The sequence below is a fragment of the Alsobacter sp. SYSU BS001988 genome, from assembly GCF_054796215.1.
Genome location: NZ_JBTAMK010000001.1, coordinates 281,039 through 394,033 on the forward strand (window position 1 = coordinate 281,039; position 112,995 = coordinate 394,033).

96 protein-coding genes, 1 tRNA gene and 1 other RNA gene (1 of these 98 running past the window's edge) are annotated in these 112,995 nt (G+C 69.9%); 58 read left to right on the top strand and 40 right to left on the bottom strand.

The annotated features are described in order from the left end of the window. The first annotated feature begins 16 nt into the window (after nt 1-16). From ACYVO7_RS01215 to ACYVO7_RS01235, 5 genes are all read left to right on the top strand, one after another. Nucleotides 17-1,312: an ABC transporter substrate-binding protein gene (locus ACYVO7_RS01215; protein ID WP_460448030.1), complete on the top strand. Its 1,296-nt coding sequence runs from the start codon at nt 17-19 to the stop codon at nt 1,310-1,312. A 175-nt stretch (nt 1,313-1,487) separates the two neighbouring features. Further along, nucleotides 1,488-2,510 carry a carbohydrate ABC transporter permease gene (locus tag ACYVO7_RS01220; protein ID WP_460448031.1) on the top strand — a complete coding sequence of 341 codons (1,023 nt, stop codon included), beginning with the start codon at nt 1,488-1,490 and terminating at the stop codon, nt 2,508-2,510. Further along, on the top strand, nt 2,507-3,559 hold the full coding sequence (locus ACYVO7_RS01225) for a carbohydrate ABC transporter permease (RefSeq protein ID WP_406856284.1): 1,053 nt from the start codon (nt 2,507-2,509) through the stop codon (nt 3,557-3,559). The genes ACYVO7_RS01220 and ACYVO7_RS01225 overlap by 4 nt, the downstream gene beginning before the upstream one ends. Further along, nucleotides 3,559-4,689 carry an ABC transporter ATP-binding protein gene (locus tag ACYVO7_RS01230; protein WP_460448032.1) on the top strand — a complete coding sequence of 377 codons (1,131 nt, stop codon included), beginning with the start codon at nt 3,559-3,561 and terminating at the stop codon, nt 4,687-4,689. The genes ACYVO7_RS01225 and ACYVO7_RS01230 overlap by 1 nt, the downstream gene beginning before the upstream one ends. Nucleotides 4,690-4,805: 116 nt before the next feature. After that, nucleotides 4,806-7,034, top strand: a complete 2,229-nt coding sequence (locus ACYVO7_RS01235) for a mechanosensitive ion channel family protein (protein ID WP_460448033.1) — start codon at nt 4,806-4,808, stop codon at nt 7,032-7,034. A gap of 6 nt (nt 7,035-7,040) precedes the next feature. Here ACYVO7_RS01235 and ACYVO7_RS01240 read toward each other — a convergent pair whose 3' ends face one another. Next, a complete protein-coding gene (locus tag ACYVO7_RS01240; RefSeq protein ID WP_460448034.1) occupies nt 7,041-8,639 on the bottom strand; it encodes a S10 family peptidase in 1,599 nt (532 codons plus the stop codon). A 202-nt stretch (nt 8,640-8,841) separates the two neighbouring features. Between ACYVO7_RS01240 and ACYVO7_RS01245 the strand changes: the two genes are divergently transcribed. The 3 genes from ACYVO7_RS01245 (at nt 8,842) to ACYVO7_RS01255 (ending at nt 12,029) form a co-directional block, all read left to right on the top strand. Continuing rightward, nucleotides 8,842-9,525 (top strand): L,D-transpeptidase, encoded by a 684-nt coding sequence (locus ACYVO7_RS01245; protein WP_460448035.1) that lies wholly within the window; start codon nt 8,842-8,844, stop codon nt 9,523-9,525. Nucleotides 9,526-9,641: 116 nt separating this feature from the next. Further along, nucleotides 9,642-11,183, top strand: coding sequence for a helicase HerA domain-containing protein (locus ACYVO7_RS01250; protein ID WP_460448036.1), 1,542 nt, complete (start codon nt 9,642-9,644; stop codon nt 11,181-11,183). Between the two features lie 354 nt (nt 11,184-11,537). Next, a complete protein-coding gene (locus ACYVO7_RS01255; RefSeq protein ID WP_406856278.1) occupies nt 11,538-12,029 on the top strand; it encodes a chemotaxis protein CheW in 492 nt (163 codons plus the stop codon). A 108-nt stretch (nt 12,030-12,137) separates the two neighbouring features. On the opposite strand, the gene ACYVO7_RS01260 is transcribed toward ACYVO7_RS01255, so the two are convergent. The 6 genes from ACYVO7_RS01260 to ACYVO7_RS01285 all read right to left on the bottom strand — a co-directional run bounded on the left by ACYVO7_RS01260 (nt 12,138) and on the right by ACYVO7_RS01285 (nt 18,051). Further along, entirely contained in the window at nt 12,138-13,256 is a 1,119-nt protein-coding gene (locus ACYVO7_RS01260) for a 5-methyltetrahydropteroyltriglutamate--homocysteine S-methyltransferase (RefSeq protein WP_460448037.1), read from the bottom strand. A gap of 61 nt (nt 13,257-13,317) precedes the next feature. Beyond that, nucleotides 13,318-14,046: an ABC transporter ATP-binding protein gene (locus ACYVO7_RS01265; RefSeq protein ID WP_460448038.1), complete on the bottom strand. Its 729-nt coding sequence runs from the start codon at nt 14,044-14,046 to the stop codon at nt 13,318-13,320. Further along, on the bottom strand, nt 14,039-14,797 hold the full coding sequence (locus ACYVO7_RS01270) for an ABC transporter ATP-binding protein (RefSeq protein WP_460448039.1): 759 nt from the start codon (nt 14,795-14,797) through the stop codon (nt 14,039-14,041). The genes ACYVO7_RS01265 and ACYVO7_RS01270 overlap by 8 nt, the downstream gene beginning before the upstream one ends. Further along, nucleotides 14,794-15,753 (bottom strand): branched-chain amino acid ABC transporter permease, encoded by a 960-nt coding sequence (locus ACYVO7_RS01275; protein ID WP_460448532.1) that lies wholly within the window; start codon nt 15,751-15,753, stop codon nt 14,794-14,796. Before ACYVO7_RS01275 ends, ACYVO7_RS01270 begins: the two co-directional genes overlap by 4 nt. Nucleotides 15,754-15,818: 65 nt before the next feature. Continuing rightward, complete coding sequence (locus ACYVO7_RS01280) at nt 15,819-16,679, bottom strand: branched-chain amino acid ABC transporter permease (protein ID WP_460448040.1); 861 nt, start codon at nt 16,677-16,679, stop codon at nt 15,819-15,821. Nucleotides 16,680-16,842: 163 nt separating this feature from the next. Further along, complete coding sequence (locus tag ACYVO7_RS01285; RefSeq protein ID WP_460448041.1) at nt 16,843-18,051, bottom strand: ABC transporter substrate-binding protein; 1,209 nt, start codon at nt 18,049-18,051, stop codon at nt 16,843-16,845. Nucleotides 18,052-18,371: 320 nt separating this feature from the next. Between ACYVO7_RS01285 and murA the strand changes: the two genes are divergently transcribed. The 5 genes from murA (at nt 18,372) to ACYVO7_RS01310 (ending at nt 23,317) form a co-directional block, all read left to right on the top strand. Next, nucleotides 18,372-19,628, top strand: a complete 1,257-nt coding sequence (murA, locus tag ACYVO7_RS01290) for a UDP-N-acetylglucosamine 1-carboxyvinyltransferase (RefSeq protein ID WP_460448042.1) — start codon at nt 18,372-18,374, stop codon at nt 19,626-19,628. 6 nt (nt 19,629-19,634) lie between these two features. Next, nucleotides 19,635-20,534, top strand: a complete 900-nt coding sequence (locus ACYVO7_RS01295) for a glucosamine kinase nucleotide-binding domain-containing protein (protein ID WP_460448043.1) — start codon at nt 19,635-19,637, stop codon at nt 20,532-20,534. Nucleotides 20,535-20,610: 76 nt separating this feature from the next. Further along, nucleotides 20,611-21,525: an N-acetylmuramic acid 6-phosphate etherase gene (locus ACYVO7_RS01300; protein WP_460448044.1), complete on the top strand. Its 915-nt coding sequence runs from the start codon at nt 20,611-20,613 to the stop codon at nt 21,523-21,525. After that, on the top strand, nt 21,522-22,310 hold the full coding sequence (locus ACYVO7_RS01305) for a GntR family transcriptional regulator (RefSeq protein ID WP_460448045.1): 789 nt from the start codon (nt 21,522-21,524) through the stop codon (nt 22,308-22,310). The genes ACYVO7_RS01300 and ACYVO7_RS01305 overlap by 4 nt, the downstream gene beginning before the upstream one ends. After that, nucleotides 22,307-23,317, top strand: coding sequence for an SIS domain-containing protein (locus ACYVO7_RS01310; RefSeq protein ID WP_460448046.1), 1,011 nt, complete (start codon nt 22,307-22,309; stop codon nt 23,315-23,317). The genes ACYVO7_RS01305 and ACYVO7_RS01310 overlap by 4 nt, the downstream gene beginning before the upstream one ends. A gap of 7 nt (nt 23,318-23,324) precedes the next feature. Here ACYVO7_RS01310 and ACYVO7_RS01315 read toward each other — a convergent pair whose 3' ends face one another. The 4 genes from ACYVO7_RS01315 to ACYVO7_RS01330 are packed head-to-tail and all read right to left on the bottom strand — an operon-like array spanning nt 23,325 to nt 27,067. After that, a complete protein-coding gene (locus ACYVO7_RS01315) occupies nt 23,325-23,714 on the bottom strand; it encodes a GNAT family N-acetyltransferase (protein ID WP_460448047.1) in 390 nt (129 codons plus the stop codon). Between the two features lie 56 nt (nt 23,715-23,770). Continuing rightward, nucleotides 23,771-24,595 carry an ABC transporter permease gene (locus ACYVO7_RS01320; RefSeq protein ID WP_460448048.1) on the bottom strand — a complete coding sequence of 275 codons (825 nt, stop codon included), beginning with the start codon at nt 24,593-24,595 and terminating at the stop codon, nt 23,771-23,773. 1 nt (nt 24,596) lies between these two features. After that, nucleotides 24,597-25,547: an ABC transporter permease gene (locus ACYVO7_RS01325; RefSeq protein WP_460448049.1), complete on the bottom strand. Its 951-nt coding sequence runs from the start codon at nt 25,545-25,547 to the stop codon at nt 24,597-24,599. Beyond that, entirely contained in the window at nt 25,547-27,067 is a 1,521-nt protein-coding gene (locus ACYVO7_RS01330) for an ABC transporter substrate-binding protein (RefSeq protein ID WP_460448050.1), read from the bottom strand. The genes ACYVO7_RS01325 and ACYVO7_RS01330 overlap by 1 nt, the downstream gene beginning before the upstream one ends. Nucleotides 27,068-27,194: 127 nt before the next feature. Here ACYVO7_RS01330 and ACYVO7_RS01335 point away from each other — a divergent pair, with 127 nt between their 5' ends. The 7 genes from ACYVO7_RS01335 (at nt 27,195) to ACYVO7_RS01365 (ending at nt 37,515) form a co-directional block, all read left to right on the top strand. Further along, complete coding sequence (locus ACYVO7_RS01335; RefSeq protein ID WP_460448051.1) at nt 27,195-28,292, top strand: anhydro-N-acetylmuramic acid kinase; 1,098 nt, start codon at nt 27,195-27,197, stop codon at nt 28,290-28,292. Then, nucleotides 28,289-29,266: an ABC transporter ATP-binding protein gene (locus ACYVO7_RS01340; RefSeq protein WP_460448052.1), complete on the top strand. Its 978-nt coding sequence runs from the start codon at nt 28,289-28,291 to the stop codon at nt 29,264-29,266. Before ACYVO7_RS01335 ends, ACYVO7_RS01340 begins: the two co-directional genes overlap by 4 nt. Then, entirely contained in the window at nt 29,263-30,249 is a 987-nt protein-coding gene (locus ACYVO7_RS01345; RefSeq protein WP_460448053.1) for an ABC transporter ATP-binding protein, read from the top strand. The genes ACYVO7_RS01340 and ACYVO7_RS01345 overlap by 4 nt, the downstream gene beginning before the upstream one ends. Next, nucleotides 30,246-31,274 (top strand): serine hydrolase domain-containing protein, encoded by a 1,029-nt coding sequence (locus ACYVO7_RS01350; protein WP_460448054.1) that lies wholly within the window; start codon nt 30,246-30,248, stop codon nt 31,272-31,274. The genes ACYVO7_RS01345 and ACYVO7_RS01350 overlap by 4 nt, the downstream gene beginning before the upstream one ends. Nucleotides 31,275-31,537: 263 nt before the next feature. Beyond that, nucleotides 31,538-34,414 carry a methyl-accepting chemotaxis protein gene (locus tag ACYVO7_RS01355; RefSeq protein WP_460448055.1) on the top strand — a complete coding sequence of 959 codons (2,877 nt, stop codon included), beginning with the start codon at nt 31,538-31,540 and terminating at the stop codon, nt 34,412-34,414. Nucleotides 34,415-34,584: 170 nt separating this feature from the next. Beyond that, the gene (locus tag ACYVO7_RS01360) at nt 34,585-37,005 is read left to right on the top strand and encodes a methyl-accepting chemotaxis protein (RefSeq protein WP_460448056.1); all 2,421 of its coding nucleotides are present in this window, start codon (nt 34,585-34,587) and stop codon (nt 37,003-37,005) included. Between the two features lie 120 nt (nt 37,006-37,125). Further along, complete coding sequence (locus ACYVO7_RS01365; protein WP_460448057.1) at nt 37,126-37,515, top strand: BA14K family protein; 390 nt, start codon at nt 37,126-37,128, stop codon at nt 37,513-37,515. 88 nt (nt 37,516-37,603) lie between these two features. On the opposite strand, the gene serA is transcribed toward ACYVO7_RS01365, so the two are convergent. Further along, the gene (gene serA, locus ACYVO7_RS01370; RefSeq protein WP_460448058.1) at nt 37,604-38,854 is read right to left on the bottom strand and encodes a phosphoglycerate dehydrogenase; all 1,251 of its coding nucleotides are present in this window, start codon (nt 38,852-38,854) and stop codon (nt 37,604-37,606) included. Between the two features lie 308 nt (nt 38,855-39,162). On the opposite strand from serA, the gene ACYVO7_RS01375 reads away from it, so the two are divergent. After that, nucleotides 39,163-41,724, top strand: a complete 2,562-nt coding sequence (locus ACYVO7_RS01375; RefSeq protein WP_460448059.1) for a methyl-accepting chemotaxis protein — start codon at nt 39,163-39,165, stop codon at nt 41,722-41,724. A gap of 192 nt (nt 41,725-41,916) precedes the next feature. Here ACYVO7_RS01375 and ACYVO7_RS01380 read toward each other — a convergent pair. Further along, a tRNA-Arg gene (locus ACYVO7_RS01380) sits at nt 41,917-41,993 on the bottom strand. Between the two features lie 115 nt (nt 41,994-42,108). Further along, nucleotides 42,109-43,035, bottom strand: coding sequence for a dihydrodipicolinate synthase family protein (locus ACYVO7_RS01385; protein WP_460448060.1), 927 nt, complete (start codon nt 43,033-43,035; stop codon nt 42,109-42,111). A gap of 268 nt (nt 43,036-43,303) precedes the next feature. Between ACYVO7_RS01385 and ACYVO7_RS01390 the strand changes: the two genes are divergently transcribed. After that, on the top strand, nt 43,304-43,702 hold the full coding sequence (locus tag ACYVO7_RS01390; protein ID WP_460448061.1) for a DoxX family protein: 399 nt from the start codon (nt 43,304-43,306) through the stop codon (nt 43,700-43,702). Nucleotides 43,703-43,714: 12 nt separating this feature from the next. Here ACYVO7_RS01390 and ACYVO7_RS01395 read toward each other — a convergent pair whose 3' ends face one another. The 6 genes from ACYVO7_RS01395 to ACYVO7_RS01420 all read right to left on the bottom strand — a co-directional run bounded on the left by ACYVO7_RS01395 (nt 43,715) and on the right by ACYVO7_RS01420 (nt 48,913). Beyond that, nucleotides 43,715-44,893: an ABC transporter permease gene (locus ACYVO7_RS01395; protein ID WP_460448062.1), complete on the bottom strand. Its 1,179-nt coding sequence runs from the start codon at nt 44,891-44,893 to the stop codon at nt 43,715-43,717. Then, nucleotides 44,890-45,843 carry an ABC transporter ATP-binding protein gene (locus ACYVO7_RS01400; RefSeq protein ID WP_460448063.1) on the bottom strand — a complete coding sequence of 318 codons (954 nt, stop codon included), beginning with the start codon at nt 45,841-45,843 and terminating at the stop codon, nt 44,890-44,892. Before ACYVO7_RS01400 ends, ACYVO7_RS01395 begins: the two co-directional genes overlap by 4 nt. Continuing rightward, nucleotides 45,840-46,826, bottom strand: a complete 987-nt coding sequence (locus ACYVO7_RS01405; protein WP_460448064.1) for an HlyD family secretion protein — start codon at nt 46,824-46,826, stop codon at nt 45,840-45,842. Before ACYVO7_RS01405 ends, ACYVO7_RS01400 begins: the two co-directional genes overlap by 4 nt. After that, nucleotides 46,823-47,485 (bottom strand): TetR/AcrR family transcriptional regulator, encoded by a 663-nt coding sequence (locus tag ACYVO7_RS01410; RefSeq protein ID WP_460448065.1) that lies wholly within the window; start codon nt 47,483-47,485, stop codon nt 46,823-46,825. The genes ACYVO7_RS01405 and ACYVO7_RS01410 overlap by 4 nt, the downstream gene beginning before the upstream one ends. Before the next feature lie 103 nt (nt 47,486-47,588). Beyond that, nucleotides 47,589-47,948: a response regulator gene (locus ACYVO7_RS01415; protein ID WP_460448066.1), complete on the bottom strand. Its 360-nt coding sequence runs from the start codon at nt 47,946-47,948 to the stop codon at nt 47,589-47,591. Nucleotides 47,949-48,034: 86 nt separating this feature from the next. Further along, the gene (locus tag ACYVO7_RS01420) at nt 48,035-48,913 is read right to left on the bottom strand and encodes an NAD(P)-dependent oxidoreductase (RefSeq protein ID WP_460448067.1); all 879 of its coding nucleotides are present in this window, start codon (nt 48,911-48,913) and stop codon (nt 48,035-48,037) included. Between the two features lie 238 nt (nt 48,914-49,151). Between ACYVO7_RS01420 and cpaB the strand changes: the two genes are divergently transcribed. The 4 genes from cpaB to ACYVO7_RS01440 are packed head-to-tail and all read left to right on the top strand — an operon-like array spanning nt 49,152 to nt 52,643. Beyond that, nucleotides 49,152-50,042 (top strand): Flp pilus assembly protein CpaB, encoded by an 891-nt coding sequence (gene cpaB / locus ACYVO7_RS01425; protein WP_460448068.1) that lies wholly within the window; start codon nt 49,152-49,154, stop codon nt 50,040-50,042. A 22-nt stretch (nt 50,043-50,064) separates the two neighbouring features. Then, nucleotides 50,065-51,549 carry a pilus assembly protein TadG-related protein gene (locus ACYVO7_RS01430; RefSeq protein ID WP_460448069.1) on the top strand — a complete coding sequence of 495 codons (1,485 nt, stop codon included), beginning with the start codon at nt 50,065-50,067 and terminating at the stop codon, nt 51,547-51,549. A gap of 4 nt (nt 51,550-51,553) precedes the next feature. Beyond that, nucleotides 51,554-52,036: a TadE/TadG family type IV pilus assembly protein gene (locus ACYVO7_RS01435; RefSeq protein WP_460448070.1), complete on the top strand. Its 483-nt coding sequence runs from the start codon at nt 51,554-51,556 to the stop codon at nt 52,034-52,036. Between the two features lie 40 nt (nt 52,037-52,076). Then, nucleotides 52,077-52,643: a TadE family protein gene (locus ACYVO7_RS01440; RefSeq protein WP_460448071.1), complete on the top strand. Its 567-nt coding sequence runs from the start codon at nt 52,077-52,079 to the stop codon at nt 52,641-52,643. Between the two features lie 9 nt (nt 52,644-52,652). Here ACYVO7_RS01440 and ACYVO7_RS01445 read toward each other — a convergent pair whose 3' ends face one another. After that, nucleotides 52,653-54,998, bottom strand: coding sequence for an amidase family protein (locus ACYVO7_RS01445; RefSeq protein ID WP_460448072.1), 2,346 nt, complete (start codon nt 54,996-54,998; stop codon nt 52,653-52,655). Between the two features lie 319 nt (nt 54,999-55,317). Between ACYVO7_RS01445 and ACYVO7_RS01450 the strand changes: the two genes are divergently transcribed. The 3 genes from ACYVO7_RS01450 (at nt 55,318) to ACYVO7_RS01460 (ending at nt 59,641) form a co-directional block, all read left to right on the top strand. Then, a complete protein-coding gene (locus ACYVO7_RS01450) occupies nt 55,318-55,563 on the top strand; it encodes a hypothetical protein (protein ID WP_460448073.1) in 246 nt (81 codons plus the stop codon). A gap of 81 nt (nt 55,564-55,644) precedes the next feature. Next, the gene (locus ACYVO7_RS01455; protein WP_460448074.1) at nt 55,645-59,058 is read left to right on the top strand and encodes an acyl-[ACP]--phospholipid O-acyltransferase; all 3,414 of its coding nucleotides are present in this window, start codon (nt 55,645-55,647) and stop codon (nt 59,056-59,058) included. 10 nt (nt 59,059-59,068) lie between these two features. Further along, on the top strand, nt 59,069-59,641 hold the full coding sequence (locus ACYVO7_RS01460) for a TetR/AcrR family transcriptional regulator (protein ID WP_460448075.1): 573 nt from the start codon (nt 59,069-59,071) through the stop codon (nt 59,639-59,641). Nucleotides 59,642-59,653: 12 nt separating this feature from the next. On the opposite strand, the gene ACYVO7_RS01465 is transcribed toward ACYVO7_RS01460, so the two are convergent. Beyond that, on the bottom strand, nt 59,654-60,151 hold the full coding sequence (locus ACYVO7_RS01465; RefSeq protein WP_460448076.1) for a hypothetical protein: 498 nt from the start codon (nt 60,149-60,151) through the stop codon (nt 59,654-59,656). 143 nt (nt 60,152-60,294) lie between these two features. Then, nucleotides 60,295-60,531, bottom strand: coding sequence for a hypothetical protein (locus ACYVO7_RS01470; RefSeq protein ID WP_460448077.1), 237 nt, complete (start codon nt 60,529-60,531; stop codon nt 60,295-60,297). 288 nt (nt 60,532-60,819) lie between these two features. Between ACYVO7_RS01470 and ACYVO7_RS01475 the strand changes: the two genes are divergently transcribed. Next, nucleotides 60,820-65,079, top strand: coding sequence for a cadherin domain-containing protein (locus ACYVO7_RS01475; RefSeq protein WP_460448078.1), 4,260 nt, complete (start codon nt 60,820-60,822; stop codon nt 65,077-65,079). Between the two features lies 1 nt (nt 65,080). Then, on the top strand, nt 65,081-65,449 hold the full coding sequence (locus tag ACYVO7_RS01480) for a hypothetical protein (RefSeq protein ID WP_460448079.1): 369 nt from the start codon (nt 65,081-65,083) through the stop codon (nt 65,447-65,449). 189 nt (nt 65,450-65,638) lie between these two features. Here ACYVO7_RS01480 and ACYVO7_RS01485 read toward each other — a convergent pair whose 3' ends face one another. Further along, a complete protein-coding gene (locus ACYVO7_RS01485; protein WP_460448080.1) occupies nt 65,639-66,382 on the bottom strand; it encodes a FadR/GntR family transcriptional regulator in 744 nt (247 codons plus the stop codon). A gap of 132 nt (nt 66,383-66,514) precedes the next feature. Between ACYVO7_RS01485 and ACYVO7_RS01490 the strand changes: the two genes are divergently transcribed. Genes ACYVO7_RS01490 through ACYVO7_RS01505 form a run of 4 tightly spaced genes read left to right on the top strand, consistent with a single transcriptional unit; the run spans nt 66,515 to nt 71,245 of the window. Next, nucleotides 66,515-67,543 (top strand): TRAP transporter substrate-binding protein, encoded by a 1,029-nt coding sequence (locus tag ACYVO7_RS01490; protein WP_460448081.1) that lies wholly within the window; start codon nt 66,515-66,517, stop codon nt 67,541-67,543. Nucleotides 67,544-67,552: 9 nt separating this feature from the next. Next, a complete protein-coding gene (locus tag ACYVO7_RS01495) occupies nt 67,553-69,409 on the top strand; it encodes a TRAP transporter large permease (protein WP_460448082.1) in 1,857 nt (618 codons plus the stop codon). 16 nt (nt 69,410-69,425) lie between these two features. Continuing rightward, the gene (locus ACYVO7_RS01500; protein ID WP_460448083.1) at nt 69,426-70,409 is read left to right on the top strand and encodes an NAD(P)-dependent oxidoreductase; all 984 of its coding nucleotides are present in this window, start codon (nt 69,426-69,428) and stop codon (nt 70,407-70,409) included. Beyond that, nucleotides 70,406-71,245, top strand: coding sequence for an amidohydrolase family protein (locus tag ACYVO7_RS01505; RefSeq protein ID WP_460448084.1), 840 nt, complete (start codon nt 70,406-70,408; stop codon nt 71,243-71,245). Before ACYVO7_RS01500 ends, ACYVO7_RS01505 begins: the two co-directional genes overlap by 4 nt. Nucleotides 71,246-71,266: 21 nt before the next feature. On the opposite strand, the gene ilvD is transcribed toward ACYVO7_RS01505, so the two are convergent. From ilvD to ACYVO7_RS01525, 4 genes are all read right to left on the bottom strand, one after another. Continuing rightward, a complete protein-coding gene (ilvD, locus tag ACYVO7_RS01510) occupies nt 71,267-73,123 on the bottom strand; it encodes a dihydroxy-acid dehydratase (RefSeq protein WP_460448085.1) in 1,857 nt (618 codons plus the stop codon). 354 nt (nt 73,124-73,477) lie between these two features. After that, nucleotides 73,478-74,509, bottom strand: a complete 1,032-nt coding sequence (locus tag ACYVO7_RS01515; protein WP_460448086.1) for an aldo/keto reductase — start codon at nt 74,507-74,509, stop codon at nt 73,478-73,480. 12 nt (nt 74,510-74,521) lie between these two features. After that, complete coding sequence (gene pgi / locus ACYVO7_RS01520; RefSeq protein ID WP_460448087.1) at nt 74,522-76,153, bottom strand: glucose-6-phosphate isomerase; 1,632 nt, start codon at nt 76,151-76,153, stop codon at nt 74,522-74,524. Between the two features lie 83 nt (nt 76,154-76,236). Continuing rightward, nucleotides 76,237-77,064, bottom strand: coding sequence for a helix-turn-helix domain-containing protein (locus tag ACYVO7_RS01525; protein WP_460448088.1), 828 nt, complete (start codon nt 77,062-77,064; stop codon nt 76,237-76,239). 344 nt (nt 77,065-77,408) lie between these two features. On the opposite strand from ACYVO7_RS01525, the gene ACYVO7_RS01530 reads away from it, so the two are divergent. From ACYVO7_RS01530 to ACYVO7_RS01555, 6 genes are all read left to right on the top strand, one after another. Beyond that, complete coding sequence (locus ACYVO7_RS01530) at nt 77,409-77,954, top strand: serine O-acetyltransferase (RefSeq protein ID WP_460448089.1); 546 nt, start codon at nt 77,409-77,411, stop codon at nt 77,952-77,954. After that, nucleotides 77,951-78,877, top strand: a complete 927-nt coding sequence (locus tag ACYVO7_RS01535; RefSeq protein WP_460448090.1) for a PLP-dependent cysteine synthase family protein — start codon at nt 77,951-77,953, stop codon at nt 78,875-78,877. Before ACYVO7_RS01530 ends, ACYVO7_RS01535 begins: the two co-directional genes overlap by 4 nt. Continuing rightward, the gene (locus ACYVO7_RS01540) at nt 78,858-79,733 is read left to right on the top strand and encodes a class I SAM-dependent methyltransferase (protein WP_460448091.1); all 876 of its coding nucleotides are present in this window, start codon (nt 78,858-78,860) and stop codon (nt 79,731-79,733) included. Before ACYVO7_RS01535 ends, ACYVO7_RS01540 begins: the two co-directional genes overlap by 20 nt. Nucleotides 79,734-79,968: 235 nt before the next feature. Further along, nucleotides 79,969-81,951: a DEAD/DEAH box helicase gene (locus ACYVO7_RS01545; RefSeq protein ID WP_460448092.1), complete on the top strand. Its 1,983-nt coding sequence runs from the start codon at nt 79,969-79,971 to the stop codon at nt 81,949-81,951. A 200-nt stretch (nt 81,952-82,151) separates the two neighbouring features. Continuing rightward, nucleotides 82,152-82,814: a nucleotide-binding protein gene (locus tag ACYVO7_RS01550; protein WP_460448093.1), complete on the top strand. Its 663-nt coding sequence runs from the start codon at nt 82,152-82,154 to the stop codon at nt 82,812-82,814. Further along, nucleotides 82,811-83,092, top strand: a complete 282-nt coding sequence (locus ACYVO7_RS01555; protein ID WP_460448094.1) for a hypothetical protein — start codon at nt 82,811-82,813, stop codon at nt 83,090-83,092. Before ACYVO7_RS01550 ends, ACYVO7_RS01555 begins: the two co-directional genes overlap by 4 nt. A gap of 46 nt (nt 83,093-83,138) precedes the next feature. On the opposite strand, the gene treZ is transcribed toward ACYVO7_RS01555, so the two are convergent. Continuing rightward, nucleotides 83,139-84,983, bottom strand: coding sequence for a malto-oligosyltrehalose trehalohydrolase (gene treZ / locus ACYVO7_RS01560; protein ID WP_460448095.1), 1,845 nt, complete (start codon nt 84,981-84,983; stop codon nt 83,139-83,141). Between the two features lie 200 nt (nt 84,984-85,183). Here treZ and ACYVO7_RS01565 point away from each other — a divergent pair, with 200 nt between their 5' ends. Continuing rightward, nucleotides 85,184-85,516, top strand: coding sequence for a hypothetical protein (locus tag ACYVO7_RS01565; protein WP_460448096.1), 333 nt, complete (start codon nt 85,184-85,186; stop codon nt 85,514-85,516). On the opposite strand, the gene ACYVO7_RS01570 is transcribed toward ACYVO7_RS01565, so the two are convergent. Beyond that, nucleotides 85,513-86,082, bottom strand: a complete 570-nt coding sequence (locus ACYVO7_RS01570) for a TetR/AcrR family transcriptional regulator (RefSeq protein WP_406856221.1) — start codon at nt 86,080-86,082, stop codon at nt 85,513-85,515. The genes ACYVO7_RS01565 and ACYVO7_RS01570 overlap by 4 nt on opposite strands. Before the next feature lie 170 nt (nt 86,083-86,252). Between ACYVO7_RS01570 and ACYVO7_RS01575 the strand changes: the two genes are divergently transcribed. Both ACYVO7_RS01575 and ACYVO7_RS01580 read left to right on the top strand, forming a co-directional pair. After that, nucleotides 86,253-87,413, top strand: a complete 1,161-nt coding sequence (locus ACYVO7_RS01575) for an efflux RND transporter periplasmic adaptor subunit (RefSeq protein ID WP_460448097.1) — start codon at nt 86,253-86,255, stop codon at nt 87,411-87,413. 11 nt (nt 87,414-87,424) lie between these two features. Then, nucleotides 87,425-90,514 carry an efflux RND transporter permease subunit gene (locus ACYVO7_RS01580; protein ID WP_460448098.1) on the top strand — a complete coding sequence of 1,030 codons (3,090 nt, stop codon included), beginning with the start codon at nt 87,425-87,427 and terminating at the stop codon, nt 90,512-90,514. A gap of 12 nt (nt 90,515-90,526) precedes the next feature. Here ACYVO7_RS01580 and ACYVO7_RS01585 read toward each other — a convergent pair whose 3' ends face one another. Together ACYVO7_RS01585 and ACYVO7_RS01590 are read right to left on the bottom strand one after the other, a co-directional pair. Then, entirely contained in the window at nt 90,527-92,002 is a 1,476-nt protein-coding gene (locus tag ACYVO7_RS01585) for a sensor histidine kinase (protein WP_460448099.1), read from the bottom strand. Between the two features lie 15 nt (nt 92,003-92,017). Beyond that, nucleotides 92,018-93,454 carry an FAD-dependent oxidoreductase gene (locus ACYVO7_RS01590; RefSeq protein ID WP_460448100.1) on the bottom strand — a complete coding sequence of 479 codons (1,437 nt, stop codon included), beginning with the start codon at nt 93,452-93,454 and terminating at the stop codon, nt 92,018-92,020. Between the two features lie 334 nt (nt 93,455-93,788). Between ACYVO7_RS01590 and rpmH the strand changes: the two genes are divergently transcribed. From rpmH to argB, 6 genes are all read left to right on the top strand, one after another. Then, nucleotides 93,789-93,923 (top strand): 50S ribosomal protein L34, encoded by a 135-nt coding sequence (gene rpmH, locus ACYVO7_RS01595; RefSeq protein ID WP_106335600.1) that lies wholly within the window; start codon nt 93,789-93,791, stop codon nt 93,921-93,923. Between the two features lie 25 nt (nt 93,924-93,948). Continuing rightward, nucleotides 93,949-94,401 carry a ribonuclease P protein component gene (gene rnpA / locus ACYVO7_RS01600; RefSeq protein ID WP_406856216.1) on the top strand — a complete coding sequence of 151 codons (453 nt, stop codon included), beginning with the start codon at nt 93,949-93,951 and terminating at the stop codon, nt 94,399-94,401. A 3-nt stretch (nt 94,402-94,404) separates the two neighbouring features. After that, nucleotides 94,405-96,282, top strand: a complete 1,878-nt coding sequence (gene yidC, locus ACYVO7_RS01605) for a membrane protein insertase YidC (RefSeq protein WP_460448101.1) — start codon at nt 94,405-94,407, stop codon at nt 96,280-96,282. A 58-nt stretch (nt 96,283-96,340) separates the two neighbouring features. Beyond that, nucleotides 96,341-97,057: a ribosome biogenesis GTP-binding protein YihA/YsxC gene (yihA, locus tag ACYVO7_RS01610; RefSeq protein ID WP_460448102.1), complete on the top strand. Its 717-nt coding sequence runs from the start codon at nt 96,341-96,343 to the stop codon at nt 97,055-97,057. Beyond that, nucleotides 97,054-97,419 carry a DUF423 domain-containing protein gene (locus ACYVO7_RS01615; protein ID WP_460448103.1) on the top strand — a complete coding sequence of 122 codons (366 nt, stop codon included), beginning with the start codon at nt 97,054-97,056 and terminating at the stop codon, nt 97,417-97,419. The genes yihA and ACYVO7_RS01615 overlap by 4 nt, the downstream gene beginning before the upstream one ends. A 193-nt stretch (nt 97,420-97,612) precedes the next feature. Next, the gene (argB, locus tag ACYVO7_RS01620; protein WP_460448104.1) at nt 97,613-98,503 is read left to right on the top strand and encodes an acetylglutamate kinase; all 891 of its coding nucleotides are present in this window, start codon (nt 97,613-97,615) and stop codon (nt 98,501-98,503) included. Nucleotides 98,504-98,622: 119 nt separating this feature from the next. On the opposite strand, the gene ACYVO7_RS01625 is transcribed toward argB, so the two are convergent. Next, nucleotides 98,623-99,006 (bottom strand): type II toxin-antitoxin system PemK/MazF family toxin, encoded by a 384-nt coding sequence (locus tag ACYVO7_RS01625; RefSeq protein ID WP_460448105.1) that lies wholly within the window; start codon nt 99,004-99,006, stop codon nt 98,623-98,625. 158 nt (nt 99,007-99,164) lie between these two features. Here ACYVO7_RS01625 and ACYVO7_RS01630 point away from each other — a divergent pair, with 158 nt between their 5' ends. The 4 genes from ACYVO7_RS01630 to ACYVO7_RS01645 all read left to right on the top strand — a co-directional run bounded on the left by ACYVO7_RS01630 (nt 99,165) and on the right by ACYVO7_RS01645 (nt 102,703). Then, a complete protein-coding gene (locus tag ACYVO7_RS01630; RefSeq protein WP_460448106.1) occupies nt 99,165-99,911 on the top strand; it encodes a pyrimidine 5'-nucleotidase in 747 nt (248 codons plus the stop codon). 66 nt (nt 99,912-99,977) lie between these two features. Next, the gene (gene dapD / locus ACYVO7_RS01635; RefSeq protein ID WP_460448107.1) at nt 99,978-100,820 is read left to right on the top strand and encodes a 2,3,4,5-tetrahydropyridine-2,6-dicarboxylate N-succinyltransferase; all 843 of its coding nucleotides are present in this window, start codon (nt 99,978-99,980) and stop codon (nt 100,818-100,820) included. Nucleotides 100,821-100,848: 28 nt separating this feature from the next. Continuing rightward, a complete protein-coding gene (dapE, locus tag ACYVO7_RS01640; RefSeq protein ID WP_460448108.1) occupies nt 100,849-102,012 on the top strand; it encodes a succinyl-diaminopimelate desuccinylase in 1,164 nt (387 codons plus the stop codon). Between the two features lie 106 nt (nt 102,013-102,118). After that, nucleotides 102,119-102,703 carry a hypothetical protein gene (locus ACYVO7_RS01645; RefSeq protein ID WP_460448109.1) on the top strand — a complete coding sequence of 195 codons (585 nt, stop codon included), beginning with the start codon at nt 102,119-102,121 and terminating at the stop codon, nt 102,701-102,703. Between the two features lie 10 nt (nt 102,704-102,713). Here the strand turns inward: ACYVO7_RS01645 and truA are convergent, their stop codons facing one another. From truA to def, 3 genes are read right to left on the bottom strand one after another with little or no spacing between them, the layout of a single operon-like run. Then, a complete protein-coding gene (gene truA / locus ACYVO7_RS01650) occupies nt 102,714-103,451 on the bottom strand; it encodes a tRNA pseudouridine(38-40) synthase TruA (protein WP_460448110.1) in 738 nt (245 codons plus the stop codon). Beyond that, nucleotides 103,451-104,380: a methionyl-tRNA formyltransferase gene (gene fmt / locus ACYVO7_RS01655; protein ID WP_460448111.1), complete on the bottom strand. Its 930-nt coding sequence runs from the start codon at nt 104,378-104,380 to the stop codon at nt 103,451-103,453. The genes truA and fmt overlap by 1 nt, the downstream gene beginning before the upstream one ends. A gap of 44 nt (nt 104,381-104,424) precedes the next feature. Continuing rightward, entirely contained in the window at nt 104,425-104,937 is a 513-nt protein-coding gene (def, locus tag ACYVO7_RS01660) for a peptide deformylase (protein WP_460448112.1), read from the bottom strand. Between the two features lie 111 nt (nt 104,938-105,048). Here def and ACYVO7_RS01665 point away from each other — a divergent pair, with 111 nt between their 5' ends. Further along, nucleotides 105,049-106,248, top strand: a complete 1,200-nt coding sequence (locus ACYVO7_RS01665; RefSeq protein ID WP_460448113.1) for a DNA recombination protein RmuC — start codon at nt 105,049-105,051, stop codon at nt 106,246-106,248. 7 nt (nt 106,249-106,255) lie between these two features. Here ACYVO7_RS01665 and recR read toward each other — a convergent pair whose 3' ends face one another. The 4 genes from recR to ffs form a co-directional block, all read right to left on the bottom strand. After that, nucleotides 106,256-106,858, bottom strand: a complete 603-nt coding sequence (gene recR / locus ACYVO7_RS01670; RefSeq protein WP_460448114.1) for a recombination mediator RecR — start codon at nt 106,856-106,858, stop codon at nt 106,256-106,258. A gap of 3 nt (nt 106,859-106,861) precedes the next feature. Then, entirely contained in the window at nt 106,862-107,182 is a 321-nt protein-coding gene (locus tag ACYVO7_RS01675; protein ID WP_460448115.1) for a YbaB/EbfC family nucleoid-associated protein, read from the bottom strand. A 25-nt stretch (nt 107,183-107,207) separates the two neighbouring features. Next, nucleotides 107,208-109,094 (bottom strand): DNA polymerase III subunit gamma/tau, encoded by a 1,887-nt coding sequence (locus tag ACYVO7_RS01680; protein WP_460448116.1) that lies wholly within the window; start codon nt 109,092-109,094, stop codon nt 107,208-107,210. A 92-nt stretch (nt 109,095-109,186) separates the two neighbouring features. After that, an RNA gene (gene ffs / locus ACYVO7_RS01685) (signal recognition particle sRNA small type) lies at nt 109,187-109,284 on the bottom strand. 97 nt (nt 109,285-109,381) lie between these two features. Between ffs and ACYVO7_RS01690 the strand changes: the two genes are divergently transcribed. The 3 genes from ACYVO7_RS01690 to ppc all read left to right on the top strand — a co-directional run. Continuing rightward, a complete protein-coding gene (locus tag ACYVO7_RS01690) occupies nt 109,382-109,807 on the top strand; it encodes an HIT domain-containing protein (protein WP_460448117.1) in 426 nt (141 codons plus the stop codon). Nucleotides 109,808-109,832: 25 nt separating this feature from the next. After that, entirely contained in the window at nt 109,833-110,819 is a 987-nt protein-coding gene (nudC, locus tag ACYVO7_RS01695; protein ID WP_460448118.1) for an NAD(+) diphosphatase, read from the top strand. 68 nt (nt 110,820-110,887) lie between these two features. After that, nucleotides 110,888-112,995, top strand: the 5' portion of a protein-coding gene (ppc, locus tag ACYVO7_RS01700; protein ID WP_460448119.1) for a phosphoenolpyruvate carboxylase. It continues 661 nt past the right edge of the window; 2,108 of the gene's 2,769 nt are visible here — the first part of the coding sequence; it begins with the start codon at nt 110,888-110,890; its stop codon lies off the right edge, out of view.

The following is a 112,995-nucleotide window of genomic DNA, read 5'->3' on the forward strand; positions in this document are numbered from 1 at the left end:
CGACCGGGAGGATGATATGGGCGTTCCGAAGATTTTTTCGGCGGCATTGCTGGCCGCCGGCGTGTTGACCGCAGGAGGGCTGGCGTCCGGCGCCGCGCTCGCGCAGACCTCGCTGCGGATGACGTGGTACTCGGACGGCAACGAGGGCGAGGTCATGAAGGACCTGCTCGCCCGGTTCGAGAAGGCCAATCCCGACATCAAGGTCGTGCTCGACCAGGTGCCCTTCAAGGCCATCAACGAGAACCTGCCGGTCCAGCTGGCCGCCGGCGAGGGTCCGGACATCGCCCGCGTGGTCGATCTCGGCGGGGTCGCCAAATACATGCTGGACCTGAGGCCCCACCTCAAGGACGCGGCCTATTTCGAGAAGAATTTCGGTCCCTTCCTGGAATGGATGCGGCTGCCCGGCGACACGGCCTCGATCCCCGGCTACATGACGCAGCTCACCGTCACGGGTCCATTCGTCAACAAGACCCTGTTCGAGCAGGCGGGCGTGAAGATGCCGGGCGACGGCGCGACGTGGGACGACTGGGCCAAGGCGACGAAGGAGGTCGCCGACAAGGTCAAGGCGCCCTTCCCGATCGCCATCGACCGCTCGGGCCACCGCTTCCTCGGCGCGGCGATCTCGTCCGGGGCGAAGATCTTCGACGCCAAGGGCGAGCCGGCCGTCATCGACGACGGCTTCAAGGCGATGTCGCAGAAGGTGTACGACTGGCACAAGTCCGGCGTGATGTCGAAGGAGCTCTGGGGTTCCGTGTCGGGAGCGACCTATCGGGGCGCGAACGACGAGTTCAAGAACGCCCAGGCGGTCCTCTACATGTCCGGCTCCTGGCAGGTGGCGCAGTTCGACAAGACCATCGGCAACGCCTTCGACTGGGTCGCGGTCCCCAATCCGTGCGGCGCGGGCGGCTGCACGGGCATGCCGGGCGGCGCGGCGCTGGTCGGCATCAAGACCACCAAGAACCCGCAGGCCGTCGCCAAAGTGCTCGAATATCTGGCGAGCGAGCCGGTCGCGTCGGAATTCTACTCGCGGACGCTGTTCGTGCCCGGCCATCTCGGCCTGTCGCAGAAGGGCATCGACTATCCGACCGCGAGCCCGCTCGCCAAGGCCGCCCTGCAGGTGTTCGGCCAGCAGGTCGGCAAGGTGTCGCCCATCGCCTACAAGCTGCAGGGCTATCAGTACAACCGCATCATCTTCAACGCGGTGATCAGCCGGCTCGGGCAGGCCATCTCGGGCGAGACCACCCTGGAGGACGCCTACAAGCGGATCGACCAGGACATCGCCCAGCAGATCGCGGAGAAGAAGAAGTCGTGAGACGTATCCCCTCATCCGGCGTTGCGCGCCACCTTCTCCCCGTTCCGGGGCGAAGGGAGGCCTGCGGCGCCGCCGGAGAGGGCTGGAACCTTGGGGCGGGCTCCATGCGCGCCCTCTCCCCGGCACGGGGAGAGGGCCGGGGTGAGGGCCGTCTCACACGCATAAGCCTCGCCGCATGAGCGCCCTCCCGCCCCCGTCCACGCTCGGAGAGCGCGTCTCGGCGCCCTTCGCGGCGCTGTGGGGGCTCATCATGCGGGGGTTGGACGCGCCCATGCGCTGGGCGCAGGAGCGGATCGGCGCGCGGCGGATGCCCTATCTGTTCCTGGCGCCGAACGCGCTCTTCTTCGGGCTGTTCGTGTTCCTGCCGCTGATCATCAACATCGCCTACTCGTTCACGGGCGGCTCGGCGCTCTATCTCTCCGACCGGCCCTATGTGGGCGCCTCGCAATATGGGCACCTGTTCGATTGCGGCAGCTATCTCGATCCGGGGTCCTGCCGGGAGGACCATTTCTGGCGCGGCGTGCAGAACACCGGGACATTCGTGGCCCTGCAGGTCGTGTTCATGGTGGGCTTCTCGCTGCTCACCGCCGTCGTGCTGAACATGGACATCCGCGGCCGGGGCTTCTTCCGCGCCGTCTACTTCTTCCCGGTGCTGCTCTCGCCCGTCGTGGTGGCGCTCATCTGGAAATGGATCCTGCAGCGCGAGGGCCTGCTCAACGCCGTCCTGACCGGTCTCGGAGGACAGAAGATCCTGTTCTTCGTGGAGCCCGGCTGGGCCATGTTCTGGGCCGTGTTCGTGTCGATCTGGGCCCATATGGGCTTCTACACGCTCATCCTGCTGGCCGGACTGCAGGCGATCCCGACCGACATTTACGAAGCCGCCGAGATGGACGGCGCCAAGCGCGCGCGGGTCTTCGCCCGCATCACGCTTCCCCTGCTCTGGCCCAACCTGATCGTCGTCATCGTGCTCGCCCTGATCAAGGGCGTGCAGACCTTCGATGAAGTCTTCGTGCTCACCGGCGGCGGCCCCGGCAGCGCCACCCTGCTGGTGGTGCAGTACATCTACGAGACGGCCTTCTCCAACCAGGTCCAGAATTTCGGGCTGGCCGGCGCCGCCTCGGTCATCCTGGGGCTGGTGCTGTTCACGCTCACGCTCGTGCAGCTGTGGGTGTCGCGCAAGAAGGACGCATCCGCATGAGCGCCCTCGCCGCCTTTCTGTCGCGCCGCCGCGGCGGCCGGCCCTGGCATTGGACCGACGTCGCCGCCTACGCCTATCTGGCGCTCGGCGTCGTGCTCATGTTCGGGCCGGTGCTCTGGCTCGTGCTGTCTTCCTTCAAGACGCAGGCTGCGCTCCTGGAGTTTCCGCCCTCGCTGCTGCCGATGTCGCAGAAGGAGGTGATGGTCCCAGGCCAGGACAAGCCGCTGCCGCTGTTTCGCGTCACCATGGAGGACGGCAGCGTGCGCGAACTGGCGCAGCTGCGCCGGATCGGCATCATCGCCCAGATGGTCGACCCCAAGGACCCGACGCAGACCATCCGCGCGCCCATCGACAAGCGCACCCCCGTGCGGGAGTTCGCGCTCGCCGCGCAGAACTACACCGAGCCGCTGCGCAACTTCGCCTTCCCGACCTTCCTGGCGAACTCGGTGTTCGTCACCGCGGTGGCGACGCTGATCACCCTGATCATCAACTCGATGGCCGCCTACGCGCTCTCGATCTACGACTTCAAGGGCAAGAACGCCGCCATGCTGGGCGTCGTCGGCACGCTGATGATCCCGATCACCATCATCCTCGTGCCGGTCTATGTGGTGGTGGCCAAGCTCGGGCTGGTGAACTCGCTCTGGGCCGTGATCCTTCCCGGCGCGGCGACGCCCACGGGCGTGTTCCTTCTGCGCCAATACATGCTGACGCTGCCGCGCGACCTGATCGAGGCGGCCCGCATGGACAAGGCGTCCGAATGGCAGATCTACTGGCGCATCGTGATGCCGCTGGCCCTGCCGGCCCTGGCCGTGCTGGCGATCTTCTCGATCATGTGGCGGTGGAACGAGTTCCTCTGGCCGCTCGCGGTGTTGACCAAGACCGAAAGCTACACGCTGCAGATCGGGCTCAACGCCTTCCAGGGCGAGCTGCAGGTGCAGTGGCACTATCTGCTCGCCATGACGGTGGTGACGCTGCTGCCGGTCGCGGTGGTGTTCGTGTTCCTGCAGCGCTTCATCACCACCGGCATCGCCAACACGGGCATGAAGTAATGGCGCATCTCGAGCTCCGCGGCGTCCACAAGAGCTACGGCCCCGTGCACATCATCCACGGCGTCGACCTCGACATCCGCGACGGCGAGTTCGTCGTGTTCGTCGGCCCGTCGGGCTGCGGGAAGTCCACGCTGCTGAGGATGATCGCCGGCCTGGAGGCGATCAGCGCCGGCGAGGTGCGCATCGACGGGCAGGTCGTCAACGACACGCCCGCCGCCGACCGCGGGCTCGCGATGGTGTTCCAGAGCTACGCGCTCTATCCGCATATGAGCGTGCGGCAGAACATGGCCTTCGCGCTGGAGAATATGGGCCTGCCCCAGGCCGAGATCGACAAGCGCGTCGCGCGCGCCGCCGCAATGCTGCGGCTTGGGGACTATCTGGAGCGCAAGCCCAAGGCGCTGTCGGGCGGACAGCGCCAGCGCGTCGCCATCGGCCGCGCCATCGTGCGCGACCCCAAGATCTTCCTGTTCGACGAGCCGCTCTCCAATCTCGACGCCGAGCTGCGCGTGGCCACCCGCAAGGAGCTGGCGGCGCTGCACGCCGAGATCGGCGGAACGATGGTGTACGTCACCCACGACCAGGTCGAGGCGATGACGCTGGCCGATCGCATCGTGGTGCTCCAGGCGGGCCGCATCGAGCAGGTCGGCGCGCCGCTGGAGCTCTACAACCGCCCGGCCAACCAGTTCGTGGCGGGCTTCATCGGCTCGCCCAAGATGAACTTCTTCAGCGGCGCGGTCACGCAGGCCAGCGGCGCGGGCGTGACGCTCCGGCTGGGCGACCGGCACGCCGTGTCGCTGCCCTACGGGGCCGCCGCCCTGCCGGCCAATCTGGGGGTGACCCTCGGCGTGCGACCGGAACACCTGGAGGTGGTGGAGACCGGCCCCGCCGACATCGAGGCGCCCATCACCCTCGCCGAGCACCTCGGCGGCGACACCTTCTTCACCTGCGAGGCGGAAGGACTGCCGCCGATCACGGTGCACCAGCCGGGCCAGCTGATGCGCGGCCGCGGCGAGTTGCTGCGCCTGCGGATCGACGCCGGGGCGGCGCATCTCTTCGATCGGGACGGCCGCATCCTGCTGCACGGGCGCGACGCCCTCGCCAGCCAGGCGCAGGCGCGGGCGGCCCATTAGGCCAGAGCCGGCGCGGCCGCGGCGGCGGCGCATGGCCTGAAGCCGTGATTTCGGGCCGGTCTGCCTATATAACCTGATGGACCGAGCCCCGTCGGCCCTGCATCCCGGTTCCCTGCATGCCTCCGTTCGCCGTCATCCTCGCCGCCGCGCTGTCGCTGTCGGCGCTGTTCGCAACGCCGCTGCGGGCGGCCGAACCCGCGCCGCCGATCCGCGTCATCATCGAGGTGCCGAACGACGACGCCGGCCGGGCGTTCCTGGCCGACAAGATCGCCCCGAATCTGCCTCAGAGCGGCGCGGGCGCCGCCCCGTCCGGGTCGGGCGGGGCGGCCCCCACCATCGCTCCCGGAGCCCCCGGCGCCGCGGGAGCGCCGGCCAGCGCCATGCCGCAGACCATGTTCAGCGGCAGCGCCTCGGGCGATTTCTCGTTCATGGCCGCCAACGAGTTGCAGAAGCTCCGGCAGCGGGCGCGCGCGCTCATCGCCGCCGCGCCGGGCGTGCCGGACGACATCGCGCTCTCGGCGAGCAGCTTCGTGCTGTCGCGCGGCTCGATCGACTGGCTGCAGCTCGCCCTCGCGTCGGGCCTGCTCCTGCTCGGCGGCGTCGCGGGCCAACGCCTGGCGTGGTGGGCCAGCCGCGGGCTGCTCAACCGGTTGCTGGAGTCCCCGGGCGACACCGTGCGGGAGCGGCTCCGGCTTCACGGCATGCGGGTCACGCTCGGGCTCTTCGTCCTCGCCGCCTTCCTGCTCGGCTCCATCGCGGCCTTCGTGCTCGTGCCGTGGCCGCCCGTCATCCGCGAGACCGTGCTCATCCTGCTCGCCTATGTGGCGGTGATCCGCCTGGCGCAGGCCTTCGGACGGGTGGTGATCGCGCCGGGGGCGCGGCACGACTATTTCCGCGTCGTGCCGCTCAGCCAGCCGGTGGCCTGGTTCTGGTACCGGACGCTGATGCTCTTCGTCGTCATCGTGGGCGCCGGGTTCGCCACCCTGAGCCTGCTCAACATCATGGGCGTGTCGCTGCTGTCCAAACAGGTCATCGTCAGCATCTGGTTCACGCTGCTGGCGCTCACGCTTCTGGCCAGGCTGGTGGCCCGCGTGCGCATGCAGGCCGACCCGCCGACGCGGCTGTCGGTGGTGCTCACCGCCACGCTCATCGTCTCCGCCTGGATCCTGGGATCGCTGCACCTGAAGCAGCTGTTCTGGACCCTCATCGTGGTCAGCCTGGTGCCGCTGACCATGCGGCTCGTCCGCGCCTCGATCCGCAACATCGTGAGGCCGGAGGAGACCGCCCGGGCGGGCGATTCCAGCGCGCTGGCCTGGGCGGTGGTGGTCGAGAAGGCGACGCGCGTCGTCGTCGTCGTCCTGTGCGCCACGGCTCTCGCCGACATCTGGTCCATCGACGTCAGCGACATCGCCATGGGCGAGTCGATCCTCACCCGGGCGGTGCGCGCCGTCATCCGGGTGATCATCATCATGCTGGTGGCCGACCTCGTCTGGAAGCTGGTGCGCGCGCTCATCGACGGGCGGCTCGACGATGGGGTGGCCTCCGCTCACGACGATTCCCCCGAGGGACGCAAGCGCTCGCGGCTGAACACCCTTCTGCCCATCCTGCGCAACTTCATCTTCGCCATCCTGGTCGGCGTCGCCTTCCTGATGGTGCTGGACTCGATGGGCATCCAGATCGGGCCCCTGCTGGCCGGCGCCGGCGTGCTCGGCATCGCGGTCGGCTTCGGCGCCCAGACGCTGGTGAAGGACATCATCTCGGGCATCTTCTACCTGCTCGACGACGCCTTCCGGGTCGGCGAGTACATCACGGCCGGGAGCTACAAGGGCACCGTCGAGTCCTTCTCGCTGCGCTCGGTGAAGCTGCGGCATCACCGCGGGCCGATCACGACGGTGCCGTTCGGCGTCCTGGGCGCGGTGCAGAACCTCAGCCGCGACTGGGTGATCGACAAGTTCTCGATCGGGCTGACCTACGACACGGACCTCGACAGGGTGAAGAAGATCGTCAAGGACATCGGCAAGCAGCTCGCGGCCGATCCCGAATTCGGGCCGCACATCATCGAGCCCTTGAAGATGCAGGGCGTCGAGCAGCTCGGCGACTTCTCGATCGAGGTGCGGCTGAAGATGATGACCAAGCCGGGCGAGCAATTCGTCATCCGGCGCGCCGCCTACGGGCTCCTGAAGAAAGCCTTCGAGCAGAACGGCATCCGGTTCGCCTTCCCGACCGTGCAGGTCGCAGGCGGGAACGGCGGCGGCGGCGAGCAGGCGATCGGCGCGGCCGCGCAGCGTCTGCTGGACGTGCGCCAGCAGCAGACGGCGGCCGCCGCGAGCCAGCCGGCGGCCTGAGCCGTCTCACCGCCCCGCTTCGGCCGGGCGGTAGAGCGCCTCCGCGTCGGCGCGGAACGCCGCGCGGGCGTCCTGGCGGGCGTAGAACATGTGCCCGCCGGGATAGACCTGGAGCCGCAGGCGATCCGGCCCGCCCAGGTCCGGAAGCTGGGCCAGCAGCAGCTTGTTCTCGTAATAGGGGGTCACCAGGTCGGTCGCCCCATGCGCCACGAGGGCGCGCATGTTGGGATCGAGCGCCAGCCCGTCGCGCAGGTCGCTGAGCGCCTCGGGCGCGCTGCGGCGGCCGCCCCATTGCCATTGGCCGCTCACCTCGCGGTTGAGCAGGCGGTAGGGCCTGTCGATGCGCCAGCCCAGGCGCCGGTAGAGGTCCGTCATGGCGGCGGAGAGCGGCGCCTCGATGGCGTCCAGCACGGGATCGTCGCCGTGCGGCCCCGGCGCGAAGGGCTGCGGATCGACGCCCGTGATCGTGGCGTCGTAGGCGCTGGCCACCCGGCCTTTCTGGCGCTCATGCGTGAAGGTGGAGACGTCCACCCGGCCCGCGAGCTTGCGCACCGTCTCCGGGTCGAGGCCCGTCAGGGCCGCGACGCGCGCCGACATGCGGTCCACCGCGGCCGTGTCGCCCGGACCCTTCAGCAGGTCGGCCATGAACTCCCCGGAGGCGTAGCGCTCCGCTTCCGCCATGGCCTGGCGGTTCAGCGACGCATCGCCGCGCGAGGCGTCGTCCCGGGCGGCGGCCATCGAGGGCAGTTCGGAGACCCACCGCATCGGCGAATGCCGGGGCTGGAAGCGCCAGGCGAAGTCGAGCACGGGCGACAGCATGATGACGCCCCGGACGCCGACGCCCTGGCTGGACTGCAGCTCGCGCGCCAGGCGCGGAGCCCGGTAGCCGCCATAGCTCTCGCCCAGGATGGTCTTGGGCGAGGCCTGGCGGTCGTTCTTCTCCACCCACTTGCGCACGAAGGTCGCGAGGCCCGAAATGTCGGCGTCCACGGACCAGAACCGGCGCCGAAGGTCGTCGCCCCGCGCGGTCGACCAGCTGTAGCCGGTTCCGACCGGATCGACGAAGACGAGGTCGGTGAAATCGAGCCAGGTCTCGGCGTTGGGGACCGTGACGGGGACGTCCGACGGGGCCGGTTTCTCCATCGGGAGCCGCCACGGGCCGATCGCGCCGATGTTCAGGTAGGCGGCCGCCGCGCCGGGTCCGCCGTTGAACGCGAAGGTCAGCGGGCGCTGCGCCACGTCGCCGCCTACGCGCCGGAACGCCACGAAACCGATCTCGGCCAGCAGCGGTCCGCCCTCGCCGTCGAAGAGCGGGATGGAGCCCAGCGTGGCGGTGAATTTGAGGGTCCGGCCCGGCAGGTCGAGCGTGTGCTCGGTGGTGACGTCGGCCGGAAACTTGCGGGCGTCGTCGCGCGCCTTCTCGGCGCGGTCCTGCGACTGGGCCTCCTGGTCGCGAGCCGGGCGGCCTTGCTGTTGCTGCTGCGCCCATGCGGGCTCGAAGGCCATGCAGAGCGCGAGGACGGCCGCCGGCAGCAGGGCGAGGCCGGCGTGCCTGCGGGACGATCGCGCGCGGGGCGCAGGGCCGGGAGACGGTGGGAGGGACATCGAGGCTCCTTCGAGGCGCTGGCCGCATCATAGCCGGTCGCGGGCGGTCCTGCGTCGGGCGGTCACGACATCGTCATGGAGGCCGCCGCGCCACAGCCCGATCACAAACGTGGCTCAAACGGAACCGTTGCGGTTCGTTTGTGTTCCTTGTGCGCCTTGGGCGTCGCAATCGGCGCCGCCATGATCCTGGAGTCGTCCCCTCATGCTTGTCAGCCGGCGTTTCGTCGCTCTTGGTCTGCCGATCGCCCTCGGCGGTTGCGTCTCCGCCGGTCCGCCTCCGGCGGCGTTGATCTCTTCCCGCTCCGCGCTGGATCCGGCCGCATACGCCATGTATGGCGACATCGACGACGAGCCCTTCCCCGTCCCGGCCGTCAACATCGACGAGATCGACCCCGTCTATCTGCGCCGCGTGGTGGCCTATTCGGGCCCGGAGCGCCCCGGGACGGTGGTGGTCGACCCTGACCAGCGCTTCCTCTACCTCGTGCAGGACGACGGCCGGGCGATGCGGTACGGCGTCGGCGTGGGCCGCGAAGGCTTCGGCTGGCACGGGAACGCCGTGATCAAGCGCAAGGCCGAATGGCCGACCTGGACGCCGCCCTCCACCATGATTCAGCGCCAGCCCGAGCTGGAGCAATATGCCAGCGGCATGCCGGGCGGCCCGGACAATCCGTTGGGCGCGCGCGCCATGTATCTCTACCAGGGCGATCGCGACACGCTCTACCGGATCCACGGCACGATCGAGCCCAACACGATCGGGACGCGGGTCTCCTCGGGCTGCATCCGCCTCATCAACCAGGACGTGATCGACCTTTATCGGCGCGTGCCGACGGGGTCCCGCGTGGTCGTGCGCGGCAGCCGCGGCGGCGGCGGCGACGAATTCAGCTGAGCCTGCGCCGCGCTGCGCTGTGGAGCGTTGCGTCCGCGCCGCTCCACAGCCGCGCGATGCGTGCTAGCACCGTGGGCCGTCCGGAATCGGGGACGGCCTGCGTGGCGAGGTTCTGTATGAAAGCCGGGATCGACATGGGCACGACGTCCGAGGGGACGACCGCCCTTCTCGACCTCGAGGAGCTGCTCGCGACCCGTCTGCTGGTGCAGGGCAATTCGGGATCGGGCAAGTCGCATCTGCTGCGCCGCCTGCTCGAGCAGAGCGCCAGCTGGGTGCAGCAGGCGATCATCGACCCCGAAGGCGACTTCGTCACGATGGCGGACCGATTCGGCCACTTGGTGGTCGACGCCGCCCAGAGCGAGAACGATCTGCAGCGCATCGCCGCGCGCGTGCGCCAGCACCGGGCCTCGGTGGTGCTCAACCTCGAGGGCCTCGACATCGAGGGCCAGATGCGCTGCGCCGCCGCCTTCCTGGGCGGGCTCTTCGACGCCGACCGGGACTACTGGTACCCCATGCTGGTCGTGGTCGACGAGGCGCAGTTGTTCGCGCCCGCCGCAGCCGGGGAGGTGTCCGACGAGGCCCGCAAGCTCTCGCTGGGGGCGATGACCAACCTGATGTGCCGCGGCCGCAAGCGCGGCCTCGCCGGCGTCATCGCCACGCAACGGCTCGCCAAGCTGGCCAAGAACGTCGCCGCGGAAGCGTCCAACTTCCTGATGGGACGCACCTTCCTGGACATCGACATGGCCCGGGCGGCCGACCTGCTCGGCATGGAGCGGCGCCAGGCGGAGGTGTTCCGCGACCTGGAGCGCGGCCGCTTCGTGGCGCTCGGCCCGGCCCTGTCGCGCCGGCCCCTGCCGCTGCGCATCGGCGAGGTCGAGACCTCCGCCCGCAGCTCCAGCCCCAAGCTGATGCCCCTGCCCGAGGCGGGCGGCGACGAGATCCGCGACCTGATCTTCGAGCCCGCCGAGCCCGACTATGTCCGCCCCCCGCGGCCCCGCGTGGCGCCAGCCCCCACCACAGCCGACATCATGGCGCAGCTCGCCCGCCCCCGGCCGGCCGAGCCGGCAGCCGAGCCCGCGCCGGAGATGAGCCCGGAGGAGCGCGGCGCGCTCATGGACGAGATCCTGCGCGACATCCTGCGGGACCCCGACGCGGCCTTCGCCTCCGTGGCGGTGCTGTATCAGGACTTTCTCGTGCGCTGCCGCATCCGCCGCGTGTCGGGCGAGCCGATGAGCCTGCCCACCTTCAGGCGGCGGCTCGCGGTGGCCCGCGCCGGCGCACAGCCCGGGCGATCCGACGAGGCCTGGACGAAGGCGGTGGCGTTCGCGGCCGAGCTGGAGGAGGACATCCAGGCCGTCTTCCTGCTCATCGCCCGCGCGGCGCTGTCCGGCGAGCCCTGCCCGGGCGACGATGTGATCGCGCGCGCCTTCGGCAGCCGGTCACCGGCCCGGGCGCGCCGCATTATCGCCTATATGGAAAGCCGCGGCATCGTGGTGTGCCGCACGGACCTGCGCGGCCAGCGGATCGTGGCCCTGCCCGATCTGGGCTGCGAGACCGCGCCGGGCGACGCCGCCGCCAAGGCGCCGGCTCCGACTGCCGCAGGCGGGTCGCCGGGCGCCGAAAACCCGGCTTCGCCGGACCTTTTCGCGCTGGGTTGATGGCGGGCGGCTCAGGTTCCCGCGAAGGCGATGGACCCCAGCCAGCCCAGTCCTCCGATGATGGCGGCGAGCAACAACCAACCCGACTTCATGGCGTGTTTCCGTTTCGTTAACCGTGGTGACGAACGCGTTTTCAGCACGCTTGTTCCGGTTTTGCCCGTGCGCCGGCGCACGCCATGACCTTCGAAGACGCAAACGGCGCTCCGCGGATGCTTCGGAACTCCAAAACTCGGGGTGAAGTTTAAGGAGCGTTCACGATTTCAGCCTAGAACTTGATCCGATCGCGGAAGCAGGTCCCGCCCCCCAGGGTCCGGAGCGCCGCCCATCTCTTGAGCACGCTTGAGGAGCCGCCCTGTGAGCCTCGCCTACGACACCCTGTCCCATCACGGCGCCTCCGCCTCGTCCGAAGCCATGCAGCGCATCGTCACCTTCAGGGTGGACGGCCGCAGCTTCGGCGTCGACGTCGCCGCCGTCCGGGAAATCAAGGGCTGGCAGCCCACCACGCCGCTGCCCAACGCGGCCTCGCACGTGCTCGGCGTCATCAACCTGCGCGGCGCGATCATCGCGGTCTACGACCTGCGCCAGCGCCTCGGCCTCGGCCCGAGCACGATCTCCCGCTCGAGCGTCGTCATCGTGGTGGACCTCGGCGAGCGCCTCGCCGGCCTGCTGGTCGACGCCGTGTCCGACATCGTCGACATCCAGATCTCCGCCCTCCGCCCCGCCCCGGACATCGCCGGCGAGGGCGACGACATCCTGCAGGCGCTGGTCGTCAAGGGCGACGAGGTCGTGGCGCTGCTCGACCTCCCCGCCGTCGTGCGCGAATCGCATGGCGCGACGCTGAACTGAGCGTCGCACCAAGCCGTTCCGAGAAAGGGGCCCCAGCGGCCCCTTTTTGCTGCCGGCGAACTCAGGACCTTGCGTCTTTCGGCGGGCGGGGAGATCTCTCCCACCCACTCAGCCCCACACCTCCCGGCTGATGTCCACGATCATCTGCAGCTTGGCCCACTGCTCGTCCTCGGCCAGGGTGTTGCCCTCCTCGGTGGAGGCGAAGCCGCATTGCGGGGAGAGGCAGAGCTGGTCGAGGGGGGCGTATCTGGAGGCTTCCTCGATCCGGCGCTTGATGTCGTCCTTCTTCTCCAGGACGCCCGTCTTGGAGGTGACGAGGCCCAGCACCACCGTCTTGCCCTTGGGGAGAAAGCGCAGGGGCTCGAAGCCGCCGGCGCGGTCGGTGTCCCACTCCATGAAGTAGGCGTCGACATTCACCTCGTTGAAGAGCAGCTCGGCGATGGGCTCGTAGCCGCCGCTGGCCACGAAAGTGGAGCGGAAATTGCCGCGGCACAGATGCATGGAGATCACCATGTCGCTCGGCCGGCCCGCGATCGCGGTGTTGATCATGCCCGCATAGATGTGCGGCTGCTGCACCGGGTCGTCGCCGCGGTCGGACAGCATCTTGCGCTGCTCGGGGTCGCACAGATAGGCGAAGCTGACGTCGTCGAGCTGCAGGTAGCGGCAGCCCTCCCCGGCGAAGGCCTGCACGGCGCCGTGATAGGCCTGGCCGAGATCGGCGTAGAAGTCGTTCATGTCCGGGTAGAGGCCCATGTTGATGAGCTTCCGGCCGGACCGGTAGTGCAGCATGCTGGGCGACGGAATGGTGAGCTTGGGGACCGAGCCCTTGCCGCTCTTCTCGGCCGTTTCCTTCAGGAAGCGGAAGTGCTCCAGGAAAGGATGGCCCGAGAAGCCGATCTTGCCGGTCACGCGCGGCGCTTCGTTCTTCGTCTGCACGCCCGAGAACTGGATGCCCTGCTCGACTTCCACCTTGGTGACGCCGTCGAGGTTCCAGAGGAAGTCATAGTGCCACCATGAGCGGCGGAACTCGCCGTCGGTGACGGCCTTCAGCCCCACCTGCTCCTGCTTGGCGACGACGGCGGCGATCTCGCGATCCTCGACGGATTTCAGCTCCTCGGCGGAGATCTCGCCGGCGGCGCGCCGGGCGCGGGCCTCCTTGAGGGCCGCCGGGCGCAGCAGGCTGCCGACCATGTCGGCGCGGAACGGGGGGGCGGTGCGGCTGGTCATCGGACGTCTCCCGAGGAAGTTGGGTTTTATGTTGGGCTTGTCGGGCGGGCCGGGCCCGCGGTCAAGCGGCCCCGCGATGGCCCACCCGGCCGGCGACGCCCAGATGCGTCTCCAGGGCCGCGCGGTCCGCCGCGAGGGCGGCGCTCGTGCTGGAGTGCACCACCATGCCGCGGTCCAGGATCACGGCGTCGTCGGTGACGCCGAGTATCTTCTGGGCGTTCTGCTCGACGATGATGGCGGTGAGCCCCTCGTCCCGGATGATCCGGCCCAGGGCCGCTAGGAGTTCGTCGACGATGATGGGCGCAAGGCCCTCCAGCGGCTCGTCGAGCAGGATCAGGCGGGGGTTCAGCGTCAGGGCGCGGCCGAGCGCCAGCATCTGCTGCTCGCCGCCGGAGAGCTGGTTGCCCAGGTTGCGGCGGCGCTCCTGGAGGCGGGGGAACAGCTCATAGACGCGCGCCACCGTCCACGGCCCGGGTCGGGCCACGGCGGTCATGTTCTCCTCGACGGTGAGCGACTTGAAGATGTTGCGCTCCTGCGGGACCCAGCCGACGCCCGCCATGGCGCGCTGCTCGGGCCGCAGGCGGGTGATGTCGCGCCCTCCGAGCCGGATCGTCCCGCCTTGATGCGTCGTCACGCCCACGATGGTGTTCATCAGCGTGGTCTTGCCCGCGCCGTTGCGGCCGAGGAGCGCCAGCGAGCGCCCGTCCTGGATCGCCAGCGAGACCTCGTTCAGCACCCGGGCCTCGCCATAGCCGGCGGACAGGCGCTCGAGGGCGAGCAGCTCAGCCATGTCCGGCCTCCCCGAGATAGACCTCGCGGACGCGCGGATCGTGCGCGATCTCCTGCGTGGAGCCCTCCATGAAGAGGCCGCCATTGACCAGCACGGCGATGCGCTGCGCGAAGGAGAAGACGAGGTCCATGTCGTGCTCGATCAGCAGGATGGTGACGTCCTCCGGCAGGCCGCCGACGATGTCGAGGATCTCGTGGCGCTCCTCCTCGGGCACGCCCGCGGCGGGTTCGTCGAGCAGCAGCACGCGCGGCCGGCTGGCGATGGCGACGGCGATCTCCAGCAGCCGCTGCTTGCCGTAGGGCAGCACCCGCGTCTCTTCGCCCATGACGTCGCTGAGGCCGAAGCGCTCCAGCACCGCGGCGGCCTCGTCGATCACGTCCGCCTTGGAGCCGGCCAGCCGCCACCACTCGCCGCCATGGCCGAGCCGCTCGGAGATGGCGAGGCCCACCGTCTCCAGCGGCGTCATGTGGGAGAACAGCTGGTTGATCTGGAAGGTGCGGGCCAGCCCGCGCCGGACCCGCCGGTGCTGCGCGAGGCCCGTGATGTCCTCCCCTTCCAGCAGCACCGCGCCGCCGCTGGGGCGCAGGACGCCGGTGAGCAGGTTGATCAGCGTCGTCTTGCCCGCTCCGTTGGGGCCGATCAGGGCGTAGCGCACGCCCTTTTGCAGGCTGAGCGACACGTCATTGGTGGCGACGAGCCCGCCGAAGCGCTTGACGAGGTTGCGGGTCTCCAACGCGAAGGCGGCGTTCATGCGCGCCTCCGCCGGGAGAACGGCGCCAGGGCGCGACGCATGGCGGCGCTGATGCGGTCGCGGCCCGCCAGCACGATGACGACCAGCACGAGGCCGATCCAGAACTGCCAGTATTGCGGCGTGATGGAGGACAGGAAGTCCTGCATCACCTTGAAGATCACCGCGCCCAGGATGCCGCCATACAGATAGCCGACGCCGCCGAGCACGAGCACCAGCATCACGTCGGCGGAGCGTTCGAAATTGAAGAAATCGAGCGAAACGAACTGGGTCGTCTGGGCGCTGAGTCCGCCCGCCACGCCGGCGAAGGCCGCCGCCAGGGTGTAGACGGCCACCAGGCGGACATTCACCGGGATCCCGACCGCGCGGGCGCGCAACGGGTTCAGCCTGATCGCCCGCAGCGCCATGCCGAAGGGCGAATGCACGATGCGCCGCGCCAGCAGGAACAACAGGAACAGAACCGTGAGGCTGTAGACATAGGCGGTGCGGCCATAGAGGTCGAAGTCGAAGAGGCCCAGCACGGGCCCGACCGCGACCCCCTGCAGGCCGTCGGCTCCGCCCGTCAGCCAGGCCTCCCGGTTGGCGACCTCCAGCAGCATCAGGGCGATGCCGAGAGTCACCATCAGGCGGGTCAGGTCGGATCCGCGCAGCAGCAGGAACGAGGTCGCGAAGCCGAGGATCGCGGCCATTCCGGCCGCGGCCGCGAGGCCAAGCAGCGGGTCGCCATAGCCGAACTTCGACAGAAGCCCCGCCGTATAGGCCCCAAGACCGAAAAAGGCCGCGTGTCCGAGGGAGACGATGCCGGCGAAGCCCAGGATGAGATCGAGCGAGAGCGCGAACAGCGCCAGGATCGCGATCTCATTCAACAGCAGCAGGTGGCGGGGCAGCGCGAAGATGGCTGCGACGGCCAGGAGCCACACCGCATATTCCCACCAGCGCCAGCGGGCGGCGGCCGCCATCAGGCGGCGCGGGCCGTCGACGGACGCGGGCGGGCTCGCGGCGACTCCGGGGGCGAGGACATCGCTCATCGGGCGGCGCTCCGGGCGAAGAGGCCCTGCGGGCGCCAGATCAGCACCAGCACCATGATGGCGTAGATGATGAACGCGCCGGCCTTGGGGATGTAGTATTTGCCGGCGATGTCGGCGACGCCCAGCAGCAGCGAGGCGAAGAACGCGCCGGTGATGCTGGATGCGCCGCCCACGGTCACGACGATCAGGAAGTAGATCATGAACTTGACCGGGAAGGTCGGGTCCATGCCCAGGACCTCCGCCCCGAGCGCGCCGCCAAGCCCGGCGAGGCCGGAGCCGATCGCGAAGGTGATGGCGAAGACGAGATTGACGTTGATCCCGAGCCCGCGCGCCACGCGCGGATCGTCGACGGCGGCCCGCAGCCGGCTGCCGAAGCGGGTGCGGACCAGGGCGACCTGCAGCAGCAGCGTGAGCAGCCCGCAGATGACGATGATGAACAGCCGGTACACGCCGATGCTGCCACCCAGCAGGTCGATCCTGCCGCGCAGCACGTCCGGGATGGTGATCATCTGGGAGCCGGATCCCATCGTGTAGTCCACCGCCGAGACGGCCATGAACACGATCCCGATGGTGAACAGCACCTGGTCGAGGTGGCTGCGGTCATAGAGGTGGCGGTAGAGCGTGCGCTCCAGGACGACGCCGATCAGGGCGGCGAACAGGAACGCGATGGGCAGGCACAGGAAGAAGGACACGCCGAGCCGATTCATCAGCACGGAGGTGACGTAGCCGCCCGCCATCGCGAAGGCGCCATGCGCGAGGTTGACGAAGTTCATCAGCCCGAGCGTCACCGACAGGCCGCAGGCCAGGATGAACAGGAGCATCCCGTAGGCGACGCCGTCGAAGAGGATGGTGACCATGGGGCTGCGGGCTCGAGATGGGGTCGTCGTGACCCTTCTCCCCGGCACGGGGAGAAGGTGGCGCGCAGCGCCGGATGAGGGGTCGTGACCGGACCAGCCCCCTCATCCGGCCTCGCCTTGCTCGGCCGCCTTCTCCCCGCAGGCGGGGAGAAGGGAGAAGCCTTTACTGCTTCTTGGCGGCCTTCACGGGGTCCTTCACCTTTTCGATGGCGGCGAATTCCTGGTTGAACAGCTCGCCGCCGACCTTCTCGACCTTGCGGACATAGATGTTCTGGATGATGTCGCGCGTCTCGGGGTCGATCTGCACCGGGCCGCGGACGCTGGTCCAGCTCATGCCCTTCATGGCGTCGAGCAGGGCCTGGCCGTCCGTGGAGCCCTTGGTCTTCTCCAGGGCCTTGTAGACGAGCTGCATGCCGTCATAGGCGCCCACCGCCATGAAGTTGGGCCGGAAATTGTTGGCCTTCTTGAAGGCTTCCACGAAGGCCTTGTTCTCGGGCGAGTCGTGGGAGGCGGAGTAGTGATGGGTGTTCACCACCCCCAGCGCGCTGTCGCCGATCTCGTTGAGCAGGTCGTCGTCGAGCACGTCGCCTGTGGCGATCAGCTTGATGCCGGCCTGGGTCAGGCCGCGCTCAGCGTATTGCTTCATGAAAGTGGCGCCGAAGCCCGACGGCAGGAACACGAACACCGCGTCGGGCGCCGAATCCTTCACCCGCTGCAGGAAGGGCGCGAAATCGGGGTTGCGCAGCGGCACGCGCAGCTCCGCGGTGACCTCGCCGCCGGCCTTGGAGAACGCCTCCTTGAACGCCTTTTCGGCGTCGATGCCGGGGCCGTAGTCGGACACCAGGGTGACAACCTTCTTGATGCCGTTCTTGGCCGACCACTCGGCCATGGGCACCGTGGCCTGCGGCAACGTGAAGCTGGTGCGGACGATGAAGGGGGACTGCTCGGTGATGATGGCGGTGGCCGCCGCCGTGACGATCTGAGGAATCTTCGCCTGGGTGGCGATGGGCGCGACGGCGAGCGCCAGCGGCGTCAGGCCGAAGCCCATCAGGACGTTGACCTTGTCGTTGACGACGAGTTCCTGGGCGAGGCGCTTGGTGACGTCGGGCGCGCCGGTGTCGTCCTTGACGATCAGTTCGACCTTCTTGCCCGCGACCGTCGCGCCGTTCTGCTGGATCCAGAGCTTGGCGGCCGCCTCGGCCTGCTTGCCGGTGCTCGCGCTCGCGCCGGTCATCGGCAGGATGAGGCCGATCCTGACGCTCTCCTGAGCCGTCGCCGGCCCCGAGGCTGCAGCCAAAGCGGCGGCCCCGAGAACGCCCAGAACGGCCCTGCGCGTGCGGGAGACGGACGTCCCCGGATTGCTTGTCGACATTCGTCGCTCCTCCCAGAGTGTGTTGTTCGTTATGCGAACAACAATTCGTATTGCGAACAGCTTATGATCGGACGTCAAATCGCGTCAAGTTCGCTGCGCGGCTCAGCCGGCGTCGCCGCTTTTCGCCCTTAATCAGCCCGTTCGACGCGAGGAATGCAAATGGGAGTTTCAGGGCCGTTGCTGCGCATCGTTCATCAATCCGCGGCTCTGATGCAGAAGGCAGGGGCTCCGGCGCGTGTTTCGCGCTAGCGACGCGGCGCGCTCGCGACTAGGGTGAACAGACCAGTTCAGTACCACTTGGACGCGCGGCGGAGGCCGGGATGGAGAGACTGCTGATCGAGGGCGGCCACCGCCTGGAGGGCGCGGTCCAGATCGTCGGGGCCAAGAACGCCGCGCTCCCGCAACTCGCGGCCGCGCTGCTGAGTCCGGAGCCTCTCACCCTCACCAACCTGCCCGACGTCGCGGACGTCCGCTCCATGATGACGCTGCTGGAGCATTACGGCGCCACGGTGCTGGCGCGTTCCGGCGCGGTCACGGTCGACGCCGCGGCGGTGGTCAACCGCGAGGCGCCCTACGACATCGTACGGCGCATGCGCGCCACCATCCTGGTGCTCGGCCCGCTGCTGGCCCGCTTCGGCCATGCGCGGGTGTCGCAGCCCGGCGGCTGCGCCATCGGGGCTCGCCCGGTCGACCTGCACCTCAAGGCGCTGGCCGCCCTGGGGGCCACCATCGCGCTGGACGGCGGCTCCATCGACGCCCGCGCGCCGGACGGCCTGCGCGGCGGGCGGATCCTGTTCGGCTCGCCGTCCGTGGGGGCGACCGAGACGGCCCTGATGGCCGCAGTCCTGGCCCGCGGCGAAACCGAGATCATGAACGCCGCGCGCGAGCCGGAGGTCGCGGATCTCTGCGCCTGCCTCGTCGCCATGGGGGCCGAGATCGAGGGCGCGGGCACGCACCGCATCCTGGTCCAGGGCGGCCGCGCGTTGCGCAAGGCCCGGCACGAGATCCTGCCCGACCGGGTCGAGGCCGGAACCTATGCGGTGGCCGCCGCCATCACGGGCGGGCAGCTGGAGCTCACCGGCGCGCGGCTGGAGCATCTGGCCGCCGTGGGCGAGGCGCTGGAGGCGGCCGGCGTCCGGATCTGGCCGACCGACCGCGGCCTCATGGTGTCGCGGCCGGGCCGGCTGAAGGGCGTAGACATCACGACGGAGCCCTATCCGGGCTTCTCGACCGACCTGCAGGCCCAGTTCATGGCGCTGATGACCATCGCGGACGGGGCCTCGATGATCCGAGAGACCGTGTTCGAAAACCGCTTCATGCATGTTCCCGAGCTGTCGCGGCTGGGCGCCAGCATCACCCTGCAGGGCGCGAGCGCGATGGTGCGCGGCGGCGCGGTCCTCAAGGGCGCGCCCGTGATGGCGACCGACCTGCGGGCCTCGGTGAGCCTCGTCCTGGCCGGCCTCGCCGCGGAGGGAGAGACGGTCGTCAACCGCGTCTACCATCTCGACCGCGGCTACGAATGCCTCGACAAGAAGCTCGTGCGCTGCGGCGCGCGCATCCAGCGCCTCCGGGACTGAACCGCGATGCCGACCGCCGACGAGACGCCGCCCGCCCTTCCCGCCGACGCGCTGCTGATCGGCGTCGACGGCGGCGGCACGGGGTGCCGGGCCCGCATCGAAACCGCCGCAGGGGATGTGCTCGGGGCCGGCGTCGCCGGACCGGCCACGACGCGGCTGGGCATCGACGCCGCGCTGGCGTCCATCCTGACGGCCTGCCGCGGCGCGCTGGCCGAGGCCGGGCTCGACGAGGCGGACTTCGCCCGCATGCGGGCCGGCATCGGCCTCGCCGGGGCGGGCCGCAAGGGCGCGCTCGAGGCTCTGCAGGCCGCGCCCCTGCCGTTCTGCGCGACCGCCTTCGCGACGGACGGGCTGATCGCCTGCATCGGCGCGCATTCGGGCCTGGACGGCGGGATCGTGATCGTCGGCACGGGCAGCTTCGGGCTCGCCCGGGTCGGCGGCCATGAGCACAAGGTCGGGGGCTATGGCTTCCCGGTCTCGGACGAGGGCAGCGGCGCCGATCTCGGCCTCCAGGCGATCCGGCTGGCGCTGCGCGCCCATGACGGCCGGGTCGACAGGACCGCCCTGCTGGCGGAGGTGATGCACCGCTTCGACGACGACCCCGTCGAGGTCGTCGCCTGGATGGACAAAGCCACCGCCACCGAATACGCGACCTTCGCCCCGCTCGTCATGCGCCACGCGGACAATGGCGACCCCACCGGCCGGCGCATCGTGCAGGCCGCCGCCGAGCAGGTCGACGGGCTCTGCCGCGCCCTCACCGAGCGCGGCGCGCCCCGGATCGCGCTGGTGGGCGGCCTCTCCAGCGCCATCGAGCCCTGGCTGGCGCCCGACGTGCGCCGCAGGCTGAAGCCGCTCGACGGCGACGCCGTCTCGGGCGCGCTGTGGATGGCCCGCCGGAACGGCTGAGCGGCGTTCCGCTTGCCGCCGAACCGAACGGCCCTAGACTGGTATCATCACTGGTATCATCGAGGACCGCCCCTCCATGCCCACCGAGGACGTCAGCGCGCGCTTTGTGGACCTGGACGAGTGGCCCACCCTCGACGCCGTGGAAGCCATGTATGAGGGCCAGCTCTCGGCCGTCGCGGCGGTGCGGCCCGCGCTGGCCTCCATCGCCCGCGCCGTGGACGACGCCGCGCATGGACTGCGCCGGGGCGGCCGGCTGGTCTATGCCGGGGCCGGCACCTCCGGGCGCGTCGCCGTGCAGGACGGGGCCGAGCTTCCGCCGACCTTCGACTGGCCGCTGGATCAGCTCGTCTTCGCCATGGCGGGCGGCCCGAAGGCCCTGATGCGCAGCGCCGAGGGCGCGGAGGACGACGAGGCGGACGCCGCCGCCAAGGTGGAGACGGCGGGGATCGGCCCCGACGACGTCGTGATCGGGCTGGCGGCCAGCGGCGCCACCCCCTACACGGTCGAGTTCGTGCGCCGCTCCACGGCGCGCGGAGCGGTGACGCTGGGAGTCGCCAACAACCCGGCCGCTCCCCTCCTGGCGGTCGCGCGCCACCCGATCCTGATCGAGACCGGGGCCGAGGTGCTGGCCGGCTCCACCCGCATGAAGGCCGGGACGGCCCAGAAGGTCGCCCTGAACCTGTTCTCCACGGCCGTGATGATCCGGCTGGGGCGGGTCTATCGCGGCATGATGGTGCATATGCAGGCCAGCAACGCGAAGCTGCACCGGCGGGCGGAATCCATGGTGGCGCTGATCACCGGCTGCGACGAGCCGGCCGCGGCCGAGGCGCTGCGCCAGGTGGACTGGGACGTCAAGCGCGCCGCCCTCGTGGTGAACGGGATGGATCCCGACACCGCCGGCGTGCTGCTCGACCGTCATGGCGGCAGCCTGCGGCAGGCCCTCGCGGCGCTTGAGGGGGCCGACCGGGCGAGCGGAGCCGCGGGCGGATGAGCCTCGACCCGGGCCGCATCACCCTCGACGGGGCGAGCCCGACGCCGCTCTATCTGCAACTCGCCGAAAATCTGCGCGGGCTGATCCGGGGCGGCGCCGTGCGGGTGGGCGAAGCGTTGCCGTCGGAGCGCGAGCTCAGCGCGAGGACGCAGATCTCGCGGGTCACCGTCCGCAAGGCCATCGACGCGCTGCTGCGCGAGGGCATGCTGTCGCGCCGCCCCGGCTCGGGCACCTATGTGGCGGTCCGGATCGAGCAGCCGGCCTCGCTTCTGGCCGGGTTCTCGGCCGACATGGCCGGCCGCGGCTTCCGGCCCGGCAGCGTCTGGCTGGAGAAGGAGCGCGCGACCGCGTCCGCCGAGGAGGCCGCAGCGCTGGGCCTCGCGCCCGGCGGCGCCGTGCTGCGGCTGTCGCGGGTGCGAACCGCCGACGGCGAACCGCTCGCCATCGAACGCGCCGTGGTCGCGGCGGCGCTGCTGCCGCCCCCGGAGGAGATCGGCGACTCCCTCTATGGAGCGCTGGCGGCCCGAGGGGCGCGGCCGGTGCGCGGCGTCCAGCGGCTGCAATCCTCGCTCGCCTCCGCCAGCGAGGCCGAACTCCTGAACGTGGCCGTCGGCTCGGCCATCCTGCGCATCGAGCGCCGCAGCTTCATGGCCGACGGCGCGCCCGTGGAGGTCACCCGCTCGGCCTATCGCGGCGACCGCTATGATTTCGTCACGGAAATCCGCGACGCCGAAGCGCCGGCGGCGCCCAGGCTCGCGCGTCACGACGGAGGCAAGCCCCCATGACCACCGCCATGCTGCGGGAGATCCAGGAGATACCGGAAGCCGCCGCGCGCCTAGTCGCCGACGCCGCCGCCATCGGGGCCGCCGCCCGGCGCTGCGCCGCCGCGCCGCTGCCCTTCGCGGTGGTGTGCGGGCGGGGCAGCTCAGGCCATGCGGGCGTCTATCTGCGCTACCTCATCGAAACGAGGCTCGGCGTCGTGGTGTCGGCTTCGGCCCCCTCCATCGTGACCAGCTATCGCAAGCCTTCCGCCATGGCGGGCGCGCTGTTCTTCGTCATCTCGCAGTCGGGCCGCAGCCCGGACCTCGTGGCCGCCACCGAGGCCGCCAATCACGCGGGCGCGCTGACGGTGGCGCTCGTCAACGACGACGCCTCGCCGGTGGCGGACGCCGCCCATGTGGTGATCCCGCTGCTGGCGGGTCCGGAATCCGCAGTCGCGGCCACCAAGACGGTGACGTCCTCCATGCTGGCCAGCGCCATGCTGATCGGGGAGCTCTCCGGGGACGAGGCGCTGACCGCCGCGACCCGGCGCATGCCGGAGCGGCTGGCCGCGTGCCTCTCGCTGGATTGGAGCGCCTGGGCCGACGCGCTCGGGCCGGCGCGGGCCGCCTTCGTGGCGGCGCGCGGCTACGGCTTCGGGCCGGCGCGCGAAATCGCCCTGAAGCTCAGCGAGACCCTGCGGCTGCCGGCGCTCGGCTATAGCGCGGCGGAGCTGCGGCACGGCCCGCGCGCCGCCATCGACAAGGACACGCCGGTGCTGGCGCTGCGTCAGGAGGACGCCACCGCCGCCACGGTCGACGGCCTCACGGCGGATCTCCTGGACGCGGGCGAGCCCATTTTCTGCGCCGGCGGGCCGGGATCGGGCCTGCCCTGGATCGGCGACGACCATCCGGTCTGCGATCCGGTCTGCATGCTCGTGCCCGCCTATCGGGCGATCGAGCAGGCGGCCCGGGCCGCCGGTCTCGATCCCGACAACCCGCCCTTCCTCAGCAAGGTGACGCGGACCTTGTGAGGGGCGGTCACCCCTTCTCGTAAAACACGCAGGCGTAGACGCCGCCGACGACGTCGCGCTCGTATTCGCGCGTTAGCCGCCAGCCATGGCGCTCGTAGAAGGCCCGGGCGGCGTGGTTGTCCCTGAAGCTCTCCAGCGAGCGGGCGCCCCGCGCCTCGGCGTCGGCCAGCAGGGCGGCGCCCGCGCCGGTCCCCTGCGCGGCGGGGTCGACGAACAGCATGTCGAGATGCGTCCCGGTGACCATCGAGAAGGCGACGACGGCGCCGTCGCGGTCGGCCACCCGCATGCGGTCGAGCGAGGCCGTGAAGCGCGCAGCCAGATCCGCGGGCGTGCGGGCCGCGAAGAAGGCCTCGCCCACGATGGACGAGAAGGCCGCCCGATAGGACGCGTCGGCCACCTGCGCCAGCGGCGCGACATCGGCGGGCCGGGCGTCCCGGATCGTCAGCCCGCCGCTCAGTCCCGCCCCCTCAGGCGCGGGTCCAGCGTGTCGCGCAGCGCGTCGCCGAGCAGGTTGAGCCCGAAGGCGAGCACCAGGATGGCCGCGCCGGAGAACACGGCGCTCCAGGGCGACAGCATCAGGAAGTTGCGCCCCTCCGACAGCATCAGCCCGAGCGAGGGCGTCGGCGGCTGCACCCCCAATCCGAGAAAGGACAGCGAGGCCTCGACCAGGATGGCGGAGGAGAGCAGCAGACTCGTCTGCACCAGCACGACGCTGGCGAGGTTGGGCAGCACGTGCATGGCCATGATCCGGGCGTCCGACGCGCCCACGGCGCGCGCGCCCGTGACGTAGTCGCTCTCGCAGATCACCAGCGCCGGGCCGCGCAGGAGGCGGGCGAAGATCGGCGTATACACGACCGCGATGGCGACCGCCGCCGTGGAGGATTGCGGCCCCAGCACGGCCACCACCCCGATCGCGAGCAACAGGACCGGGAAGGCGAAGAGCACGTCCATCGCCCGCATGACGATGCGGTCGGTCCAGCCGCGGTAGAAGGCGGTCACCAGCCCCAGCGCGCCGCCCACCATCAGCGCCGTCCCGACCGCCGCGACCGACACGGCCAGCGAGGCGCGCCAGCCATGGATGATGCGCGACAGCACGTCCCGTCCGAACTGGTCCGTGCCGAGCCAATGCGCGGCGCTGGGGCCCTTGAGGCGGGCGATCACGTCCTGCTTCAGCGGATCATAGGGAGCGACCTGCCCGGCGAAGGCCGCCATCAGCACTTGCAGCGCGACGAAGGCCGCCGCGAAGGCCAGCAGCGGGCGGCGGCGCAGGAACTCCACCTCAGGCCCTCACGCGCGGGTCGATGACGACGTAGAGCATGTCGACCAGGAAGTTCACCAGGACGAAGCCGAAGGTCACCACCAGGATCGCCCCTTGCAGGAGCGGGTAGTTTCGTTCCGCGATCGCGCCGAGGATCAGGCGGCCGAGCCCCGGGATGGCGAAGACCTGCTCGACCACGATGGCGCCCCCCAGCAGGTAGCCGGTGTTCACCCCCACGCTGGTGACGAAGGGGATCAGGGCGTTCCGCAGCGCGTGCTTGTAGAGCACCTGGCGCTCGCTCACCCCCTTGGCCCGGGCCGTGCGGATGTAATCCTGGCCGAGCGCGTCCAGCATGGCGGATCGGACGAGGCGCGAGAGGCCGGCCAGCAACGGCAGCGCCAGCGCCACCGCGGGCAGGACGAGGCGGCCGAGATTGCCGAGCGGGTCCTCGCCGAAGGGCACGTAGCCCAGCGCCTGCAGGTTGGGGGCGAGCGTGGCCAGCGCCAGGATCATCACAATGCCCAGCCAGAAGGACGGGATCGTCAGCCCCGCCACGGTGAGCACCCTGAGGGCGCCGTCGGCGAAGCGGCCGCGCAACCGCGCCATCAGGACGCCGGTCGGCACCGCGAGCCCGGCCCCGATGGCGAGCGCCAGCACGGTGAGCTGGATCGTCGGCCAGACATGGGCCGCGATCTCCTGCAGGACTGGCCGGCCGGTCCACAGCGACACGCCGAGATCCCCGCGCAGGGCCGCGCCGATCCAGGCGAGGTATTGCGTCAGGATCGGCTGGTCGAGGCCGATGCGCGCCCGCAGCGCCGCGATGCGCTCGGGCGTCACCTCCGTGTTCGCCCCCAGCATGATCGCCACCGCGTCGCCGGGGATCAGCCGGATCATGACGAACACGATCGCGGAGACGCAGAGCAGGACGACCGCGAGGTCGATGACCCGGCTGGCGAACAGGCGCGCCGTCATCACTTTCCGGCGGTCGTGTCGGCCAGGTAGCTCAGCGAGCGGTTGGACATGATCTCGAAGCCGGTCACATTGCTCCGCATCGCGGTGAAGAGCTGCCCGTAGGCCAGGTGCGCGATCGGGCCGTCGCAGGCGAGAGCCTTCTGGACCTGCGCGTACTGGGCCTTGCGGCTGGCCGGGTCCTGATTGGCGCGGGCCTTGTCGAGCAGCGCGTCCACCTCGGGGTTGGAGTATTTGAACACGTTGGTGGAGCCGCCGGTCCGGAAGGTCCGGTAGAAGTAGTCGTCCGGGTCAGGGCTGCCGGCGTTGGTGGAGGCGAAGAGGTCGAAGTTCCCGTTGCGCCAGTCCTGGATGAATTGGCCGAGCTCCGGGGTCTTCAGCTCCACCTTGATCCCCACTGCGCCGAGTTGCTGCTGCACCACCTGCGCGATGTCCTTGATGTCCTGCCGCGGCAGGACCGTCATAGTGACGCTGATCGGCTGGGCGACGCCGCTGTCCTTCACCAGCGCCTTCGCCTTGGCGACGTCGTGCTTGTAGCAGGGGAACTCCTTCACGTCGGTCGCCCAGTCCTTCAGGGCCGGCGACAGAGGCCCGCCCGGCACGCCGGCGCCGAACAGCGCGGCCTGGATGATCTCGTCGCGGTTGAGCGCGGTGTTCACCGCCTCGCGCAGCTTGGCGTTGTCGAAGGGGGGCTTGGCCGTGTTGAAGCCGATCAGCGTGTAGGCGAGCTCCAGGGTCTCGGCCAGCTTCACGCCGGGCTTGCCTTTCAGCTGCAGCGCGGTGGCGGCGTCGATGTTGGGCAGCATGGCGTATTGGCCGCTGCTGACGCCGACCTGCCGGGTGGCGGATTCCGGCACGATGTTCATCTTCACGCCGTCGAGCTTCGGCAGGCCCTTGCGCCAATAGGCGTCGTTGCGGGCCAGCGCGATGAAGCCGTTCGGCTGCCACTCCTTGAACTTGAACGGGCCGGTTCCGACCGGCTGCTTCTGCAGGCCGTCCTTGTCGGCCTCGAAACCGCGCGGCACGATCGCCAGCGTCGCCAGCGAGGTCAGCAACGGCGCGGAGGGCTCCTTCAGCTTGAGCTCCACCGTCGCGGCGTCCGGCGCGGCGACGCTGTCCACCGCGGCGAGGCGGCTCGCCAGCGGCGAGGCGATCTCCTTGGCCATCACGCGCTTCAGCGAGGCGACGACGTCGGCGGCTTCCATGGGGGCGCCGTTGTGGAAGGTCACGCCGGGGCGCAGCTTGAAGACGTAGGACTTGCCGTCCGGCGACGCCGTCCAGGACTCGGCCAGCCCGGGGCCGACGCGCAGGTCCTTGTCGATGGCGGTGAGGCCCTCATAGATCGTGCCGTTGACGACCATGAAGGACGCGAAGGCGGTGATGATGTGCGGATCGAGCCCGGCGGGCGACTGGTCGATCGCCAGTTCGAGGACCTGCGCGAGCGCCGGCGAGGCGCCCGGCGCCACGGCGGTCAAAACGGCCCCGGCGGCCAGAAACGTCGCCCTGAGAGCGTTGCGCACCATCGATCCCCTCCATCCTTTGCTGTTGCGGGACGGTAGGCCGCCATAATACCCATTGCAAGCCGCCGGCCCGAGCGGGCGCGGCCCAGGAGCCCGGCCCCGAGCCTCTTGCCCGACTGGAGCGCGACCCATGCAGGACGAAGCCCTCACCACCGCCATCGGGGCGATCAGCGGCACCTCCATGGACGGCGTCGACGTCTCGATCGTCGACACCGACGGCGACGCGCGGGTCACGCCGGGGCCCGGCCGCACCTATCCCTATTCGGACGCGTTGCGGGCCCAGCTCCTCGCCCTCATCGCCGATCCGGTGCGGGCCGAGACCGGCGATCTCGACGGGCTGGAGGCGGCGGTCAGCGACGCGCACGCCGCCGCGATCGCCGATTTCATCCGCGACTTCGCCATCGAGAAGAGCCGGGTCCGGGTCGTCGGACTGCACGGCCAGACCGTCTATCACCGGCCCGAAAAGCGCTTCACCCGGCAGCTCGGCGTCGGCCAGCGCGTGGCCGCGGCGCTCGGGATCGACGTCGTCAACCGCTTCCGGCACGCCGACGTGGCGGCGGGCGGCGAAGGCGCGCCATTCGCGCCGCTCTACCACCGCGCGCTCGCCTCGACGCTGGAGCAGCCCGTGATGGTGCTCAATCTCGGCGGCGTCGGCAACGTCACCTATATCGACGGCGACGTGGTCATCGCCTTCGACACGGGCCCCGCCTCCGCCCTCCTGGACGATTTCGTCATGAAGCGGCTGGGCCGGCCCTATGACGAGGGCGGCCGGCTCGCCGCGTCCGGCGTCGCCAACGCCGCCATGGCGGCCGAGCTGATGCGCCACCCCTATTTCGATCGCCCCGCGCCGAAGTCGCTGGACCGCAACGACTTTCACGCCTGGGCCAAGGCCGTCGAGACCCTGCCGGACGCGGAGGGCGCGGCGACCCTGGCGGCCTTCACGGTCGCGTCCGCGGCCGACGCCGTGCGGCACACGCCCAAGCGTCCCCTGCGCTGGCTGGTGACGGGCGGCGGGCGCCTCAACGGGACCTTCATGCGCCTGCTGCAGGAGAGACTCGGCGTTCCGGTCGACCCGGTCGAGGCCGTGGGGTGGGACGGCGACTTCATCGAGGCGCAGTGCTTCGGCTACCTGGCGGTGCGCTCGCTCAAGGGCCTGCCGCTCAGCCTTCCGACCACGACGGGCGTGCCGGCGCCGATGACGGGGGGCGAGCTCTGGCGGGCGGCGTGACGGTCCCCTCGCCCGTCCTGGAGGTCGCCGGGCTCAGCCTCGCGGCGGGCGGGCGCCTGCTGGTGGAGGACGTCTCCTTCGCGATCGCACCGGGCGAGATGCTCGGGCTCGTGGGCGAATCCGGCTGCGGAAAGAGCATCACGGCGCTTTCGATCCTGCGGCTGCTGCCGAGCCCGCCGGTGCGGATCGCGGCGGGCGCCGTCCGGGTCGGCGGGGTGGACGTGCTCGGCCTCGGGCGGGAAGCCCTACGGACGCTGCGCGGCGACCGGGTCGGAATGATCTTCCAGGAGCCGATGACGTCGCTGAACCCCGTCTTCACGGTCGGCGACCAGATCGCCGAGGTGCTGGAGATCCACCGAGCCCTGCCGCGCGCCAGGGCGCTGGCGCGCGCGGCCGAACTGCTCGCTTTGGTCGGCCTGCCCGCGCCGCGGGAGCAGCTGGAACGCTACCCGCACCAGATGTCCGGCGGCCAGCGGCAGCGCGTGATGATCGCCATCGCGCTCGCCTGCGAACCCAAGCTGCTCATCGCCGACGAGCCGACCACCGCGCTGGACGTCACCGTCCAGGCCCAGATCCTCGCCCTCATCGACCGTCTCCGGCGCGACATGGACATGGCCTGCCTGCTGATCACCCATGACCTCGGCGTCGTGGCCGAGGTCTGCGACCGCGCGGCCGTGATGTATGCGGGACGCATCGTCGAGGAGGCCGCGGTCGACCGGCTCTTCGCCGCCCCCCGGCACCGTTACACGCGCGCGCTCCTCGAGACGACGCCGGCCTCCAACCCACCGGGGGTTCGCCTGCCCTCGATCCCCGGCATGGTGCCGCCGCCGGGCGCGCGCGGGGACGGCTGCGCCTTCGCGCCGCGCTGCGCGGCCGCCCTGCCGGTCTGCCGCACGACCCTGCCCCGACTGGAGGGAGCCGCCGGCCACCGCGCCGCCTGCTGGAACCCGGCGCCGGCGGAGGCGGCCGCATGAGCCCGCTCCTGGACGTGCGCGGGCTGACCAAGCATTACGCCGGCGCCCATGGCCGCGTGCTGCGGGCGCTGGAGGACGTCAGCTTCACGATGGCGCATGGCGAGGCGCTCGGCGTGGTCGGCGAATCCGGGTGCGGCAAGTCCACGCTCGGCCGCACGCTGCTGAAGCTCGCGGAGCCCACCGCCGGCGCGATCCTGTTCGAGGGCGAGGATCTCGCGCCGCTGTCGCGCCGGGCCATGACGGCGCGCCGCCGGCACATGCAGCTGGTGTTCCAGGACCCCTTCGGCTCGCTCAATCCGCGCCACACGGTGGCGACCATCGTGGGCGAGCCGCTCGCCATTCATGGCCTGCCCGGCGGCCTCGCGCGCGTGCGCGAACTCCTCTCCCTGGTCGGCCTGCCGGCCGACGCCGCGGACCGGCGCCCGCACGAATTCTCCGGCGGGCAGCGCCAGCGCATCGCCATCGCGCGGGCGATCGCGCTGTCCCCGAAGCTGCTGGTGGCGGACGAACCCGTCTCCGCCCTGGACGTCTCCATCCAGTCGCAGATCATCAACCTGATCGCCGACCTGCGCCGCCAGTTCGGGCTGGCGCTGCTGTTCATCAGCCACGACCTGTCGGTCATCCGCCACGTCAGCGACCGAGTCGCCGTCATGTATCTCGGCCGCATCGTCGAGATCGGGCCGATGCAGGCCCTCTTCGACCGCCCCGCCCATCCCTATACGCGGGCCCTGCTCTCCGCCGCGCCGCGCCGGCCGGGCGAGCCCCGGCGGGAGCGGATCGTGCTGGAGGGAGACCTGCCGGATCCCTCGAACCCGCCTTCCGGCTGCGCCTTCCACGGCCGCTGCCCCGCCGCCATGCCGCGCTGCGCGATCGAGCGGCCGGCCCTGACGGAGCGCCGGATGGAGGACGGCGGCGCGGCCGTGGCGGCCTGCCATCTGCACGCGCCGGTGAACGGGCCCACGGCCAGCGAGGCCGCCGCATGAGCCTCGACGACATCGCCGACCGCGCGTTCGCGCCCGTGCGGGACGCCATCGCTGAAAGCCGCATCCCAGGCGCGGCGTTCGGCGTCGTCGACCCGTCGGGCGCCAAGGCGCTGCGCTGGGCCGGGGCGGCGCAGATCGAGCCCGTGCGCGAGCCGATGGCGCGCGACACCGTTTTCGACCTCGCCTCCCTGACCAAGGTGGTGTTCACCACCCGGCGCATCCTCGACCTCGCGGCCGAGGGCCGGATCGACCTCGACGCGCCGCTCACGACCGCGATCCCGGATCTGAGGCAATACGACGTCGCCGGCGCCGCTGAGCGGCGGCTCACCTTCCGCCAGTGCCTGGCCCACCAGACGCATCTCCCGGCGGTCGAGCCCTTGTATACATACGGCCAGGATCCGCATACGTTGCGCGCCTTCGTGCTTCAGCGCGCCTGGCGAGCCGGCCCGCCGGTCTATTCCGACATCAACTTCATCCTGCTCGGGATCGCCATCGAGCGGCTCACCGGCGCGCCGCTCGGCGACCAGCCGCTCCCGCAGGGCTTCACCTTCCATCCGGACCCGGCCCGCTGCGCCGCGACGGAACGCTGCAGCTGGCGCGGCCGCGTGATGCGGGGCGAGGTCCATGACGAGAACGCCTTCGCGCTCGGCGGAGCCTCCGGCCATGCGGGCCTGTTCGGGACCGCCGACGCGCTGCTCGACGTTGCGGCCGGCATGCTGGCCAGGTCCGCAGCCGGCGACGCGCGCGACGCGCCGCTCTGGACGCGCGAAACCCCGACCCGCAGCCTCGGCTGGGAGATGGCGCATCCAGGCTGGTCCGGCGGCGACGCCTGCTCGCCGCGGACGATCGGGCACACCGGATTCACCGGCACGGGGCTGTGGGTCGACCCTGATGCGCGGCGAGCCTGGACGCTGCTGACCAACCGCGTCCACCCGAGCCGTCACACGGAGAGCGGCATCGTCGCGTTGCGCCGCGCCGTGGGCGTTCTGGTCGGAGAATCAATCGTTAAGCCCGCGTCCGATTAAAGTTCTTCTGGCTGCAGATACAAGTCTGTTTCAACAACTGAGTACAACCTAAGCACGCGGACAGAGAAACGGAGCTCTCCCGACGTCGCAAGAAAATGAAAAACCTGAACCGTTTGTAAGTAAATCCAGCCGATTCTGCGCCGGACACGAGAAGCCCGGCGCCCATCGACTCCGCCCCCCTTCGGGACGATTCACCACGACGCCGGGACGATTCAATCCAGGGCCGCCCATCTGGGCGGCGCGCCCCGCCCAGGTGACTCCCTATGTCCTCCGTCTTTCGTGCGTGCTCGAAGCTTTCCTTCAAGGTCCCCGCCATCGTGCTCAGCGGCGCGGTGGTGAGCGCCGTCGCGGTCGGGACCATGGCTTTCCAGATCGCGCGCCGCTCGGCCGTCGAGCAGCTCCAGACGAGCTTGCAGTCGACCGTGCAGAACCGGGCCATCTCGCTCGAGCGCTACATGCGCCAGGCGCAGACCAATCTGAGGCTCGTGTCCGAGACGCCGACCATCTTCGAGGCGCTCAGCAACCTGGGCAACGACTACAAGTCGAAGGGCGCCGAGGCCGAGGCCCTGCTCCAGAAACTCTATATCGACGACAACCCGTTCAAGGACGGCGAGCGCTGGAAGTACAAGGGCGAACAGGACGACACCAGCTACGGCTTCTATCACGAGAAGGTCCACAAGACGCTGGACCAGTATCGCCAGCAGTTCGAGTTCGCAGACATCCTGATCATCGATCCCGCCGGCAACGTCGTCTATTCAGGCGTGAAGAACCGGGACTTCGGGGCCAATGTCGTCTCCGGCAAGCTGAAGGACAGCCCGCTGGCGCGAGCCTTCGCGCAGGCCATGCAGAAGGCCGGCGCCGGCGACGTCGCCTTCGTCGACACCCAGCCTTACGCCCCGATAGGCGGCGCGCCGACGAGCGTGCTGGCCAAGGCCCTGGTCACCGATGCGGGCGTCTCCATGGGCGTGGTCGCCGCGACGCTGACCGCCGCGTCCATCTCGCCCACCATCAACCGCCAGATCGGCGAGACCGGACAACTCTTCGCCATCGGAGCCGACGGCCTGGCGCGCACCCAGCTGGTCCTGCATTCCGAGCCGACCGCCGGCAAGCTGCGCTATGAGGCGCCGGCCGTGAAGGCGGCGCTGGCCGGCCAGACGAGCAACGGCCAGGACATCGGCACGGGGGGCGAGCCTTCGGTGGTCATCGCGGTCCCGGCCAAGGTCCCGGGCGGAACCTGGGCGGTCGTGGCCGAGCAGACGCTGCGCGAGGTCGAGGCGCCTCTCATCGCCATGGGCAAGCTGATCGCCCTGGTGGCGGCCGGCATCCTGGCCGGCGTCGCGCTGCTGGGGTGGCTGGCGTCGCGCACCATCTACCGGCCGATATCGGCGCTGAAGGACGCGGTCGGCCAGCTCGTCAAGGGCGAGACGGTCGAGATCGCGGCGACGGCCCGGGCCGACGAGATCGGAGAACTGGCGCGCTCGCTCAAGGTGATCCACGAGACCGGACTGGCCTCCGCGCGCATCCGGTCGGCGCTCGACAGTTCGCCGGCGATGATCATGATCACCGATGCGGATGAGCGCATCGTCTATGTCAGCCGCTCGCTCGACCGGTTCCTGCGCGGCATCGAGCATTGCTTCAAGGCCGGCCGCGCGGACTGGTCGGTCGACGGCCTCGTCGGCTCCCCGATCGCCCAGGCGCGCGACAACCCCGCCATCCAGCGCAGCGAACTGGGCGAGGCAGGCGGCGCGACGCTGATCCAGTACCGCATCGGCGGGTACACGCTGAACATCGCCATGACGCGGATCGAGGGCCGCGACGGCGAGGCCATCGGCCAGACCATCGAGTGGCGCAACGTCACCGAGGAGCTCGCCGTGCAGTCCGAAGTGGCCGCGATGGCGGCGGCGGCGGCGGCCGGCGACTTCAGCCAGCGCGTGCCGCTGGAGGGCAAGAGCGGCTTCATGCGCGACCTCTCGTCCGCCATGAATGAGATGAGCGCCGGCGTCGACGCGGCCACGAGCGACCTGGCGACGGCGCTCGGGGCGCTGTCGCAGGGCGACCTCACGCACACGATCTCGGCGGAGTATCGCGGCCGCTTCGGCGATCTCAAGGACGCGCTGAACGACACGGTCGCGCGCCTCGCCGAGACCGTGGCCGCCATCCAGACCACCGCCGTCGACGTCAGCGGCGCGGCCCGCGAGATCAACGCCGGAGCGGACGACCTGTCCCGCCGCACCGAGGAGCAGGCCTCCTCGTTGGAGGAGACGGCCGCCACCACCGAGGAGCTCGCCGCCTCCGTCAAGGCGTCGGCGCAGTCCTCCCGGCAGGCCGTGGACCTGGCCGAGGAGGCCATGCGGGTCGCCGAGAACGGCGGCGCCATCGTCACCCAGGCGGTCGACGCGATGTCGCGCATCGAGCAGGCCACCCAGAAGATCTCCGACATCACCTCGGTGATCGACGAGATCGCCTTTCAAACCAACCTCCTCGCCCTCAACGCGGCCGTCGAGGCCGCCCGGGCCGGCGAGGCCGGGAAGGGCTTCGCGGTCGTGGCGTCGGAGGTCCGCACCTTGGCCCAGCGCTCCAGCGACGCCGCCAAGGACATCTCCGGGCTGATCGCGTCCTCCGACCAGGAGGTGTCGAACGGGGTCAAGCTGGTGCGCGCCGCGGGCGATGCGCTGGGCAAGATCGTCAGCGCCTCCCACAAGGTGGCCAGCACCGTGGGCGACATCTCCAGCGCCGCGAGCGAGCAGGCCAACGGCATCGACGAGATGAGCCAGGCCGTGGCCCATATGGACGAGATGACCCAGCAGAACGCCGCGCTCGCGGAAGAGAGCGCCGCCTCGGCGTCCTCCCTCGCGTCGCAGATCGAGCGGCTCAACGAGGTGGCGGCCACGTTCAAGACGCATCATCGCGCCGAGAGCCGCGCCGCATCGGTCCGGCCCGCGGCCTCCTCGGAGCCGGCGCGCTTGCGCCAGATCGCCGCCGAAGCGTTCTCGCGTCCCGCCGCCAAGGCCGCCGCGAAAGCTCCGGCCGCCGCCCCCAAGGAGCCGTCGAGAACGCCGAAGGCGGAAACAGCCCCGGCTTCGGCCAGGCGCGCCGCCGGGGGCCGTCACGGCGCTCCGTCGTCCTGGGACGAATTCTGAACGATCGCGGAGCCGGGGCCGAAGGGCCCCGGATGTCCCTCCGGCCCGAAATTGCACGCAACCTAAGATTGATTTTTATCCGTTCTGCAATTCAATTAAGTCTTCCGTAAAATCCGTGCCGCAGGCTGGCGGGCGTCATCGAACAATCGATTCGCTCAGCAGGTTTGCTCATGTTCTTCCGATACCGCCGCTCCATGGGCCTTCAGCTCACCCTGGGGATCCTCGCCGCCTGCCTGGCCACCGCAGGGCTCGTGGGAGGGCTAAGCTTCTCGTCGATGCGCAAGAACGCGCTTCTGCAGCTCGACCAGGAGGCTCTCGCCGGGCGGGACAGGGCCGTGCTCGCGCTGGATGAGATCGGGGCTCGCGTCCTGTCCCATGCGTCCCTGCTGGCGATCAATCCGGACGTGGTCGCGGCGGCGCGGGCCAAGGAGCCGGCCGCGGCGCGCGCCGCCATGGTCCGGCTGTGGGAGGAGATGCGCCGCTCCGACCCGGCCGTCTCGACGCTCGAACTCACGGACGCCCAAGGGGTGGTCCTGATGCGCGGACACCGTCCGGACGCGTTCGGAGACGACATGGCGGGCGACGCCCTCGTGAAGTCCGCCCTGCAGAAGCAGGCCGTCCGGGGCCTGGCTGCGTCGCCGGCCTCCGGCGAACTGGCCCAGGACGGCGTCGCCCCGGTCCTGTCCGGCGGCGCGCTCGTGGGCGTGGTCAAAGTCGGCTCCTCCCTGCGCGACAAGACGGCCTCGGAGATCAAGCGCGTTTCGGGCGTCGAGACGCTGTTCATGGTCGGGCACGCCATCAACGGCGCCTCGATCGAGGGCGTCGGGGCGCTGACCTTGCCGCCCCTGTCGGACCAGGGCTCGGGCGTCCTCGACGTCAACGGCCGGACCTACCGGATCGCGGTCGCGCCGCTCAAGACGCCGGGACCCGCGAGCGCTCAGGTCGTCACGCTTCTGGACCAGGCCCACGCCATGGGCGAGATGTGGGACTTCGCGCTCAGCTTCCTGCTCGAAAGCCTCGCCGTGCTGGCGGTTCTCGCGCCCGTCGTCGTGGTGATCACCCGACGCTTCGCGGCCCGCACGGCGCGGCTGACCGCCGCCATGACGGCCATCGCCAAGGGCGACCTCGCCACGACCGTCGATTTCGCCGAGCGCGAGGACGAGCTCGGCGCCATGGCGCGGGCCGTCGGCGTGTTCCGCGACAGCGCCTTGAAGATGCGCGGCATGGAGGCCCAGGATCGTGCGGTCGCCGCCGAGCGGGTCGCCCGTGCGGAGGCCATGACCTCCGTGGTCAACGACGTGGCGGTCGTGGTGGCGGCGGCCGCCGCCGGAGACTTCAGCGCCCGCCTGGAGATCACGAGCGCCGACGGCGAATTGCGCCGCCTCGTTCAGGGCATCAACGAGATCAACGCCGCCGTCGACAGCGCCACGACCGAATTCGCCGCGGTGCTCGGCTATGTGGCCGAAGGCGACCTGACCCGGACGGTCGAGACCACCTATCAGGGCCGTTTCGCCGCCCTGAAAACCGCCGTGAACGACACGATCTCGCGCCTGGCCAGCGCGGTGTCCACCATCCAGGTCGCCGCCGTCGACGTCGGCGAGGCCGTCAAGGAAATCAACTCGGGCGCCGACGACCTGTCCCGGCGCACAGAGGAGCAGGCGGCCTCGCTGGAGCAGACGGCTGCGACCACGGAGGAGCTCGCCGCCTCCGTGAAGGCGTCGGCGCAATCGTCCCGCCAGGCCGTCGACCTCGCCCGGCAGGCGATCGGCGTCGCCGAGACCGGCGGCGAGGTCGTCACCGAGGCCGTCGCGGCGATGACCCGCATCGAACAGGCGTCGCAGAAGATCAACGACATCAGCTCGGTGATCGACGACATCGCGTTCCAGACCAACCTCCTGGCCCTCAACGCCGCCGTCGAGGCGGCCCGGGCCGGCGAGGCCGGCAAGGGCTTCGCCGTCGTGGCCTCGGAGGTGCGCACTCTGTCGCAGCGCTCCAGCGACGCCGCCAAGGAGATCACGGACCTGATCAACTCCTCCACCCAGGAGGTCGCGCAGGGGGTCAAGCTGGTGCGCTCCGCCGGCGAGGCGCTCGGGCGCATCGTCGACGCCTCCCGCCGGGTGGCCAGCACCGTCGAGGAGATCTCCGGCGCGGCCAGCGAACAGGCCAACGGCGTCGACGAAATGAGCAAGGCCGTCGCCCACATGGACGAGATGACGCAGCAGAACGCCGCGCTGGCCGAAGAGAGCGCCGCGTCGGCGTCTTCGCTCGCCTCGCAGATCGAACGGCTGAACGAGGTGGTGGCGACCTTCCGCACCGACGCCGGGGACGCGCGCCGCGGAGGAGCGATGCGACCGCCGCCCGCCGCAGTCAGGACCACGGCGCCCGCCGCCCGCAGTCCCGCCCCGCCGCCCAGGCCGAACCCCGCCGCGGCCGGCTCGCCCCCCAGCAGCGAGCCCGAGCGCCTGCGCCGGCTCGCCGAGCAGGCCTTCGCGGGCCCGGCGCCGGCGGCCAGCCGGCCTCGTCCGGGATCCAAGGTCGGAAGCGTCAAGGCCGCTGGCGCAGCCTCGGGCGGCGGCTGGGAGGAATTCTGACCTTCCGCGCGTCCTGAGGCCCCCTGCCCCGCCTGTCGCGAACCGACGCCCCTTTCGGGCGTTGGGGAGCCGAAGCGGGCGCTGCGCAGGCATGCGGCCCGAAACGCAGGAGATCCACCCATGACTCAATCGTTCAAGACCGGCCTCGTGGCCCTCGGCGCCCTGACCCTCAGCGCCGGCCTCGCCCTCGCGCAGTCGGCCCCGCAGCTCGGCTCGGGCGCCGGCGGCGGCGTCCCCGGTTCGGTGGTGAACCCGGGCGGCCGGGCCAGCGGCATGTCGGCGGGCGGCGTCTCCGGCGGCGCCGGGACCACGACCCGCCTGCGCAGCGGCTACGCCTATGACGTCTCCGGCATGGAGACCGGCGTGATCGTGCAGACCCCGGGCGGCATGGCCGAGACCGGTCCGAGCATGAACTGGAAGTGGGAGCAGTGCGCCAAGCTCTACAAGACCTTCGATCCCCAGTCGGGCACCTTCATCGGCGAGGACGGCCTGCGCCATCTCTGCCAGTAAGTCGCCCATGCTAGGGGCCGGCCCGCAGGGCCGCGCCGTCGAAAGCCCGTCCCGCCCCCCGGCGCGGCGGGCTTTTTCGCGCCCGGACTCAGTCCTCGGTGCGGTTGAGGATGCGGGCGCGGACGTTGCCGGGAAGGCCGCGCAGTTCGGTCACGACTTCGCGGGCGTCGAAATTGTCGCCGTCGGCGTCGAGGACCACGTAACCGACCTCGCCGTCGGTCTGGTAATATTGCGCGGCGATGTTGATCCCGCGCTTGGCGAAGACCGACGCGAGGCGCCCAAGCATGCCGGGCATGTTGCGCTGGACCTGGATGAAGCGAACGCCCGACTGGCGGGGCGGGAGTTGCACCTGCGGGAAGTTCACCGCGCCCAGGGTCGAGCCGACGTCGCTGTAGTCGATCAGCTTGCGGGCCACCTCGCCGCCGATGCGCTCCTGTGCCTCCTCGGTCGAGCCGCCCACATGCGGCGTCAGGATGACGTTCTCAAGGCCCTGCAGCGGCGAGACGAAACGCTCGGCGTTGGAGGTGGGCTCGACCGGGAACACGTCGACGGCCGCGCCGCGCAGCCGGCCGGACCGCAGCGCGTCGGCCAGGGCGTCCAGGTCGACCACGGTGCCGCGGCTGTTGTTGATCAGATAGGCGCCCCGCTTCATCCGGGCGATCTCGGCCGCCCCGATCATGCCGGCGGTGCCGGCCGTCTCCGGCACGTGCAGGCTCACCACGTCGCTCTGGGCCAGCAGCTCGGAGAGCGACTCGGTCGGCTCGGTGTTGCCGTGGCGCAGCTTGTCGGTGAGGTCGAAGAAGATCACCCGCATGCCCATGGCCTCGGCCAAAGTCGACAGCTGGCTGCCGATATTGCCGTAACCGACGATGCCCAGCGTCTTGCCGCGCACCTCCAGGCTGTCGGTGGCCGACTTGTCCCAGCCGCCCTCATGCGCCTTCAGCGACCGCGGGAAGATGCGCCGCAGCAGCATCACGATCTCGCCGATGACCAGCTCGGCGACGCTGCGCGTGTTGGAGAACGGCGCGTTGAACACCGGAATGCCGCGGCGGCGGCCGGCCTCGAGGTCGACCTGGTTGGTGCCGACGCTGAAGCAGCCCACCGCGACCAGCCGGTCGACCTGGGAGAAGACCTCCTCGGTGAGCTGCGTGCGCGAGCGTATGCCCAGAATGTGGACGCCGCGGACCGCCTCGCGCAGGGCTTCGCCGTCGAGCGCCTTGGGAAGCCGGGTGAGATTGGTGTAGCCCGCCGCGGCGAACAGGTCGGCGGCGCTGTCGTTGACGCCCTCCAGCAGGAGGACGCGGATCTTGTCCTTGGAGAGGGACAGGCGGTCGTTCATCGAAGGCCTCGGGCGTCGGCGGCGCGTCGGGCGCGCGGCAATCGCCTGCGGTCTAGGCGAGCCGGGGCGCGCGCGCAACAGCCCGCCTCGACGCGTCGCGATGGCCGAGACGATCGAGGGAGCGCCGCGGATGCGGCCCGCCCGTTCCCGGCGCGCAGGAATCCGACGCTTGCCGCGACGTTGACAACGGGCAACCGGATCTTAGAATCAGGTCATCATCTACTCGTTTTTACTTAGGACGCTTCGCGCTTTTTCTTTATTGGCGGCTTTGCGGACGAAGTTTTCTTCATCTTTGATTCAGTCCGCTCATGAATCCTGCAACCGCCGATCGGCCCTCGCCCGACCCGACGCCGCCCGCCGCGGGCGAGCGCGGGACGGCGGCCCAAGCCGGGCGGCGCTGCGCGCTTCGGGCGCTGGGGGTCATGATGTTCAACTCTCTCAATATCGGGCAAAAGCTCGGAATTCAGGCGGCGCTCGGCGTCGTCCTCGCCCTGGGGCTCACCGCCAACCAGCAGTGGTCGTCCCGGAAGGTGGAAGCGCTCACCACCCAGAGCGAGCGCTCCGAGACCCTGGTGCGATCCGTCCAACAGGCCGAGGAAGCCTTCGCCAAGGTCCAGATCCTCAACCGCGACATCCGTCTCGCCGCCACGGTCGAGCAGGTGGAGAAGGCCGCCGCCGCCCTGCCGGGGCTGAAGGCGACCGGCGCGGAGTTCATCGATCAGGCGCTCGACTCGGCGACGATCGAGGCCAATCGCAAGCGGCTCGTCGAGATCCGCTCCGACTTCGACAAATACGCGCAATCGGTGGCGGACGTCGCCGCGGTCCAGAAGGAGCGCACCGCGGAGCTGCGCAACCAGGTCGAGACGGCCGGCCAGTGGGACCGCCAGATCGCAGCCGCCCTGGCGGCCGCCGAGCAGGCGGACCCCGTCACCAAACGCGACCTGGAGCTCGGCCTGCGGCGGGCGAACGACGCCGTCATGACCGCCCGCACGGCCATGTGGCGCTACGAGGCCACCGGCGAAGAGGCCCTCCGGGCCACCATGACGGAGGGCTTCGCCGGCGTCGCCCGCGACATCGAGCGGCTGCAGAGCTTCCTGTCCGAGCCCAACCTGGCCGACGCCATGAGCAAGCTTCCCGGCGTCGTCGGCAAGCTGCGCGCCATCGTGGATCGGTGCGTGGCGCTGCGGGACGCCCAGGCCAAGATCGTCGCGGAGCGTGCCTCGCCGCTGCGGATCCACATCGGCGACTTGCTTGGCCAGGTCCGGGCGGCGGTGAAGGAACGCGATGAATGGGTGTCCAAGGAGCTGCACGCCGCCACCGCCTTCGGCGACGCGATGGGCCTCGGGCTCGCGGCGCTGCTGCTCCTCTACATGGTGGGGAACGCCCTTGCGGGGGTGCTGGGCGTGGCCCGTCCGATCGGCCGCATCGCTGGCGTGCTGGAGAAGCTCGTGGCTGGCGACCTCAGCGTCGAGGCGCCCTATGTGGAGCGCAAGGACGAAGTCGGCGCCGCGGCCCGCGCGGCCCTGGCGTTCCGCGAGAACCTGGTGCGCACCGCCGCCCTGGAGGCCGACGAGCGCGCCGCCGCCGCGCGGCAGGCCGAGGCCGCCAAGATCATGACCGAGGTGGTCGAGCAGGTCAGCGCCGTGGTGGCGGCCTCCGCCGAGGGCGACTACTCGCAGCGGGTCGGGCCGACCCGGGCCGGACCCGAGCTGCAGGCGCTCGTGGACGGGGTGAACGCCATCAACGCCGCCGTCGACCAGGCCACCAGCGAGATCGCGTCCGTGCTGGACAGCATCGCCGGGGGCGACCTCACCCGGACGGTGGAGACCCGCTACAAGGGCCGCTTCGGCGAGCTGCGCGGCTCGATCAACGAGACGGTCGCCAAGCTGGCCGAGACCGTCTCGACGATCCAGACCACCACGGTGGACGTCGCCGCGGCGGCGACGCAGATCAACACCGGGGCGGACGATCTCTCCCGCCGCACCGAGGAGCAGGCCTCCTCGCTGGAGGAGACGGCGGCCACGACCGAAGAGCTCGCCGCCTCCGTCAAGGCCAGCGCGGCGGCGTCCAACCAGGCGGTCGAGACGTCCCAGCAGGCCCGCAAGGTGGCGCATGACGGCGGCGAGATTGTCGCCAAGGCGGTCGACGCGATGGCGCGGATCGAGGCCGCGTCGCAGAAGATCACCGACATCACCTCGGTGATCGACGACATCGCCTTCCAGACCAACCTGCTCGCCCTCAACGCGGCCGTGGAAGCGGCCCGCGCCGGCGAAGCCGGGAAGGGCTTCGCGGTCGTGGCGTCGGAGGTCCGCACGCTGGCGCAGCGCTCCAGCGAGGCGGCCAAGGACATCACCGGGCTGATCAACTCCTCCACCGCCGAGGTGGCCCAGGGCGTCGCGCTGGTGCGCTCGGCCGGCGAGGCGCTGGACAAGATCGTGGATGCGTCCAGCAAGGTCGCCGCGACCGTGACGGAGATCTCGGAGGCCGCCCGCGAGCAGGCCAACGGCATCGACGAGATGAGCCAGACCGTCGCCCACATGGACGAGATGACGCAGCAGAACGCCGCCCTGGCCGAAGAGAGCGCCGCCTCCGCGAGCTCGCTGACGGGCCAGATCGACCGCCTGAACACGCTTGTGGCGGGCTTTAAGACCCGCGCCGGCGGCGTCGTCGAGCGGACGCGCACGCCGCCGCGGACCGAGCCGGAGCGCCTGCGCGAACTGGCCGCCGAAGCCTTCGCCCGGCCCGCCGCGCCCGCCAGGCCGGCGCCTGCGGCGAAGCCGGCCCAGCCGGCCAGGCCGGCCGCCGGCAAGGCCGCTCCCGCCCGCCCCGCTCCCAAGCGCGCCGCCTCAGGCGGGTGGGACGAGTTCTAGCGCCCCCGCGCCAGCGCGTTCTCGACGCGAAAGGCCCCGCTTGGTCCAAGCGGGGCCTTGTTCTTTTCGAACAGCGTCGGCTCCCGCGGCGACTGGCGCGAACTCCGGCCGAGACGCGTGGATAGGACCGCGGCCGGAGGCCGCGCCGCGAGGCGTTCGGAAAGCGGGTATGCGTGGAAAATTGGGGAGATTTGGCGCGCCCGGAACGATTCGAACGTCCGACCCTCAGATTCGTAGTCTGATGCTCTATCCAGCTGAGCTACGGGCGCGGGGTGGCGGAGCGGCGTGGCCGTCCGTCACGGGCGCTTGAATAGCGGCTCGGGAGGGGATGCGCAACCCCTCCCGAGCCTTCGCGCGCGATTTTGCGGCGTCGGCCCCGGAGCCTCAGCGGCCCCAGCGCAACGCCAGCGGCTGAAGCTCCTGGGCGAGTTCGAGCAAGCCCTTGCGGGTCTCCGGATGCAGCGGCTCCAGGGGGTGGCGCACGGCGTCGCTCTTGATCACGCCGCCTTCCATCATCACCGTCTTGGCGGCGCGCAGGCCGCATTGGCGGTTCTCGTAGTTGATCAGCGGCAGGATGCGCGCGTAGGCGGCCTGGGCCTCGGCGCGCCGGCCTTCCCGGTGGCGCTCCACCACCGGCTTGATCAGATCCGGCAGCAGCGCGCTCGACATCGTGCCGGTGGCGCCGGCGTCGAGGTCGGGCATCAGGGTGATGGCCTCCTCGCCGTCGAACGGCCCCTCGATGGCGGCTCCGCCGGCCGCGATCAGGCCGCGCAGCTTGGCCGCCGCGAAGGGCGTCTCGATCTTGAAATACGTCACCTGCGGGACCTCGCGGGCGAGCCGCGCCAGGAACGGCACGGACAGCGGCACGCCGCTCAGCGGCGCGTCCTGGACCATGATCGGGATCGGGGCGGCCGCGGCGACGCGGGCGAAATGCTCCAGGATGCCGGTCTCGTCGGCCCTCAGGCCGGTCCCGTGATAGGGCGGCATCAGCATCAGCATGCTGGCGCCGGCCTCGGCGGCGCGGCGCGCCCGGTCGGCCGCGATCCGGGTGCTGAAATGGCTGCAGGTGACGATGACGGGGACGCGGCCGGCGACGTGCGACAGGCTGACGTCCAGCAGCACGTCGCGCTCCTCGTCGGTGAGCAGGAACTGCTCGGAATAGTTGGCCAGGATGCAGATCCCGTCGACGCCCTGGTCGATCATGCAGTCGAGCACCCGGCGCATGCCGTCGAGGTCGAGATCCTGCCCGTCCGTGAACGGCGTCGGAGCGACGGGGAAGACGCCCCGATAGGGCGTGGCGCGGACGGACATGGGTTCCTCCTCAGGCATCGACGGGGCGGCTTCGGCGCCGCCTCCCTTCGGCCGAGATGACCGGGAACCCGCCCCGAACGCAAGAGCGTCGGCGGCATGGCTCGCTCCCGTCCCGTGGCCCGGAGGGCCGGCGCTTGCAATCCCGCCAGCGTCCGCTTGCGCCCGGGCCGTGAACCGCGCCGCCTGAAGGACGTTTCGACGGTCTGGGACGTCGCTGCGCCGCAGCATCCGCCCGGCCGCCGGCCTGTCCCCGCATCGAGACCCTCTGATGACCGAAACACCGAGGCTCGCCGCCTGGTCCCCCCGCATGCTGAGCGTGCCGCGCATCATGACGGGCTTGCTCTTCCTGGAGCATGGGACCCAGAAGATCCTGCATTTTCCGGCGGGCGGGAACAGCCCGGCCCTGGCGAGCCTCTCCGGCATGGCCGGCGTGCTGGAGCTGGTCGGGGGCCTCCTGATCGCGCTCGGACTGTTCACCCGCCCGGCGGCGTTCCTCCTGTCGGGCCAGATGGCGGTGGCCTACTTCCTGGCGCATGCGCCGCGCAACTTCTTCCCGGTGAACAGTGGCGGCGACGCCGCCATCCTGTACTGTTTCGTGTTTCTCTATTTGGTCTTCGCCGGCGCGGGTCCCTGGAGCGTCGACGCCCGGCGGCGCGGCCCGTTCTGAGGCGCCGCGGGCTCAGTCCAGCGTCTGCCGGAACCGCACCACCGCGACCGTCATGGCCACGAGCGTGAAGACCCCCATGGCGACGATGTCGACCTGCAGGTCCGCCGCGCCTGCGCCCTTGAGCATGACGCCGCGCACGATGCGCAGGTAATGGGTGAGGGGAATGATCTCGCCGATCGCCTGCGCCCAGTCCGGCATGCCCCGGAACGGGAACATGAAGCCAGAAAGCAGCATATTGGGCAGGAAGAAGAAGAACGACATCTGCATCGCCTGCAGCTGCGTCGTCGCGATGGTCGAGAAGGTGTAGCCGACCGACAGGTTGGCGACGATGAACAGCATCGTCAGGGCGACCAGGAGCCCGAGGTCGCCCACGATCGGCACATCGAACAGCCCGTGCCCGGCCACCAGGATGACGCCCATCTGCAGGCCGCCCACCAGCGCATAGGGGGCGATCTTGCCGAGCATGATCTCGACCGGCCGGATCGGCATGGCGAGCAGGCTCTCCATCGTGCCGCGCTCGATCTCGCGCGTCACCGAGAGCGCGGTGAAGATCAGCATCGTCAGCGTCAGGATCACGCCCATCAGCCCGGGCACGATGTTGAGCTGGGTCTCGCCGGTCGGGTTGAAGCGGCGATGGATGCGCAGCTCATAGGGCGTCGGCCGCGGCGCGAGGGCGCCCGTCGGACCCATGAGCTCGCGCGAGAACACGCTGGCCGCGAGCCCCTGCAGAGCCGAGACCGCGCCCCCGGTGGCGGTCGGGTCCGTGGCGTCGGCGATGACCAGCAGCGCGGGGCGCTCGCCCCGGATGACGTCGCGGCCGAAATGGGCCGGGATCTGCAGGGCGAACTGCACCTTGCCGCTGAGGAACAGGGCGTCGAGCTCGTCCTCGGAGCGGGCCAGCTCGGTGACGGCGAAATAGTCGGTGGCCCGCATGGCGGCCACGAAGGACCGGGCGAAGGCCGAATCGTCCTGGATCAGCACGGCGGTGGGCAGGTGCTTGGGATCGGTGTTGATCGCGTAGCCGAACAGCAGCAGCTGGAAGATCGGGATCATGATCATGGTGGCGAAGGTGATCCGGTCGCGCCGCAGCTGGATCAGCTCCTTCAGGAACGTGGCCCAGAACCGTCCGAAGGACGCCCGCAGGCCCTCGGTGCGGCCCGCGCCGGCGGAGGGCGGCTCGGCGGCGGTCATCCGAAATTGTCCTTGGCGCGGCTCATCAGGTCGATGAACACGTCCTCCAGGGTCGGCTCGCCCGGCGTCCAGACCTGCGGGCCGTCCCGCCTGAACGGGGCGGTGGCGGCCTCCAGGGCGTCCTTGTCGCGGCCGCTGACATGCAGCGCCGCCCCGAAGGTGGCCACCATCTCGACCCCCGGCGTGCCCTTGAGCCTGTCGCCGAGTTCGGCGAGGTCGGGCCCGGTCACGGTCCATGTCGCCAGATGGGCCTGGGCGACGACCTCCGGAACGGTCCCGTGGGCCAGAAGCTCGCCATAGGCGATATAGGCGATCTCGTGGCAGCGCTCCGCCTCGTCCATGTAGTGGGTGGAGACCAGCACGGTCAGGCCCTCATGGGCGAGCGCGTGGATCTCGTCCCAGAAATCGCGCCGCGCCTTGGGGTCGACGCCGGCCGTCGGCTCGTCGAGCAGCAGCAGCTGCGGGCTCGGCAGGATGCAGGCGCCGAGCGCCAGCCGCTGCTTCCAGCCGCCCGAAAGCTCCCCGGCCAGTTGCCCGGCGCGATTCTCCAGGCCGAGCCGCGCGATCGCGTCCTGGGCCGACCGGCGCGGATTCGGCATGCCGTAGACCCGGGCGACGAATTCCAGGTTCTCTCGGATCGAGAGGTCGGCGTAGAGCGAGAAGCGCTGCGTCATGTAGCCGACATGCCGCTTGATCTGCGCCGACTGGGTGAGGATGTCGTAGCCGAGGCATGTCCCGTGGCCGCTGTCGGGCGTCAGCAAGCCGCACAGCATTCGGATCGTGGTCGTCTTGCCGCTGCCGTTCGGTCCCAGGAAGCCGTAGATCAGCCCTCGCCGCACCTGCATGGTCAGGTTCTTGACCACGGTCCGGGTCCCGAAGGTCTTGCTCAGCCCCTCGACGTCGATGACGATGTCGGGCGCCGGTCGGGCGATGGGCGCGGCCGCCGTCATGGCGCGGCCCCCGCGGACTCCACCGTGACCGGCAGCCCGAGCGGCAGCTTCACCTCGCGGCCGGGAAAGCGCGCCTCGGCGCGGAACACCAGCTTGCCGCGCTCCTGTTCGCTGAAGATCACCGGCGGGGTGAACTCCGCCTCGCGCGAGATGAAGGCGACCACGCCGCGCAGTCCCTCCGGGCAGCTGTCGCAGGACACCGCCACCTCCTGGCCGAGCATCAGCGTGGAGAGGACGGTCTCCGGCACGTAGAACCGCACCCGCAGATTGGCGGGGGGCAGCAGCGAGAGCACGGGCTGGCCCGCATTCACCACCTCGCCGGCCCGGAAGAAAACGTCCTGCACCCGCGATGCCGCCGGGGCGAAGACGCGGCGCTTGGCGAGGCGCGAGTCCGCCTGCTCCAGCATGGCCCTGGACGCGCGCACCGCCGCTTCGGCGGCGTCGATTTCGGAGGTCCGGCCGGAGATCTGCGCCGCCTGGATCAGGCTCTGCGCCTCCTGCAGGGCCGCCTTGTCGCGCTCATAGGTGGATTCGGCCTGGTCCAGCCGCGCCTTGGCGGAAATGCCGCGGGCGAAGAGCTGCTGCTGGCGTTCGAACTCGCTTTTCGACAGGTCCAGCGTGGCCTTCGCCCGCTCCTCCTGGGCGCGCAGCACGGCGATTTGCTCTGGCCGCTGCAAGGCCGCCTTGAGGTTGTCCAGCATGGCCTGGGCCTGCGTCAGCCGCGCCTGCGCCTCGGACTTCTGGGCGGCCTGGGAGGAGGATTCCAGGCCGAAGAGGAACTGGCCTTCCTGCACGGCGTCGCCGGCCTCGACCGTCAGGGTCTCGATACGGCCGCCGTCCTCGGCGGCCATGTAGACGAGGTTGCCCTCCACATAGCCCTGCCAACCCGTCTCCGGGTCGCGGTCGCGCAGGACGTACCAGAACGCCGCCGCTGCGATTCCCGCCAGGACGACGAGCGCCAGCGCGATGCGGACGGGCTTCATGGCCGCCCCCCCTGCAGGCCCCGCATCAGGACGTCGACATGGGCGTCGAACATGCCCTGCACGTCGAGCGGCTCCAGCGCGTCGAAGAAGCTGGTCCAGAGCAGCGCGACCACGAGCGGGGCGGCGGCGAGCTGGGGGAAGCGCTCCAGCGCGTCGGAGGCGAGTTCTCCGCGCTCCACGCCGCGCCGCGCGATGGCCCGGATCAGCGCCATGCCGCGCCCCACCACCTCGCGGTGGTAGAAGGCCGCGAGTTCGGGGAAGCGCCCCGCCTCGCTGAGGACCAGACGGGCGACCTCGCGGCGGCGCGTGCCGAGGATCTCGGTCCGCACGCGCGAGAACAGCATCCTCAGGAGGTCCGCGGTGGGCAGGTCGCTGGCCAGCATCGCCTCGCCGATCGCCGCGACCGGCCCGCCGATGGAGGTCTGGACCAAGGCTTCGAACAGCGCCTGCTTGGAGGCGAAGTAGAGATAGATCGTGCCCTTGGCGACGCCCGCCCGGGCGGCGACGTCGTCGAGACGCGAGGGGGCGAAGCCGCTCTCGGCGAAGACGTCGAGCGCCGCCGCTAGGATCGCCTCGCGCCTGTCTGCGGCCGAACGCTCCGGCTGCGCCGCCCGCGCGGCCTTGCGCGCTCCGGACCGCACGGCGGGAAGCCTGCCCATGAGAGCCCTCCATCCAGCGTATGACTGACCGGTCAGTCATACGCTCCTGGCGTGCTGCGCGCAAGGGTTGTGCTCGGCGTAGGACAGGATCAGGCGGCCGGCGTCAGGGCGCGCCCGCGCCGGTCAGGCGCGCGATGGCCTCTTCCAGATCCGCCATGCCGTAGGGCTTCATCAGGAGGACCATGCGGTCGTCCATCACGAGGTCCTGGGAGGGCTCCAGGCCGGTGGCGACGATGATGGGCAGGGTCGGGTGCAAGGTGCGGATCGCTTCCAGAAACGTCTCCGCCCGGACGTCGTCGGCCAGCCCGAGATCCGAGATGACGAGGTCGACGGCGCCTCCGCGGATGACGTCCAGGGCGTCCGCGACTGTATCCGCCTCCACGGTCCTGTGCCCCAGATCCTGCAGACTGTCGGAGATGCTGACGGCGATGCGAGGATCGTCTTCAATCACCAGGATGCGCATGAGACCGGCACTCCGCTGCCCTCCAGACTAGCATGCCGGATCCTGCCGCGTCACGGAGTGCGGGGCGGGCGCCGCGCCGCAGCCGCTCAGGGCCGATTCAGCAGGCGCACGAGGTCCGGGACATAGGCCTGGCCGTGGCCGGCCGCGACGGCTCCCGTCAGGGCCCGGACGACGCCGTCGACGATCTCGTGCGGCGCGCCGGCCTCCTCCGCCATGGCGCGGAAATAGCCCATGTCCTTCAGCGCATTGTCCAGCGTGAACGGCACCGCGCCGGCGTCTCCCGCCACCATCGAGGGCGCCATGCGCTGCAGCGCCACGCCGGCTCCGCCGCCCTTGGCGAGCACGTCGACGAGGACCGCGGGATCGACGCCGGCGAGATCGGCGCTGGCGGCGGCTTCGGCCAGCAGCGCCATGAAGCCGATCGAGACATAGTTGTGCAGCAGCTTCATGCGGTGGCCGAAGCCGACCGGTCCGACATGGCTGATGTTCTCGGTGAAGGAGTCCAGGACGGGGCGGATCTCCCGCAGCGTCTCCGGATCGCCGCCCACGAGCAGGTTGAGCGTGCCCTCATGCGCGTGCCTGGCCGTGCGGGTCATGGGCGCGTCGATGAAGCGGCCGCCCGCCGCCTCGACCGCGGCCGCCATCTTCTGCGTCGACTCGGGCATCGCGGTGGAGCAGTCCACCACCACGGCGCCGGGCCTGAGCTTCTCCAGCACGCCGCCCTCGCCGGCCAGCACCGCCTCGACCTGGGGCGAGCCGGTGACGCACAGGATGATCACGTCGGACGAGGCGGCCACGGCGGCGGGGCTCGACGTCACGCGGGCTCCCGCCGCGATCAGGTCGTCGAGGGGCTGGTTGCCGGGATGGTCGAGAACCGTCAGGGGAAAGCCCCCTCGTCCCAGGACGTTCCGGGCGATCCCGTGGCCCATCAGGCCGATCCCAACCATTCCAACGGCGGTCGTCATTGTCGTCGCTTCTCCGGGCGCGGCGGTCGCGTTGCGGACCTTAGAAGCTTTTCGCGCGCGGCCCAAGACGGCGCCATGCGGACGAAATCGCATCAAATGCCAGCAAGGCGGGTTCCTCGGCGTTCACGCGTTTTGCTTTCGCTGCGCCGGTCTTCACACCTCGTTAAGCGCCGGAAACCCACTTTCGTCCCACAACTTCAGCGTGTGGCGACCGAGTATGCATTCGAAGACTGTCATTATGTTGGGCATCGCGGTCCTGACCGGAACGGGCGCCGTCGTGACCGGCAAGATGTGGCTGGACAAGAAGGCCGGCCAGCGTCTCCAGGCCATCCAGCCCGAGACGCTGAGGCCCACCGCCGACCGCACCATCGTGGTGGCGGCGACGCCGCTGCGCTACGGCGTCGAGATCACCCGCCAGCAGCTGCGCGAGATCCGCTGGCCCGAGGGCGACGTCCCGAAGGGCGCGTTCGCCACCATCGCGGAGGTGCTGGACCCGCAGGTGCGGCGCATCGCGCTGGCTCCCATGGAGGAGTCCGAGCCGCTGCTGCGCATGAAGGTGACCGGCCCCGGGCAGCGGGCCTCGCTGACGGCCCTGATCGAGCCCGGCATGAAGGCGGCGTCCGTGCGGGTCAACGACATCAACGGCGTCGCGGGCTTCGTCCTGCCGGGCGAGCGGGTCGATCTGCTGCTGACGCGCACGCTGGACAAGGGCGAGGCCTTCACGGACGTGCTCCTGCAGGGGGTGAAGGTGCTGGCGGTGGACCAGAGCGCCGACGAGCGGGCCGAGAAGCCTTCGCTGGCGAAAGCCGTCACTTTCGAGGTCAACACCGCCGACGCGCAGAAGCTGGCCCTCGCCACGACGGTGGGTTCGCTCAGCCTGGCGCTTCGGGCGGCCGGGTCGACGACCGCCGAGGCGACGGCCCGCGTCAAGGTGGAGGACCTCGCCGACGCCTCTCCCGCGCCGGTCCTGCAGGCGTCCACGCCGGCGGCCTCCCCGCCGCCGAAACGCACGCTGCTGGTCGGGGTGACCCGCGGCATGAAGCGGCAGGAATACACGATCCAGACGCTGCCGCCGCCGATCGAGGAGACCGCCACGGTCCGGGCAACGGCGCTGGCGCCGAGGCCTTGACCCTGGACCGGCGGGCGAAGCCATGACCATTCCCGACCGGCTTTCGGCCCGGTGGACGGCGGACGACAGCGGCGGCGTCGCGATCCCGCTGGCGCTGTCGCTGCCGGTGATCGCCGCGGCCGCCATGCTGGTCGTGGACGGCGGGCGCCTGTTCAACCTGCAGACCTCGGTCCAGGCGGGCGCCGACGCGCTGGCGCTTGCGGCGGCGGCCGAGCTGGACGCCAAGCCCGACGCCATCATCCGGGCCAACCGCGCCATCGGCGAGCTGGTCCGCAACGACGCCCGCTTCGCCTCGGGCGGCGCGGCGTTGCAGGCCTCGGGCGTGCGCTACCTCAAGTCCCTGCCGTCGAGCGACGCGCAGGCGATCGCGTCGACCAGCGAGACGACCGACCCCGCCCTGGCGGCCTATGTGGAGGTGCGCACGTCCCCGGTCGGCTTCGGCTCGCTCTTCGCCAAGGCGGCGGGGGCGACGGGCTTTCCCACGCAGGTCTCCGCTACGGCGGTGGGCGGGTTCGACAGCGTCGCCTGCAACGTCACGCCGCTCTTCATGTGCAACCCGTTCGAAGGGTCCGCCCTCCCCCTGCAGGCCGCTGCGCGCGATCCGTCGTTCCGGCGGCGGCTCATCGCCATGAAGGCGAAGGGCTCGCAATACGGCGCCGGGAACTACGGCTACCTGCAGCCCGCCTACGGCAATGGCGGAGCGGCGGTGAAGGAATCGCTCGCGCTCGACAAGCCCAAGGGATGCTACCGCCAGAGCGGCGTCGAGCTGCAGACGGGCAACATCTCGTCGACGGCGGAGGCGATCAATGTCCGCTTCGACATGTATGACGGCGGCTTCTCCGGCAGCCGCGGCGATCCGGCGTACCGCCCCGCCCAGAACGTCCGCAAGGGCTACACGGGCTCGTCCTGCGGCGCTTCTCCCGCCTACGATCCCAGCCTGCCGCCCAAGGATCCCGCCAATCTGGGCAAGCCGCTGGGCCTGCCGCGCGATCCCTGCTTCTACGGCGCCGCGACCTGCACCTTCGGCGGAGCGGCCACCGCGGGCCGGATCGGCGGGGGCGACTGGGACTTCGAGACCTATTGGACGCGCAGCTTCGGCGGCGCATTTCCGAATGGCTGGTCCAACACGAACCGCCCGAGCCGCTACGAGGTGTACCGCTACGAGATCGAGAACGGGCTGACCACGCGCAGCACGGCGGGCGCGTCCGGGGCGGGCGAAAAGGGCGCGCCGGCCTGCTACACGGGCGGCGCTTCGACCCTGACGGACGATCCGGACCGGCGGCTCTTCGTGGGCGCCATCATCGACTGCCAGGCGGCGGCCGCGGCCGGGCAGCTGACGGGCTCGTCCGGCGGCGTCATCCCGGTCACCGGCTACGCGAGGTTCTTCCTGACCGAGCCGATGGACAAGAACGACGGCACGATCTGGGCCGAGATGGTGGAGCTGCTGGAGCCCGGCACTCCCGGCGCCCGCAACGTCATCCGCGACACCGTCCAGCTCTATCGGTGAAGCCATGGGGACAGCCCGCATCAGGATCGTCGAGGACGAGCGCGGCTCGGTCGCCGTCGAGGCGGCGCTGGCGCTGCCCTTCGTGATCGCCTTCGCCTTCGCGATCTTCGAGTTCGGCGGGATGCTCTACTCTTACGAAATGGTCCAGACCGGCGTGCGCGACGCGGCCCGCTACCTGGCGCGGGTTCCCGACCCGACCTCGTCCGAAACCCAGGCCCGGGCGATCGCCGTGACGGGCTCCCCCTCGGGCTCCGGCGCATCCCGCGTCGCCGGATGGAGCGACAGGGACGTGACCGTCTCCTACGCCAACGCGCCCAACCCGGTGGACGCCGTCACGGGCCTGCGGGCGTACCGGGGGAGCGACCCGCTGCGCATCGTGACGGTCTCGACCACGTTCCAGCCGCGGGGCCTCGGCCTTTTGTCCGCGATCGGCCTCGGGCCCCTCCGGGTCGCCGCAAGCCATACGGAACGCCATGTCGGCCAATAGGCGAGAGCGATCCTTCTGGGCCGACGAGGCCGGGGCCAGCATGGCCGAATTCGGCCTCGTGGCCGGCACGCTGGTGCTCGTCCTCATGGGCGTGCTCGATTTCGGCACGGCGTTCTGGCAGTACAACCAGGCCACCAAGGCGCTGCAACTCGGAGCGCGGCTGGCGGCCGTCTCGGATCCGGTCTCGTCAGACCTGAAGACCTATGACGGCACGTCCTCCACGGTGTTCCCGGGCGACGCCATGCCGTATTTCGAACGCCGCTGCAGCGGCGCGACGTCCACCTGCACCAACGGGACCTTCGACGCCGCGGCGCTGAACGCCATCGTGTATGGGCGCGGGGCGACGAGCTGCCCCGCCACGCCCCAGCGCCTTCCCGGGATGTGCAGCGCCTTCCCGCGCCTGCGGCCCCGCAACGTCGCGATCGACTACATCCAGACCGGGCTCGGCTTCGCCGGCCGCCCCGGCGGCTCGGCGCCCACCATCACGGTCCGGCTCACCGGGATGACCTATGACTTCATCGTCCTGAACCGGATGCTCCGGCTGCCGCCGCTCAGCATGTCGGGGCTGAGCGTGACGACGACCGCCGAGGACATGTCGGGCGGCTGAGCGCGCCCCTCACAACGGCCCGAAGGCGGGCGGCGGGACGCGCCGCCGCGAGGCCGCCTCATAGGCGGACGCGATCTCCAGAAGCACGTCCTCGCGGCCGGGCTCGGCCCGGAACACGAGCGAGAAGGGCAGCCCCGGCGCCGCGATCCGGGTCGGCTGGTCGGACGGCTCGGACAGGTATCGCGTTCCGTCCGGGCTGAGCCGGAATACGGGATCATAGACGACGTCGACATAGCCTGCCGGGATCAGGACTTCGGTCAGGCCGGCGTTCGGGCCGTTGAAGGACTCGCCGAGCAGGTTCTGGTCGCGCGGCGAGCCCGGCATGTTCGAGCCCGGATGCGGCGCCCCGCCGATGATGGCGGGCGGCAGCGGCGTATGCAGCCGCACGAGGGCGTCGAGGCGGTTCTCCAGGATCACCATCATGTCGACGCGCCGCAGCAGCTCGCGCAGCATGATGCGCTCGTTGACGCCCTGGCGCTGGCCGTGCGGGTTGCGCATGTCGGTCACCTCCTCCCAATTGCGGAAGGCGCTGCGCTGGTCGTCGCCCCAGAACTTCGACCGGGCGTTGAGGGTGGGGAAATCCGTCAGGCTCTCGCGAAAGCCCAGCGCCGCCCAATCGGCCGCGCGCCGCTTGAGATATTGCGGGATGTGGAACCGGAAGCCCATCGCCAGCTCCTGCTGCTGGACGACGGCGATGTCCAGGTTGCGCGGCGGCGCGATGCGCTCCTCGGAGAGCTCGATGAAGTAGTCGATCGGCTGCATGCGCCCGGAGCCGAAGACCTTGCCGGGCATGAACTCGGTCGGGGCGATCGCGGCGGCGAACTCCTCGAACAGCGGCTTGCCGTCCGGACCCAGCCGGAACAGAAGCTCCGGCATGAAGATCGGGACCATGCGGGCGAGAGCGCGGCGGAAGTCCACCGTCATGCGCTCCACGCGCGGGTCGGGGGTCCAGAGCGGATCGGAGGATTCGACCAGGGTCGCCCCGAGCCTGTCGCCGAGCACGTCCTGGATCTCGCGGACGGCCGCCGCGACGATCGGCTCCTCGCATCGGGACCCGGGCGCATGGACCATGGACTCGCGGATGATCCCGAGCCGCCGGCCGGCGAGGCCGCCATCGGCTCCTGAAGCCGCCGCGTGCCTCGCATAGCCTTCGGCCAGCACGGAGGAGCGGGGCACGGTGGTGAACGGGTCGCGCGGATCGTAGTAGCCGGCCACCGGGTCCTTGAGGGCGTCCAGCACCTTCGCGGCGTCGGCGATGGTGCGGCAGTGCACGCCGCTGCGGTCGACGTAGATGTCGGAGCCGATGGCCCCGCCGTCGAAACCCAGCATCGCCTTGTGCGGCAGGATCAGCGCCACGGCGTTGTGGTTGGACGGCCCCCGGCAGGAGGCCCGCGTCTCCTCCCCGAGGCTCGCCATCACCATGTTCGTGCTGACCGACAGGGCCGAACCGGAGCTCGACCCGAGCGAGGCCGAGCGGGTCGTGTCGTAGGGGTTGGACGGATTGCCGCCCCAGCTGCTGCGCTGGTAGCCGAGGACCGAGGGCAGGACCTTGTCCGGCGCGTGCCGGCCGCCGGGGTCGCCGGAGCGGCCGTTATATTCCGTCATCACCGCCTTGGCGAAGATGATCGCGCCCTTGCGGCGCAACTGGTCGACGAGGACATGGTCGCGCGCCGGGACGTCGATGTCGTAGCGGGCGTCGGCGCCGCCGGTGGAGCGCATGTCCTTGGCGTCGAACGCGTCCTTGAAGGAGAAGACCACGCCGTACATGGGCATGGCCTCCAGGTCGGGCTCGGTCCCATGGGCGGCGTCGAGCGCGGCGGCCTGCTCGAGGGCGTCCGGCAGGCGGCGGAAGAACTCGCAGACCGGCGGCGCGCCCGGCGGCAGCGGGCCGTCGTCGGGATGGCGGTCATAGTCGCCCCGGCAGGTGACCGAGCGCTCGCCGCGGATGTTCAGTGTGGCGAGCGCGTTCACCTGGCCGGCGTCGGGGATGCCGACGACCATCCCGTATTGCTGGTGGGCGGACGGATCCGACGCGGTCGCCTCCATGCGGCCGAACTCGATGGGCGGGCCGGCGTAGCGGTCGAACTCGGGCAGGATGTCCGCCGCCGCCGCCGTGCGGGTCGGAAAGCGCAGCGGCGCGCCGCCGCGCACGGCGCCCGGAACCTCGGGGACCGGGGCGCCGTCGGCCGTGACGAGCGCGCTGGCGACGCCGTTATAGGCCCTCACGCGGGCGAGATAGCCCTGCACCACCTCCACGCATGTCGTCCGGCCCGCCCGGATGGCGGCGTGAAGCTCCGCGATGGTGGCTTCCTCCAGCCGGAATGGCGCGCTGCGCCCATCGATCCGATCCGACATCCGCTCGCCCCCCTGCGTCCCGCTCTTTGAATCAGGTTTAGCGCGCGGGCCTTCGGCCCCGCAATGCGCCGCGGCTCGGGCCAGCCCCGCGTCGGGAGGCCGCCCGGCTTCCCGGAAGGGGACGCGCGGGCCCGGGCTGCGGTTACGCCGTCGTAACCACCGCTGCCCCACTGCTGACAGGCTGGAACGTGGCGATTCGGGCCCGCCCCAGCAGCGTCGATCTTGCGTTCGGGAGAGTGTCTTTGGCCGCGTGCTTGAGTTTCATCGTACTTCGGATCGCCGCATCGCCGCAGTCGCGGCCTCGGGCGGAGCGCGCCTGATGGGCGAGATCGTCCGCTTCCGCCACCGCGCCCCTCCGGCGCCGGCTCCGGCCCTCTACGACCACGATCCCGAAGACGAGATGCTGGCCGAGGCCTACGGCGCCGCCTTCGCGGCGGCCGAGCGCTATGAGCGCGAGCGGCGCAAGGAGCGCGAGCTATACGCCAGGGTCGAGGCGCTGACGCGCGAGAACGCCAAGCTCAAGGCCGAACTCGCCAAACGGCGCGGAGCCAAGCCCAGGAGCTGACCTCGGCCGGCGGGCCGCTTCCTTGCGCCAGGCGCGCTCCCATGTTAGTGAGTGATCGTTCACTTACTAAGGAGCGCCACTGTGACAGCCGGATTGTTGGGGACGCGCCGCTTCGCACCGCTCTTCTGGTGCCAGTTCTTCTCCGCCTTCAACGACAACTTCCTGAAGAACGCGCTCGTCGCGCTGCTCGTCTACGTGCTGGCGAGCTCCAATGCAGGAACGCTCGTCCAGGCGGCGGGAGCCATCTTCATCGCGCCGTTCTTCTTCCTCTCGGGGTTGGGCGGCGAGATGGCGGACAGGTTCGACAAAGGCCTGATCGCGCGGCGGCTGAAATTCGCCGAGATCGCGGCGGCGGGCCTGGGCGCGGTCGGCTTCGTGCTGCACTCCGTGCCGATCCTGATGACGGCGCTCGGCCTGTTCGGCGTCGTGGCCGCGCTGTTCGGCCCCATCAAATACGGCATCCTGCCGGACCACCTGAAGACCGAGGAGCTTCCCGCCGGCAACGCGCTGGTGGAGGGCGCGACCTTCATGGCGATCCTGCTCGGCACGACGGCCGGGACCAAGGCCGCGACCGGAACCGAAAACCCGCTCTGGGTGGCGGCCCTCCTGGTCGTCTTCGCGCTGGCCTGCTGGGGCTCGGCCGCGCTGATCCCGCGCACGGGCGAAAAGGCGCCGGACCTGAAGATCAATCCCAATATCCTCGGCTCCACGGTCGGCCTGCTGCGCGACATGTGGGCGGACACGCGCATCTGGCGCGGCATGATCGTCGTGAGCTGGTTCTGGCTCGTCGGCGCAGTGGTGCTGGCGCTCCTGGCGACGCTGGTCCGCGACCGGCTGGGCGGGACCGAGAACCTCTACATCGCCTGCATGACGCTGTTCTCGCTGGCCATCGCGGCCGGCTCGCTGCTCGCGGCGTGGATGGCGCATGGACGGATCATCCTGCTCCCGACCGCCATCGGCGGCCTGGCCATGGGCGCGTTCGGCATCGATCTCGGCCTCGCCACCTGGGACGCGGCGCGGGCCGCCGCGCCGATCGGGCCGGCCGAGTTCTTCGCCACGGGCCGGGGCGTCCGGGTCGGGATCGACCTCGTCGGCCTCGCGGCCGCGGCCGGCCTCTATATCGTCCCGGTCTTCTCGGCGGTGCAGTCCTGGGCGGGCGAGGATCGCCGCGCGCGCGTGATCGCGGCCGGCAACGTCATGCAGGCCGGCTTCATCGTGGTCGGCGCGCTCGGAGCGGGCGCCCTGCAGGCCATGGGGCTCACCGAGCCGCAGCTCCTGGCCGGGCTCGGCGCGCTCAATCTGGGCGCCGGCTTGCTGGCCTTCCGGCTGCTGCCCATCAAGCCCTTCCGGGAGTTCCTCTCCATCGTGTTCAGGGCCGGCTACCGCATGGAGGTCGTCGGCCTGGAGAACATCGACAAGGCCGGGCCGAACGCGATCATCGCGCTCAACCATGTCAGCTTTCTCGACGGCGCGCTGGCGCTGTCGCTGACGGACCGCGACCCGGTCTTCGCCATCGACCACACGATCGCGCAGAAATGGTGGGTGAAGCCCTTCGCGCGCCTCACCCGGGCGATGCCGCTCGACCCCACCAAGCCCATGGCCACCCGCACCCTCATCAACGCGGTGCGGGGCGGCGACACGCTGATCATCTTTCCGGAGGGCCGCCTCACGGTCACCGGCAGCCTGATGAAGGTCTATGACGGCGCGGGCCTGATCGCCGACAAGTCGGACGCGATGGTGGTTCCGGTGCGCATTGAGGGCCTGGAGGCGACGCCGTTCTCGCGCCTCTCGCCGGACCAGGTGCGCCGCCGCTGGTTTCCGAAGGTGCGCGTCACCATCCTGGAGCCGGTGCGGCTCGCGGTGGACCCGGCCCTCAAGGGCAAGAACCGGCGCCTCGCCGCCGGCGCGGCCCTTTACGGGATCATGTCCGACCTCGTGTTCCGCACCACCCGCACGGACCGGACCGTGGTCGACGCCGTGATCGAGGCGGCGCGCGTGCACGGCCCGGGTCGGACCGCCGTGGAGGACCCTGTCGCGGGGGCGCTCAGCTATCGCAAGCTGCTGGCCGGCGCGCGCGTGCTGGGGAGCCGGCTCGCGCCGCTGGCGGGACCCGGCGGCGCCGTGGGTGTGATGCTGCCCAACGCCAACGCGGCCGCCGCCGCCGTGCTGGGCCTCATGTCGGCCGGCCGCACGCCGGCCATGATCAACTTCACGGCCGGCGCCGCCAACATCCTGTCAGCCTGCCGCGGCGCGCAGATCGAGGCGATCGCCACCTCGCGCGCCTTCGTCGAGAAGGGGCGGCTGGAGCCCCTGGTGGAGGCCATCAAGGCCGAGGTCAGGATCGTCTATCTGGAAGACCTGCGCGGCTCGATCGGCGCGTGGGACCGGCTGCGGGCGCTGCTCGCCTGGGATCGCCCGCTGGTCCGGAGCAAGCCGGACGACCGCGCCGCCATCCTGTTCACGTCGGGGTCGGAGGGCGTGCCGAAAGGCGTCGTGCTTTCGCACGCCAACATGCTGGCCAACGCCGCCCAGGCCGCCGCCCGGATCGACTTCGGGCGGACCGACACGGTGTTCAACGTGCTGCCCGTGTTCCACTCCTTCGGGCTGACGATCGGCCTCATCCTGCCGCTCGCATCCGGGGTGAGGGTCTATCTCTACCCGTCGCCGCTGCATTACCGGCTGGTGCCGGAGCTGGTCTATGGCAGCAACGCCACCATCCTGTTCGGCACGGACACCTTCCTGGCCGGCTACGCCCGCTCGGCGCACCCCTATGACTTCCGGTCGATCCGCTACATCCTGGCCGGGGCCGAGCCGGTGAAGGAGACCACGCGCCGGGTCTACATGGAGCGGTTCGGGCTGCGCATCCTGGAAGGCTACGGCATCACCGAGACCGCCCCGGCGCTGGCCCTGAACACGCCCATGTTCAACCGCTTCGGCACGGTGGGGCGGATCCTGCCCGGGATGGAGACGCGGCTGGAGCCGCTGCCGGGCGTCGAAGGCGCCGGGCGGCTCCATGTGCGCGGCCCGAACGTGATGCTGGGCTACCTCAAGGCCGACAATCCCGGCGTGCTGGAGGAGCCGCCGGAGGGCTGGCACGACACGGGCGACATCGTCACGATCGACGACGAAGGCTTCATCACCATCCGCGGGCGGGCCAAGCGCTTCGCCAAGATCGGCGGCGAGATGGTGTCGCTGGCCGCCGTCGAGGCCCTGGCGGCCGACCTGTGGCCCGGCGCGCTGTCGGCGGTCGGGAGCCTGCCCGACCCCCGCAAGGGCGAGAGGCTGGTGATGATCACCGAGAAGACGGGTGCGTCGCGGGCCGAGTTCCTGGCCTTCGCCAAGTCGCGGGGGGCGTCCGACCTGATGGTCCCGGCGGAGATCGTCCCGGTCGACAAGGTCCCGCTGCTCGGCTCGGGCAAGATCGACTTCGCCGCCGTCTCGCGCCTGGTGCGCGAGCGCGGGGAGGTTCGCGCCGCCACCCCGCCGGCGGCCTGAGGACCGGGGCATGCGGGACGGCGCCAAGACGCGCGAGCGGATCTGCGCGGAAGCGCTCGCGCTGTTCGCCCGAAAGGGCGTGGACGGCTCCACCGTGCGCGACATCGCGCAGGCGGTCGGGGTCTCGGAAGGAGCGCTCTACCGGCATTTCCGCTCCAAGGAGGACATCGCCCGGGAGATCTTCGCCACCCGCTATGCGGCGCTGGCCCGTGACGTGCTGGAGATCGGGATGAGCCGGGACGGCCTGGAAGCCCGGATCGGCGCGCTGGCGCGGCGCTTCACCGGCCTGTTCGACGAGGAGCCGGCGCTGTTCGCCTTCCTGCTGGTGAACCAGCACCAGCATCTCGGAGAGGTGTCGGGCGCGGCCGCCGAGAATCCGGTCGAGGCGCTGCGGGCGGTGTTCGCGGAGGCCATGGCGCGTCGCGAGATCGCGCCGGGCGACGCCGACCTGCTCGCCGCCATGGCGCTGGGCCTCGTGGTGCAGCCGGCCGTGTTCAGGATCTACGGCAGGCTCACCGGCAGCCTCGGCCAGCACGCGCCGCAGATCACCCGCGCCCTCATGGCGACGCTCAGGCCGACCTGACGGCCGCGCTTCCTACGCGACGCGGTTGACGAAGCCGCCGGCGGGCGGGACGTCGGCGGGGCGGATCGGCTCGAGGCTGTGCGACCACAGGTCGGTCTGCTCGCGGACTTTCCCGTCCAGCGCCTCGACCTTGCCGGCCGCGTCGGCCGGGGCCTTGGCGTCGCCGGACAGGAGGGTGAGCGCGCCGCCCCAGGAGGCCGCGGCGTCGCCTTGCGAAAGCGTGCCGTCGTCATTGAGCTTCACCAGCGCGCCGGACACGTCGAACTGGTCGCTGAGCCGCAGGATGGTCATGTTGATCAGGCTGCGGGTGCGCGTCACGCCCTCGAGCAGGGATTTCTCGTAATGCGCCGCGGTCTGGGCGGCGGCGTCGCGGGCGGCGTCGTCCGAATAGCCCTGGGCCTTGTAGAAGTCCTGCGCCGAGGACCGCATCGCCTCCATGCTCTCCTTGCGGCCATTGTAGAGCTGGATGTTCATGTTGTGGATGGACATGAGGCTTTTCAGGTCCGCCATGGCCTCCTGCCCCCACTGCGCCGCATGGGCCGGGGAGGGAAAGTCGAGCTTGGACCCCCAGGAGCCCGAAGAGGTGGAGTTCTGAAGCTTTTTTTCGTATTCGGCGTCAAGCTGAGCTAAAGCTACAACTACATCTAAACGATCTAAATCGTAGCTCTTAGCCAATTCATCCAAATTTTTTTTCTGTCAGTTTTATCAGGCCCAGTCCATTTCGAGATATCAATGCTTGCTTTCAGGCGCTCAGCGTTCTCCTGCCGGACAATGGCGGCTTCGTCCGATCTATTTTGAAAGCGGCGATCCGACATCGCGGAGCGCATGTCCGTCTGGACGAGCTGCGCGGCCGTGGCGCTGATGGGCGAATTGGCGAGCAGGTAAACCATGGCTGAAACTCCTGGCAGAACGGGCTAATCCAGGCTGCGCTCTTTAGCCCGACATCCCGAAACCGGGACAGTCGAGAGAAGCAAAAGCCACGTCAGCCTCGTCGTAATACAAACAACTTAAACTCATGATGCGAATAATTCGTAACCAACTAATCACTTCACCACCGTTTTAAATTCTCGCATGAGTTGCTTAAACGACGTACGCAACCTGACGTATAGATTGCGCGCACGTCACCCCAGCGTTATCGCTATCTCTCTTTCATTCATTCATTCATCATGGGTTTCATCATGACCACCATTGCGGGCGTAGCGGGCGACACGCTGTATGGGACCGACAGCAACGACGATCTCAACCTCACGCAGATGTATCGATATCCTTTCTTCAACTATCCGAACGGGTACGGAGGCTTCTACTATGGGGTTTATGCAGTCTACCGCGTATCCGCGGGGTGGGGCAGCGACCTTGTCACGGGGACAACCTATTCGGACAGGTTGGATGGGGGAGCTGGTTCCGACACGATATCGGCTGGCGGTGGATCCGACGTCATAGAAGGCGGCGATGGAGCCGATTCTATTTCCGGAGGCGACGGCGACGACCTGATCATCGACAGTGGATATGCCTATCTCCGTGACGATACGATCGATGGCGGCGACGGAGCGGACACGATTCGTGCCGGGTCCGGAAACGACGATGTCACCGGCGGGATCGGGAGGGATTCGCTCAATGGCGAGAGCGGCGACGACACCATCCATGGCGGCGCCGACGCCGACACGATCGACGGCGGCTCATCCTGGAACGGAGATTGGCTGTACGGCGACGAAGGCGCCGACTCGATCACGGCGGGCTATGGGGCGGACTGGATCGACGGCGGCATCGGCGGCGACACCGTGGTGGCCGGTTCCGGGGCCGACACGATCTTCGGCGGCGCAGATGGCGACAACCTGCAGGGGCAGTGGGACAATGACCGCATCTATGGCGAGGCCGGCTTTGACACCCTGGATGGCGGTCAGGGCGACGATTATCTAGCGGGTGGCTGGGACAACGACACGCTGATCGGTGGAACCGGCAACGATACGTTGTCGGGCGATACGGGCGATGACCAATTCAGGTTTGACGGCCCCTATGACGGATTCGACGTCATCGATGGCGGATCGGACCGCGATATAATCCTGGCCTCGTCATATGGCACGGTCATCGGCCTCAAATCGGTGACGGGCATCGAAGTGATATCGGCCCCTGGCAACAGCAACGTTCAGATCCTTGGCGACGGCTCGCGTAATGTCTTCGACTTCACCAACGTCACGCTGACCAACATCACCAAAATCAGCGGCGGCGCGGGGGATGACATAATCCTGGGATCGTCGTCGTCAGCCGATTTCGTTTCCGGGGACGACGGCAACGATTACATCGGCGGCGGCGACGGCGACGACACGCTGGCGGGCGGCACGGGCGACGACACGCTGGTCGGCGAAACGAGCGGGCTGAATCAGCTCGACGGCGGCGTAGGATATGATCTGGCGGTCTACCAGGGAACTCGCGCCGATTATCAGATCACCTCGTCGGGCACGACCACGACCGTGCGGCGACTGATCGGCGGAATTGTTGATGGGCGGCATCAGGACACCCTCGTCGATGTCGAGGCCGTGCGCTTTGGCGATGGGACGACGCTGACGCTGAACAATCCCCCTTCCGCACCAACGGATTTCGATGGCGCCGCCAACAGCGTGGCGGAGAACGCCGCGGCCGGGACCTATGTGGGCTACACCGCGCGCAGCACGGACCCTGAAGGGCAGTCCGTGAACTACTTCCTGCTCGATGACGCTGGTGGACGGTTCGCCATCGATCCAGTGTCGGGTCGCGTCACCCTCCGAGACCCGCGCCTGATCGACTTCGAGACCGCGACCAGCCACACGATCCGGGTCGCGGCGAGCGACGGGCTCAATACGGCCGCCTCGATGGTCGTGATCCAGGTGCAAAACGGCAACGATGCACCAACCCTTGTGACTGACGTCAACACGCTGGCGAATGCGGTGAAAGAGAACGCAGTTGTGGGCGCCTCCGTGGGCGTGACGTTGCGGGCCACCGATCCCGACGCGAATGCGCTCACCTATGTGCTGACAGACACGGCGGGCGGGCGCTTCCGGGTCGATCCCGTAACGGGCGTCGTGACAGTCGCAAATGGAGCCTTGCTCGATTACGAGATCGCGCAATCCTACACGATCACGGGACATGCCGTTGATAACGGAACCCCTCAACTGGCTGGACCGGATCAGACCTTCACGATCGCGATCAAGGACGTTTTCGATCCGCTGACCTGGGCCGGCACGGAAGGGGCCGACCGGTTCACGGCCACGACGGATACACAGGGGTGGGTTCTTGACGGAAAGGGTGGCGACGATTCCATCGTCGGCAGCGCTTTGGCGGACAATATCACGGGCGGGACGGGCAACGACACGATCGACGGCGGCGCCGGCGTCGACACCGTCGTGCTCTCTGGGCGCCGCTCCGAGTACAAGATCGCGCTCGACGACGATGGCGCTGTCGTGGTGACGCGAACCGCGACCGGCGAGCGCGACATCGTCACCAACGTTGAATTCTTCAAATTCACGGACGGCACACAAGCCTTGAGCGCCGTGTTGCCCGCCAACCTCTTCATCAGGGGGACAACCGGGCCGGACAAAATCGCGGGCGGTAACGGGCTCGACACGCTGATTGGCGCAGCGGGGAACGACACGATCTCGGGTGGTGACGGGCGGGATCTCATCCTAGGCGACGACAGTGCGGGACTCGTGAGTTCCATCCGCAGAGTTTCGGTGAATGCGAGAGGCGAGCAAGGGAGTGGCTGGACCTATGATCCGGTGTTCTCGCCCGACGGGAAGTACATCGCCTTCGCCAGCGAGGCGACCAACCTTGTCTCTCCCGGTGTCGATACGAATGGGACCATTGATGTATTCTTGAAAGATCTGACAAGTGGCGAGGTCACGATTATCTCAATCGCATCTGGCAGCGTCGGGAATGGAATGTCCCTTTCACCGACCTTCTCGAGGGACGGGCGCTACATCGCCTTCAAGAGCTATGCTTCGAATATGTTCAGCAACGACTACAATGGCGGGTCGGACATTTTCGTTAAAGACCTAGTGACCGGACAGATCTTCTCAGCAACCACGTCATACGGCAACTTTTATAATACGAATCCGGATAATCCGGCGTTTCTCGGCGACAGCACGACATTGATGTTCTCCGTTTACGGCAGTGGGTGGGGATCAAACATCCTGCTCTCCGATTTCATGAGCAGTGAGCGCAAGAGCGTCCCTGCGACGTGGTCGTACTCTTACTATTATGCATCGCCCACGGCGTCGGCTGATGGCCAATTGATAGCGTTCAGCTCAACTGACCCGAACATCGTATCAGGCGACTATAATGCAAGCCGGGACATATTCTTGTATAACGCCCAGAATGGCGTCATTTCGATTGCTTCCAGGAACAGCTCAGGCCAGCTTACAAATGGGAATTCATTGCTGCCCACGCTTTCGCCCGACGGACGCTACCTCACCTTCATCAGCGCTGCGACCAATCTGGACCCGGCCGCGACGAATGGAACCAATCAGCTCTACTTAAAAAATCTTCAAACCGGAGCCGTAACGCTGCTTTCGAAAAACGCAGACGGCATATCGGGCGACGCGCAATCCGGGGCAGCCGTGTTTTCGAGCAATGGCCGCTACGTTGCGTTTTGGAGTAGCGCGTCGAATCTGATCTCGGGTGCGAATGCGCTTGGAGGCAGCCAAATTTATATACGCGACCTGCTTACGAATGAGATCGCGGTCGTCTCGACAAACAGTTCAGGCGAGTTCGGAAACGGAGAATCCGACCAGCCGGTCTTTTCCGCGGATGGAAAATCGATCGCTTTTCGAAGCACGTCGTCAAATCTCGTTGCCGATGACACCAATGGATCTCGTGATATTTTTGTCAAAGACATAGCCAGCGTGTTCTCGTCGGCTGGAAACGACAGCATGTCAGGTGGAGCCGGCCGCGACACGATCATAGGCTCTGGCGGCGACGACAGCCTCGACGGGGGCAGCGGAGCCGACAGTCTCGTCGGCGGACTGGGGAACGACAGATACGTCGTCGACGACACCGGCGACATCGTGGTTGAGTATGCATCGCAGGGGACCGATGGCGTCAATTCCTCGATCAGTTACACGCTTGCTGCAAACTTCGAGAACCTCACGCTGACCGGCGCCGCCGCCATCAATGGCGTCGGCAATGAACTGGCGAACTATCTCACCGGAAACGGCGCAGCCAACCGACTGGACGGTGGGGCGGGCAACGATACTCTGGTCGGCGGACTCGGGGCTGACACCCTGGTCGGAGGCTCGGGCAACGACGATTATGTTGTCGATGACGCCCTTGACGTCGTGGTCGAGTCCGCGGGCGAAGGGACCGACACGCTGCAGTCATCCTTGTCCTACATCTTGCAGGCGAACTTCGAAAACCTCACGCTGATCGGAAACGGCCGCCATCGACGGCGCCGGCAACGAACTCGCTAATGTGATCACCGGCAATGCGTCCGCCAATAGCCTCGTTGGCGGGGCTGGCAATGACACGCTGTATGGCGGAGCCGGCGTCGACACGCTGGCGGGCGGGGCTGGAGCCGACGCCCTCGTGGGTGGAACCGAGAACGATGTCTTCGTGTTCGGCCCTGGGTTTGGGACCGACCGAATTACCGATTTCGACCAGGCCGGCGATGACCAGTTGCAGTTTTCGACTGCGGTGTTCGCGGACTGGAACGCCGTCTGGTCCGCCACAAAACAGGTGGGAGCCGACCTTGTGATCACCAAGTCGGCGACGGACGCGCTCACCCTGAAGAACGTCGCCCTGTCGAGTTTCGCGGCGGACGATGTCAGATTCGTTCCCTAAACCAGGAAGTCGACCGCCCGGCGCAAGTCGCCGGGCGGGCCGATCGTTGCATACCCGTGCGCAACGATCCGAATTTGTCTTGGTGATGAGCCAAGGTCGCATAGCTTTATCTCGCTAATTATTTTGGCCTTTTGCAGAATCTTGTCGCAGCAGACCAAGCGCGTGGCGCTTGCGTTCTGTCGCGGCGATTCAACCTGGCATTGACCTCACGGGAGGCTCTGCGCCCGCGCGGTTGCGGATGCGGTCCAGATCGTCGGCGGAGTTGCCGAGCAGCTTGACGGTCGCGGCCCGGGCCGCGGCCGGGTCGCCGGCGCAGATGGCCTCCATGACGGCGCGATGCTCCGCCAGCGCGCGCTTGCGATGGTCGCCGGTGGCCGCGATGGTGAAGCTCTGGCGCAGCGTGATCTCGAACATCTGGGCGATGGGCCAGAACATCTCGTTGCGGGTGGCCATGTAGATCGACTTGTGAAAGGCGATGTCGGCCTCCACGAAGGCGTCGTTGTCGGGCGCGGCCTCCATGTCCTCCACGGCGCGCGTGATCGCGCGGCGGTCTTCGGCCGAGGAAGCGGTCGCCGCCAGGGCCGCGGCTGCGGGCTCCACCGCGTTGCGCAGCGCGAAGAGCTTCTCCAGATACGCGTCCACGTCGGTGCTGGCGAGCCGCCAGCGCAGCACGTCGGGATCGAGATGGCTCCACGCCTCCGGCGGCCGCACGCGCGCGCCGCTCTTGGCGCGGGACTCGATGAGCCCCTTGCCGGTGAGGATGCGGATCGCCTCGCGGACCACGGGACGGCTGACGCCCAGCATTTCGCAGATCTTCATCTCCGAGGGCAGCGGGTCCCCCGGCCGGATCTCGCCGCGGATGATGCTCGTCCCGATGCGGTCCGCCACCTGCGTGTGGAGATTGCGGACGATCCCGCTGGCGCTCCTGAACATGCGTGCCTTCGTGTGCTGCGCGCGACGCGGCTTGCCGACCTGTCCAATCTAGTCTTACATTCATCCCAGATGAAGCCCGTTCAGAGACTCATCGACGAGAGTGGGCGCGAGACCCGCCTCAGGAGGAAACACATGACCGGATCCCTGTCCCGCCGCTCGCTGCTGCAGACCTCGGCCGCGCTCGCCGCCGGCGCCGCCTTCGCGCCCGCCATCATCGGCCGCGCCTCGGCCGCCACGATGAAGATGAAGCTCTCCTCGTCGCAGGCCAACGACCCGAAATACGCCAATGGGCGCGTCTATTACGAGAACCTGGTCAAGCAGCTGAAGGCGAACGGGCTCGGCGAGCAGGTCGAGGTGGCGTTCTTCCCGGACAACCAGCTCGGCCAGGAGATCGACGTCATCAACTCGGTCAAGCTCGGCGTGATCGACATGATGGTGTCGGGCTCGTCGATCTCGGCCAATTTGGTGCCGCTCGTCGGCACGTTCGATCTCGGCTACCTGTTCTCCAGCTTCCCGCAGCAGACCAAGGCGTTCGAGGCGGGCGCGGCCAAGCCGATCGAGGCGGCGCTCTTGAAGAACGCCAATATCCGCGTGCTGGCCTGGGCTTATAATTTCGGCTCCCGCAGCGTGCTGGCCAAGAAGGCCGTGAAGACGCCCGAGGACCTCAGCGGCCTGAAGATCCGCACCCTCCCCAACCCGGTCATCACCGAGTGCCTGCGCCTGATGGGCGCGGCGGCCACGCCGCTCGCCTTCGGCGAGATCTACACGGGCCTGCAGGCCGGCGTGCTCGACGGGCTGGAGCACGATCCCCCGACCGTGGTGGCGAGCAAATTCTTCGAGACGGCCAAGTTTTACAGCCTGACCCAGCACAACTTCTCGCCGCTCGCGGTCTATTTCAGCGAGAGCACCTTCGGCCGCATGGAGCCCAAGCTGCGCGACGCCTTCGTGGACGCCGCCCAGAAGGCCGCCGCCGACACGCGCACCCACGGGCTCGCGGTCGAGAAGGAGGCGCTTGACGTGCTGGCCCAGAAGGGCGTCACCATCATCGACTGCGACCGCGAGGCCTTCCGCAAGCGCGTCGCGCCGCAGACGGAAGCGTTCGTCAAGGCGCGGCCCGAGGCCAAGCCGATCGTCGACGCGATCAAGGCCGTCCAGAGCTGAGGAGCCGCCATGGCCGGCGCCGTCGCACTTCCCGGCCGCGCCGCGCGGCCGGTCGCCCAGGCTCTTCTGGCCGCCACCGACGTGCTGGCGGCGGCGCTGCTCGCCGCCGACCTCGTCGTGGTGATCGGCTCGGTGCTGCTGCGCTCGCTGTTCAACGCGCCGGTGGAGTGGTCCGACGACGTCGCCCGCGGGCTGATGGTGGGGTCGAGCTTCTTCGGCGCCGCCAGCGCGCTGGCGCGGGGCGAGAATCCCGGCGTCGCGTTCTTCGTCGACCGGATGCCGACCGGAGTCCGCCGCATGGCGGATTCGGCGGGCGCGATCCTGATGCTGGTCGTCTCGGCCTACGCGGCCTGGAACGCGCTCAAGCTCGGCTGGCTGACCACGGGCCAGACCACCGGCTCCGGCCTTCCGCTGGAGTGGACCTTCTACCCGATGGGCGCGGGGGCGGCCTGCATGGCGCTGTTCTCGGCCGACATCGCCATGCGCCGCCCGGCCCGGGAGATCGTCGCCGGGCTGGCCTGCGTGCTCGGCGCGGCGGCCCTGTACCTCGCCTGGGACGCGCTGTCCCCCGACACGGTCCCGTCCGCCCGCACGCTGATGCTGTCCGGCTTCGCGCTGACCCTGGTCGGCGGCCTGCCGATCGGCTTCGCGCTGGCCTTGGCGGCGCTCATCTATGTCTGGGTCGAGGGCTCGCTGCCGGGCGTGATCTTCGCGCAGCAGATGGCGCGCGGGATCGACAATTTCGTGCTCCTGGCCATCCCGTTCTTCATCCTGGTCGGCTACCTGATGGAGGCGAACGGCATGTCCGTGCGCCTGATTGAGCTGCTGCAGCGGCTGGTCGGACGCATGCGCGGCGGGCTCAACGTCGTCATGGTGACCGCGATGGTGCTGTTCTCCGGCATCTCGGGCTCCAAGATGGCGGACGTCGCGGCGGTCGGCTCGGTGCTGATCCCGGCGGCGCGCCGGTCGAAGCAGAACCCGGGCGCCGCGGTGGCGCTGCTGGCGGCGTCCGCCGTCATGGCCGAGACCATCCCGCCCTGCATCAACCTCATCATCCTGGGCTTCGTCGCCAACCTGTCGATCGGCGGGCTGTTCATGGCCGGCCTGCTTCCGGCCGGGCTGATGGCGGCCGCGCTCATCGCCGTCTCGATCCTGTTCGGGACCAAGGCGGCCGACGCGGCCGAGGTGATCCCGACCGGCTCGGCGGGCCGGATGTGGATGGGGGCGATCGTCTCCTTCGGCCTGATCGCGATGATCTTCGTCGGGTTCAAGAGCGGCTTCGCGACCGCGACCGAGATCTCGGCTTTCGCCGCGCTCTACGCCGTCGTGGTCGGGGCCGCCGTCTTTCGGGAGCTCTCCTTCGCCCAGGCGGCCCGCTGCTTCGTGCATGCGGCCACCCGCTCGGGGCTGGTGCTGTTCATCGTGGCGGCGGCGCAGTCGCTCGCCTTCGTGCTGACCTTGCAGCAGGTGCCGCACGCGGTGGCCGAGATGATGGTCGGCATCTCGCAGACGAGCGGCACGTGGCTCTTCATGCTGCTCTCCATCGCCATCCTGATCGTGATGGGATCGGTGCTGGAAGGCGCGGCGGCGCTGATCATCTTCGGGCCGCTTCTGGTGCCGGTGGCCGGGCAGCTCGGCATCGCGCCGCTGCATTTCGGCGTGGTGCTGGTGATCGCGATGGGGATCGGGCTCTTCGCCCCGCCGCTCGGGCTCGGGCTCTACGGCGCATGCCTGATCGGCAATGTGCCGATCGAGCAGACGATCAAGCCGATCATGGGCTATCTGGGCCTGCTGTTCCTGTGCCTCCTCCTGATCGCCTTCGTGCCGGCCATCAGCCTCGCCCTGCCGCACGCGTTCGGCTACTGACGCCCGGGGATCGCCCATGAAGATCCTGCTCACGCACACCCCCCAGGCCCGCGCCCAGTACTATGGCGAGCGGGCGCTGGCGGAGCTGCGCCGCATGGCGGAGGTGCGCCTGCACGAGGGCGGCGAGCCGCTCGACCCGCCCGGCCTGATCCGGGCCGCCGCCGGCATGGACCTGATCATCGCCGACCGGATGACCGCCGGCCCGGCCGAGACGTTCTCCGGCCTGCCCGACCTCAAGGCCTTCCTGCGGGTGGCGGTCGACATCCGCAACATCGACGTCGCGGCGGCCAGCGCGGCCGGCGTGCTGGTGACGCGCGCCCGGCCAGGCTTCATGGCGGCCGTGTCCGAGCTCGCGCTGGGCTTCATGGTGGATCTCTCGCGCGGGGTGTCGCGCGCCGCCGTCGACTACCGGGCCGGCAGGGCGCCGGAGATCCGCATGGGCCGGCAGCTCGCGGGATCGACCGCCGGCCTCATCGGCTACGGGGCCATCGCCCGCCATCTCGCGCCGATCCTGGCGGCCATCGGCATGAGCGTCGTCGTCTCGGACCCGCACGCGACCGTCGACGACCCGCGCTTCGAACAGGTCGGGCTGGATGACCTGCTGCGGCGGTCCGACTACGTGATCTGCCTGGCGGTCGCCACCGCGGAGACCGAGAACCTGATCGGGGCCGACGCCCTGGCCCGCATGCGGCCGGACGCCTGCTTCATCAATCTCTCGCGCGGGAACCTGGTCGACGAGGCGGCGCTGGCCCTCGCCCTGAAGCAAGGCCGGATCGCCGGCGCGGCGCTCGACGTCGGCCGCGCGCCGGACCAGATGCCCTCGCCGGAGATCGCCAGGCTGGAGAACGTAGTGGCGACGCCGCATATCGGCGGGCTGACGCCGCAAGCGACCGAATCGCAGGCTTTCGATACGGTCCGCCAGGCGCGCGCCATCCTGGGCGGCGAGATCCCTGAGGGGGCCGTGAACGCCGACCGCTGGACCCGCAGGCCGCATCCATGAGCCAGGACCGCCCCGCCCTCGCCGCGCCTCCCGGCGCCTGCGACTGCCACATCCACATCTATGATCCGGCCCAGCCGGCCGTGGCGACCGCCGTGAGCCCGGGTCCGGCCTGGGCCACCGTGGAGGCCTATCGGCGCGTGCAGGCGCGTCTCGGCGTCGAGCGTGCCGTCGTCGTGCAACCGACGGCCTACGGGACGGACAACGCCTGCACGGTGGCGGCGGTCGCCGCGCTCGGGCGGGAACGCACGCGCGCCGTCGCCGTGGTGAACGCCGGCGTCACGCGAGACGAGCTGCGGCGCCTGAGCGACGCCGGCGTCTGCGGCGCGCGGTTCCAGATGCTGCCCGGCGGCGTCGTGCCGTGGGACGACCTCGAGCCGGTGGCGACGCGGGCGGCCGAGTTCGGTTGGCATATCCAGCTGCAGATGGACGGCCGGCTCCTCGCCGACAGGGAGGCGATGCTGCGCGCCCTCCCCTGCCGGCTGGTCATCGACCATGTGGGCAAGTTCCTGGTCCCGGTTCCAACCGACCATCCGGGCGTCGCCGCGCTGCTGCGGCTGCTCGACGCCGGCCGGACCTGGATGAAGCTGAGCGGGCCCTACGAGACCTCCGTCACGGGCGCGCCGCTCTTCGCCGATGTCGGGGCCATCGCCAAGGAGGCGATCCGGGCCGCGCCGGAGCGCATGCTCTGGGCCAGCAACTGGCCGCATGTCTCCGTCAGCGCGCCGCCGGACGACGCCATGCTGCTCGACGTCCTGCTGGACTGGGCGCCGGACGAGGCGGTCCGGCGCATGATCCTCGCCGACAACCCGGCGCAGGTCTACGGCTTCGGACCCTGAGGCCCGAAGCCGGCGACCTCCTCAGTCCGGCACGACCCGCACGGCGCCCTTGGCGGCGCTGGTTGTGAGGGCCGCGTAGGCCCTGAGCGCCATGGTGACCTTGCGTTCGCGCGGGGCGGGCTTCCAGGCCTGCGGGCCGCGGGCTTCCATCTCCTGGCGGCGGCGGTCGAGTTCGTCCTGCGGCACGGCCAATGCGATGCGGCGCTCAGGGATGTCGATCTCGATGGTGTCGCCGGTCTGCACCAGGCCGATCAGGCCGCCTTCGGCGGCCTCGGGCGAGCAGTGGCCGATGGAGAGGCCCGACGTGCCGCCCGAGAAGCGTCCGTCGGTGATCAGCGCGCAGGCCTTGCCGAGTCCGCGGCTCTTCAGGTAGCTCGTCGGATAGAGCATCTCCTGCATGCCGGGGCCGCCGCGCGGGCCTTCATAGATGATCACCACGACGTCGCCGGCCTTGACTTCGCCGCCCAGGATGCCCTTCACGGCAGCGTCCTGGCTCTCGTAGACGCGGGCCGGGCCCGTGAACTTGAGCACGCTGGCGTCGACGCCGGCGGTCTTCACGATGCAGCCGTCCAGCGCAATGTTGCCGGTGAGCACCGCGAGGCCGCCGTCCTTCGAATAGGCATGCTCGGCGTCGCGGATGACGCCGGCCGCGCGGTCGAGGTCGAGTTCGTCGTAGCGGCGGCTCTGGCTGAACGCCGTCTGGGTCGGCACGCCGCCGGGCGCGGCGCGGTAGAAGGTGCGCACGGCCTCGCTCTCCGTCCGCGAGACGTCCCAGCGCGCGATGGCGTCCGCCATGCTGCTGCTGTGCACGGTCGGCATGCTGGTGTCGACGAGGCCGGCGCGCTCGAGCTGGCCCAGGATGGCCATGATGCCGCCGGCGCGGTGCACGTCCTCCATGTGGACGTTGGCGACCGAGGGCGCGACCTTGCACAGCACCGGCACGCGGCGCGACAGCCGGTCGATGTCCGCCATCGTGAAGTCGATCTTGCCCTCATAGGCGGCCGCCAGCAGGTGCAGCACCGTGTTCGTGGACCCGCCCATCGCGATGTCGAGCGTCATCGCGTTCTCGAAGGACTTGAAGTTGGCGATGTTGCGCGGCAGCACGCTCTCGTCGCCCTGCTCGTAGTAGCGCTTGGCGACGTCGACGATCAGGTGGCCGGCCTCCACGAACAGGCGCTCGCGATCCGCATGCGTGGCCAGCGTCGAGCCGTTGCCGGGCAGCGCGAGGCCGAGCGCCTCGGTGAGGCAGTTCATCGAATTGGCGGTGAACATGCCCGAGCACGACCCGCAGGTCGGGCAGGCCGAGCGCTCGATGACCTTCACCTCCTCGTCGGAGACGCGGTCGTCGGCGGCCGCCACCATGGCGTCGATGAGATCGACCTTCTTGGTGACGGACGGCTTGCCCACCGCTTCGGCGATGTACTTGCCGGCCTCCATGGGGCCGCCCGACACGAACACGACGGGGATGTTGAGCCGCATCGCGGCCATCAGCATGCCGGGGGTGATCTTGTCGCAGTTCGAGATGCACACGATGGCGTCGGCGCAATGCGCGTTGACCATGTATTCGACGCTGTCGGCGATGATCTCGCGCGAGGGCAGGCTGTAGAGCATGCCGTCATGGCCCATCGCGATGCCGTCGTCGACCGCGATGGTGTTGAACTCCTTGGCGACGCCGCCGGCCTTCTCGATCTCGCGGGCCACGAGCTGGCCGAGATCCTTCAGGTGGACGTGGCCGGGCACGAACTGCGTGAACGAGTTCGCCACCGCGATGATCGGCTTGCCGAAGTCGCCGTCCTTCATGCCGGTGGCGCGCCACAATCCGCGGGCGCCGGCCATGTTGCGGCCATGGGTGGTGGTGCGGGAGCGATAATGCGGCACGGGCGATCCTCGGTGGTCTTCTCGTTGCGCGCGACGACTACACCAAGGCTCGGCGAAAGGGAATTGCGACGGCCCTTGCCCCGCGCATGCCAGATGTGACCGCGCAGTCGGAAAGCGCGAAGGATCGTTGCTGGGCTTGTCGACGCGACGCGCGCCTTCGCCTCGGCGGTCGGTGGCCTTCAGACCCTGAATCCCCTCATCCTGAGGAGCAGGCCCGCTTGGGCCTGCGTCTCGAAGGATGAGGGCTCCAGCGAATGCGATCGTCGAGCTTACTGGAGTCCCTCGTCCTTCGAGACGCGCCCTGCGGGCGCTACTCAGGATGAGGGTTGCGAGGAGGGAGCCCCCACCCCGTCCCTAAGCCGGCGTGGGTGCGCCTTCGGCCAGCAGGCCCTCGCGCTTCAGGTCGCTCCAGAGCTCGCTCGGGACGTCGGCGGCCATGTCGGCGGCGTTGAAGCGCACTTCCTCGGGGCGCACGGCGCCGATCACCACCGAGATCACGGCCGGGTGCGCGGCCGCGAAGGCGAGCGCGGCGCTGCGCAGGCCCACGCCATGGCGGACGCAGACCGCCTTGATGCGGCGGACACGCTCCATGATGTGCTCGGGCGCGGGCGCGTAGTTGAACTTCGCGCCCTCCACCGGCCCGGTGGCCAGGATGCCGGAGTTGAACACCCCGCCGAGCAGAACGCCGACCTTCTTCTCCAGGGCGAGCGGCAGGAACTCCGTCAGGGCCGGCTGCTCCAGCAGGGAATAGCGGCCGGCCAGCAGCACCACGTCGAAGTCGCCCTCGCGCAGGAAGCGCGACGCCACGTCGGCCTCGTTGATCCCGACGCCGATCGCCTTGGCGAAGCCGGTGCGGCGCAGCTCGTCCAGCGCCCGGTAGGCGCCCTCCATGGCCTCGCCGTAACGGCGCTCGTAGTCGGCGCCGTGGGTCCAGACGTCGACGTCGTGGATCAGCAGGATGTCGATGCGGTCGAATCCGGTGCGCAGCAGGGACTGCTCGACGGCCCGCATGGTCCCATCATAGGAATAGTCGATGCGCGCGCGGTGCGGGAAGCCGCCCGCAAAGCCTGGAGCGACCACGTCGTCGCGCGGCTTCTCGACCGGGGCGAACGGCTCCATCACGCGCCCGACCTTGGTGGAGAACACGAAGTCCTCGCGCGGGAAGCGGCGCAGCACGGCCGCGCAGCGCGCCTCCGCGAGGCCGTTGCCGTAATGCGGCGAGGCGTCGAACAGGGTGACGCCCGCCTCGTAGGCGGCCTCCACGGTGGCGAGCGCGGCGGCCTCGTCGAGGCGCTCGTAAAGATCGCCCAGCGGCGCGGCCCCGAAGCCCATCGCGCTGACCTTCAGCCTGGCGCCCCGGCTCGTCTCGAAAACGGTCTGCTTCATGTCGTCCTCCGTTCAGGCCTGGGCGGCGAGGTCTTTCAGCGCCGCGGCGAGGCCGCGCGTGCTGGGCGGGGCCGAGGCGAGCGGAGCCTCGCCGGCGACCAGCGGCAGGAGGCTCGTCGCGAGCTCCTTGCCCAGTTCGACGCCCCACTGGTCGAAGGCGTTGATGTCGTAGATCACGGCCTCGACGAAGACGCGGTGCTCGTAGAGCGCCACGATCGCGCCCAGCGTGCGCGGGTCGAGCTTGCGATAGAGGAGCGTCGTGGACGGCCGGTCGCCCGGGAAGGCGCGGTGCGGGGCGAGACGCGCCGCATCCTCCGGCGTGCGGCCCATCGCGAGCAGCTGCTCGCGCGCTTGCTCGGCGGTGCGGCCGCGCATCAGCGCCTCGGACTGGGCGAGGCAGTTGGCGACCAGCATGGCGTGCTGGCGGGCCAGATCCGGCTCATGGCCCTCGGCGGCGACCATGAACTCCGCCGGGATCACGTCCGTGCCCTGGTGCAGCATCTGGAAGAAGGCGTGCTGGCCATTGGTGCCCGGCTCGCCCCAGACCAGGGGCCCGGTCCTGACGTCCACCGGCGATCCGTCGAGCCGGACGCTCTTGCCGTTGGACTCCATCTCCAGCTGCTGGAGATAGGCCGGCAGCCGCGTCAGCCGTTGCTCGTAAGGCAGGATGGCGCGGGCCGGGTAGCCGCAGGCGTTGCGGTGCCAGACCCCGACGAGGCCCAGGAGCGCCGGCAGGTTCGCCTCCAGCGGGGCGGTGCGGAAATGCTGGTCCATCTCCCGCCCGCCCTCCAGGAAGGAGCGGAAGCAACGCTCCCCGATGGCGATCACGATCGGCAGGCCGATGCTGGACCAGAGCGAATAGCGCCCGCCCACCCAGTCCCAGAAGCCGAACATCCTGTCGGGCGAGATGCCGAACTCCTGCACGTGCTTCAGGGCGGTGGACACGGCGGCGAAATGGGCGCCCACCGCGTCGGCCCCGAGCGCCTTCTCCACCCAGGCGCGCGCCGTGCCGGCGTTGGCCATGGTCTCGGCCGTGGTGAAGGTCTTGGACGCCACGATGAAGAGCGTCGTGGCCGGATCGAGCGTCGAGAGCGCGTCGGCGATGTGGGCGCCGTCCACATTGGAGACGAAATGCGTCCGGGGGCCGTCGTGATAGGGCGCCAAGGCGAGCGTCGCCATGACGGGGCCGAGGTCCGAGCCGCCGATGCCGATATTGACCACGTCCGTGAAGGGGCGTCCGCCCGAGCCGGCGATCGCGCCGGACCGGACCGCCTCGGCGAAGGCGCAGACGCGCGCAAGCTCCGCGCGCACGTCGGCCATCACGTCCCGGCCGTCGACCACGAGCGTCGTCTCGGCGCTGCGCAGGGCCACGTGGAGCACGCTGCGGTTCTCGGTCACGTTGATGCGCTGGCCCGAGAACATGGCCTCGCGCCTCGCCTCGACGCCGCAGGCCCGCGCCAGCGCCAGCAGCTTCGCGCGGGCGGCGTCGGTGAGGCTCGTCTTGGAGAAGTCGAGCAGGAGGCCGGCGCCGCGCGCGCTGTAGCGCTCGAAGCGCCGCGGATCCTGGTCGAAAAGGGCCGCGATCCCGGAGGCGGACGCCGCCTCGGTCCTGAGCTCGTCGAGAATGGACTTACGATCGGTCATGGTCGCGCCACCGTGTCTGGCCGGAGTGTCGCGGCGCCCCCAGCCGCGCGTCTTCGGTCGCACGGCGACCGGCTCCTGTCCAGTCAGCGGCAGGCCTGCGCGAAGCGCTTCGGAGTCAACCCGAAATGGGTCCGGAAGGTGTGGGTGAAGTGGCTCTGGTCGAAGAACCCGACCGCGACGGCGGCTTCGGCCGGAGTCACGCCGCCCTCCAGCAGGTCCTTGGCCCGGCGCAGGCGCAGCTGGGTGACGAAGCCGTGCAGCGTCATGCCCGTCTTCATCCGGAAGGTGCGCATGAAATGATACTCGCTGAGCCCGACCGCGGCGGCGATCTCGTGGACGGTGAGCTTCTCCTGGTAGCGGGCGTTCATCAGCTCCAGCGCGCGGGTGATGTCGGCGTCGCGCGGCGGCGGCGAGCGCCACTGGCCGGCGATCTGCCCATAGCGCCGGATCAGGAGCGCGAAAGCCTCCATCACGGCCGACTGCTTCTCCAGCGGATCCCGCGACAGCTCGGCGACCCGGTGGGCGGCCAGAAGGTGAGACGCCAGGACCCTGTCGCGGATGAGCGGTTCGGCCCCGAAGCTGACCGCCCGCCCGCCGATGACGTCCTCGGCGATGTCCGAGAGGGTCTCGATGCTGGGATAGAAGGCGCAATACTCCCAGACGCGGTCCACCTCCGCGCCTTCGCCGGTGTGGACCTCGCCCGGGGCGATCACCATGACGCAGCCGGCGTGCGCGACGCCGGAATGGCCGGAGATGCGGTGCTTCTGCGCCCCGCGCAGGAAGGCCGCGATGACGAACTCGTCGTGCTGGTGAGCCGGATACCGGTGGTTCGTCACCGACGCGCGAAGCAGTTCCAGGCGACCCGGAAGGCTCGCGTCGCGCCAAAGCCGAATGTCGTCGCTGCGTCGCATCGGTCCTCGCCCCGGACCCACTCTAAAGCGTGGCTCACGCTGGCCCAAGCCGCAGGATTTTACAATATCGGCCCCCGCCGCCGGAGCTAGCGTTCTCGCATTGCAAAACGACACATGGCGGACCGATGATTTTCAACGGATTGGCGTTCCGGCGACCTTCTCCCCCGCCGGTCCGATCGGATCTGGCCCAATTCTCCGGGCTCGCGTTCGACCTCGCATTGATTGATCACCAATCCATTTTCCCGTCCCGGCTCCTGGAAGCCGTCCTGGTTCAGATGGACGAGGATCTTTTGGCTTTCCAGGAGCGGGACCCTGCCTCGCGGGGCAAGCCCCGGGCGTGCCTCTTGTCCCGGCATTCCACCTTCTTCGCCATCGCCTGCCACAGACTGGCGCATGCGCTGATCGCATCGGCGCCCGACGACAGCGACGACGCGGTGGTGGCGGCCATGCGGCTGAGTTTCTGCGCCCGCACCCACACGGGCGTGGAGATCCACCCCGAGGCTTCGATCGGAGCGCGGCTGGTGATCGACCACGGCTTCGGGACGGTGATCGGCCAGACCGTCGAGATCGGGGACGACTGCTACATCCTGAACGGCGTGACGCTCGGCGGCCGCATGATCGGCGACGCGCGGGACGGCAAGCGGCACCCCACGATCGGGCACCGGGTGCAGATCGCCGGCAACGCCAAGGTGCTCGGCCCGGTCCGCATCGGCGACGACTGCGTCATCGGTCCCGACGCCACGGTGACGCGCGATCTCCCGGCCGGCGCGCGGGTGCTGGTGCGCCGCGACCAGGCGCTGGAGTTCGACCGCCCGGCGCCGAGGTCCCATCTGGGGCCGCTCGGCCTGGCTGGAGATGGAGTGAAGCCCCTGCGCGAGGCTCGCGCATGACCTTTCTCGCCACAACCCAGAGCATGACCGCGGACGCCATGGCGGGAACGCCCACTATTCGGGCCCGGCCCAACCTGTTCGCCAAGCTCGAACTCTTCAACCCGGGCGGCAGCCACAAGATGCGCGCGGCCCGGCGCGTGGTGGCCCGGGCCATCCAGAGCGGCGACCTGACGCCGCACGGCCCCCGCCGGATCATCGAGAAGAGCGGGGGAAACTTCGGCGTGGGTCTCGCCTATGAGGCGTCCCGGCACGGCATCGGGGTCGACCTCGTCATCGGGCTGAGCTTCTCGCCGCTCAAGCGCGCGCTCTGCCAGGAATATGGCGCGAGGCTGATCGGAGTGGACCTGCTGCGCCAGGGGCTGCAGCCCAAGGAGGTCATCACCAAGTTCCTGGCCGAGGAGCCCGACCTCTACTACTTCACGGACCAGTTCTCGAATCCCGGGAACATCGAGGCCCACCTGCAGGAGACCGGCCCGGAGCTGGCCGCGCAGCTGCGGCCTCACCTCGACCAGTACAAGGGCTGCATCCTGGTGGTCGCCGCCGGGACCGGCGCCAGCGCCAGCGGGGTGAGCCAGGCGATGAAGGCCCGGATCCCCGGCCTGACCGTGGTCCTCAACCAGCCGCAGGGATGCTGCTACCGCACCGGCGTGTACTCCGACCACGCCCAGAAAGGCACGGCCGTCGGCGTCGCGCCGCCCTTCCTCGACCTGAACGCCCTGGACCGGATCGAGACCGTGTCGGACGCCGACGCCAGGCTCGGCCAGAGGCTGTTCGCCGCCGATACGGGGATCTTCCCCGGCCCGTCCGCGGGCGGCAACTACGTGCTGGCCCGCCGCATCGCGGAGCGCTGCCCGGACCACCTCGTCGCGACCCTCATCTATGACGCCGGAGAAGGCTACCTCGATGCCGCAAAGGCTGCTTAGGGCCAGTTACACCGCGCCGCCCCCCGCCGCGTCCGCGTTCGCCGATTTCGAGTTTCGCGGCTGGGAAGCGCTGTCCGAAGCCTATGACGACGTTTGGGGGCCGGTCACGGCGGCCTTCGCGCCGGGGCTCCTGGCGGCCGCCGGCGTCCGCCGGGGGAGCCTGGTGCTCGACCTCGCCTGCGGGCCGGGCTACGCCGCGCGGGCGGCTCATGCGGCGGGCGCCGTCGTGACGGGGCTCGACTTCTCCCCCCGCATGATCCGGCTGGCGCGCGCCACGAGCCCCGACGTGATCGCCTTCGCGACAGGGGACGCGCACAGCCTGCCTTTCGCCCACGCCAGCTTCGACGCGGTGATCTGCAATTTCGGCGCGCAGCATTTCGCCGATCCGGGCCGCGCGCTCGCCGAGATGGCGCGCGTGCTGAAGCCGGGGGGCTTCTGCGCCTTCACGGTGTGGGCGGAGAACTGCCTGAACTGCGCGGGCGACGTCCTCGAACGGGCGGTGGAGAGCTTCGCCAGCGCCGACACGGAGGTGCCGCGCGGCCCGGACTATCACCACCTGACCAACCCGGACGGAAGGACGCGCCTGCTGCGCCGGGCGGGCTTCGAGCGCATGAGCATCCGCTCTTCCCTGTGCGCCGTCACCTGGAGGATGCGCTCGCCGCACGACCTGTTCGAGGCGGAGCTGCGAGGGTCCGTGCGGTCGGGCGCCCGGCTTCGGGAGCAGGGCGAATTCAGGCTGTCCTGCATCAAGGCCGCCATGGAGGCCGACATCCGCGGCCGTTTCGCGTCCGACGATGGCTTCAGCCTCCCGCTCGCCGCCTATGTGGCCTGCGCCCAGGCGCCCGGCGCGTCCTGAGGCGGCCGCGGGCCGCGGGCGCTTCCGTGGCGCCGCAAGGGGCGCTGCGGGCGAATCCGCACGCCGTCGGGGCCATGGGCTCGGGCCGTCCGGACACGGCCGCGGTTGACGGGCGACGGCCGGGCCGCTAGCCAATCCTTCAGAAACCCGCGCGCACAGGCGCAGCGGGGTCCTTTCAGCCGCGCGACGGATGGGCAGAAGGACAGATCTCTTCCATCAGTCGGCCGGATGCCCCATGCCCTTCCCCGCTACACGACCGAGCGTCGAGCGCGCCCTCGCCGAACGCGGCTACGCCGAACCCACCCCCGTGCAGGACGCCGTCCTGCAGCCGGACGCGCATGAACGGGATCTGCTCGTCTCGGCCCAGACCGGGTCGGGCAAGACGGTGGCGTTCGGGCTCGCGCTCGTCTCTACCCTCCTGGGCGACGCCGACCGGTTCGGCGCGCCCGGCGAGCCGCTCGCGCTCGTCATCGCCCCCACCCGCGAACTCGCCCTGCAGGTGCAGCGCGAGCTCGAGTGGCTGTACGCCCATGCGGGCGCGCGGATCGCGTCCTGCGTCGGCGGAATGGACGTGCGGCGCGAAGCCCGGCAGCTGGCGGACGGCTGCCACGTGGTGGTGGGCACGCCGGGCCGGCTGCGCGATCACCTGGAGCGCGGGCGGCTGGACCCGTCCCGCTTCCGCGCCGTCGTGCTGGACGAGGCCGACGAGATGCTGGATCTCGGGTTCCGCGAGGACCTGGAATTCATCCTGGACGCCGCCCCGACCGAGCGCCGGACACTGCTGTTCTCGGCCACGATCGCGCGCGACATCGCCACTTTGGCCAAGCGCTTCCAGCACGACGCGCTGCGCATCGACACGGTCGACAAGAGCCAGCCGCATGGCGATATCGAGTACAAGGCCGTCCGCATCGCCCCGAACGAGGTGGAGCACGCGGTGGTCAACGTGCTGCGCTATTTCGAGGCCCCCGGCGCGCTCGTGTTCTGCCATACGCGCGAGGCGGTGCGGCGGCTGCATGGCAGCCTCGTCGAGCGCGGGTTCGCGGCGGTCGCGCTCTCGGGCGAGCTGACCCAGAACGAGCGCACCCACGCGCTGCAGGCGCTGCGGGACGGGCGCGCCCGCGTCTGCGTCGCCACGGACGTGGCGGCGCGCGGCATCGACCTGCCCAACCTCGATCTGGTCATCCACGCCGACCTGCCGAAGGGCCGCGAATCGCTGCTGCATCGCAGCGGGCGCACGGGCCGGGCCGGCCGCAAGGGCGTGTGCATCCTGATCGTGCCCTATAACCGCCGCCGGCGGACCGAGACCATGTTCGCGCAGGCCGGCATCGAAGCCGTATGGCTGGGCCCGCCCGCCGCCGAGGACGTGCGCAAGCGCGACCAGGAACGCCTGATCCAGAACCCGATCTTCACCGAGGAGAACTCGGAGGAGGACCTGGAGACCGCCCGCCTGATCATGGCGCAGCACTCGCCCGAGGAGATCGCGGCGGCCTTCGTGCGGTCCTTCCGCACGCGCCTGCCGGAGCCTGAAGAGCTTTACGACGCCGGGCCCTCCCGCGACGCCGGGCCTTCGCGCGACGCGCCCCGCGACCGCGACCGCGATGCGCGGGAGCGGCCGCCCCGGGAGCCCCGCGCCACCTACCATCCGCTGGGCGAGGACGCCGGCGACGGCGAGATGGTCTGGTTCCGGATGAGCGTGGGGCGGCGCAACAACGCCGATCCGCGCTGGCTGCTGCCCATCATCTGCCGGCGCGGCCACGTGACCAAGAAGGAGGTCGGGGCGATCCGGATCTTCGACCGGGACACCAAGTTCCAGGTCGCCGAGCACGCCGCCGGACGCTTCGCCGAGGCGGTCGGCAAGGGCGGCAAGGGCGAGGACATCCGCATCGAGCGGTCGGAAGCGCCGAGCGCCGGCCCGCGCGATGCGGCGCGCCCGCGTTTCGCCGAGCGCGGCCCAGCCCCGGAGCGCGCGGAATCTGAGGCTCCCCGGCCGCCGCGGAGCAAGGAGCGGTTCACCCCGGCGCCGGACCGGGCCGCCGACAGGGTGCCGTCCGACAGGCCGGGCCCGCGCGGCGACCGTCCCTTCGGCGAGCGCCCGCCGGGCAAGGCGGGCAAGCCGGAGAGGTTCGCCCCCAAGGGCGGCAAGCCGGAGCGGCCCGACAAGCGCAAGCCCGCCGAGGGGCCGAAGCGGCAGCACAAGCCCCACAAGCGCAAGGGCTGAACCGGCGCGCGGAGGAGTGTTGCCGCGCTGCAGCCGCGCGCGGCCGCCTTCGGCGGGAACGCCGCCGGGCGCCGTTAAACATGGAAAAACGACAGAGAATCAGCTTTTGACTCGATCATGACGGCGAGCGCGCCGCCTTGCGTACGGCGCCATGGCGCCGCAGGGCGACGGCGCCGCGTTCAGGTGCGAGGAGACGGGCGTTGCGGACGATCACGCTTGTGACCCAGAAAGGCGGCACGGGCAAAACGACGATCGCCGCCTCGCTGGCGGTGGCCGCGGCCGCCGCGGGCGAAAGCGTCGTCGCTCTGGACCTCGACGCCCAGCGCTCGCTCGCCGGATGGGGCGAAGCCCGCAGCGAGGCCACGGTGGCGGTGGACCAGGTCGGGGCGGAGTTTCTGCCGCGGCTGCCGCAGGTGCTGGAGGCGCTGAAGGGCCGCGGCTTCACGCTGGCGATCCTGGACACGGCCGGCGTGGGCAGCACCGGCGGCAACCTCGCCATGAAGGCCGCCACGCTCTGCCTCGTGCCGGCCCGCCCATCGCGGCTCGACCTGCAGGCGACGCTGCCGACGCTGGAATCGCTCGTGCGGCTCGGCATGCGCGACAGGTTCGCCTTCGTGCTCAACCAGTGCCCGACGGGCCGCGGCACGCGATCCTCGGAAGCGGCGCGCGGCCTGGCCGAGTTCGGCGTGCTGGCCGACCCGCCGCTCGGGCTCCGGGCGGATCACCAGGACGCCATGGCGACAGGCCAGGGCGTCACCGAATACGCCGGCAAGGGCAAGGCGGCCGACGAGATCCGCATGCTCTGGGCCTGGGTGGACCACAAGATGAAGGCGAAACCCGCCAGAAAGAGCGTGCGCGCGTGAGCAAGCGTCCCTCCGTCCTGGGCGACCTCAAGCTCGAGGGCTCGCCCAAGTCCGCCTCCCCGGCCAAAGGCCCCGAAAGCGAGGCGGGCCGCAAGCCGCGGCCGGACGTGATCCACACCAGCATCTATCTGCCGAAGCCCGTCTATCTGAAGCTGCGGGAGATCGCCTACACGACGGACCAGAAGATCCACGACGTGATCATGGAAGGCGTCGACGCCGCTCTGAAGCAGTACGGCCACCCATCGGTGGCCGAGCTGAGGGCGAAGAAAGCGCCATAGCGCTACGGCGCCACGCGTCGGCGGCGCCGCGGCGCTCAAGCGCCGTTCAGCCGGACTCGACCCACCACCCCACCGACCAGGGGCCAAGAGCGTCGACCGAGACCTCCCCCTCCTTCCAGATCGGCTCCGACAAAGGCGCGCCGAGCGCCGTCACCCGCGCATCGCTGAAATTGGCGAGCAGCGTCAGGCCGCCCCCGCCCTGGAAGTCCCAGCGCACCGCCACGGCGGCGCTGCCCAGCCGCTGCGCCGTCCCGCCGCGCCGGACCGTCGCCAGGCGGGGGACGATGGCGCTGCGCCTGACGGCGAGGATGCGGGCGTACCAGTCGCGCCAGGCCGCATGGGCGGGGTCGTGCAGCGCGTCCCAGTCGAGCTTGGCGGACAGGAACGTGGCCTCCGCGGTGGGATCGGGGATCCGCTCGCGCGCGGCCTCGTCCTGGAACTCCGGGAAGCGCGCGAACTCCGCCCGCCGGCCCGTGCGGACCGCTTCCGCGAGTTCGGGGCCGAACTCGCAGAAGAACGGGAAAGGGCTGTCGGACGCCCACTCCTCGCCCATGAACAGCATTGGGATCTGGGGCGACAGAAGGCTCACGGCCGCGGCGGCCCGGACCGCCTCGGCGGGCGCCGACGCCGTGATCCGGTCGCCGAAGGCGCGGTTGCCGACCTGGTCGTGGTTCTGGATGAAGCTGACGAAGGCCGTCGGGGGCAGCTCGGCCGTGGATCCGCCGCGCGCCGACCCCCGATAGGGCATCACCTCGCCCTGGAAGGCGAACCCTTCGGCGAGCGCCCTGGCCAGGCGGGCGGCGTCGCCGGCGTAGTCGGCGTAATAGCCGGCCGTCTCGCCCGTGACCGCCGTGTGCAGCACGTGATGGACGTCGTCGTTCCACTGGGCGGTGTAGAGAAGTGGCCGCTCGTCCTCGCCGCGCAGGAGCAGCTCGGGCTCGTTCTCCTCGTTCTCCAGGATGAGGTGGACCGAGCGCCCCCGGGTCTCGGCGTGCACGCGCTCGGCCAGCTCGCGCAGGAGATGGTTGCCGCTGTCGTCCATGATGGCGTGGACCGCGTCGAGCCGCAGGCCGTCGAACCTGTATTCCTGCAGCCAGTAGAGCGCGTTCTCGATGACGAGGTCGCGAACGGGGCGGCTCTCGGGCCCGTCGAAATCGACGCCGCCGCCCCACGGCGTCCTGTGCCGGTCGGTGAAGATGGGCGCGTAGAGGGGAAGGTAGTTCCCGTCCGGCCCGAAGTGATTGTAGACGACGTCCAGGAAGACCATCAGGCCGCGCCCATGGGCGTCGTCGATGAGGGCCTTCAGGTCCTCGGGCCGGCCATAGGCGCTGTCGGGGGCGAAGGGGAGCACCCCGTCATAGCCCCAGTTCCGCCGGCCGGGGAAGTCGGCGATCGGCATCAGCTGAATCGCGGTCACGCCCAGGCTGGCCAGGTGGTCGAGCTTGCCGCGCACGGCCTGGAACGTGCCTTCCGGCGTGAAGGCGCCGACATGCAGCTCGTAGACGACGCATTCCTCCCAGGGCCGGCCCTCCCAGTCGGGATGGGCCCACGCGAAGCGCCGGGGGTCGATCACCTCGCTGCGGCCATGCACGTCGTCGGGCTGGAAGCGGGAGACGGGATCCGGGACCTCGCGCCCGTCAGGCAGGCGGTAGGCGTAGCGCAGTCCGGGGCCGGCCCCCGCCACCGTCGCCTGGCGCCATCCATCCGGGCCGTTGGTCATCGGCACGGGATCGCCGCCCTCCACGACGAGGTCCACGCGCTCTACCTTCGGCGCCCAGAAGCGAAAGGTCACGCCGCCGTCATGGCAAGCCGCCCCGAAGGGCAGGTCGCGCGCGAAAACCGCATGGCCCTCATGGTCATGATCGCGTCGCGCCGAGGCTGGATGATTCATGGACGTCCCCCCTAAGCCGCCATAATGCGATCCGCTCGCCACAGTTCCGCCCCCTTCCTGCACGGATCGGCGCCACCCCAAGGCGAAATGGTCGCATCGGAGCGGAACGGACGGCGAAAAAGCGCACCACCCTTGAAAATGTTGCAATGCACAATCATTTCGAATCCGCTACGGTGACGTCCAAAGCAATGGAGAGACACGTGCCTGCCAAGGCCATGACCCGCGACTTGAAACCGCTGCGCGTCCGCAAGGAGCCGCCGACGCTGGAAGAGGCCGTCTTCGCCGCCCAAGGGCTGACGGACGACGTCGACCAGCAGACCGACATCGTCGCCGGCCTGATGGACCTGACGCCCGACGAGGTGCGGCCGCGCGTCGCCAAGGAGGTCGCCGCGTCGCAGAACCGCTCGACGACCACGGTCGAGACCCGCGCCCGGACGACCCGCACCGTCGTGGTCGAGAAGGCGCGGCGCTTCCGGGTGTCGATCCCGCCGCGCACGACCATCGACCTGACGCGCCGCGCACCCGCGCGCTAAGCGTCCCCGGCGATCCCGCTGTCCAGCAGCCGCTGGACGGCCTTCTCGATCCTCGACCTGTCCGCCGGCGTCACCGGGCTGACGCCATGCATGTCGAGGCTGCCGAGGGCTTCCACCGCCAGCCATGCGATCATGGCGGCGTCCGGGTCCTCGGAGGTGTTCTTGATCTCGCGCCAGTCCTGCGCGATGAGGCGCCGGACCGGGTCCAGCAGCGACGGGTTTTCGGCCAGGGCCGCCATGAGGCCGCTGGACACGTCCTTCGTCCCCGCCCTCATGCGCAACGACACTGCGGCCGAAAGACGCGCCTCGATGTTGCGCCGGCCCTGCATCTCGGGCCGCAGCCGCTCCTTCTCGGCGCGTGAGTCGTCGATCATCCGCTCGATCATGCCGGCCAGCAGGGCGTCCTTGCTGGGGAAGTTGTAGAGGAGCCCGCCCTTGCTGAGGCCGGCCCTTTGCGCGACGGCGTCCAGAGTGAGCTTGCCCGCGCCGATCTCGGCGACGATCTCGGCCGCCGCGTCCAGGATGCGGCCACGGGACTTGGCGCGCCCCCGGCGCGTCTCGCTCATCGGTCCGCCCTGCATCGATCCGCCCGCCGCCCTGGCCGATGGCCCTTGAACTGTACCGTCTGGTCGGTTTATAAGCGGCTGCTGGCCGCCAAGCAAGCGCCTCATCGCGACTGTACGGTCGGCCCTCACGCGCAAATCGGCGTAGACCGATCATCAGAAACGGACCACCCATGAAGCGGCGCCTGGTCGTGACCCTCGTCTTCCTGCTGGCCGTCGGCCTGTGCGGGGCGTTGGTCTGGTTCAACTTCTTCCGCGACAAGATGATCGCGAACTTCTTCGCCACGATGCAGCGGCCGGCCCAGACCGTGTCCGCCACAGAAGCGCGCGCCATCACCTGGACGCCCGGCATCTCGGCCATCGGCACGGCCCGCGCCGAAAAGGGCGTCGAACTCGCGGTCGAGATCGGCGGCGTCGTGCGGGAGATCCGCTTCAAGGCCAACCAGCGCCTCGATCAGGGCGACGTGGCGGTCCAGCTCGACGACTCCATCGAGCGCGCCGACCTTGTCGACGCGCAGGCGGCCGTGAAGCTGAGCGAGGCGAATCTGGAGCGTTCGACCACGCTGCGGCAGCGCGGCTTCGACACCCAGGCCGCCTTCGACCAGGTGATCGCCCAGCTGGCGACCGCCCGTTCGCGCCTTCAGCGCATCCAGGCGGTGATCGACCAGAAGGCCCTCAAGGCGCCCTTCTCCGGCACGATCGGCATTCCGCGCATCAATCCGGGCCAGTATCTCCAGCCTGGGACCGTAGTGGCGACCTTCCAGAACCTGCAGTCGATGAAGGTGGACTTCACCGTCCCGGAGCAGATGATCTCCAGGGTGAAGGCCGGCCAGCCCATCCGCACCGGCGTCAGCGACGACCAGCTCACCCATGTGGGCAGGATCACCGGCATCGACCCGCGCGTGGACCCGCAGACCCGTCTCGTGTCGGTGCAGGCCGTCGTCGACGACAACCGCGACGAGGCGATCGTGCCCGGCCAGTTCCTGCGGGTGCGTGTGGAGCTGCCGCCGGAGCCGAACATCGTCACGGTGCCGCAGACCGCCGTGATCGCCAGCCTCTATGGCGACTACGTCTTCGCCCTGGAGGAGGAGAAGCAGGGCGAGCAGACCAGGCTCGTGGTCAAGCAGGTCTTCGTCAAGGTCGGCCGCCGCGAAGGCGGGATCTCGGAGATCACATCGGGCGTTCAGGCGGGGCAGAGAGTGGTCGCCTCGGGCCAGAACAAGCTGACGCCCGGCGCTGCGGTGAAGATCGACAACAGCATCGACGTCACCAAGATCGCGGCCGGGCAGGCGCCGGGCCGGAGCCCGGGCGGCAAGACCGCGGACGGACAGTGAGGACCCGGCGCATGAGTTTCACCGAGCTCTTCATCCGACGTCCCGTCCTGGCCATGGTGGTCAGCCTCATGATCCTGCTGCTGGGAGCCCAGGGGCTGATCAGCCTGCAGGTGCGCCAGTATCCCAAGATCGACGAGACCACGGTCACCATCACGACCGTCTATACGGGCGCCAGCGCCGACCTGATGCAGGGCTTCATCTCGACGCCGATCGCCAAGGCCGTGTCGAGCGCCGAGGGCGTCGACTATGTGACGTCCCAGAGCCGGCTCGGCCTGAGCACCGTGTCGGTGCGCATGCGCCTGAACACGGACCCGAACGCGGCCCTCACCGAAGTCACCGCCAAGGTCCAGCAGGTGCGCGCGCAGCTGCCGAAGGACGCCGAGGACCCGGTGGTGGTCAAGGGCACCGGCCAGACCTTCGCGCTGATGTATCTCACCTTCGCCAGCTCCGAGATGAGCCCGGAACAGGTGTCCGAGTTCCTGACCCGCGTGGTGCAGCCGCGCTTCGCCACCCTGGAGGGCGTCGGATCGGCCGACATCCTGGGCGGCCGCGACTTCTCGATGCGGATCTGGATCGATCCGGTCAGGCTCGCGTCGCGCAACGCGACGGCGAGCGACATCGTGGCGGCGGTCAGGGCCAGCAACTTCCTCGCCGCGCCCGGAAAGACCCAGAACGAATATGTCGCCTACGCGATCGAGATGCAGACCACTCTGCAGACGCCGGAGACCTTCGGGGCCCTGCCGATCCGCTCCAACGGCGACAATGTCGTGCGGCTGCGGGACGTGGCCCGTGTCGAGCTCGGACCCAAGAGCACCGACACCAAGGTGAGCTTCAACGGGCAGGAAGGCACCTTCATCGGCATCACGCCGACGCCCGCCGCCAACCCGCTCTCCGTCGCCAAGCAGGTCACGAAGGCCATCGACGAGATCCGGCCGACCCTGCCCAAGGGCATGACCACCGAGATCGTCTACGACGCCTCGAACTTCATCTCGGCCTCGATCGCCGAGGTGTTCAAGACCATCGGCGAGGCGGCCGCAATCGTCATCCTGGTGATCCTGCTCTTCCTGGGCTCGTTCCGGTCCGTCGTCATCCCGATCGTGACCATCCCGCTGTCGATGGTGGGGGTGTGCTTCGTCCTGTACCTCCTCGACTATTCGATCAACCTGCTGACGCTGCTCGCCATGGTCCTGGCCATCGGCCTTGTGGTCGATGACGCGATCGTGGTGGTGGAGAACATCCATCGTCACATCGAGGAGGGGCTGAAGCCGGTCGACGCCGCCATCGTGGGCATGCGGGAGATCTTCGGCCCGATCGTCTCGATGACGGTGACGCTGGCCGCCGTCTACGCGCCCATCGGCTTCACCGAGGGCTTGACCGGGACGTTGTTCCGCGAGTTCGCCTTCACGCTGGCGGGCGCGGTGGTGATCTCCGGCATCGTGGCCGTGACGCTGTCGCCCATGATGTCGTCGCGGCTGCTGAAGCCGCATGGCGGCGGCCGAGGCTTCGCCGGATTCGTCGACCGCAGCTTCACCCGGCTCGAGAACTGGTACGGGCGCCGGCTCAGCGGCTCGCTCGACTATCGGCCCGTGACCTTCCTGATCGTGGTCGCCTTGCTGGCCACGACGGCGTTCATGTTCATGCGCACGCCCTCCGAGCTCGCGCCCGAGGAGGACCAGGGCGCGTTCCTGGGCCTCGTGAACACGCCCAAATACGCCACGTCCGACTACACGCAGCTTTTCGCCTCGGCGTTCATGAAGCCGCCGAAGGACAAGATCCCGGAGATCGACGACACGTTCATGATCGCCGGCACGGACGGCGGCGGCACGGCCTTCATAGGCTTCAAGCTGAAGGAATGGAGCCTGCGGCACAGGAAGGCGGCGGCGATCAAGCAGGACATTCAGTCCATGCTCGACTCCAACGCCGGCCTGCAGGCCTTCATCTTCTCGCCTCCGGCGCTGCCGGGCGCCAGCAGCGGCCTGCCGATCCAGTACGCCCTGCGCACCATCGGCGACCCGTCGCAGGCCTATGAGGTGGCCGAGCAGGTCCGCATCAAGGCGCTCCAGTCCGGCAAGTTCATCGTCGTCCAGAACTCGATGTCGTTCGAAACGCCGCGGGCCCGCATCACGGTGGACCGCGACCGCGCGGCCGCGCTCGGCGTGCCGGTCAGCGAGATCGGGGCCACGCTGGGCGCGCTGGTGGGCGGCGGCACGATCTCCAAGTTCGACCGCGACAACCGCAGCTACGACGTCGTGAGCCAGGTGGCGCAGGAGGACCGCCTCAACCCCGAGCGGCTGGGCCAGTATTACGTCCGCGCCTCGAACGGGACGATGGTGCCGATCTCCGCGCTGGTGAAGATCGAGACCAGCGCGGCTCCCGCCGCCATCGAGCAGTTCAACCAGCTGAACTCCGCCACGCTCTCGGCGCTGCCTCTGCCGGGCGTGACGACGAGCGAGGGCCTGAAGACGCTGCGCTCCATCGCCGCGCAGGTGATGCCGCAGGGCTTCTACGAGGACTTCGCCGGCCAGTCGCGGCTCGAGGTGCAGGAGGGCAGCTCCATCGGCATGGCGTTCGGGCTCGCCGTCATCGTCATCTACCTGGTGCTGGCGGCGCAGTTCGAGAGCTTCCGCGACCCGTTCATCATCATGATGTCCGTGCCGCTTTCGATGTTCGGCGCCGTCGCGTTCCTCAATCTGGGGCTGGCGACGCTGAACATCTACACGGAGGTGGGCCTCATCACGCTGGTGGGCCTCATCACCAAGCACGGCATCCTGATGGTGGAGTTCGCCAACGATCTTCAGGTGAAGAAGAACGTCGACAGGCGCGAGGCCATCCAGGAGGCGGCGCGGGTGCGGCTGAGGCCGATCCTGATGACCACCGCCGCCATGGTGCTGGGCGTCGCGCCGCTGCTCACCGCCAGCGGGGCCGGCGCGGCCGCGCGCTTCTCGATGGGCCTCGTCATCGCCTCCGGCATGTCCATCGGCACGATCTTCACGCTGTTCGTCGTGCCGATGTTCTACACCCTCATCGCCCGGGACAAGCGGACGCCCGCCGAGGCGGCCAAGCCCGCGGCCGTGCGCCGTCCGGCGCTGGCGGCCGAGTGAGGCGCAGGCGGCTCAGCGGGCGCCCGCGCGGCGGCCGGGCGCCTCGTCCGGCAAGGTGACGCGGAACAGGGCGCCGGCGGCGCTCGGGACAAGCTCGACCGAGCCCTCATGGGCGGCCGCCAGCTCCGCCGCGATGGCCAGGCCGAGGCCCGTGCCTCCTGGCCGGCCCGAGCCCGAGAAGGCCGTGAACAGATGCTCGCGGGCCTTGGCCGGCACGCCGGGGCCGTTGTCGGAGACGTCGATCTCGACGCGGCCGGGCTCCCGCCGGGCGGTGACGACGATCCTCGCTCCCGCCTGTCCCTGGACCGCCTGGAGCGCGTTGCGGCACAGATTGAGCAGGATGCGCGAGAGCTGCTCCGGGTCCGCCGCGACGGTGAGGCCGCCCGGCACCGCGTTCTCGAACTCGGCGCCTTCGGCGTCCTCCCACAGCCCGAGCAGGTCGCGGGTCTCGTCCACGAGGGGGGCCAGCCTGACCGGCTGCAGCGCCGGCCGGCGCTCGACCGCCTTGCCGTAGGCCAGGGTCGACTGGCAGAAGCCGATCGCCCGGTCCAGCGCGCCGATGAGGCGCGGCGCGAGGCGCTGGGCGGTGGGATCGCTGATCGCGCCCAGCCGGTCGGAGAACAGCTGCGCGGACGCCAGGAGGTTGCGCAGGTCGTGGTTGATCTTGCTGACGGCGAGGCCTAGCGCGGCGAGATGCTTCTTGTGGCGCAGCTCGTCGGCGAGGCTCGTCTGCATCTTGGCCAGCGCCTTCTCGGCCAGGCCGATCTCGTCCGAGCGGCCCGAGGGCTGGATGGCCCGCCCGGCGTTTTCGGGGTCCTGCTGGAAGGCCACGATGTTGGAGGTGAGCCGCCGGACCGGCCGTACGATCATGCGCAGCAGGGCGGCGTAGACGAGCAGCGCGGTGATGCCGGAGATGATCAGCGACACCACCAGGATGTTGGCGGAGAAGCCGACCATGGCGGCGCGCAGGGGCGCCTCGTCGAGCACGATCTCGACGAACTCCACCGCCCCCATGCCGCCGCCGACGACGCGGATGTAGCGGGGCTCGCTCGCCAGCAGCGTGGCGAGGCTGTCGCGGATCATCGTCCAGAACGACATCTCGCGCAGGTCCACGTTGAGCGCCACCGTCGGGGGCATGTCCGAGGCGGCCAGAAGGCGCCGGGCGCCGCCCGACCGGACGGCCACGTTCACGGCGCCGACCTGTTTCAGCAGGCTCATGCTGAGCCCCTGGGGCACCGCGCCGGCCGGGGCGGCGTCGAGCACGAGCGCCGCGATCTGGGCGGCGCCGATGCGGTCGTTCAGCCAGTTGCGCCGGAAATTCGCGATGGAGGGCACATAGATCAGCACCTCCGCCAGCATCACGAACAGGCCGGTGAGCACGAGCAGGCGGGCGGACAGCCCCGGCCGGCCGGGCAGCCACGCGACGCGTGGACGTTCATCGGGACCGGGCGGCCGGACGTCGGGCTGGCCGCTCCCCGGGCTCGTCATGGCCGTCCCGTCGGCTCAGCCGAAGAGGCGCAGGAACGCCAGGAGACGGCGCAGGCCGCGGCTCGCCGCCAGGGGCGCGTAGAAGGACAGGGCCGCCTGCCGGGAGGCTTCCGAATAGGTCGGGTGCGGGAAGGCGAGGTCGCGGAACTCGGCAACGTTCAGGCCCTTCTTCACCGCCAGCGTCCAGGTCGCGATCTGCTCAGCCGCCCCGGCGCCGATGATCGCCGCCCCCAGGATCACGCCCGACCTGGTCGTGATGACTTTGATCTCGCCGGTGGTCAAGCGCTCCGCCCGGGCGCGGTCATTCTCTGAATACGGCCAGCGGAGCACTCGGATCGCTTTGTGGCGCATCCGCGCTTCGCTTTCCGACAGCCCCACGCAGGCCAGCTCCGGCGCCGTCGCGACGACGGTGGGGACGAGCGCAGCGTCGATCCTGGCCTTGCGCCACAGCAGCGCATTCTGGACCGCCTGCGCGGCCTGCAGGCCCGGATGGGCCGGCGAACGGTCCTCGGGAACGCCTTGCGGGCCTCCGACGCAGCCTCCGATGGCGTAGATCCGCCGGTTGGCGGTGCGCATCCGGGCGTCGACGAGGACGCCGGACGCGTCCGCCAGGACGCCGGCGGCCTCCAGCGCCAGCCCGTCGACGCTCGCCCGCCGCGCCCCGGCGACCATGAGGCGCGCGCCGGACAGCGTCTCGCCGCTCTCCAGCGTCACCTCGACGCCGCCCTCCCGCGAGGCGACCCGCGACACCACGACGCTGGCGCGCACGTCGACGCCGTCGCGCCGCAACGCCGTCGCCAGCTGGGCGGCGAGCTCGGCGTCGAAGCCGTCGAGCAGCGGGCCCGGCGCCGCCAACGCCACGTCCGCGCCGAGCAGGCGGAAGGCCTGCGCGCATTCGACGGCCGCGGCCCCTCCCCCGAGCACGATCAGCCTGCCGGGCGCGGCGTCCAGGTCCAGGAACGAGTCCGGAGTGACGAACGGCGTGTCCTCGAGGCCCGCGATGGCGGGAAGGGCTGGCGCGGAGCCGGCGGCCACGACGTAGCGGCGGGCCTGGATCACGGCCTCGCCGGCGCGCAGGAGGCGCGGCCCCACGAAGAAAGGCTCCGCCTCGATCACGCGCGCGCCCAGCGCGGCGAGCCTGGCCGGGGAGCGGTCCGCGGCGGAGGCCGCCACGACGGCGCGGACATGCGCCAGGGCGCGGGCGAGGTCGATCCGGGGCCTGGACGCCGCGACCCCGAAGGCCGCCGAGGTCCGCAGCAGGCCCGCGGCCTGGGCGGCGGCCCTGAGGGCCAGCCGGGCGAGGCGGCCCTCGTCCGACGACAGGCCGGCCGGGCGGGGAGGCTCGATCAGGATCACGGAGGCCCCGAGCGCGGCGGCCAGCATCGCGGCCGAGGAGCCGGCCGGGTCGCCGCCGATCACGCACAGGTCGGGCTTGAGAAGGTTCTCGATCATCCAGGCCTCTGAGAGTCGGCGCGCCGCCTGACGTCGTCAACAGACCCGCGCCGGCGCCGGAATGCAATCGCCGCGTGACAGCCCGCGCGAACGCCTGCCGGACGCGTCTTCGCGAGGGCGCCGGCCCCCCGAGAAGGCCCTCGCGCGAATGATCGCCACGGGCCTCGGCCGCGTTGACTTTCAGGCGCTCATCCGCCATAAGCCCGCGAGCTTTCGAGCGTCATCGCACATGTCGGAAGGGGATCGCTGGCGGATGGACCGCCGGTGACGCCGTTCGATACCAGACTGACAGGCCCATGGACGAGTTTCGGACGGGCCGGACCGGAGAAGACCCGTGAAACGGACCTATCAACCGAGCAAGCTGGTGCGCAAGCGCCGCCACGGCTTCCGCGCCCGCATGGCCACCAAGGGCGGCGCCAAGGTGATCGCGGCTCGCCGCGCGCGCGGCCGCAAGCGCCTTTCGGCCTGAACGGAGAGCGCGCGGCGCGCCCGTCATGACCGACTCCTCGCGGACCCGGACCTTTCCGGGGCGACTGACGAGGCGTGCGGAATATCTGGCCGCCGCCAAAGGGCGTCGGTTTCATACGCCGAGACTGACTTTGCAGGGGATCGAGCGCACGCCCGAGATGGGCGATGCCGCCGGTCCCCGTTTCGGTCTGACCGTGAGCCGCAAGGTCGGCACCGCGACCGAACGCAACCGCGTGAAGCGTCGGCTGAGGGCCGCCCTGCGGCGCATCGCGGATCCCGACGGGGCCTTGCGGGAGACGGTGCTCGTCCCCAAACAAGGCTTCGACTATGTGGTGGTCGCGCGGCGGGACGTGCTGTCGGCTGAGTTCCCCACGCTGATCGGGGACATCGTCGACGCGATCGGCCGCCTTGAACGCCCCAGACACCGCTCCGGGTCTCGCGACCTATCCGCGGCGCCCCGCCCCCGAGAGACTCGCTGAGCCATGCAGGACAACAAGAACTTCTTCCTCGCGATCGCCCTCTCTCTGGCGGTGCTCATCGGCTGGAACGTCTTCTTCGGCGTGCCCACGATGGACAAGGCCCGGCAGGACGCGGCGCAGAACGCGAAGGTGGCGTCGCAGAACAGCCAGGGGCCGATCCCGGGCGCGAGCCCGCAGACCAACACGCCGCCTTCCGAGAGCCAGTCGAATCCGATGATCGCGCCCACGCGCGAGCTCGCGCTGTTCGGCAGCCCGCGCGTCAAGATCGACACGCCCCGCGTGCAGGGCTCGATCAACCTGCGCGGCGCGGAAGTCGACGACATCGCCCTGAAGGACTACCACGAGACCGTCGACAAGAAGAGCCCGAACATCGTCGTGTTCTCGCCGGCCAACGCGCCGGAGGGCTATTTCGCCCGCCTCGGCTGGCTGCCCGCCGCGGGAGCGGCGGTCGACGTGCCGCTGCCGACGACCGTCTGGACGGCCGATTCGCAGACCCTGACCGAAGCCAAGCCCGTCACCCTGACCTGGGACAACGGCAAGGGCCTCACCTTCAAGCGCGTGGTGTCGATCGACGCCAACTACATGCTGACGGTCGCCGACAGCGTCGAGGCCAAGGACGGCGTGACCGCCTCGCTCACCCCCTACGGCTTCGTGCGCCGCATCGGCAAGCCGGTGACGCAGGGCTACTACATCCTCCACGAGGGCCTCCTCGGCATCCTGGGCGACCAGGGGCTGAAGGAGGAGAAGTATGACGGGCTGGAGAAGGATCCGGCGCTGTCGGCCACCGAGAAGGGCAAGAGCTTCCCGCAGGCGACGGGCGGCTGGGTCGGCATGACCGACAAGTACTGGGCCGCGGCGCTGATCCCGGACCAGAAGACGCCCTATACGGCCAATTTCACGGTGTCGACGCCCCCCGCCGGGGCGAAGCCCGCCTACCAGACGCTGGTCACCCTGCAGCCCCTGACGGTTCAGGCCGGCGCTCCGGCCGCCTCCACCACGCGCCTGTTCGTCGGCGCCAAGGAGGTCAACACGATCGACGCCTACCAGAACACGCTGGGGATCGAGCGCTTCAAGCTGCTGATCGACTGGGGCTGGTTCTGGTTCATCACCCAGCCGATGTTCAAGCTGCTGGACGGCATTTTCAAGCTGGTCGGCAATTTCGGCATCGCGATCCTGGTCGTGACCGTGATCGTCAAGGCCATCTTCTTCCCGCTCGCCAACAAGAGCTACAGCTCCATGGCGAAGATGAAGGCCGTGCAGCCGCAGATGCAGGCGCTGCGGGAGCAGTACCCGGACGACAAGGTCAAGCAGCAGCAGGAGCTGATGGAGCTCTACAAGCGGGAGAAGATCAATCCCGTGGCGGGCTGCCTGCCCGTGGTGATCCAGATCCCGGTGTTCTTCGCGCTCTACAAGGTGCTGTTCGTCACCATCGAGATGCGGCATGCGCCGTTCTTCGGCTGGATCAAGGACCTCGCGGCGCCGGACCCGACCTCCATCTTCAACCTCTTCGGGCTGATCCCCTGGGAGCCGCCGCACGTGCTGATGATCGGCATCTGGCCGCTCATCATGGGCGTGACGATGTTCGTCCAGATGAAGATGAACCCGGAACCCGCCGATCCCGTCCAGAAGACGATGTTCACCTGGATGCCGGTGTTCTTCACCTATCTGCTGGCGTCGTTCCCAGCCGGGCTCGTGATCTACTGGTCCTGGAACAACCTCCTCTCGGTGTCGCAGCAGTACCTCATCATGAAGCGCCAGGGCGTGAAGGTGGAGCTGTGGGACAACCTGCGCGGCGTGTTCCGCAAGCGTGCGGCGCCTGCCGCCGCAGTGGAGGCCAAGCCGGCCTCCAAGCCCGACGCCAAGGCCGGCAAGCCGGCCTGACCCGACACGGCGACGGCCGGGGCGAAAGCGCCCGGCCGCTCCCACCCGCGAGGACCGCATGAGCGACCAGCCGCAGTCCGCGCCTGAAACGGCTCCGCCGCAGGCGCAGCCTCCCTCCCCCGCCTTGATCGAAGCCGGCCGCAAGCTCTTCGCGGGCGAAGCCGAGTTCTTCTGGGCGGCGGCCCCGACCGGGCAGCTGCCCCCGATGGGGGCGCTGGAGATCGCCTTCGCGGGCCGGTCCAATGTGGGCAAGTCCAGCCTGATCAACGCGCTGACGGGCCGCAAGACGCTGGCCCGGACCTCGCACACCCCCGGCCGGACGCAGGAGCTCAACTTCTTCGACGTCGGCGGCGGACGCTTCACGCTGGTCGACATGCCGGGCTACGGCTATGCGGCCGTCTCCAAGCAGAAGGTGGCCGCCTGGACCGGGCTGATCCACGACTATCTGCGCGGTCGCGCGAGCCTGGCGCGGGTGTTCGTGCTGATCGACTCGCGGCACGGCCTGAAGCCGGTGGACGCCGAGATCCTCGACCTGCTGGACAAGTCGGCCGTGTCCTACCAGATCGTCCTCACCAAGGCGGACGAACTGAAACGGGGCCAGCTGGAGCAGCGCATCGCCGAGACGCAGGAGCGTCTGAAGAAGCGCCCGGCGGCGTTCCCGGAGATCGCCGCGACGTCGAGCCACGGCGGCGGCGGGATCCCGGAGCTGCGCGCCGCCATCGCGCGCCTGCTCGTGCAGCGCGGCTCGCTCGACCTTCCCGGCGAGAAGGCGTGAACGCGCCGTCGCGCGTCTTCACGGCCGCCGCGGGCCTCACCGGAGCGGCGGGCGTGGCGCTGGGGGCCGCCTCGGCCCATGTCGGAGGCGCCAATCTCGGCACGGCGGCGAATTTCCTGCTGTTCCATGCGCCGGCCCTGCTCGGCGTGGGCCTGCTGGCGGACCGGTCCCCCGCCCCCAGCCGCTGGGTCGTGATCGCCGGCGCCCTGCTCGGCCTCGGCGTCGCCCTGTTTTCCGGCGCGCTGGCGCTGGGAGCGCTGGCCGGCTGGCGGCCCATCCCGATGGCGGCCCCCGCGGGCGGCTTCGCGATGATCGCAGGCTGGCTGACGCTGGCCGCGGCGGGGCTTTTCGGCCGGCGCTGAGCGCTCCTCAGCTTTTCGCGTCTCCCCCATATCCACCGCACGCCGAAATGCTCTAGAAGGTCGCCCCGAGAGCATGCTGCGAAAAGGTGGGAACCGGCTTTGCGCACAAAGCATGCGACAACCCCAAACCTGGACCATGCTGTGTTTCCGTCGAACACAGCATGGTCCAGGACGCCGACGGACGAGCCACATCATGACCGACAGCAACGACCCCCACCTGCAGGCCGAGATCCTCGTTCAGGCGCTGCCCCACATGCTGCGCTACGACGAGGCGACCGTGGTGGTGAAATATGGCGGCCACGCCATGGGCAACGAGCAGGTCGCGCGCGACTTCGCCAAGGACATGATCCTGCTCGAGCAGTCCGGCGTGAACCCGGTGGTGGTGCATGGGGGCGGGCCGCAGATCGGCGCGATGCTCAGCCGTCTCGGCATCAAGAGCGAGTTCGCGGCGGGCCTGCGGGTGACCGATAAGGAGACCGTCGAGGTCGTCGAGATGGTTTTGGCGGGGCTGATCAACAAGCAGCTTGTCGGCTTCATCAACGGCGAGGGCGGCCGCGCCATCGGGCTTTGCGGCAAGGACGGCAACATGGTGATCGCCCGCAAGGTGACCCGGACCGTGTACGATCCCGAAAGCCAGACGGACACCCATGTGGACCTCGGCTTCGTGGGGGAGCCCGAAAAGGTCGACCGCACCGTGCTCGACGCGCTGCTCGGCCGCGAGGTGATCCCCGTGCTGGCGCCGGTGGCCAACGGGGCCGACGGACAGACCTACAACGTCAACGCCGACACCTTCGCGGGCGCCATCGCGGGCGCGCTGCGGGCCAAGCGCCTGCTGCTGCTCACCGACGTGCCGGGCGTGCTGGACAAGGACAAGCAGCTGATCAAGGAGCTCACCGTCGACCAGTGCCGCGGCCTCATCGCCGACGGCACCATCACGGGCGGCATGATCCCCAAGGTCGAGACCTGCATCTACGCGCTGGAGCAGGGCGTGGAGGGCGTCGTCATCCTGGACGGCAAGGTGCCGCACGCCGTGCTGCTGGAGCTGCTGACGGACCTGGGCGCAGGCACGCTCATCACGCGGTGAGGCCCTGAAGAACCAAGGGGAGCCTCTCGGCTCCCCTGGCGTCTAGCTCCCCTCGCGGGGAAACGGACACCCTTTCGGGGCCGCAAGTGCCCTCAATATCGTCGCTCCGAGTGAAAAAATCAAGTTGGCGTTGGAAGCCACTTTAGCACGAGAGCCAAGATTACGTTGAACTCCTCAGGCGGAAGCCTGCGCTTTCCTGCAGCCGGAGCTGATAGCCGGCTCACCGCCACCGTCGTCAGCTTATCGCAAATGGCCCATGACGGGCCTCCATCGATCGTCGTGGACAGGCGGCAAGCCCATTCGTTCTGGTCCTGAGGGCTGGATGAGCATGGGACGACAGTGACCGCGCCTGACAAGTTGTTTCGAAACGACAGGACGATCACCGGGCGTGTTTTCCAAAACTCAGGAAGTTGAGCGTCTCTCGGAAAGTCGCACCACAGAAGCTGCCTGATCGCTGGGACGGCGCGAAGCCGCGGTGGAACCCGCGGCGGCTTCTCGGACATCGGTCGTACTCGGATGTGTTCCGCGGAGTTTCCGACATTGGGATCGGTTGCATCCACTAGCCGGGAGTTGCAGCCCGCAATCCCTTAACCTCTGCGTCGGACACTGAACCCCTTTCGCCACAATCTCGACGTTGTGCGATGCGAGGTTCGTTCGTCCCATGACACGTCACGTTTCTCCGCCGCACGCGACGGCGACGCCGGGCTTCGATCACGTCGACACCTGGATCTTCGACCTCGACAACACGCTCTATCCTGCGCACGCGCAGCTTTGGCCGCAGGTGGACCAGCGCATCACGCTGTTCCTGGCCGAGATGTTCGGGCTGGACGGGCTCTCGGCGAGGGCTTTGCAGAAATACTATTACGGCCGCTATGGCACGACCCTGAAGGGCCTGATGGACGAGCACGCCATCGAGCCGGCCGACTTCCTCGAATTCGCGCACCAGATCGACCTGTCCCTGCTGGACCCCGACCCGGCGCTCGGCTCCGCGATCGAGAGGCTGCCGGGGCGCAAGCTGATCCTCACCAACGGCTCGCGCCAGCACGCCGAGAACGTGGCGGGCAAGCTCGGCATCCGCGACCATTTCGAGGAGATCTTCGACATCGTGGCGGCGGACTTCGTGCCCAAGCCCGAGGCGCGGACCTACGAGAAGTTCCTCGACAGGCATGACGTCGATCCGAAGAAGGCGGCCATGTTCGAGGACCTGGCCAAGAACCTCGTGGTGCCGGCCGCCCTGGGCATGACGACCGTGCTGGTCCTGCCGAAGACCTTCGATCTCTATCGCGAGGCCGAGGAGCAGGCCGCCGTGGAGGCGCCCTATATTCACCACTCCACGGTCGACCTCGCCGATTTCCTGCGCAGCAACACGCCGCTGCGGGACGCGCCGGACGTCGCCGGCGCGGCGTGACGGATGACAGCCGGGCCCGAGGTTGGTAAGCACGCGCGACCCGCGCACCAACTCCGGACTTCCGCCATGCAGCACGCCCAACTCGCCTCCGTCATCGACGCTGCCTGGGAAGCCCGGGCCGATCTCGGCCCCGCCACCCGGGGCGAGACCCGGGACGCCGTGGAGCACGCGCTGGCGCTGCTCGACGCGGGCGCCGCCCGGGTGGCCGAAAAGGGTCCCGAGGGCTGGACCGTCAACCAGTGGCTGAAGAAGGCGGTGCTGCTCTCCTTCCGCCTGAACGACAACGCCCTCATCGGCGGCGGCCCCGGCGCCTCGTCCTGGTGGGACAAGGTCCCGTCCAAATTCGCGGGCTGGGACGCAGCCGCCTTCCAGAAGGCCGGATTCCGGGCCGTGCCCAACTGCACGGTGCGCAGCGGCGCCTATGTGGCGCCCGGCGTGGTGCTGATGCCGTCCTTCGTCAATATCGGCGCCTATGTGGACAGCGGCACGATGGTGGACACCTGGGCCACGGTCGGCTCCTGCGCGCAGATCGGCAAGAACGTGCACCTGTCGGGCGGCGTGGGCATCGGCGGCGTGCTGGAGCCGCTGCAGGCGGGCCCGACCATCATCGAGGACAACTGCTTCGTCGGCGCCCGGTCCGAGGTGGTCGAGGGCGTGGTGGTCGGAGAGGGCTCGGTCATCTCCATGGGGGTGTTCATCAGCTCGTCGACCAAGATCGTGGACCGCGAGACGGGCGAGGTGTTCTACGGCCGCGTGCCGCCCTATTCGGTGGTCGTGTCGGGCAGCATGCCCGGCAAGGCGCTGCCGGACGGCTCGCCGGGGCCGTCGCTGTATTGCGCCGTGATCGTGAAGCGCGTCGACGAGCGCACCCGTTCCAAGACCAGCATCAACGAGCTGCTGCGCGACTGACGAGGCGCGCCGGGGAAGAGGCCAAGCCATGCTGGACGCGCTGGATCCCGTCGCCCTGACGCAGGCCCTCATCCGCCGCCGGTCGGTGACGCCGGCGGACGACGGCGCGCTCGACCTCCTCGCGGACGTGCTGGCGAAGGCCGGTTTCGAGACCCATCGGCTGACCTTCTCCGAGCCCGGCTCCGCGGATGTGGAGAATCTCTACGCCCGCATCGGCGTAGACGCGCCCGTGATGCTGTTCGCCGGGCACACCGACGTGGTGCCGCCCGGCGACGAGGCGCAGTGGTTCCACCCGCCCTTCGCGGCCGAGATCGTCGACGGCGTCCTGTATGGCCGCGGCGCGACCGACATGAAGAGCGGCGTGGCCGCCTCCGTGTCGGCGGCGTTGCGCTACCTGGCCGCCCTGGACGCGCCGCCCAAGGGCTCGATCGCGTTCCTACTCACGGGGGACGAGGAGGGGCCGGCCGTCAACGGCACGGCGAAGCTGCTCGAATGGGCGAAGGCCCGCGGCGAGCGGTTCGACTGCTGCCTGCTGGGTGAGCCCACCAATCCCGAGGCCCTCGGCGACATGATCAAGATCGGCCGGCGCGGGTCCCTCACCGGCCGCCTCACGGTGGAGGGCGTCCAGGGGCACGTGGCCTACCCGCATCTGGCCGACAACCCCATCCGGCGCCTCGCGCCCCTGCTGACGGCGCTGATGGCCGAGCCGCTCGACCACGGGACGGCGCAGTTCGGCCCCTCGAACCTGGAATTCACAACGGTGGACGTCGGCAACCCCGCCACCAACGTGATCCCGGCGGCGGCCCGGGCGGTGTTCAACATCCGCTTCAACGACCTGTGGACGGCCGAGACCCTGGAGAAGGAGATCCGCGCTCGCCTGGAGCGCGCCGCCGGGCCGCAGGCGCGCTACGAGGTCGCGTTCGACCGCTCCAATTCGCCGGCCTTCCTGACGCCGCCCGGGCCGTTCGTGTCCCTCGTCAGCGACGCCGTCGAGGAGGTGACGGGCCGGAAACCGGCGCTCTCGACCACCGGCGGAACGTCGGACGCCCGGTTCATCCGGGATTACTGCCCCGTCCTGGAGTTCGGGCTGGTCGGCGCAACCATGCACCAGGTCGACGAACGGGCCGAGATCGCCGACATCGAGGCGCTGACCCGGATCTACGAGCGCGTGCTCGCGCGCGTTCTCGGCTGAGACGGAAGGAACAAAGCGCATCACGTTCCGTTGAATGTGCCGCATGATGCTCGACAAAAGTCGTAGTCGAGTTACATTGTGCACTGCAGCATCGATGGAGCGCGACATGATCCTCAGCCTGGAGGAAGTCGGCCGATCGCTGGGAGGGGCCCTGAAGCTCCTCAACCGCGACCCGGCCGGTCTCGGCGCCTACGAGGTCTCTTTCGGGGCGTTCTGGCGATCGTTCGGGGCGATGCTGCTGGCGGCGCCGGCCTTCATCGTACTGCTGGCGGACGCCCGCCTGCAAGCCGGCCTGCCGCTCGAGGACGGGCTGTTCGAAAGCCCGCTCCTCGTCACCCGCGAAATCGTGCTGCTCACCGGCTGCTGGCTCGCCTTTCCGGCCGCAATGATCGGCCTCGTGCGCCTGCTCGGGCTGGAGCGCCGCTATGCGGGCTATGTCATCGCCTATAACTGGTCGGCCGTGGTCGCGACCCTGATCCTGTGCGTGCCGCATTTCCTGCATGTGCTGGGGCTCGCCACCAACGGGCTGGCGGCGCTGTTCCTCGCCGCCTTCGGGTTCATCGTCCTGCACTATCGCTGGTTCCTGGCGAAAGCCGCGCTCGGCGTGTCGGGCGGCGTGGCGGCCGTCCTCGTGCTGGTCGATGTCAGCCTCAACGGGCTGGTGACCGCCGCCGCCTCGCTGCTGGCCTGAAGCCGGCGCCCTAGTAGTCGACGCCGGTCAGGTAGAGCCCGCATGAGGGCGCCATGGGTCCGCATCGCGAACGGTCGCGCGCCTCCAGCGCCGCGGTCAGGTCCGCCTTGGACCAGCGCCCGGCCGCCACATACTGCAATGACCCCACCATGGAGCGCACCTGGTGATGCAGGAAGGAGCGCGCCGACGCGTAGACGCGGATCTCCTGCCCGACCCGCTCCACGTCGAGGCGCGACAGCGTCTTCACCGGGCTGGCGGCCTGGCAGTCTGAGGAGCGGAAGGTCGTGAAGTCGTGCATGCCCACGAGCGCCTGGGCGGCGTCGTGCATGCGCTCCGCGTCGAGCGGCCATTTCACGTGCCAGGCCCGGTCGGCGTCGAGCGCCAGGGGCGGCCGGCGGTTCAGGATGCGATAGAGATAGTGGCGGCCGCGCGCCGACATGCGGGCGTTGAAGCCGTCGTCCACGCGCTCGGCCGACAGGATGGCGATGGGGTGTGGGCGCAGATGCGCGTTGACGGCGTCGCGCACCGTATCGGTCGGCCAGTCGCGCGCGAGGTCGACATGCGCGACCTGGTGCGTGGCGTGCACGCCCGCGTCCGTCCGGCCCGCGCCCTGGATCCGCACCGTCTCGCCCGTGAACCGGCCGATGGCGTCCTCGATGCATTGCTGCACCGAGCGTCCGACGGCCTGGAACTGCCAGCCCACGAAAGGCGTCCCGTCATACTCGATGACGAGCTTGTAGCGGGGCATCAGCCGAACCTCGCCCCGGCCCGGACGGGCACGCCGCGCAGGAACTCCGCCGCGCTCATGGCGCGCGACCCCGCCCTCTGGACCTGCAGCACCTGCACGGCGCCCTGCCCGCAGGCGACCGTCAGGCCGTCGTCGAGGGCCTCCCCGGCCGGCCCGGAGCCCTCCGCCAGGCGGGTCTTCAGGATCTTCAGGCGCTCCGGCCCGCGGCCGAGGTCGACCAGCGAGTAGGCGCCCGGAAAGGGCGAGAGGCCGCGCACCTGGTCGTGCACCGCCTGGGCGGGGCGGGCCCAATCGATCCGCGAATCCTCGTTCTGGATCTTGGCCGCATAGGTCACGCCATCCTCGGGCTGCGGCGTGAAGGCGAGGGCGCCGCGCGACAGGGCCGCCAGGGCGCGGACCACCAGGTCCGCCCCGAGCTGCGCCAGGCGGTCGTGGATCTCGCCCGCCGTCGCGTCCGGGCCGATGGCGAGGCGCTCGACCATGCCGACCGGCCCCGTATCCAGCCCCTTCTCCATGCGCATCACGGCCACGCCGGTCTCCCTGTCGCCGGCCATCACGGCGCGCTGAATCGGAGCCGCGCCGCGCCAGCGCGGCAGGAGGGACGCATGCAGGTTGAGGCAGCCGAGCGGCGGGACGGCCAGGATGGCCTCCGGCAGGATCATCCCGTAGGCGACCACGACCGCCACATCGGCCTGCAGGGAGCGGAAGGTCTCCGCGGCCTCCTCGCCCTTCAGGGTCGCAGGCGTGAAGACCGGGATCCCGAACCGCTCCGCGGCGGCCTGCGCCGGCGAGGGCTTCAGCGCCATGCCGCGGCCCGCGGCCGCCGGGGCGCGCGTATAGGCGGCGACGACCTCGTGGCCCTGCCCGACGATCTCCGACAGGGTCGGCACGGCGAAATCGGGCGTGCCCATGAAGACGACGCGCAGCATCTGTCACCCGTGTTCAGGTCGGCCGCTGGCGCGGCGGGAACGGCTCAGGCTTCGCGCCGGGCCTGCTTGGCGAACTTCTTCATCACCCGGTCGCGCTTCAGTTTGGAGATGTGATCGATGAAGAGCCTGCCTTCGAGATGGTCGATCTCATGCTGGATGCAGGTGGCGAGCAGGCCGTCGGCCTCGATCTCGCACTCGGCTCCGCCCCGGTCGGTGAACCGCACCCGCACCTTGGCGGGACGCTCGACCTCCTCGTAGAAGTCGGGGATCGACAGGCAGCCCTCCTCGTAGACGGAGCGCTCCTCGGAGGTCCACAGCACCTGCGGGTTGATGAGGGCGAGCGGCTGCTTGTCCTCGCCCTCGCGGGCGAGGTCGACCGTGATCACCCGCTCAGGGACGCCGATCTGGATCGCCGCCAGCCCGATGCCCGGGGCGTCGTACATGGTCTCGAACATGTCGTCGATCAGCGGCGCGAGCTCGCGCGCGGGCTTGGCGACGGGCGCCGAGACGAGCCGCAGCTTGGAGTCGGGGATGATCAGGATCGGTCGGACAGACATGAAGGGCGCCGCTCTTTGAAAACGTGCCCGAGATAAACACTCGGGCGGCCAAAATCAAACCGTTCCGTTTTCGTTCTCGCTTCTGGGGCGAATCGCGGTACTGTGCCTCGCATGGATCGCGTCATCCTGATCGTCGGCGGGCACGCCGTCACCTGGGGCGAAGCCGTGCTCGCCCTCTTGGGCGCCGCGGTGCTGGGCCTGTTCTGGCTCGCCTTGTCGGCGGGCCGCGCCTCCCGCGAGCGCAGCCTCGAGGCGGCCGGCGCGATCGAGCGCCAGCGCGAGCTGGACGAAAAGCTGGCGGCGCTCACCCAGATCCAGTCCGAGATGACCGGCCGGATGCAGACCATCGGCGAGGTCTTCGGCAACCGGCAGGCCGACCTCGTGCGGCTGATCGCCGAGCGGCTGGACAGCCTGCAGAACCGGGTCGGAGACGGGCTGAACGCGACGTCGCGGCAGACCAGCGAGAACCTGAGCAAGCTGAACGAGCGGCTCGCCGTGATCGACGCCGCGCAGAAGCGCCTGACCGACCTCACCGGCGAGGTGCTGTCGCTGAAGGACATCCTGTCCAACAAGCAGACGCGCGGCGCCTTCGGCCAGGGCCGCATGGAGGCGATCGTCAGGGACGCGCTGCCGCCGGCGGCCTTTGAGTTCCAGGCCCTGCTCTCCTCCGGCCGCCGGCCCGATTGCGTCATCCGGCTGCCCGGCGACGACCGGCCGCTCGTCGTCGACGCCAAGTTCCCGCTCGAGGGCTTCACGGCCTTCCGCGAGGCGCAGGGGGACGAGGCGCGGCGCAGCGCCATGCAGCGGGTGCGCGCCGATGTCGGCGCGCATGTGAAGGACATCGCCGACAAATACCTCATCCCCGGCGAGACGCAGGACATCGCGGTGCTGTTCGTGCCGGCTGAATCGCTCTTCGCGGACCTGCAGGAGCATTTCGAGGACCTCGTGCAGCGCGCCCACCGGGCGAGGGTGCTGATCGTGTCGCCCTCGCTCCTCGCGATGGCGATCCAGGTCATGCAGGCCATCGTGCGGGACGCGCGCATGCGCGAGCAGGCGCACCAGATCCAGGCGGAAGTCGGCAAGCTGATCGAGGACGTCAAGCGCCTGCGGGAGCGGACGCTGAAGCTCGACGGGCATTTCAGGCAGGCGACCGAAGATGTCGGCATGATCGTCACCTCTGCCGACAAGGTCCTGAAGCGGGGCGAGCGGATCGAGGCGATGGAGTTCGAGGCGCCGGGCGCGAAGGTCGAGGCGGGGCCGCCGGCCGAGAGCCTGCCGAACCCCCTCGGGCGGAGCTACGGGGCCGAGTGAGGCGGCGTCAGAGCGCCGTGCGCTGCCGGAAGGCGGCCGCCAGCGTGCCCTCGTCGAGATAGTCCAGCTCGCCGCCCACTGGAACGCCGTGGGCCAGCCGGCTCACCTTGACGGGCAGATGCGACAGCAGGTCGGTGACGTAATGGGCGGTGGTCTGCCCGTCCACGGTGGCGTTCAGGGCCAGGATCACCTCCTGGACCCCGCCCTCGGCGACGCGCGCCACGAGCCTGTCGAGGTTGAGGTCCTTCGGGCCGACGCCGTCCAGCGCCGAGAGCGTGCCGCCCAGCACGTGATAGCGGCCATTGATCACCTGCGCGCGCTCCAGCGCCCACAGGTCGGCAACGTCCTCCACCAGGACCAGCACCGTGTCGTCGCGGCGCGGGTCGCGGCACAGCGTGCAGGGGTCGGACGTGTCGACATTGCCGCAGGTCGAGCACACCACGACGCGCTCGTTGGCGACCCGGATGGCGTCCGCCAGCGGGGCGAGCAGCTGCTCGCGCTTCTTGATCAGGTGCAGCGCGGCCCGCCGGGCGGACCGCGGGCCGAGCCCTGGCAGGCGCGCCAGGAGCTGGATCAGCCGCTCGATCTCCGGACCGCTGGTCGACGCCATGGATCAGAAGAGCTTCATGCCGGGCGGGATGGGCAGGCCGGCGGTGATCGACGACATCTTCTCCTGCGCGGCCCGGTCGGCCTTTCCGCGGGCGTCGTTCATGGCCGCGATGATGAGGTCCTCGAGAATGTCCTTCTCGTCCGCATTCAGCAGGCTGTCGTCGATCGAGACGGACTTGACCTGCCCCTTGGCGGTCATCGTCGCCTTGACCATGCCGCCGCCGGCCGCGCCCTCGACCTCGAGCGCTTCGAGTTCGTCCTGGAGCGCAGTCATCTTGGACTGCATCTCCTGGACCTTTTTCATCATGCCCATGATGTCCTTCATGTGAGGCTCCTGATCGCTGAGAGGGTCAGAGGTCGTCGTCGAAGCCGTCGAGGCCGAGGCCGGCCGGATCGATCCCGCCCTGCGTGAGGGCGGCTTCGACCGCCGCTTCGGCGTCCTCGGACGGCTCCGGCTGGGAATCGCGGATATCGACGATCTTGGCGCCCGGGAAGGCGTCCAGCACCGAGCGCACGAGCGGATGGGCCTGGACGTTGGTCAGGCGGTCGCGCTCCTCGGCCGCGGTCTTTTCGCGCAGGGTCGGCTGGCCCGGCTCGGAGGAGAGCGCCACGATCCAGCGCCGGCCGGTCCAGTCCGCCAGCCGCTTCGACAGCTCGCTGCCGAGCTGAGGCGAGGCGGTGTCGGTCGGGGCGAACTCCAGCGCCCCGTCCTCGAAGCGCACCAGCCTGACGTCGTTCTCCAACGCGAGCTTCATGGTGATGTCGCGCTTCTCGGCCGCGAGCGCCACCAGGTCCTCGAACCTGTTGATCCGGATCGCCGCCGTCGGGGCGGGGCTGCGCGCCGGCGCGGGCGACGCGGACGGACGCGGTTCGGACCGGGTCGCCACGCTGAGGGCGGAGGCCCGGCCGCCGCCGTCCGGCGCCGAGGCCCTCGCGCCGCCCCCGGGGCCGGGGGCGGACGGGGCGCCGCCCGGCGACGCGGCGGGCGCGTCGCGCAGCGCCCGGAGGGCTTCGTCGGGGGTGGGCAGGTCGGCCGCATAGGCCAGCCGCACCAGCGCCATTTCGGCGGAGGCGATGGGCTTGGGCGAATCCTTCACCTCGGCGACGCCCTTGAGGAGCATCTGCCAGGCGCGCGACAGCACGCGCATGGGAAGCGCCGCGGCGGCCTGGCCCCGGACCCGCTCGACCTCGGTGACGCTGGATTCGCGCGCCGCCTCCGGCACGATCTTCAGCCGGGTGACGAAATGCACGAATTCGGCGAGGTCGCCCAGGATCACGGCCGGGTCCGCGCCGGAATCATACTGGTCGCGCAGCTCCGCCAGGGCGGCGGCGACGTCGCCCTTCATCACCGCCTCGAACAGGTCGATGACCCGGCCGCGATCGGCGAGGCCCAGCATGGTGCGGACCGTCTCGGCGTCGATGCGGCCGGCGCCGTGGGCGATCGCCTGGTCGAGCAGCGACAGCGAATCGCGGACCGAGCCCTCGGCCGCCCGCGCCAGCATGGCGAGCGCCTCGGCGTCGATCGTGACGCCCTCCTGGGCGCAGATGCGGTCGAGATGCTGGACCAGCAGGGAGGCGTCCACGCGCCTGAGGTCGAAGCGCTGGCAGCGCGACAGGATCGTGACCGGCACCTTGCGGATCTCGGTCGTGGCGAAGACGAATTTGGCGTGCGGCGGCGGCTCCTCCAGCGTCTTCAGGAAGGCGTTGAACGCCTTCTCTGACAGCATGTGGACCTCGTCGATGATGTAGACCTTGTAGCGGGCCGAGGCCGGGGAATAGCGGATCCCGTCGGTGATCTGGCGGACGTCGTCGACGCCCGTGTGGGAGGCGGCGTCCATTTCGAGCACGTCGACGTGGCGCGACTCCATGATGGCGCGGCAATGGACGCCTTCGTCGGGCAGTTCGACGGTGGGGCCGCCGGTCCCGTCCTGGCGCAGATAGTTGAGCCCCCGGGCCAGGATGCGGGCCGTGGTCGTCTTGCCGACGCCGCGCACGCCGGTCAGGATCCAGGCCTGCGGGATGCGCCCGGAGGCGAAGGAGTTGCGCAGCGTGCGCACCATCGCGTCCTGGCCGATGAGGTCGTCGAAGGTCTGCGGACGATATTTGCGCGCCAGCACCCGGTAGGGCGTGGCGGCGGAGGAGGCCGGCCCGGCCTCGCGCGGCGCGTCGAGCCCCGGAAGGCCGGGGCCGTCGTCGAAGGTCGCGCTGTCCTGCGTTGGGATGGTTTCGTCGCTCATCGGGCCTTGTGGTGACGCATGGCCGGGGTGCGACGGCTCTGCCGACGGTCGCGGCGGAGCCCTTTCGATCGAGGCCAGAATGTGCCGCGAAGGGTGGGAGGCTGGACGGTAACCCGCCCGATTCTCGTTAGGGCTGCTTCCTTCCGGACCTGACCCGGTTGGCGAGTGGAACGTCCACCACCAACCTCCCGTCCCCTATATCGGCGATCTGGGATGCGATTACAAGCGGGCGGGAGCCTGCGAAAAGCGCATCTCAAATCGCCCGGATTGGATTAGCGTGCCCCGCCATGACGCCCTCCTCCGCCCCCTTCGAGCTCGATCCTCGGCTCGCGGCCGACGCCTGCACGGTCGGCGACCTTTCGCTCTCGCGCGTGCTTCTGATGAAGCATGCGCGCTACCCCTGGCTGATCCTCGTGCCGCGCCGCGCGGGCGTGCGCGAGATCCTGGACCTCGCCGACGCCGAGCAGGCCTGCCTTTTCGGCGAGATCATCCAGGCGTCGCGGGTGGTGCAAACGCTGTTCCGGCCGGACAAGCTGAACATCGGCGCGATCGGCAACATGGTGGCGCAGCTGCACGTTCATGTGGTCGGACGGTTCAAGACCGATGAGGCCTGGCCGCGTCCCGTCTGGGGCGCCGGTTCGCCCACCCCCTATGGGGCGGCCGAGCTCGAAGAGCGCCTGGCCATGCTCTCCCGCGCCTTCGGGCGGATCTGAAACCGCTTCTTCCGGAGACGCGCCGATGTCCACGCTTTCCAGCCCCCCCGTCCGCAGCGAGCGCTCCGAACGGTCCGCCAGCCTCGGCTATTCGGTCAACCTCCTGGACCGGCGCGCCGAGCACCGGGACGACGTCGCTTACCTCGCCGGCCTCGCCGTCTCCCCGAAGGCCCGCAGCGTGGTGCTGCGCGGCGACGTCCCGGTGCTGCGGCGCGTCGCCGATGGCCATGACGCGCTGTTCAGGCCGGCCGAAGTGGCCGACATGGGCTCGGTGCGCGAGGAGGCCTTCCTCGGCCTCGACGGCGACGCGCCCGTCTACGCCGCGCTGCTGGACGCGCCGGCGCCCGAAAACGACCAGGGCGGCGACGACCTGGTGGCCATCGACCTGCGCTCCATCGCCATGCAGGGCCTGCTGCCGCCGCCCATGCTGGGCGTGCTGGCCCAGGCCAAGAGCCTGATGCACTGGCACCAGCGGCACCGTTTCTGCTCGAATTGCGGGCAGCCCACCCTGGTGGGGTCGGCCGGCTGGAAGCGCGAATGCCCCGCCTGCGAGGCGCAGCATTTCCCGCGCACGGACCCGGTGGTGATCATGCTGGCGGTGCGGGGCGACCGCTGCGTGCTCGGCCGGCAGGCGCGCTTCGTCAAGGGCGTCTATTCCTGCCTGGCGGGTTTCCTGGAGCCGGGCGAGACGCTGGAGGACGCGGTCCGCCGCGAGCTGTTCGAGGAGGCGGGCGTCGCGACCGGACAGGTGCGCTACCTGGCGTCCCAGCCCTGGCCGTTCCCGGCGTCGCTGATGATCGGCTGCGTGGCCGAGGCGCTGGCCGACGATCTCACGGTCGACTTCAAGGAGCTCGAGGACGCCCGCTGGTTTACGCGGGACGAGGTCCGCAGCATGCTGAAGGGCCAGCATCCGGACGGGATCGGCTGCCCCCCGCCCATCGCCATCGCGCACGGGCTGCTGCGCGCCTGGGCCGAGGACGGGGAGGATTTCCGGGCCGCCCGCGCGGGTTGACCTCGAGCTGGACCACGGCTTGCATGGAGGCGGCGTTCGTTGATGGATTTGCCGAGAGGTGCGGCCCGATGGGGACGACGATCGCTCCACCCGATCCCGAGGCGTCGGACAAGGACCGTCCCTTGCAGGACGACATCCGCCTGCTCGGCCAGATCCTGGGCGACACCGTCCGCGAGCAGGACGGCGAAGGCGCCTTCGAGATCGTGGAGGCCATCCGGCGCCTCTCGGTCGCCTTCCAGCGCAACGCCGACGCGACCGCGGGCGGCAATCTCGACACCCTGCTGAAGCGGCTGAGCCCGAACGAGACCGTCTCGGTCATCCGCGCCTTCAGCTACTTCTCCCATCTGGCCAATCTCGCCGAGGACCGGCACCACGTCCGCCGCCGCGCCGTCCACGAGATGATCGACGAGCCGCAGGACGGCAGCCTGGCGCGGACCTTCCAGAGGCTTCGGGACGCGGGCGTGGATGCCGACCGGATCGAGCGCGCGCTGAGGCGCGGCTTCGTGTCGCCGGTCCTCACCGCCCATCCCACCGAGGTGCAGCGCAAGAGCACGCTCGACGCCGAACGGGCGATCGCCGACCTGCTCGCCGCGCGCGACCATCTGAGGAGCGCCCGCGACAGGGCCGAGAACGAGGCCCTGCTCAGGGCCCGCATCGCCCAGCTCTGGCAGACGCGCATCCTGCGCACCGCCAAGCTGACGGTGCGGGACGAGATCGAGAACGCCCTGAGCTACTACCGATCCACGTTCCTCACCGAGATCCCGCGCCTCTACGCCGAGCTGGAGGACGCGCTCGGCCGCCCGGTGGCGTCGTTCTTCCGCATGGGCAACTGGATCGGCGGCGACCGCGACGGCAACCCCAATGTCGACGTCGACACCCTCGACATGGCGGTGCGCCGGCACGCCGAGACGGTGCTGCGGCACTATCTCACGCAGGTCCACCATCTGGGGGCCGAACTCTCCATGTCGCGCACGCTGGTGGCGTGCACGTCCGAGCTGGAGGCCCTGGCGGCAAGGTCGGGCGACGAGAGCCCGCACCGCACCGACGAGCCGTACCGGCGGGCGCTCACCGGGGTCTATTCCCGCCTGGCCGGAACGCTGCATGCCCTCACCGGGGCCGAGGCGCTCCGCCACGCGGTGGCGCCCGGCGCGCCCTATCCGGGCGCGAAGGCCTTCCTGGCGGACCTCGTCACCATCCGCGACTCGCTGCGCCAGAACCATGGCGGCGCCATGATCCGCTCGCGCCTGGCCCCGCTGATCCGGGCCGTGGAGGTCTTCGGCTTCCACCTGGCCACCACGGATCTGCGCCAGAACTCCGACCGGCACGAGGCGGTCCTGGCGGAGCTGCTCGCCGCCGCCCGCATCGAGCCCGCCTATGCGGCGCTGGACGAAGAGGCCAAGCAGCGGCTGCTGCTGGCGCAGCTGCAGGAGCCGCGCTCGCTGCGGGTGCGCGGAGCGGTCTATAGCGACGCCACGCGCTCGGAGCTCGCCATCTTCGAGAGGGCGCGCGAGCTGCGCGAGGCGTTCGGGCCGGACACCATCCGGCACTACATCATCAGCCACACCGAGACGGTCAGCGACCTTTTGGAGGTCCTGCTCCTGCAGAAGGAGTGCGGGCTGATGCGGGCGACGCTCGCGCCGGGAGAAGCATCGCGGGCCACCGTGGACCTGATCGTCGCGCCGCTGTTCGAGACCATCGAGGACCTGCGCGCGGCCGAGCCGATCATGCGCAGGTTTTACGACCTGCCCGGGATCGAGGCGCTGGTGCGCAATTCCGGGGCCGAGCAGGACGTGATGCTGGGCTATTCGGACAGCAACAAGGACGGCGGATACCTGACCGCCAACTGGGAGCTCTACCGCGCGTCCACGGCGCTGGCGAAGCTCTTCGACGAGAAGCCCGGCCTGACGCTGCGGCTGTTCCACGGACGCGGCGGCACCGTCGGCCGCGGCGGCGGACCCAGCTACCAGGCCATCCTGGCGCAGCCGCCCGGGACCGTGAAGGGCCAGATCCGCCTCACCGAACAGGGCGAGGTCATCAACGCCAAATACGCCAATCCGGAGATCGGTCGCCGCAACCTCGAGACCATCATGGCGGCGACGCTGGAGGCGACCCTGGTGGCTTCCCGCCAGGCGCCCGAGCCCGCCTTCCTGGAGGCCGCGGCGGCGCTGTCGACGCT

Excerpts from the sequence above, each read along its gene's own strand:
- ACYVO7_RS01335 (WP_460448051.1), top strand. The coding sequence starts at position 27,195 with ATGCAGGACGAAGCCCTCACCACCGCCATCGGGGCGATCAGCGGCACC.
- ACYVO7_RS01225 (WP_406856284.1), top strand. The coding sequence starts at position 2,507 with ATGAGCGCCCTCGCCGCCTTTCTGTCGCGCCGCCGCGGCGGCCGGCCC.
- ACYVO7_RS01690 (WP_460448117.1), top strand. The coding sequence starts at position 109,382 with ATGACGCCCTCCTCCGCCCCCTTCGAGCTCGATCCTCGGCTCGCGGCC.
- ACYVO7_RS01515 (WP_460448086.1), bottom strand. The coding sequence starts at position 74,509 with ATGAAGCAGACCGTTTTCGAGACGAGCCGGGGCGCCAGGCTGAAGGTC.
- ACYVO7_RS01385 (WP_460448060.1), bottom strand. The coding sequence starts at position 43,035 with ATGTCCGTCCGCGCCACGCCCTATCGGGGCGTCTTCCCCGTCGCTCCG.
- ACYVO7_RS01410 (WP_460448065.1), bottom strand. The coding sequence starts at position 47,485 with ATGGGCAGGCTTCCCGCCGTGCGGTCCGGAGCGCGCAAGGCCGCGCGG.
- ACYVO7_RS01375 (WP_460448059.1), top strand. The coding sequence starts at position 39,163 with ATGAATCCTGCAACCGCCGATCGGCCCTCGCCCGACCCGACGCCGCCC.
- ACYVO7_RS01350 (WP_460448054.1), top strand. The coding sequence starts at position 30,246 with ATGAGCCTCGACGACATCGCCGACCGCGCGTTCGCGCCCGTGCGGGAC.
- def (WP_460448112.1), bottom strand. The coding sequence starts at position 104,937 with ATGTCTGTCCGACCGATCCTGATCATCCCCGACTCCAAGCTGCGGCTC.
- ACYVO7_RS01475 (WP_460448078.1), top strand. The coding sequence starts at position 60,820 with ATGACCACCATTGCGGGCGTAGCGGGCGACACGCTGTATGGGACCGAC.
- ACYVO7_RS01535 (WP_460448090.1), top strand. The coding sequence starts at position 77,951 with ATGACCTTTCTCGCCACAACCCAGAGCATGACCGCGGACGCCATGGCG.
- ACYVO7_RS01230 (WP_460448032.1), top strand. The coding sequence starts at position 3,559 with ATGGCGCATCTCGAGCTCCGCGGCGTCCACAAGAGCTACGGCCCCGTG.
- ACYVO7_RS01590 (WP_460448100.1), bottom strand. The coding sequence starts at position 93,454 with ATGATCGAGAACCTTCTCAAGCCCGACCTGTGCGTGATCGGCGGCGAC.
- ACYVO7_RS01325 (WP_460448049.1), bottom strand. The coding sequence starts at position 25,547 with ATGACGGCGCGCCTGTTCGCCAGCCGGGTCATCGACCTCGCGGTCGTC.
- ACYVO7_RS01500 (WP_460448083.1), top strand. The coding sequence starts at position 69,426 with ATGAAGATCCTGCTCACGCACACCCCCCAGGCCCGCGCCCAGTACTAT.
- ACYVO7_RS01295 (WP_460448043.1), top strand. The coding sequence starts at position 19,635 with ATGCCGACCGCCGACGAGACGCCGCCCGCCCTTCCCGCCGACGCGCTG.
- ACYVO7_RS01275 (WP_460448532.1), bottom strand. The coding sequence starts at position 15,753 with ATGGCGGCCGCCGCCCGCTGGCGCTGGTGGGAATATGCGGTGTGGCTC.
- ACYVO7_RS01625 (WP_460448105.1), bottom strand. The coding sequence starts at position 99,006 with ATGTCCGAGAAGCCGCCGCGGGTTCCACCGCGGCTTCGCGCCGTCCCA.
- ACYVO7_RS01545 (WP_460448092.1), top strand. The coding sequence starts at position 79,969 with ATGCCCTTCCCCGCTACACGACCGAGCGTCGAGCGCGCCCTCGCCGAA.
- ACYVO7_RS01580 (WP_460448098.1), top strand. The coding sequence starts at position 87,425 with ATGAGTTTCACCGAGCTCTTCATCCGACGTCCCGTCCTGGCCATGGTG.
- truA (WP_460448110.1), bottom strand. The coding sequence starts at position 103,451 with ATGCCCCGCTACAAGCTCGTCATCGAGTATGACGGGACGCCTTTCGTG.
- ACYVO7_RS01450 (WP_460448073.1), top strand. The coding sequence starts at position 55,318 with ATGGGCGAGATCGTCCGCTTCCGCCACCGCGCCCCTCCGGCGCCGGCT.
- ACYVO7_RS01465 (WP_460448076.1), bottom strand. The coding sequence starts at position 60,151 with ATGGCGGACCTGAAAAGCCTCATGTCCATCCACAACATGAACATCCAG.
- rnpA (WP_406856216.1), top strand. The coding sequence starts at position 93,949 with ATGACCGACTCCTCGCGGACCCGGACCTTTCCGGGGCGACTGACGAGG.
- dapD (WP_460448107.1), top strand. The coding sequence starts at position 99,978 with ATGCAGCACGCCCAACTCGCCTCCGTCATCGACGCTGCCTGGGAAGCC.
- ACYVO7_RS01300 (WP_460448044.1), top strand. The coding sequence starts at position 20,611 with ATGCCCACCGAGGACGTCAGCGCGCGCTTTGTGGACCTGGACGAGTGG.
- ACYVO7_RS01630 (WP_460448106.1), top strand. The coding sequence starts at position 99,165 with ATGACACGTCACGTTTCTCCGCCGCACGCGACGGCGACGCCGGGCTTC.
- ACYVO7_RS01490 (WP_460448081.1), top strand. The coding sequence starts at position 66,515 with ATGACCGGATCCCTGTCCCGCCGCTCGCTGCTGCAGACCTCGGCCGCG.
- ACYVO7_RS01395 (WP_460448062.1), bottom strand. The coding sequence starts at position 44,893 with ATGACCGCCGCCGAGCCGCCCTCCGCCGGCGCGGGCCGCACCGAGGGC.
- ACYVO7_RS01305 (WP_460448045.1), top strand. The coding sequence starts at position 21,522 with ATGAGCCTCGACCCGGGCCGCATCACCCTCGACGGGGCGAGCCCGACG.
- ACYVO7_RS01525 (WP_460448088.1), bottom strand. The coding sequence starts at position 77,064 with ATGCGACGCAGCGACGACATTCGGCTTTGGCGCGACGCGAGCCTTCCG.
- pgi (WP_460448087.1), bottom strand. The coding sequence starts at position 76,153 with ATGACCGATCGTAAGTCCATTCTCGACGAGCTCAGGACCGAGGCGGCG.
- ACYVO7_RS01345 (WP_460448053.1), top strand. The coding sequence starts at position 29,263 with ATGAGCCCGCTCCTGGACGTGCGCGGGCTGACCAAGCATTACGCCGGC.
- serA (WP_460448058.1), bottom strand. The coding sequence starts at position 38,854 with ATGAACGACCGCCTGTCCCTCTCCAAGGACAAGATCCGCGTCCTCCTG.
- ACYVO7_RS01285 (WP_460448041.1), bottom strand. The coding sequence starts at position 18,051 with ATGTCGACAAGCAATCCGGGGACGTCCGTCTCCCGCACGCGCAGGGCC.
- ACYVO7_RS01460 (WP_460448075.1), top strand. The coding sequence starts at position 59,069 with ATGCGGGACGGCGCCAAGACGCGCGAGCGGATCTGCGCGGAAGCGCTC.
- ACYVO7_RS01260 (WP_460448037.1), bottom strand. The coding sequence starts at position 13,256 with ATGACCAGCCGCACCGCCCCCCCGTTCCGCGCCGACATGGTCGGCAGC.
- ACYVO7_RS01240 (WP_460448034.1), bottom strand. The coding sequence starts at position 8,639 with ATGTCCCTCCCACCGTCTCCCGGCCCTGCGCCCCGCGCGCGATCGTCC.
- ACYVO7_RS01585 (WP_460448099.1), bottom strand. The coding sequence starts at position 92,002 with ATGACGAGCCCGGGGAGCGGCCAGCCCGACGTCCGGCCGCCCGGTCCC.
- argB (WP_460448104.1), top strand. The coding sequence starts at position 97,613 with ATGACCGACAGCAACGACCCCCACCTGCAGGCCGAGATCCTCGTTCAG.
- ACYVO7_RS01435 (WP_460448070.1), top strand. The coding sequence starts at position 51,554 with ATGGGGACAGCCCGCATCAGGATCGTCGAGGACGAGCGCGGCTCGGTC.
- ACYVO7_RS01575 (WP_460448097.1), top strand. The coding sequence starts at position 86,253 with ATGAAGCGGCGCCTGGTCGTGACCCTCGTCTTCCTGCTGGCCGTCGGC.
- murA (WP_460448042.1), top strand. The coding sequence starts at position 18,372 with ATGGAGAGACTGCTGATCGAGGGCGGCCACCGCCTGGAGGGCGCGGTC.
- ACYVO7_RS01330 (WP_460448050.1), bottom strand. The coding sequence starts at position 27,067 with ATGGTGCGCAACGCTCTCAGGGCGACGTTTCTGGCCGCCGGGGCCGTT.
- ACYVO7_RS01365 (WP_460448057.1), top strand. The coding sequence starts at position 37,126 with ATGACTCAATCGTTCAAGACCGGCCTCGTGGCCCTCGGCGCCCTGACC.
- ACYVO7_RS01220 (WP_460448031.1), top strand. The coding sequence starts at position 1,488 with ATGAGCGCCCTCCCGCCCCCGTCCACGCTCGGAGAGCGCGTCTCGGCG.
- ACYVO7_RS01540 (WP_460448091.1), top strand. The coding sequence starts at position 78,858 with ATGCCGCAAAGGCTGCTTAGGGCCAGTTACACCGCGCCGCCCCCCGCC.
- ACYVO7_RS01645 (WP_460448109.1), top strand. The coding sequence starts at position 102,119 with ATGATCCTCAGCCTGGAGGAAGTCGGCCGATCGCTGGGAGGGGCCCTG.
- recR (WP_460448114.1), bottom strand. The coding sequence starts at position 106,858 with ATGGCGTCGACCAGCGGTCCGGAGATCGAGCGGCTGATCCAGCTCCTG.
- ACYVO7_RS01445 (WP_460448072.1), bottom strand. The coding sequence starts at position 54,998 with ATGTCGGATCGGATCGATGGGCGCAGCGCGCCATTCCGGCTGGAGGAA.
- ACYVO7_RS01665 (WP_460448113.1), top strand. The coding sequence starts at position 105,049 with ATGGATCGCGTCATCCTGATCGTCGGCGGGCACGCCGTCACCTGGGGC.
- ACYVO7_RS01245 (WP_460448035.1), top strand. The coding sequence starts at position 8,842 with ATGCTTGTCAGCCGGCGTTTCGTCGCTCTTGGTCTGCCGATCGCCCTC.
- ACYVO7_RS01495 (WP_460448082.1), top strand. The coding sequence starts at position 67,553 with ATGGCCGGCGCCGTCGCACTTCCCGGCCGCGCCGCGCGGCCGGTCGCC.
- ACYVO7_RS01485 (WP_460448080.1), bottom strand. The coding sequence starts at position 66,382 with ATGTTCAGGAGCGCCAGCGGGATCGTCCGCAATCTCCACACGCAGGTG.
- ACYVO7_RS01415 (WP_460448066.1), bottom strand. The coding sequence starts at position 47,948 with ATGCGCATCCTGGTGATTGAAGACGATCCTCGCATCGCCGTCAGCATC.
- ACYVO7_RS01270 (WP_460448039.1), bottom strand. The coding sequence starts at position 14,797 with ATGAACGCCGCCTTCGCGTTGGAGACCCGCAACCTCGTCAAGCGCTTC.
- ACYVO7_RS01235 (WP_460448033.1), top strand. The coding sequence starts at position 4,806 with ATGCCTCCGTTCGCCGTCATCCTCGCCGCCGCGCTGTCGCTGTCGGCG.
- fmt (WP_460448111.1), bottom strand. The coding sequence starts at position 104,380 with ATGCTGCGCGTCGTCTTCATGGGCACGCCCGATTTCGCCGTGCCGACC.
- ACYVO7_RS01400 (WP_460448063.1), bottom strand. The coding sequence starts at position 45,843 with ATGACGGCGGCCGCGCCCATCGCCCGACCGGCGCCCGACATCGTCATC.
- yihA (WP_460448102.1), top strand. The coding sequence starts at position 96,341 with ATGAGCGACCAGCCGCAGTCCGCGCCTGAAACGGCTCCGCCGCAGGCG.
- ACYVO7_RS01360 (WP_460448056.1), top strand. The coding sequence starts at position 34,585 with ATGTTCTTCCGATACCGCCGCTCCATGGGCCTTCAGCTCACCCTGGGG.
- ACYVO7_RS01675 (WP_460448115.1), bottom strand. The coding sequence starts at position 107,182 with ATGAAGGACATCATGGGCATGATGAAAAAGGTCCAGGAGATGCAGTCC.
- ACYVO7_RS01680 (WP_460448116.1), bottom strand. The coding sequence starts at position 109,094 with ATGAGCGACGAAACCATCCCAACGCAGGACAGCGCGACCTTCGACGAC.
- ACYVO7_RS01405 (WP_460448064.1), bottom strand. The coding sequence starts at position 46,826 with ATGAAGCCCGTCCGCATCGCGCTGGCGCTCGTCGTCCTGGCGGGAATC.
- ACYVO7_RS01570 (WP_406856221.1), bottom strand. The coding sequence starts at position 86,082 with ATGAGCGAGACGCGCCGGGGGCGCGCCAAGTCCCGTGGCCGCATCCTG.
- dapE (WP_460448108.1), top strand. The coding sequence starts at position 100,849 with ATGCTGGACGCGCTGGATCCCGTCGCCCTGACGCAGGCCCTCATCCGC.
- ACYVO7_RS01310 (WP_460448046.1), top strand. The coding sequence starts at position 22,307 with ATGACCACCGCCATGCTGCGGGAGATCCAGGAGATACCGGAAGCCGCC.
- nudC (WP_460448118.1), top strand. The coding sequence starts at position 109,833 with ATGTCCACGCTTTCCAGCCCCCCCGTCCGCAGCGAGCGCTCCGAACGG.
- ACYVO7_RS01265 (WP_460448038.1), bottom strand. The coding sequence starts at position 14,046 with ATGGCTGAGCTGCTCGCCCTCGAGCGCCTGTCCGCCGGCTATGGCGAG.
- cpaB (WP_460448068.1), top strand. The coding sequence starts at position 49,152 with ATGTTGGGCATCGCGGTCCTGACCGGAACGGGCGCCGTCGTGACCGGC.
- yidC (WP_460448101.1), top strand. The coding sequence starts at position 94,405 with ATGCAGGACAACAAGAACTTCTTCCTCGCGATCGCCCTCTCTCTGGCG.
- ACYVO7_RS01390 (WP_460448061.1), top strand. The coding sequence starts at position 43,304 with ATGACCGAAACACCGAGGCTCGCCGCCTGGTCCCCCCGCATGCTGAGC.
- ACYVO7_RS01280 (WP_460448040.1), bottom strand. The coding sequence starts at position 16,679 with ATGGTCACCATCCTCTTCGACGGCGTCGCCTACGGGATGCTCCTGTTC.
- ACYVO7_RS01355 (WP_460448055.1), top strand. The coding sequence starts at position 31,538 with ATGTCCTCCGTCTTTCGTGCGTGCTCGAAGCTTTCCTTCAAGGTCCCC.
- ACYVO7_RS01430 (WP_460448069.1), top strand. The coding sequence starts at position 50,065 with ATGACCATTCCCGACCGGCTTTCGGCCCGGTGGACGGCGGACGACAGC.
- ACYVO7_RS01505 (WP_460448084.1), top strand. The coding sequence starts at position 70,406 with ATGAGCCAGGACCGCCCCGCCCTCGCCGCGCCTCCCGGCGCCTGCGAC.
- ACYVO7_RS01250 (WP_460448036.1), top strand. The coding sequence starts at position 9,642 with ATGAAAGCCGGGATCGACATGGGCACGACGTCCGAGGGGACGACCGCC.
- ACYVO7_RS01215 (WP_460448030.1), top strand. The coding sequence starts at position 17 with ATGGGCGTTCCGAAGATTTTTTCGGCGGCATTGCTGGCCGCCGGCGTG.
- ACYVO7_RS01440 (WP_460448071.1), top strand. The coding sequence starts at position 52,077 with ATGGCCGAATTCGGCCTCGTGGCCGGCACGCTGGTGCTCGTCCTCATG.
- treZ (WP_460448095.1), bottom strand. The coding sequence starts at position 84,983 with ATGAATCATCCAGCCTCGGCGCGACGCGATCATGACCATGAGGGCCAT.
- ACYVO7_RS01420 (WP_460448067.1), bottom strand. The coding sequence starts at position 48,913 with ATGACGACCGCCGTTGGAATGGTTGGGATCGGCCTGATGGGCCACGGG.
- ACYVO7_RS01470 (WP_460448077.1), bottom strand. The coding sequence starts at position 60,531 with ATGGTTTACCTGCTCGCCAATTCGCCCATCAGCGCCACGGCCGCGCAG.